This window comes from Psychroserpens ponticola, assembly GCF_023556315.2.
Classification (GTDB): domain Bacteria; phylum Bacteroidota; class Bacteroidia; order Flavobacteriales; family Flavobacteriaceae; genus Psychroserpens; species Psychroserpens ponticola.
In genome coordinates this window covers 3,509,043-3,624,385 of sequence record NZ_CP116221.1, presented here as the reverse complement: position 1 = coordinate 3,624,385, position 115,343 = coordinate 3,509,043, and the positions used below count along the sequence as shown (strand labels likewise).

Annotated in this window: 86 protein-coding genes and 1 tRNA gene (2 of these 87 cut by a window edge); 37 read left to right on the top strand and 50 right to left on the bottom strand. The window is 32.2% G+C overall.

Annotated elements, in window-relative coordinates; genetic code table 11:
* The 4 genes from MUN68_RS15945 to MUN68_RS15930 all read left to right on the top strand — a co-directional run.
* Nucleotides 1-69, top strand: the end of a protein-coding gene (locus MUN68_RS15945; protein ID WP_249993084.1) for a M1 family aminopeptidase. Its footprint begins 1,869 nt before the window's first position; the window shows 69 of its 1,938 coding nt (coding positions 1,870-1,938); the start codon falls outside the window, past its left edge; its stop codon occupies nt 67-69.
* Nucleotides 70-146: 77 nt separating this feature from the next.
* Entirely contained in the window at nt 147-1,472 is a 1,326-nt protein-coding gene (gene rseP, locus MUN68_RS15940; RefSeq protein ID WP_249993086.1) for an RIP metalloprotease RseP, read from the top strand.
* 177 nt (nt 1,473-1,649) lie between these two features.
* Nucleotides 1,650-1,723: transfer RNA gene (locus tag MUN68_RS15935), tRNA-Asn, on the top strand.
* Between the two features lie 144 nt (nt 1,724-1,867).
* On the top strand, nt 1,868-3,748 hold the full coding sequence (locus MUN68_RS15930) for a T9SS type A sorting domain-containing protein (RefSeq protein WP_249993089.1): 1,881 nt from the start codon (nt 1,868-1,870) through the stop codon (nt 3,746-3,748).
* 167 nt (nt 3,749-3,915) lie between these two features.
* On the opposite strand, the gene MUN68_RS15925 is transcribed toward MUN68_RS15930, so the two are convergent.
* The 4 genes from MUN68_RS15925 to MUN68_RS15910 all read right to left on the bottom strand — a co-directional run bounded on the left by MUN68_RS15925 (nt 3,916) and on the right by MUN68_RS15910 (nt 10,239).
* The gene (locus MUN68_RS15925) at nt 3,916-7,146 is read right to left on the bottom strand and encodes a CHAT domain-containing protein (RefSeq protein WP_249993091.1); all 3,231 of its coding nucleotides are present in this window, start codon (nt 7,144-7,146) and stop codon (nt 3,916-3,918) included.
* A 22-nt stretch (nt 7,147-7,168) separates the two neighbouring features.
* Nucleotides 7,169-7,894 carry a tetratricopeptide repeat protein gene (locus tag MUN68_RS15920; protein ID WP_249993093.1) on the bottom strand — a complete coding sequence of 242 codons (726 nt, stop codon included), beginning with the start codon at nt 7,892-7,894 and terminating at the stop codon, nt 7,169-7,171.
* A gap of 202 nt (nt 7,895-8,096) precedes the next feature.
* Complete coding sequence (locus MUN68_RS15915) at nt 8,097-9,206, bottom strand: hypothetical protein (RefSeq protein WP_249993095.1); 1,110 nt, start codon at nt 9,204-9,206, stop codon at nt 8,097-8,099.
* Between the two features lie 67 nt (nt 9,207-9,273).
* Nucleotides 9,274-10,239, bottom strand: coding sequence for an NAD-dependent epimerase/dehydratase family protein (locus tag MUN68_RS15910; protein WP_249993097.1), 966 nt, complete (start codon nt 10,237-10,239; stop codon nt 9,274-9,276).
* A gap of 168 nt (nt 10,240-10,407) precedes the next feature.
* On the opposite strand from MUN68_RS15910, the gene MUN68_RS15905 reads away from it, so the two are divergent.
* Complete coding sequence (locus MUN68_RS15905) at nt 10,408-10,932, top strand: hypothetical protein (protein WP_249993099.1); 525 nt, start codon at nt 10,408-10,410, stop codon at nt 10,930-10,932.
* Nucleotides 10,933-11,024: 92 nt separating this feature from the next.
* Nucleotides 11,025-13,088, top strand: a complete 2,064-nt coding sequence (locus MUN68_RS15900; protein ID WP_249993101.1) for a M13 family metallopeptidase — start codon at nt 11,025-11,027, stop codon at nt 13,086-13,088.
* 63 nt (nt 13,089-13,151) lie between these two features.
* Here MUN68_RS15900 and hflX read toward each other — a convergent pair whose 3' ends face one another.
* Complete coding sequence (gene hflX / locus MUN68_RS15895) at nt 13,152-14,363, bottom strand: GTPase HflX (RefSeq protein WP_249993103.1); 1,212 nt, start codon at nt 14,361-14,363, stop codon at nt 13,152-13,154.
* A gap of 70 nt (nt 14,364-14,433) precedes the next feature.
* Here hflX and MUN68_RS15890 point away from each other — a divergent pair, with 70 nt between their 5' ends.
* The 5 genes from MUN68_RS15890 (at nt 14,434) to MUN68_RS15870 (ending at nt 29,130) form a co-directional block, all read left to right on the top strand.
* Complete coding sequence (locus tag MUN68_RS15890) at nt 14,434-15,396, top strand: endonuclease/exonuclease/phosphatase family protein (RefSeq protein WP_249993104.1); 963 nt, start codon at nt 14,434-14,436, stop codon at nt 15,394-15,396.
* 210 nt (nt 15,397-15,606) lie between these two features.
* Nucleotides 15,607-20,730: a T9SS type B sorting domain-containing protein gene (locus tag MUN68_RS15885; RefSeq protein ID WP_249993105.1), complete on the top strand. Its 5,124-nt coding sequence runs from the start codon at nt 15,607-15,609 to the stop codon at nt 20,728-20,730.
* A 111-nt stretch (nt 20,731-20,841) separates the two neighbouring features.
* Complete coding sequence (locus MUN68_RS15880; RefSeq protein ID WP_249993106.1) at nt 20,842-21,744, top strand: PorP/SprF family type IX secretion system membrane protein; 903 nt, start codon at nt 20,842-20,844, stop codon at nt 21,742-21,744.
* An 18-nt stretch (nt 21,745-21,762) separates the two neighbouring features.
* Nucleotides 21,763-23,676 (top strand): OmpA family protein, encoded by a 1,914-nt coding sequence (locus MUN68_RS15875; protein WP_249993107.1) that lies wholly within the window; start codon nt 21,763-21,765, stop codon nt 23,674-23,676.
* 120 nt (nt 23,677-23,796) lie between these two features.
* Nucleotides 23,797-29,130, top strand: a complete 5,334-nt coding sequence (locus tag MUN68_RS15870) for a choice-of-anchor L domain-containing protein (RefSeq protein ID WP_272792385.1) — start codon at nt 23,797-23,799, stop codon at nt 29,128-29,130.
* Between the two features lie 55 nt (nt 29,131-29,185).
* On the opposite strand, the gene MUN68_RS15865 is transcribed toward MUN68_RS15870, so the two are convergent.
* From MUN68_RS15865 to MUN68_RS15855, 3 genes are all read right to left on the bottom strand, one after another.
* Nucleotides 29,186-29,563 (bottom strand): hypothetical protein, encoded by a 378-nt coding sequence (locus MUN68_RS15865; RefSeq protein ID WP_249993109.1) that lies wholly within the window; start codon nt 29,561-29,563, stop codon nt 29,186-29,188.
* 89 nt (nt 29,564-29,652) lie between these two features.
* Nucleotides 29,653-31,101, bottom strand: a complete 1,449-nt coding sequence (locus MUN68_RS15860) for a DUF5689 domain-containing protein (protein WP_249993110.1) — start codon at nt 31,099-31,101, stop codon at nt 29,653-29,655.
* A gap of 11 nt (nt 31,102-31,112) precedes the next feature.
* Nucleotides 31,113-33,893 (bottom strand): TonB-dependent receptor, encoded by a 2,781-nt coding sequence (locus tag MUN68_RS15855; RefSeq protein ID WP_249993112.1) that lies wholly within the window; start codon nt 33,891-33,893, stop codon nt 31,113-31,115.
* A gap of 138 nt (nt 33,894-34,031) precedes the next feature.
* On the opposite strand from MUN68_RS15855, the gene MUN68_RS15850 reads away from it, so the two are divergent.
* Entirely contained in the window at nt 34,032-35,093 is a 1,062-nt protein-coding gene (locus tag MUN68_RS15850; RefSeq protein ID WP_249993114.1) for an endonuclease/exonuclease/phosphatase family protein, read from the top strand.
* A 72-nt stretch (nt 35,094-35,165) separates the two neighbouring features.
* Here the strand turns inward: MUN68_RS15850 and MUN68_RS15845 are convergent, their stop codons facing one another.
* Complete coding sequence (locus tag MUN68_RS15845; RefSeq protein WP_249993116.1) at nt 35,166-35,603, bottom strand: hypothetical protein; 438 nt, start codon at nt 35,601-35,603, stop codon at nt 35,166-35,168.
* 205 nt (nt 35,604-35,808) lie between these two features.
* Here MUN68_RS15845 and MUN68_RS15840 point away from each other — a divergent pair, with 205 nt between their 5' ends.
* Nucleotides 35,809-38,391: a phosphoenolpyruvate carboxylase gene (locus MUN68_RS15840; protein ID WP_249993118.1), complete on the top strand. Its 2,583-nt coding sequence runs from the start codon at nt 35,809-35,811 to the stop codon at nt 38,389-38,391.
* Between the two features lie 57 nt (nt 38,392-38,448).
* Here MUN68_RS15840 and MUN68_RS15835 read toward each other — a convergent pair whose 3' ends face one another.
* From MUN68_RS15835 to metG, 7 genes are all read right to left on the bottom strand, one after another.
* Nucleotides 38,449-38,826 carry a cupredoxin domain-containing protein gene (locus tag MUN68_RS15835; protein WP_249993120.1) on the bottom strand — a complete coding sequence of 126 codons (378 nt, stop codon included), beginning with the start codon at nt 38,824-38,826 and terminating at the stop codon, nt 38,449-38,451.
* 34 nt (nt 38,827-38,860) lie between these two features.
* Entirely contained in the window at nt 38,861-39,409 is a 549-nt protein-coding gene (locus tag MUN68_RS15830) for a carboxymuconolactone decarboxylase family protein (protein WP_249993122.1), read from the bottom strand.
* A gap of 140 nt (nt 39,410-39,549) precedes the next feature.
* A complete protein-coding gene (locus MUN68_RS15825; protein WP_249993124.1) occupies nt 39,550-39,708 on the bottom strand; it encodes a hypothetical protein in 159 nt (52 codons plus the stop codon).
* 90 nt (nt 39,709-39,798) lie between these two features.
* Nucleotides 39,799-40,641, bottom strand: coding sequence for a helix-turn-helix domain-containing protein (locus tag MUN68_RS15820; RefSeq protein WP_249993126.1), 843 nt, complete (start codon nt 40,639-40,641; stop codon nt 39,799-39,801).
* A gap of 280 nt (nt 40,642-40,921) precedes the next feature.
* On the bottom strand, nt 40,922-41,440 hold the full coding sequence (locus MUN68_RS15815) for a ferritin (RefSeq protein WP_249993128.1): 519 nt from the start codon (nt 41,438-41,440) through the stop codon (nt 40,922-40,924).
* Between the two features lie 110 nt (nt 41,441-41,550).
* A complete protein-coding gene (locus MUN68_RS15810) occupies nt 41,551-43,671 on the bottom strand; it encodes a Tex family protein (RefSeq protein WP_249993130.1) in 2,121 nt (706 codons plus the stop codon).
* A gap of 88 nt (nt 43,672-43,759) precedes the next feature.
* The gene (gene metG, locus MUN68_RS15805) at nt 43,760-45,862 is read right to left on the bottom strand and encodes a methionine--tRNA ligase (RefSeq protein ID WP_249993139.1); all 2,103 of its coding nucleotides are present in this window, start codon (nt 45,860-45,862) and stop codon (nt 43,760-43,762) included.
* A 340-nt stretch (nt 45,863-46,202) separates the two neighbouring features.
* Here metG and MUN68_RS15800 point away from each other — a divergent pair, with 340 nt between their 5' ends.
* Nucleotides 46,203-47,219, top strand: coding sequence for a S66 peptidase family protein (locus tag MUN68_RS15800; protein ID WP_249993141.1), 1,017 nt, complete (start codon nt 46,203-46,205; stop codon nt 47,217-47,219).
* On the opposite strand, the gene MUN68_RS15795 is transcribed toward MUN68_RS15800, so the two are convergent.
* Entirely contained in the window at nt 47,200-48,159 is a 960-nt protein-coding gene (locus MUN68_RS15795; RefSeq protein ID WP_272792384.1) for a WD40 repeat domain-containing protein, read from the bottom strand. The two genes, MUN68_RS15800 and MUN68_RS15795, sit on opposite strands and share 20 nt — an antisense overlap.
* Nucleotides 48,160-48,199: 40 nt before the next feature.
* Here MUN68_RS15795 and MUN68_RS15790 point away from each other — a divergent pair, with 40 nt between their 5' ends.
* Entirely contained in the window at nt 48,200-49,114 is a 915-nt protein-coding gene (locus MUN68_RS15790) for a winged helix-turn-helix domain-containing protein (RefSeq protein WP_249993143.1), read from the top strand.
* 4 nt (nt 49,115-49,118) lie between these two features.
* Here MUN68_RS15790 and MUN68_RS15785 read toward each other — a convergent pair whose 3' ends face one another.
* Nucleotides 49,119-50,102, bottom strand: a complete 984-nt coding sequence (locus MUN68_RS15785; RefSeq protein WP_249993144.1) for a T9SS type A sorting domain-containing protein — start codon at nt 50,100-50,102, stop codon at nt 49,119-49,121.
* 71 nt (nt 50,103-50,173) lie between these two features.
* Between MUN68_RS15785 and MUN68_RS15780 the strand changes: the two genes are divergently transcribed.
* Nucleotides 50,174-50,533 carry a YraN family protein gene (locus MUN68_RS15780; protein ID WP_249993145.1) on the top strand — a complete coding sequence of 120 codons (360 nt, stop codon included), beginning with the start codon at nt 50,174-50,176 and terminating at the stop codon, nt 50,531-50,533.
* Between the two features lie 37 nt (nt 50,534-50,570).
* On the opposite strand, the gene MUN68_RS15775 is transcribed toward MUN68_RS15780, so the two are convergent.
* The 4 genes from MUN68_RS15775 to MUN68_RS15760 all read right to left on the bottom strand — a co-directional run bounded on the left by MUN68_RS15775 (nt 50,571) and on the right by MUN68_RS15760 (nt 54,730).
* A complete protein-coding gene (locus MUN68_RS15775) occupies nt 50,571-52,415 on the bottom strand; it encodes a PLP-dependent aminotransferase family protein (RefSeq protein WP_249993146.1) in 1,845 nt (614 codons plus the stop codon).
* A 139-nt stretch (nt 52,416-52,554) separates the two neighbouring features.
* Nucleotides 52,555-53,133, bottom strand: a complete 579-nt coding sequence (gene nadD / locus MUN68_RS15770) for a nicotinate (nicotinamide) nucleotide adenylyltransferase (protein WP_249993147.1) — start codon at nt 53,131-53,133, stop codon at nt 52,555-52,557.
* Between the two features lie 3 nt (nt 53,134-53,136).
* Nucleotides 53,137-53,727 carry a guanylate kinase gene (gmk, locus tag MUN68_RS15765; RefSeq protein ID WP_249993148.1) on the bottom strand — a complete coding sequence of 197 codons (591 nt, stop codon included), beginning with the start codon at nt 53,725-53,727 and terminating at the stop codon, nt 53,137-53,139.
* Nucleotides 53,728-53,872: 145 nt separating this feature from the next.
* A complete protein-coding gene (locus MUN68_RS15760) occupies nt 53,873-54,730 on the bottom strand; it encodes a YicC/YloC family endoribonuclease (protein WP_249993150.1) in 858 nt (285 codons plus the stop codon).
* A gap of 105 nt (nt 54,731-54,835) precedes the next feature.
* Between MUN68_RS15760 and MUN68_RS15755 the strand changes: the two genes are divergently transcribed.
* Entirely contained in the window at nt 54,836-55,312 is a 477-nt protein-coding gene (locus MUN68_RS15755) for an acyl-CoA thioesterase (RefSeq protein ID WP_249993152.1), read from the top strand.
* Here MUN68_RS15755 and MUN68_RS15750 read toward each other — a convergent pair.
* Nucleotides 55,304-56,197 carry a DMT family transporter gene (locus MUN68_RS15750; RefSeq protein WP_249993154.1) on the bottom strand — a complete coding sequence of 298 codons (894 nt, stop codon included), beginning with the start codon at nt 56,195-56,197 and terminating at the stop codon, nt 55,304-55,306. The two genes, MUN68_RS15755 and MUN68_RS15750, sit on opposite strands and share 9 nt — an antisense overlap.
* On the bottom strand, nt 56,190-56,549 hold the full coding sequence (locus tag MUN68_RS15745) for an arsenate reductase family protein (protein ID WP_249993156.1): 360 nt from the start codon (nt 56,547-56,549) through the stop codon (nt 56,190-56,192). Before MUN68_RS15745 ends, MUN68_RS15750 begins: the two co-directional genes overlap by 8 nt.
* A gap of 95 nt (nt 56,550-56,644) precedes the next feature.
* Here MUN68_RS15745 and MUN68_RS15740 point away from each other — a divergent pair, with 95 nt between their 5' ends.
* A complete protein-coding gene (locus MUN68_RS15740) occupies nt 56,645-57,892 on the top strand; it encodes a cation:proton antiporter (protein ID WP_249993158.1) in 1,248 nt (415 codons plus the stop codon).
* Here the strand turns inward: MUN68_RS15740 and MUN68_RS15735 are convergent.
* Nucleotides 57,889-58,608 (bottom strand): DUF3298 and DUF4163 domain-containing protein, encoded by a 720-nt coding sequence (locus MUN68_RS15735; RefSeq protein WP_249993160.1) that lies wholly within the window; start codon nt 58,606-58,608, stop codon nt 57,889-57,891. The genes MUN68_RS15740 and MUN68_RS15735 overlap by 4 nt on opposite strands.
* 144 nt (nt 58,609-58,752) lie before the next feature.
* Between MUN68_RS15735 and MUN68_RS15730 the strand changes: the two genes are divergently transcribed.
* On the top strand, nt 58,753-59,892 hold the full coding sequence (locus tag MUN68_RS15730) for a cystathionine gamma-synthase (RefSeq protein WP_249993162.1): 1,140 nt from the start codon (nt 58,753-58,755) through the stop codon (nt 59,890-59,892).
* A 76-nt stretch (nt 59,893-59,968) separates the two neighbouring features.
* On the opposite strand, the gene MUN68_RS15725 is transcribed toward MUN68_RS15730, so the two are convergent.
* Nucleotides 59,969-60,784, bottom strand: a complete 816-nt coding sequence (locus MUN68_RS15725; RefSeq protein ID WP_249993164.1) for a THC0290_0291 family protein — start codon at nt 60,782-60,784, stop codon at nt 59,969-59,971.
* 212 nt (nt 60,785-60,996) lie between these two features.
* Here MUN68_RS15725 and gdhA point away from each other — a divergent pair, with 212 nt between their 5' ends.
* Complete coding sequence (gene gdhA, locus MUN68_RS15720; RefSeq protein ID WP_249993165.1) at nt 60,997-62,340, top strand: NADP-specific glutamate dehydrogenase; 1,344 nt, start codon at nt 60,997-60,999, stop codon at nt 62,338-62,340.
* A gap of 35 nt (nt 62,341-62,375) precedes the next feature.
* Here the strand turns inward: gdhA and MUN68_RS15715 are convergent, their stop codons facing one another.
* Together MUN68_RS15715 and MUN68_RS15710 are read right to left on the bottom strand one after the other, a co-directional pair.
* A complete protein-coding gene (locus MUN68_RS15715; RefSeq protein WP_249993167.1) occupies nt 62,376-63,467 on the bottom strand; it encodes an alginate O-acetyltransferase AlgX-related protein in 1,092 nt (363 codons plus the stop codon).
* Nucleotides 63,468-63,469: 2 nt separating this feature from the next.
* Nucleotides 63,470-64,897, bottom strand: a complete 1,428-nt coding sequence (locus MUN68_RS15710) for an MBOAT family O-acyltransferase (RefSeq protein ID WP_249993169.1) — start codon at nt 64,895-64,897, stop codon at nt 63,470-63,472.
* An 80-nt stretch (nt 64,898-64,977) separates the two neighbouring features.
* Between MUN68_RS15710 and porZ the strand changes: the two genes are divergently transcribed.
* The 3 genes from porZ to MUN68_RS15695 are packed head-to-tail and all read left to right on the top strand — an operon-like array spanning nt 64,978 to nt 70,542.
* Complete coding sequence (gene porZ, locus MUN68_RS15705; RefSeq protein ID WP_249993171.1) at nt 64,978-67,371, top strand: type IX secretion system anionic LPS delivery protein PorZ; 2,394 nt, start codon at nt 64,978-64,980, stop codon at nt 67,369-67,371.
* A gap of 18 nt (nt 67,372-67,389) precedes the next feature.
* The gene (gene recO / locus MUN68_RS15700) at nt 67,390-68,109 is read left to right on the top strand and encodes a DNA repair protein RecO (protein ID WP_249993175.1); all 720 of its coding nucleotides are present in this window, start codon (nt 67,390-67,392) and stop codon (nt 68,107-68,109) included.
* An 18-nt stretch (nt 68,110-68,127) separates the two neighbouring features.
* Nucleotides 68,128-70,542 (top strand): TonB-dependent receptor, encoded by a 2,415-nt coding sequence (locus MUN68_RS15695; RefSeq protein ID WP_249993176.1) that lies wholly within the window; start codon nt 68,128-68,130, stop codon nt 70,540-70,542.
* A gap of 53 nt (nt 70,543-70,595) precedes the next feature.
* Here MUN68_RS15695 and MUN68_RS15690 read toward each other — a convergent pair whose 3' ends face one another.
* Nucleotides 70,596-75,314 carry a lamin tail domain-containing protein gene (locus MUN68_RS15690; protein ID WP_249993178.1) on the bottom strand — a complete coding sequence of 1,573 codons (4,719 nt, stop codon included), beginning with the start codon at nt 75,312-75,314 and terminating at the stop codon, nt 70,596-70,598.
* Nucleotides 75,315-75,427: 113 nt separating this feature from the next.
* Here MUN68_RS15690 and MUN68_RS15685 point away from each other — a divergent pair, with 113 nt between their 5' ends.
* Nucleotides 75,428-75,901: a regulatory protein RecX gene (locus tag MUN68_RS15685; RefSeq protein WP_249993180.1), complete on the top strand. Its 474-nt coding sequence runs from the start codon at nt 75,428-75,430 to the stop codon at nt 75,899-75,901.
* A gap of 45 nt (nt 75,902-75,946) precedes the next feature.
* On the opposite strand, the gene MUN68_RS15680 is transcribed toward MUN68_RS15685, so the two are convergent.
* From MUN68_RS15680 to MUN68_RS15650, 7 genes are all read right to left on the bottom strand, one after another.
* Nucleotides 75,947-76,438, bottom strand: a complete 492-nt coding sequence (locus MUN68_RS15680; protein WP_249993182.1) for a DUF6646 family protein — start codon at nt 76,436-76,438, stop codon at nt 75,947-75,949.
* 62 nt (nt 76,439-76,500) lie between these two features.
* A complete protein-coding gene (locus MUN68_RS15675; protein ID WP_249993184.1) occupies nt 76,501-77,364 on the bottom strand; it encodes a cupin-like domain-containing protein in 864 nt (287 codons plus the stop codon).
* Nucleotides 77,365-77,468: 104 nt separating this feature from the next.
* Nucleotides 77,469-77,786, bottom strand: coding sequence for a DUF3784 domain-containing protein (locus MUN68_RS15670; protein ID WP_249993186.1), 318 nt, complete (start codon nt 77,784-77,786; stop codon nt 77,469-77,471).
* 2 nt (nt 77,787-77,788) lie between these two features.
* Complete coding sequence (bioB, locus tag MUN68_RS15665; RefSeq protein ID WP_249993188.1) at nt 77,789-78,883, bottom strand: biotin synthase BioB; 1,095 nt, start codon at nt 78,881-78,883, stop codon at nt 77,789-77,791.
* A 125-nt stretch (nt 78,884-79,008) separates the two neighbouring features.
* On the bottom strand, nt 79,009-80,433 hold the full coding sequence (locus tag MUN68_RS15660) for a flotillin family protein (RefSeq protein ID WP_249993189.1): 1,425 nt from the start codon (nt 80,431-80,433) through the stop codon (nt 79,009-79,011).
* A complete protein-coding gene (locus tag MUN68_RS15655; protein ID WP_317134781.1) occupies nt 80,408-81,034 on the bottom strand; it encodes a hypothetical protein in 627 nt (208 codons plus the stop codon). Before MUN68_RS15655 ends, MUN68_RS15660 begins: the two co-directional genes overlap by 26 nt.
* Before the next feature lie 71 nt (nt 81,035-81,105).
* Nucleotides 81,106-82,299: a beta-ketoacyl synthase N-terminal-like domain-containing protein gene (locus MUN68_RS15650; RefSeq protein WP_249993190.1), complete on the bottom strand. Its 1,194-nt coding sequence runs from the start codon at nt 82,297-82,299 to the stop codon at nt 81,106-81,108.
* Between the two features lie 117 nt (nt 82,300-82,416).
* On the opposite strand from MUN68_RS15650, the gene MUN68_RS15645 reads away from it, so the two are divergent.
* Nucleotides 82,417-82,848, top strand: coding sequence for a cytochrome c oxidase assembly factor Coa1 family protein (locus MUN68_RS15645; protein WP_249993191.1), 432 nt, complete (start codon nt 82,417-82,419; stop codon nt 82,846-82,848).
* A gap of 6 nt (nt 82,849-82,854) precedes the next feature.
* Here MUN68_RS15645 and bioA read toward each other — a convergent pair whose 3' ends face one another.
* The 12 genes from bioA to MUN68_RS15585 form a co-directional block, all read right to left on the bottom strand.
* Complete coding sequence (gene bioA / locus MUN68_RS15640) at nt 82,855-84,120, bottom strand: adenosylmethionine--8-amino-7-oxononanoate transaminase (protein ID WP_249993192.1); 1,266 nt, start codon at nt 84,118-84,120, stop codon at nt 82,855-82,857.
* 81 nt (nt 84,121-84,201) lie between these two features.
* Entirely contained in the window at nt 84,202-84,813 is a 612-nt protein-coding gene (gene bioD, locus MUN68_RS15635) for a dethiobiotin synthase (protein WP_249993193.1), read from the bottom strand.
* Nucleotides 84,813-85,190, bottom strand: coding sequence for a DUF2007 domain-containing protein (locus MUN68_RS15630; protein WP_249993194.1), 378 nt, complete (start codon nt 85,188-85,190; stop codon nt 84,813-84,815). Before MUN68_RS15630 ends, bioD begins: the two co-directional genes overlap by 1 nt.
* Before the next feature lie 15 nt (nt 85,191-85,205).
* Nucleotides 85,206-86,363: an aminotransferase class I/II-fold pyridoxal phosphate-dependent enzyme gene (locus MUN68_RS15625; protein WP_249993195.1), complete on the bottom strand. Its 1,158-nt coding sequence runs from the start codon at nt 86,361-86,363 to the stop codon at nt 85,206-85,208.
* A gap of 10 nt (nt 86,364-86,373) precedes the next feature.
* Nucleotides 86,374-86,904, bottom strand: a complete 531-nt coding sequence (locus MUN68_RS15620) for a hypothetical protein (RefSeq protein ID WP_249993197.1) — start codon at nt 86,902-86,904, stop codon at nt 86,374-86,376.
* A gap of 119 nt (nt 86,905-87,023) precedes the next feature.
* Entirely contained in the window at nt 87,024-87,299 is a 276-nt protein-coding gene (locus tag MUN68_RS15615; protein WP_249993199.1) for a F0F1 ATP synthase subunit epsilon, read from the bottom strand.
* A 19-nt stretch (nt 87,300-87,318) separates the two neighbouring features.
* Nucleotides 87,319-88,827 (bottom strand): F0F1 ATP synthase subunit beta, encoded by a 1,509-nt coding sequence (atpD, locus tag MUN68_RS15610; protein ID WP_249993201.1) that lies wholly within the window; start codon nt 88,825-88,827, stop codon nt 87,319-87,321.
* 198 nt (nt 88,828-89,025) lie between these two features.
* Nucleotides 89,026-90,654 (bottom strand): SGNH/GDSL hydrolase family protein, encoded by a 1,629-nt coding sequence (locus MUN68_RS15605; RefSeq protein WP_249993203.1) that lies wholly within the window; start codon nt 90,652-90,654, stop codon nt 89,026-89,028.
* 11 nt (nt 90,655-90,665) lie between these two features.
* The gene (locus MUN68_RS15600) at nt 90,666-93,434 is read right to left on the bottom strand and encodes a TonB-dependent receptor (protein ID WP_249993205.1); all 2,769 of its coding nucleotides are present in this window, start codon (nt 93,432-93,434) and stop codon (nt 90,666-90,668) included.
* Between the two features lie 163 nt (nt 93,435-93,597).
* Nucleotides 93,598-95,445 carry a glutamine--fructose-6-phosphate transaminase (isomerizing) gene (gene glmS / locus MUN68_RS15595; RefSeq protein WP_249993207.1) on the bottom strand — a complete coding sequence of 616 codons (1,848 nt, stop codon included), beginning with the start codon at nt 95,443-95,445 and terminating at the stop codon, nt 93,598-93,600.
* Between the two features lie 8 nt (nt 95,446-95,453).
* Nucleotides 95,454-97,109 (bottom strand): DUF4270 domain-containing protein, encoded by a 1,656-nt coding sequence (locus tag MUN68_RS15590; protein WP_249993209.1) that lies wholly within the window; start codon nt 97,107-97,109, stop codon nt 95,454-95,456.
* Between the two features lie 12 nt (nt 97,110-97,121).
* Nucleotides 97,122-97,931: a glycogen/starch synthase gene (locus tag MUN68_RS15585; protein ID WP_249993210.1), complete on the bottom strand. Its 810-nt coding sequence runs from the start codon at nt 97,929-97,931 to the stop codon at nt 97,122-97,124.
* 109 nt (nt 97,932-98,040) lie between these two features.
* Here MUN68_RS15585 and panC point away from each other — a divergent pair, with 109 nt between their 5' ends.
* From panC to MUN68_RS15525, 12 genes are all read left to right on the top strand, one after another.
* Nucleotides 98,041-98,892 carry a pantoate--beta-alanine ligase gene (gene panC, locus MUN68_RS15580; RefSeq protein WP_249993211.1) on the top strand — a complete coding sequence of 284 codons (852 nt, stop codon included), beginning with the start codon at nt 98,041-98,043 and terminating at the stop codon, nt 98,890-98,892.
* 13 nt (nt 98,893-98,905) lie between these two features.
* Nucleotides 98,906-99,256 carry an aspartate 1-decarboxylase gene (panD, locus tag MUN68_RS15575; protein ID WP_249993212.1) on the top strand — a complete coding sequence of 117 codons (351 nt, stop codon included), beginning with the start codon at nt 98,906-98,908 and terminating at the stop codon, nt 99,254-99,256.
* A 4-nt stretch (nt 99,257-99,260) separates the two neighbouring features.
* Nucleotides 99,261-100,214 (top strand): lysylphosphatidylglycerol synthase transmembrane domain-containing protein, encoded by a 954-nt coding sequence (locus MUN68_RS15570; protein WP_249993213.1) that lies wholly within the window; start codon nt 99,261-99,263, stop codon nt 100,212-100,214.
* A 33-nt stretch (nt 100,215-100,247) separates the two neighbouring features.
* Entirely contained in the window at nt 100,248-101,387 is a 1,140-nt protein-coding gene (locus MUN68_RS15565; RefSeq protein WP_249993214.1) for an alpha/beta hydrolase, read from the top strand.
* Between the two features lie 87 nt (nt 101,388-101,474).
* The gene (locus MUN68_RS15560; RefSeq protein WP_249993215.1) at nt 101,475-102,656 is read left to right on the top strand and encodes an alpha/beta hydrolase; all 1,182 of its coding nucleotides are present in this window, start codon (nt 101,475-101,477) and stop codon (nt 102,654-102,656) included.
* Between the two features lie 172 nt (nt 102,657-102,828).
* Nucleotides 102,829-104,187 (top strand): DNA repair protein RadA, encoded by a 1,359-nt coding sequence (gene radA / locus MUN68_RS15555; RefSeq protein ID WP_249993216.1) that lies wholly within the window; start codon nt 102,829-102,831, stop codon nt 104,185-104,187.
* Between the two features lie 236 nt (nt 104,188-104,423).
* Nucleotides 104,424-108,272, top strand: coding sequence for a LamG-like jellyroll fold domain-containing protein (locus MUN68_RS15550; RefSeq protein WP_249993218.1), 3,849 nt, complete (start codon nt 104,424-104,426; stop codon nt 108,270-108,272).
* 167 nt (nt 108,273-108,439) lie between these two features.
* Nucleotides 108,440-108,922, top strand: coding sequence for a Crp/Fnr family transcriptional regulator (locus tag MUN68_RS15545; protein ID WP_249993220.1), 483 nt, complete (start codon nt 108,440-108,442; stop codon nt 108,920-108,922).
* A 634-nt stretch (nt 108,923-109,556) separates the two neighbouring features.
* Nucleotides 109,557-112,961: an isoleucine--tRNA ligase gene (gene ileS, locus MUN68_RS15540; protein WP_249993222.1), complete on the top strand. Its 3,405-nt coding sequence runs from the start codon at nt 109,557-109,559 to the stop codon at nt 112,959-112,961.
* Between the two features lie 4 nt (nt 112,962-112,965).
* On the top strand, nt 112,966-113,346 hold the full coding sequence (locus MUN68_RS15535; RefSeq protein ID WP_249993224.1) for a TraR/DksA family transcriptional regulator: 381 nt from the start codon (nt 112,966-112,968) through the stop codon (nt 113,344-113,346).
* 109 nt (nt 113,347-113,455) lie between these two features.
* The gene (locus MUN68_RS15530) at nt 113,456-114,073 is read left to right on the top strand and encodes a lipoprotein signal peptidase (RefSeq protein WP_249993226.1); all 618 of its coding nucleotides are present in this window, start codon (nt 113,456-113,458) and stop codon (nt 114,071-114,073) included.
* Between the two features lie 14 nt (nt 114,074-114,087).
* Nucleotides 114,088-114,531, top strand: coding sequence for a nucleoside deaminase (locus MUN68_RS15525; RefSeq protein ID WP_249993228.1), 444 nt, complete (start codon nt 114,088-114,090; stop codon nt 114,529-114,531).
* Between the two features lie 2 nt (nt 114,532-114,533).
* On the opposite strand, the gene MUN68_RS15520 is transcribed toward MUN68_RS15525, so the two are convergent.
* Nucleotides 114,534-115,100: a 5-formyltetrahydrofolate cyclo-ligase gene (locus MUN68_RS15520; RefSeq protein WP_249993230.1), complete on the bottom strand. Its 567-nt coding sequence runs from the start codon at nt 115,098-115,100 to the stop codon at nt 114,534-114,536.
* Nucleotides 115,093-115,343, bottom strand: the 3' portion of a protein-coding gene (locus tag MUN68_RS15515; protein ID WP_249993232.1) for a succinylglutamate desuccinylase/aspartoacylase family protein. It continues 721 nt past the right edge of the window; only the last 251 of its 972 coding nucleotides appear in the window; its start codon lies off the right edge, out of view — the gene reads right to left on this strand; it ends in the stop codon at nt 115,093-115,095. The genes MUN68_RS15520 and MUN68_RS15515 overlap by 8 nt, the downstream gene beginning before the upstream one ends.

Here is a 115,343-nt window from a genome sequence, read left to right as displayed (position 1 = left end):
GAAGGCTTACTTTTTATGCAATTTCAAACTAATAAAGGCGTAATTAATAAAAGCTTGTTAAAAAATTAGGCTTAACTTTAAATATAGTTTTCTAAATGCCACCAAAACACTACTTTTGTGTCTTGTAAAATTTTGACTAGAGATACATGGAGTTTGTAATACGGATATCACAATTTTTATTAAGCCTTTCCCTTCTAATCGTACTTCACGAATTAGGACACTTTATACCTGCGAAACTATTTAAAACCAAAGTAGAAAAGTTCTATTTGTTTTTTGATATTAAATTTTCCCTGTTTAAGAAAAAAATAGGAGAAACTGTTTATGGTATTGGATGGTTGCCTTTAGGAGGTTACGTGAAAATTGCTGGAATGATTGATGAAAGCATGGATAAAGAGCAAATGGCTCAACCACCACAACCATGGGAGTTTCGTTCTAAACCAGCTTGGCAACGTTTAATAATTATGCTTGGTGGAGTTACGGTTAATTTCATTCTAGCTTATGTAATTTACGTGTTTCTAGCTTTTGCATATGGAGATAAAACGACTAAAATAGAAAGTTTAAAAGATGGATATTGGGTTGAAAATGAGTTTATTCAAGGTTTAGGTTTTAAAACTGGAGATAAAATATTAGCGGTAAATGATATTAAAGTTATAAATGACTATGATGTGCGTTCAAATATTATTGGAGCCGAAACAATCACTATTAAAAGAAATGGAAAAGAACAAATAATTGATTTGCCAGAAGATTTTCTCGGACAATTTACTTCTGCTAAAAGTAAAGATCTTTTTGAACGCAGAATTCCATTTATGATTGGAGCAGTCGCTGACTCTTCTTTAAATAAAACATTTGATATTAAAGCTGAAGATATTATTACATCTATAGAAGGAAAACCATTGAGGTATTTTGATCAACTAGATTCGTTAATGACAAACTATAAAAGTCAAACTTTAAGCGTAGAATTATTAAGAGGTGATGATACAATTACAAGACAATTAAAAGTTGATGAAAACGGTAAATTTGGCTTTCAACCCGCTTTTGATAATGATCGATTTGCAGAATTAGGCTACTATGATATTGCTATACAAACTTATACTTTTGGTGAGAGTTTTGGAGCAGGCGCAACAGATTTTGTTGAAACACTTAATAAATATGGCGCACAATTAAAAGCTATATTTAATCCGAGTACAGGCGCTTATAAAGGTGTTGGTGGATTTAAAGCCATTTATAGTATTTTCCCTAGTGTTTGGAGTTGGCAGGCGTTTTGGGTGCTAACAGCATTTCTTTCGATTATGTTAGGAGTACTTAATTTGTTACCAATACCAGCTTTAGATGGTGGTCATGTCATGTTTTTATTATATGAAATGATCTCAGGAAGAGCACCAAGCGAGAAGTTTTTAGAGCGTGCTCAAATGGTAGGATTCATCATCTTAATTACTTTAGTCTTGTTTGCTAATATTAATGATTGGATTTAATTAATTTTTTAGCAATATTTTAAAAATAATGTTTATTCTGAACGTTAATATTCTATAACATAGACATCGTGAAATTTTGTTTCAAATTTTATGATAAAAAAATAAAATAAAATTTGAAAGTCGTTTTGCTAAACATAAAAAATAGTATATATTTGCCCTCGCAAAAGCGATAAACACTCCTCCTTAGCTCAGTTGGTTAGAGCATCTGACTGTTAATCAGAGGGTCCTTAGTTCGAGCCTAAGAGGAGGAGCAAGTTTAAAAAGCCACTAGAAATAGTGGCTTTTTTTGTTTTATAGTTATATTCTTTGATAAAACATTCAGTATCAGACTTATTCTTTGCTCACATTTTTAATTCTTTCCGATGTAGCTATATAAACATATAAAGCTATTAATTATGAAACGAATTTTATTTTTTATGACACTGTTTTGTGTCTCACTTACTGCTTTTGCTCAAAATGAATTTACGGGCTATGGAGATGGTTATAGTTGGGAAGACCCAGATAATTGGTCTTATTTTGACGTGCCTCAAAATGGTGATGATATTTTAATTGATGGACAATTTGTTTATTATGAAGGATCATCGTTTTACCAATATGGTTCGTTAGAACTTAGAAATTTCTCTAATCTTTTTGTTCAAGGTGATATTGAATTATTATATGATTTCACTGTTGACGTTACCAGTACTGTAGAATTATATATCAATGAAATTGATGTGTATACAAAAATTAGATGTTATGGTAATTATTATTTTAATGGTGAAATGGTTATATATATGTCTGGATATGGACCTCAAATAGGAGATTCATTCAATATTATTGAAGGCTCTCAAGGCTCTTGTGGAACAGCAACAACTCTTTTTGTGCCAGAAAATCAAGCTTCTGGTATTGAGGTTGATTTTGGTGTGCAATGTGAAGCTGATGGTATTTATTACACTGTGACTGGTATTAACTATTCAACTGCTAAGTCTTGGGATGGAGAAGGTGGAGATGGACAATGGAACAATGCTGCCAATTGGGATCCAAATGGTGTTCCAGTTGCAAACGATATCATTTATATTAACATGCCTGGTTCTGGAAGCATAGCATATACTAATGGAGCAGGAGTAACGCATGTGAAAGAAATTATTGTTGGAAAGAATAATACACTTGTTATTAACGGTGATTTTTCAGTTGAAGATGGTATGCACAATAATATTGGAGGAACAATAATTTGGAATGCTGGTAAAATCTTAAAAGAAGATATTAATAGACAATGCTTGTTAATTAATTATGGAAATCTAATTCTCGATAGTTCCGGTTTAAAAGAGATGGAAGATGATTTTGAAATTTGGGCTTTTAGAACTAATATTGACCATAATCAAGGCAATTTGAATATTAATAATGGTAAAATTGTAATATTCAATTATGTGAATTATAATATAAATGCAGATAATATTACTATAGGTTATACTAGTGGCACCAATCATTCTTTTGATATTAGAGGTGTTAATGGAATTACAAAAACTTCAGGTTCTGGGACTTCAACGATTAATTTAACGGATTTATATAATAATGCGGATATTATTAGTGAGATGGGAACTTTGGCTTTTACTGAGGATGTAATTCAAGGTACATATTCTAATTTTGGAGGAAGTGGAACGCTACAATTTCCAACAAGTTTTGAAGTAAATTCAGATGTGTCTCCTGGGAGCTCTCCAGGCACCTTAACCATTGCTGGAGATTTTATCGCAGGAAGTGATACCGTATTTAATATTGAGATTGATGGACCAACAGTGGATACAGGTTATGATAGACTTGTGATTCAAGATAACGCTGATATTAGCGGAAATATTAATGTTATTTTAGGCTATTTACCACCAAATAATGCTGTATTTGAAATTTTGTCTGCGGCTTCACTTAATACTAATAGCTTACCAGAAACTATTGAAGCTGAGTTTGAAGGTAATTTTATTACGTTTTCTGTAGAAATTGAAGACGATTCTATTTATCTCGTTGGTCCTGGAGCTACTTTAAGTGTTGAAAATGTTATGACCTCGGAAGCCTTAAGTGTTTATCCGAATCCTGCAAAAAATATTTTGAATATTAAAACTGAAGATGTAATTGATGGAAAATGGCGTTTAATTAATCAATTAGGACAAGTTGTAAATGAAGGTTATATGACTTCTACAGACACTATGATTAATATAAACACTTTATTAAGTGGAGTGTATTTTTTGAATATTAATGATCAATTTTCTAATCAAACGATAATTAGAAAGGTAATAATTTCAAATTAAAAACAGATGTTTTAAAATAATGGGTTTTTTTATGCTCACATGTTAGAATTAATCCGATGATTATATGATAAACCAACATTGCTATTAATTTGTAGGGAATTTATATAAATACGGTTTATCAGCTAATTTGTCAAAAAAAGAGTTTTCATGTATTTGGAAACTCTTTTTTATGACTTGCGTTTTCGTTTTAAAGCTAGAACTAAAAGAAGTACAATAACAAAACCTATTATCCAAAATACCAAATTAGAAGACGTTTGTAAATCGATAGGAGTTGTATCACCAATAAGCACTAAACCTGCCCAATATTGAGGATGTTTTGTGCGACCATCGGCAGTTTTAATATAATCTAGTTTTGCTAAACGTAAGGCTTCGTCTTTAGGTATTCCTTCGGATATATTATCGTAAAACAACTTGATTATTTTTGTGCTAGACTGTTCATCAATTTTCCATAGACTCGTTAAAATACTTTCACTTCCAGCATAATTAAATGCATGAGCTAAAGAAATCATTCCTTCTCCAGCTTGGTGTGTTGGCTTTCCTGTTTCACAAGCTGTTAATACCGCAAGGTGAGATGATAAATTTTGGTTATAGATTTCATAGGTGTAAAGCGAATTGTCTTTACCTGAAGCTTCTTTAGCGAAAACTAAACGCGATAATTCCGGTAATAAATTATTAGACTCTGCATGCGTGCCAATATGAATGATTTTATGTTCATTAGCTTCTGTTGTGAATAGTTGTTTGGATGCGTTTTCATTTATAAATGATTTGCCTTTAAATAGTTTTGAGTATTCTTTTGCCAATTCAACACTAAAGGGTTGTGGTAATAAATGTAAGTAGGTTTTGTCAAGAGCTAATGAATCTGTTATAGACATGGTGTAGTTATCTTTCATTGTTTTATTAAACTCAGGAACAAAAGCAATAAAATCATTTGTGTAATCTATTGCTTTCTGATTTTCGTTTATGAGTAGCAAACTATAATTGTAAGACATATTATATTTAGAAATCAGACTGTTTTCGGCAATGTCTTCAAATGAAGTTGTTTTGGATGATGTTAAGGTTTCAAAACTTAAATTAAAAAGCTCTCCATCAGGAATAATAATGATATTTTTTGTTTCTATGTTGTCTTCAAAAGGCTTCCAAAGTTGATTATATAATGTAAAAAGATAGTCGTTTATGCGTTCATCATTAATTTGATTTTCATTTAAAGAAATAATAAGAGCACTAATCTCTTCTGAATTTAATTTAATCAGATTATAATCGGTTTTGTTAACTAAGAACGCATAAAGTTGATCCTCAACATATACATAACGAATGACTGTTGTTTGCTCAGGAATATTAGTTTGAAGGTTATCTATAGATGTTTCAATGCTTGCATAACGCATTTTGTAATATTTAGGATGTTCTAGTTTTAATGAATCTAGAAACGTAGTCCAATTGTTATTTGCATTTAAAAAGGTATTAAAATTTGTCGTGTCTTCTAATGAATTTGAAATGGAGAATTTCAATTCTTTTTCTCTTTCTAATACAGCATTCGGAATATGTAAAAACGATAAATTATTCCTCATATTAAGCCTTGAACGAATACGATTATAAATACTAGACTCATGAAGCTCTATTAGGCGTTTTAAATGCTCAGTATTGTTGTTGATTTCAAATAATTCTAAATTCAATTTTTTTGAATAATCTGTAATGTTTTTATAGTCAGAAAGCAATACGTTGATGTCTTCTGAATTGAAAATCGTTTCTTTTCGTTGTTCTAATAAATTTAAAGCTTCATCTAGTTTTTTGATTTCATTTTTATAAAAACTAACATTTCGTGACTGCGATGTATAATATTCAGATTTTGAATTTAATAGGATTAAATTAGGTTTGTTAAGCTGAAGGATTAAAGAATCAATACTTGATGTATTGTTTTTTATGTTGTTATCTAAATAGTCATTACCACGTTGTACCCATTCTTGCGACCTTTTGTAATCTTTTGATAAATAATATGTCTCTGCAAGATTACTAATTTGTTTAAAGAGTTGATAGGAGTTGTCTTCGCCATTTTTTAAAACGTAATTGTAGGCTTTTTGAGAAGCTTCTACTGCTTTTTCTGTGTCGTTGCTTTTAGCTAAAAAGAGTGCTTTGTTACTTAAAAAACTTAAAAATTCTTTATCATATTCATCGCCTAAAGTTTTTAGAAAAAGCGTTTCACTTTTGTCATAAAACTCTTTCGCTTTTAGATTATTGTTCTTTGCCGAATAGACTTCTGCTAAGGCGTGAAAAGCAGTAGCTTTCCAATAGTTATCATTTTTAGAGATTTTTTCCAGTTGTTGTAATCCAGAATTAAGATAAGTAATGGCTTCATCTAAATTTTGTAGTGATAATTGCGACTGACCAATTTGTATTAGAGTCGTTGCAATATCACTTGCTGTATTTTGCATCTTTTTTTTCTTTTCTAAAGAATACTTTAAAATTTCATTAGCCTTATACAAATTTCCAGATTCGTGGTAAAAGACAGCTAAATTAGAAATCGCTCTAGCCTGATAACGCTTGGCTTTTGATACAATATTATCATCTAACAAATTATTTGCAACTGTTTCATAATTATTAATCACAGCTGTTTGTGTGTGTATGGCTTGCTCAAAATCGCCATTTGAGTATTCTAGTAATGAGATGTTAGATTTGATGACGGTTTTTAGATATAAATTCTCAATCGAATCTTCTTCTTTTATCAAATCGAGAGCTTTGATGGCTTTTGAATAATAATGTTTTGCACTATCTAACTTAGATGACATCCACATGGTCGCTCCTATAGCATTATTGGTGTCTGATAAAGCTTTTGGATCTGTTTTGTCGTAAGATTCATAATCTTTTAATGCGTCAATAAAATAAGTTTTTGCCTTTTCTACTTCGCTCAGAGACATTAAGCAAGCACCAACATTATAACGAATTTTGCCAATAGCATCGCCTTTTATGTTTTTTATGTTTTTAGCAATGCGAAGTGCTTCTTCAGTGACTTCAAGAGATTTTTCACTTTCACTAACTTCATCGTAAAAATCGGCAAGACTTAAAAGGGTTTTGTAGTTTACATTAAGATTGTTGCTTTTTGAATTGATGTCTTCAACAAATTTTTCAGCAGTTTTTATAGCAGTAATTTTATTGGTTTTTGCTAATGAAACTTTTCCAACATAATAAGGATAGCCAACCAAAGAGTCTAATGAGTTATTGTTTTGAAACGCCTGAATTTGTTTTTTTAATTCAACATCTGCTTTAGTGATGTCATTACTAACTAAATAATAATCAATAAGCTTGATTCCTGAAATAGAATCCTGTTGAGAATAGCCGAATTGACTTAGACCAACTATTAAAATAAAAAGAATTGTATGACTTGGACAATCGAAAAATTGCTTCATAATTGTTTTGTTTTTAATATGGTTAGTTCTTTATTTCAGAAAGGAGCGTTTTGCTTTTTTTAAGGTTTGAAATTTTTAAATTTTTTTTTGCCTTTTCAATGTTACCTTGTTTCAAATAAACCAATCCTAAATAGTAATGAGCATCACTAACTAAAGGAAACTCTTTATTTTGAATGGATTGTTCTAATAACGGAATCGATTTAGCCTCATTTTTATCTGCTAAATATGCAACACCAAGAAAATAGTTTATAGTATCGTTTTTAGAAGGTAGTGCTTTCCATTTTTTTATGGCTATTTTATAATCACCTTGTTTATAATTAACCATAGCATCGTAAAATTCAAAATTTGAAGTATTACTCATTGTTGTTGGTAATCCTGGATCTGGATAGAAATATTTTGAATATAACCTTTCAGAAGAGGTTGGTCTAAAATGCCAAAAACTGCCAAGAGCAATTATAATAGCTGCAGCAGCAACTAATTTTCTAAATTTCAAATAATGAATTTTTGGTGTCTTTTTTATAAGCTCTTGCTTTGGTATGTCTTTATGGAATTCGTTAAGTTGTTCTTTAAGTGATTGCGCTTCAATTCCTTTAAGTAATGTGATGGTATCATTTACTTGAATTTTAAAATCTGGATTATTTTCTAATTGCGTTTTAAACGCGTTTAGCTCTTCAGAAATCATTGTGTTGGTTATATAACGTTCAATGGTTTCTAGTTGTTCTTGTGATATGTTGCTATTAATATTCAATTTTTAAGATTTGGAAGATTATAATGCTTCTTCAAGTTTTAATTTTTAAGCAATAATTCTCTATGGGTTTTTTCATAGACATCTTTAGATTTATATTGTTTCAGTAGTCTATTTTGTAGGTTTTTATGATGTTAATGGCTAATCATGAGTAAGATACAATTATTTGTTTGAAAATTGATGGTTTATAATTCATTGTAATGACCTAATAGTAATCATCAGTATATTCTAATTGTTCCCAATTAATTCCATTTGTGGTGTTATCAATATTTGGATTCCAGTTGGTGTTGTTTGTGCCAACATATTCGTTGTTATTTGCTTTCCAAACGTTATTGTAATAGCCTTCAACTTGATATTGATTTCCATTTTGGTCAGTAACATTACTTCGTTCCCAAACGGCATTAACAGATTTTGAATGTCCAGCATCTGTTATTGCATTTTGTCTTTTCCAGCTTTCATGATTACTATCTGAAATTGAACTATATATATTTCCGTTATTAATAATGGCTTGGCCTTGTGCACGAATTGCTGCCATACGTTGTTGATGCTCAGCATTATTTTGCTGTGACATTTGAGCGTAATATTGATTGTTTTTTTGAAGCCAGTTTGGATTAACCTGTAAGTTTAGCAAAGCATTAATGTAATCTTTTTTAGCATCTTCATACACAGATTTCGGAGCTTCTAAAGAGTTTAGTGTGTAACCCCAATCCATACCTCCAATTACTGTATAATAATTAGTGAAATACCTGATGATTCCTAAAGATTTATTGCCTTTTTTGTCTACCCATTCGGTAACAATACATTCGAAGGTTTTTTCTTCTGGTGTAGCCTTAAATATAGCATTGTTACGCTGTTTGTCTACTTGAGCAAGTTGAGGTAAAGGAAATTGTCCCAAATATGTTAATCCATTAGATTCTAGCAAAGGTTTTAAATCTTCATTTATAAAACTATTGATTGTTTTTGGTGCTTTTACCTGAGTTCCGTTTTGTTGCGAATAATAATTTTGTTGTTGATTATTTGAGTAGTAAAACGAATTAAACCGTTCACCATAGATTTTAGTCCCATTTGGAGCTTGAAATTGAATGTTATCTTTTTTATTATTGACTAATTCCCATGAATTTGGAATTGGCATCACACCATAAATCATCTTAAACTGCTGATTGTTTATTTTGTGTAGCTTTAGTTTTTTTGATGAATTAGTTCTAAAGCTCTTTTCACCTTCTATATTAGAGGAGTATAGATTGTTATTTTTTTGGTTATTACAAGAGAATGCAAAAAAAACAGAAATGATGAGAATTAAATGATAAGATTTCATAATACCAATAGTTTATGTTAATGTTTCTATTGGTACATCGCGACAGTGCTAAAATGTCATCATGGTTTTAGTGCATTTTTTCTGAAGACGCGTATTTTTTTTCTAACTGAGAGATCATTTCTTTAGTCATTAATTCTAGATTGTATTTGTGTTTCCAATTCCAATCGGTTCTCGCTGTCGTATCATCAATAGATTTTGGCCAACTATCTGCTATAGCTTGTCTAAAATCTGGATTGTAAGTCATTGAAAAATCTGGAATCTGAGCTCTAATACTTTCAAAAATCTCTTTAGGCGTAAAGCTAATAGCAGCTAAATTATATGATGATCTAATTTTTATGTTTTCAGAAGGCGCTTGCATGATATTAATAGTAGCATTAATTGCATCGTCCATAAACATCATTGGAAGCTTAGTCTCTTCAGACAAAAAGCATTCATAAGTTTTGTCAAGTATTGCTTTGTGATAAATTTCTACTGCATAATCCGTAGTGCCTCCACCTGGCAATGTTTTCCAGCTTATAATTCCAGGATATCTTATACTTCTAACATCTACACCATATTGTTTATGATAATATTCACACCAACGTTCTCCAACTTGTTTAGTAATGCCATAAACTGTAGTCGGTTCCATGATGGTATGTTGAGGAGTATTAATTGAAGGTGTGGTAGGTCCAAAAACAGCGATGCTTGATGGCCAAAACACCTTTTTGATAAAACCTTCTTTTGCCAAATTAAGAACATGAAATAAAGAGTTCATGTTTAAATCCCATGCCATCATTGGGTGCTTTTCACCTGTTGCACTTAGCATGGCAGCCATTAAGTATATGGTATCAATAGTATGTTTTTCAACACAATTTTTAATCGCATCGTAGTCTTTTGCATCTAATATTTCAAAACAACCGGAATTGACAATATCTAAATTTGAACAGTTAATATCACTGGCAACAATATTATTGCTACCATGAATTTCACGTAGTTTATAGGTTAACTCCGAACCAATCTGACCACCAGCACCAATGATTAATACTTTAGACATAAAAAATTATAAGCTTACTAATACGAATCAAAAATACTAAGAATAAAAAGGACAAAAAAAATTAAAGCTTAAAATTAACAACACTTTATTTTTTGTTAATTCCGTTGAGATTAACTTCCAAGTATATTCACTTTAATTATATTTACAACTAAATTTAATCTCTTATTTATGCGATTTAATCTTTTATTTTTTAGTTTCCTTTGTTTGTTAATTGTTGGTTGTAAAACGGATACACAAAACGTAGAAATTGAATCTACATTAAGTGATAAGCAATCTAAAACGATTACAAAAAATGAAATCAAAAGTCTAAAGTATAATGATTTTGGACTCAGTGATGATGCTAAAGAAGCTGTTTACGATTGGCAGAAGTATCAAGAGTTGAATACTCAAATGAATTATTTAAAAGCAGCCGATTTATCTTTTTTTAAAAGTGATATTTCCTTAATTACAACATTTATAAGCGCTTTTAGGGTAGAAATTCCAAAATCGATTAATACAAATGAAATAAATGCAAGAATCACAGCTTTAGAAACCAAGATGCTTAAATTAAACAGCCTACTGTCGCTTGATAATATTTTGAAAGACATACAGCTAGAAGCTTTAAGGGAGGTGTTTGTGGCGTTCTCTAATCTTAATCTTCAAATCAACAAAAAGCTTGAATTTGAAGCCAATAATATTTTGAAGCCAGAATAATTCTCTTAATGTTTTGTTAATATGTAACAAATGGCTTGTTAAGACTTCTAATTAATAACTAATTTTAATCAAATTAAAACTAAACACACACTATGAAAACTAATATCAAGAGTATTTTGATAGTTTCTGTATTGGCTGTATTTGCATTTTTAGGATGTAAAGAGGAGGCAAAAGATGAAACAACTATGGTTGAGAAAATTCCTGGAATTAATCTCGAAAACATGGATAAGGATGTAAATCCTAAAGATGACTTTTACAATTTTGTAAATGGCAATTGGCAAAAAAACACAAAAATCCCTGAAGAAGAAACACGTTGGGGCGGATTTGGAGTTTTACGAAAAGGAACAAGAGCTGATGTTTTAGAAATTTTAAAAACGTCTAAAGAGTTAGGTAAGTATGAAGAAGGTACTGACCAAAAGAAAGCACTTTTAATTTTTGAATCGCAATTAGATACTGTAGCAAGAGATGAAGCTGGTATCAAACCATTATTACCAGTACTTGCTAAAATTGATGGCATAAAAAGTATTGCAGACATGCAAACAGCAGAAGCTACTACTTTAGGTCTTGCTACGCCATTTGCTGGTCTAGGTGCTGGTCCAGACTTGAATGATAGTAGTATGAATACAGCTTGGGTTGGCCCAGGAGGTACAGGGTTACAACGTGATTATTATTTAGATCAGGACGATAAGTCTAAAGAAATCAGAGAAAAATATAAAGCTCACGTGTCTAAAATGCTTCAATTTATTGAATACAGTGAAGCAGATGCAAATGCCGCTGCTGTTAAAATAATTGAAATGGAAACTCAATTGGTTGAGCCTAGATTAGATAAAGTAGCTGCAAGAGATGCTCGTAACTATAATAATCCAAGATCTATCTCACAATTGCAAGAAATGTGTCCTGCAATTGATTGGGGCAAAATGATTTCAGATCTAGGGATTAAAAAACAAATTGATACGGTTTTAGTGGCTCAGCCGAAATATATGTCTGCATTGAGTGATTTCTTAAATAACACATCAATAGAAGATATTAAAACACTAATAGATTGGACAACAATTGATAATGCTGCAGGTTTCTTAACCACAGAAATTGAAAGAGCTAATTGGGAGTTTTATGCACAAACATTGAGTGGAGCTAAAAAGCAACGTGACGCAGAAGAGCGTGCTTTAGGAACTGTAACTGGAAGTGTTGGAGAAGCTATTGGGCAATTGTATGTTGAAGCTAAATTTCCACCAGAAGCAAAAGTAAAAGCTGAGAAAATGATTGCAAATGTAATCACAGCATTTCAAAATAGAATCCAAAAATTAGATTGGATGACTGATGAAACCAAAGTGAAAGCTATTGAGAAATTAGATAAATTCACCGTAAAGATTGCTTATCCAGATGAATGGAAAGATTATTCTGATTTAATGGTTAAGGAAGGAAATAGCTATGCAGAAAACATGATGGCTATTGGTCGTTGGGCTTTAGATGATAACTTATCTGATATTAATGAACCAATTGATAAATCTGAATGGGGAATGCCACCTCAAATGGTTAATGCTTACTATAGTCCAATTAACAATGAAATTGTATTTCCTGCAGCAATTTTGCAACCACCATTCTATAATTATACCGCTGATGATGCCGTAAATTATGGAGGAATAGGAGCTGTTATTGGTCATGAAATCTCTCATGCGTTTGATGATTCTGGATCGCGTTTTGATGCTGATGGAAACTTAAAGAACTGGTGGACACCTACCGATCTTGAAGAATTTACTAAACGTGGAGATGCTTTAGCAGATCAATATAGTGCTCTAGAAGTTTTAGATAGCGTTTATGTAAACGGAAAGTATACACTTGGAGAAAATATTGGAGATTTAGGAGGTGTACTTGGAGCATATGATGGTTTACAGTTGCATTATGCTAAAACTGGAAGACCAGAAAACATTGATGGATTTACACCAGAACAACGTTTCTTTATGTCTTGGGCAACAGTTTGGAGAACATTAACAAGAGACGACGCATTACGAACACTTATTAAAACAGATACACATTCACCAGGAATGGTAAGAGCAACTCAACCTTTAAAAAATATTGATGCCTTTTACGAAGCATTTGATATAAAGGAAGGTGATGCTATGTGGATTGCTCCAGAAGATAGAGTCCGAATTTGGTAATCAAATTTGATATAAAATAAAAAGGTTGTCTTTATAAAGACAGCCTTTTTTTATAGAACTAAATTATTGTTCATCTTCATAATCTGGATATAGAAAATGATTATAAGGAAAACGAGTCACATGAATTTCTCGTACTTCATCATAGACTCGTTTTTTAAAGGAGTCTAAGTTTTTCTTATTTAGTGCAGAAATAAATAAAGCGTTATTTCCTACTTTATTCATCCAAGTGTTTTTCCATTCTTCTAATGTGTAGTGAGCAGATGTTTTTTCAGTTATTAAATCATCTTCATCTAATGGTTCTGCTTTATAGGCATCAATTTTATTAAAAACCATGATAGTAGGTTTGTTTGAGCTGTCAATTTCACCTAAAATTTTATTCACAGAATCAATATGTTCTTCAAAATTAGCATGTGAAATATCAACAACATGTAACAATAAATCTGCTTCTCTAACTTCGTCTAGTGTGCTTTTAAAAGATTCTATCAATTGCGTTGGTAATTTTCTAATAAAACCAACTGTATCAGTTAATAAAAAAGGTAAATTTTGAATGACTACTTTTCTTACTGTTGTGTCTAGGGTTGCAAATAATTTGTTTTCAGCGAAGACATCACTTTTACTGACAACATTCATTAAAGTTGATTTTCCAACATTGGTGTAACCAACCAAAGCGACTCTCACCATTTTACCACGGTTACCACGTTGCACAGCCATTTGTTTATCAATGGTTTTTATTTTGGCTTTAAGTAGCGCGATTTTATCTCTTACAATTCGTCTGTCTGTTTCAATTTCAGTTTCACCTGGACCACGCATTCCAATTCCGCCTTTTTGTCGCTCAAGGTGAGTCCACATTCCTTTTAATCTTGGTAACAAATATTCACATTGCGCAAGCTCTACTTGAGTTCTAGCATAGCTAGTTGTTGCGCGTTGAGCGAAAATATCTAGAATTAGATTTGTACGATCTAACACTTTGCATTCTAAAATTTTACTGATATTTCGTTCTTGTGCTGCAGATAATTCATCATCAAAAATAGCAGTACCAACATCATTGTTTTTAATAAAGGTTGCTACCTCTTCCATTTTACCAGTACCTATAAAAGTTTTCGGGTTTGGCATTTCCATTTTCTGCGTAAAACGTTTTAGCACTTCACCACCAGCTGTATACGTTAAAAACTCTAACTCATCTAAATATTCATTAGAGCGTTCTTCATTTTGTTCTTTAGTTATAACACCTATTAGTACAGCTTTTTCAAGTTGTATGTCTTTTTTTTCTATCATAAATCAAAATATTTACAAAGTTACGTAATTGAAAGTATGTGTATTGTATTTTAAAATTTAAATTTGTTCTGTGGAAAAAGAAAACAAAACAGAGCATCAATATACTGTCGCATTTTATAATGTAGAAAATCTTTTTGATTTTGAAGACAACGGATTAACTCACGATAACGATTTTTTACCAAACTCAGCTAAAAGATGGACAAAAAAGCGCTACAAGAGGAAATTACATAAATTAGCTGACGTCATTTCAAAAATAGGTTTTAATGATATACAAAAACCACCTACATTAATTGGAATAGCTGAAGCTGAGAATAAAAAGGTGTTAAAAGACCTTATTGATGTCGATGATTTGAAAGGCTATAATTATGACATAGTTCATTATGATTCCAAAGATGAAAGAGGGATAGATGTGGGTTTAATTTATAATAAAGATGAATTTGAATTAATTAATTCAAAGCCTTTTACAATTTATCTTGAAAAAGAAAATGGCACCCAAGATTTTACTAGAGATATACTATTAGTTTCTGGAAAATTAAACGGCGAGTTGATTCATTGTATTGTTAATCATTGGCCTTCACGTCGTGATGGCCTTGAAGTATCATCTCTTAATAGAATAGTTGCGTCTCAAGTAGCTATTAATATTATTGAAACAATTAAAGCTGATGAAGTCAATCCTAAAATTATTGTAATGGGTGATTTTAATGACAATCCAAATAATGAAAGTGTAAAAATGCTTGCCGAAAAAGGACAATTGTTTAATCCTATGAAAACGTTAGTATCGTATTCTCGAGGGACTCAAAATCATAACTTTAAATGGAATGTTTTTGATCAAATATTATTCACAACTAATTTTTTTGAAACAGATAATTTAAGTTTGAAATTTGAAGAAGCAGGTATCTATGATGAAAAGTTTTTAACCCAGTATTATGGCAAATTTAAAGGACAACCATTTCGAACTTATGTAGGGAAAAAATACAAAGGCGGATTTAGTGATCATTTTCCAGTTTATATGCACTTAAGTAAGATGAATTAACGGGCTAATCTTTTTATCGATAAAAATAGCACTTCATCTATTATAGTATTGTTAAGGCTTTCTTAATAACCATTTTTTTTATCTTCGATACTTAATTTGCCTCTATTCTTATTACGATTAACCTTTTTTGCTTAGTCTCATTTTTGAGTAACTAAGCCTAAGGTGTTTAACATCAGTAAATTATATAAAATAATTAATAGTATATAACACATGAAAAAAATTACTTTTCTATTAGCATTAGTCCTTGTTTTTACGTCTTGGGAATTTAATGCCCAAACCTATTTACAGGAGAATTTTGACGTTGATATTCCAGCGGATTGGATTGTTACCGATGAAGGAGGAGCCATGGGTGATTCATGGGTTTCTGGTTTACAAGGAGGCGCAAACAGTTTAAACGGTTCCAATGTTGCATTTGTAGATAGTGATGCTAATGGTGATGGTATTGCACTAATAGAGACTTTAACTTCCCCTGTATTTGATACAACAGGATCAGTTTTATTGTATTTAGATTTTGATCAATATTACAATAATAATGGTGCAGCAGATTTCACTATAGTAGAAGTATTTGATGGTACCAATTGGGTTGAAGTATTAAATCAAGCAGCAGATATAGGAGCATTTGATGCACCAGATACACAGCATTTAGATATTACGGCTTATTCTAATGCAGCAATGCAAATAAGATTTGTATACAATGATGGAGATACTTGGGCTTGGTATTGGTTACTAGATAATATAATAGTTTATAATTCTACTTGTGATTATCCATCAGGATTTATTGTAGATAACATTACAGATGTTTCAGCGGATCTTACATGGAGCACAGGTGGTTCAGAGAGTAACTGGGAAGTTTTAGTTCAGGCTGCAGGTACAGGAGAGCCAACAGGTTCAGGAACAGCAACAATGATTAATAATTCTTATCCAATTTCAGGATTAACAGCGATTACCGATTATGAAGTTTGGGTTAGATCAGATTGTGGAGTTGATGGCTTTAGTTTTTGGTCAGGTCCAATTAATTTCAGCACATTTAATACACCACCACCAGCACCAGTTGGTGTTACCTGTTCAACGGGTAGTTCTTCCTATGTTTATACAGCAGAGTTTGATGGTTTAGATGGCTGGACAGGAGATTTTGGAGGTGCAGATGGCACTTGGGAGATTCCCAATGATTCAGGGTCATTCGGAACAGGCGCAGATGCAGCGTTTAGCGGCACTAGTTTCATGAATTACGAGGCAGGAACTTCAACAGCTACGGCTTCAGCAGTAAGTCCAGCAATAGATTTAACAAGCGCAGTTGATGGTGCAGAATTATCTTTTTACATGCATGCTTTTGGATCAGATATGGGAGTTCTTAATGTAGGTGTTTCCGATTCAGCAGCAGGACCATTTACTAATTTATTTATATGGTCAGGCGAATTACAGACCGATGGAGCTCAACCATGGGTTCCAATAGGAATCAACTTAGATTCTTATTTAGGGCAGACGATATATGTAGAGTTTAGTCATACGGGAATAGGAGGATTTGAAGGAGATATGTCAATAGACTTAGTTCGAGTAGAAGCTTGTGGATCATTTTGTATAGCACCAAGTAGTATTGTTGTTTCAAATGTAGGTGGCACAACGGCAGATATAGATTGGAATGGGAATAATGGTGAGACTTCATGGGAATATGTAGTGTTGCCAGCAGGTTCAGGCGAGCCTACAGGATCAGGGACAACTGTAGGGTCAACGACAGTAAATGAGACAGGTTTAGATTACTCTACCGATTATGAGGTTTGGTTACGAGCAGATTGCGGATCAGGCGTATTTAGCTCTTGGGCAGGACCAATTAATTTCACAACAACAATACAAACAGAATTCGCAATAGATTGTACACAGGCACCAACCCAAATAAATTATTGTTATCTGAATAACGATACAACAAATTGGACCTTTACCTCGAGTGATGGTAGTCCAATACGAATCGTATTCAATTCAGGAACGATAGAGGGAGGTTTTGATGATTTATCCATCTATGATGGAACCGATAATACAGGAGCACTTCTATTTAGTAGTGAAGGAGATGATGTGTTTGATTTCACAGGCCTTACATTTGATTCTGTATTAGGAGATTCTATTTACATGGAAGTGAATAGTGATGGCTCAGTAAGTTGTGAATCAGGAGCGAGATTAGAATGGGATTTTATAGTTTCTTGTGCAACATGTGTAAATCCAGTAGCGACTTATAGTGTTGTTTCAAATTGTGTAGTAGGCCCAGAATTTTTTGTAGAAGTAGATTTAACAGATTTAGGATCCGCAAATACAATCACGTTAAGTGATGATCAAGGGAGTGCACCACAAACAGTAGGAGTAACAGGAGTGGTAACCTTTGGGCCATTTGCAAATAATGTACCAGTAGTAATAACAGTCGCAAATGATGATGATACAAATTGTGAGATCTCTAGTGGCGCATTGACTCAAGAATTGTGTTTAGACACCGTTGTAGATTGTAGTGCAGGACCAATAGCAGGTTTCTTGTGCTATGACAATAACGATTCAATAACTTTAACATATACAAGTTCAGATGGCTCACCTCTTAACTTAACAATAAATTCAGGAGAAGTAGAAGGCGATCCATTTGATTTCTTATTAGTAACAGATGGAAGTGGCACACCAGCAGGCGTATTATATAATGGAGAAGGAAATGATGGCGATATATCAGGTTTAACTTTTCAATCATTAACAGGTGTTATTACAATTCAAGTCACCTCAGATGGCTCAGTAAGTTGTACATCGGGATCATTTCCTGATGGCATTGATTTCACAGTAGCATGTGCAACGTGTATCAATCCAGTAGCAACTTATCAAGTAGTAGATGATTGTGCAAACGGGAATCAATTTTTGATAGATGTTAATGTGACTTCTTTGGGTGATGCAACATCACTAACAATTTCAAACAATATAGATGGATTAACAGAACCTGTATCAGCTACAGGAATCTATCAGATTGGTCCATTCCCATTTTTAGTAGATGTAGTTGTTACTATAAATAATGATCAAGATGTTAATTGTGTAATTAATAGTTCAGCAATACAATTATTGGCTTGTCCTCCAGAAAATGATAATCCTTGTAATGCTACAATGGCTGTTGTAAATGCAGATGTAAGTTGTGATTTAATAACATCAGGAACATTGTTAGAAGCAACACCATCTGGTGTTCCAGACGGAGCATGTGGTGGAGATCCTGATGATGATATATGGTTTCAGTTTGTAGCAGAAAATGAATCTCAAGTAATTTCTATAATTAATATTGCTGGTGGAGGTTTTAATATAGACCATGGTGTTTACGAAGGCGATTGTGATAACCTAACAGAATTGTTTTGTTCAGATGCTGAATTTAGTTTTGATGAAATTGCTTACGTAGTTGGAAATACATATTACATAAGAGTTTTTTCTGGAGGTAGTGATTCAGATACAAGTACTTTTGACCTTTGTATAAGAAGTGCTCCAGATAATGTTGATTGTGAAAATGCAGATAACCCTTGTATAAGTGCAGGTACAGATGTATTTATTTTTCCTAGTGTCGTTGGAATTGAACAAGATATTGATATTGCTTGTTTGAATGATACTCCTAACCCTTCTTGGTTTGAATTTGAAGTTGGAGCATCTGGTACTATAGAATTTCAAATTGAACAATGGGAAAACTTTGATGATATGGGGAATCCAGAAGGTGATGATTTAGATGTGGATTTTGTGTTATGGGGACCATTTACTGATTCAGTAGATTATTGTGCTTTAGGTTTAGAAACAGAATGTGATTGTCCAAACAACACCATAGATCCTGGTTTTTACCCATTTGGTAATATTGTAGATTGTAGTTGGGATGCGGCAGCAGTTGAGAATTTTACTATCAACAATGCTGTAGCTGGTGAGATATATGTATTGTTAGTTAGTAATTGGTCTAGAGACCCAGGTTTTATCCAAATTGCACAAACTAATAATGATGGAGGTTTCTTTACAGCTGAAATAGATGTTGATTTAGGTCAAGATCAAGAATGGTGTGACCTTGATTCAGTTGATATTATAGCAGATTCTCCATTTGCAGATCGATATGAATGGTACTGTGATGGATTCATTATTCCAGGGGAAGAAAGTTCTATTTTAACAGTGTCAGATTCTTGTACTTATACTGTAATTGCATATGATGATGGTTGTGGTGGTCAAGCACAAGATGAGATTACTGTAATTTTTGGTTCAGAAGCGGTTGCAAATGCAGTAGATGATATAATTACCTGTGATGATGCTTCAGCTGATGAGATTGAAGATTTTGATTTAAACATTCAAACTGCCACCATATTAGGGACACAAGATCCAACAGAGTTTAATGTAACATATTATTTAACTTTAGCAGAAGCGCAACAAGGTATTAATGCATTAATGTCACCATATCCTAATATTTCTAATCCTCAAACAATATTTGTTAGAGTTGAAGATGATGATGCAACGTTCTGTTCTGCAACAACTAGTTTTAATTTAATTATTTCAGGACCAACACCAACAGTAAATAGTGTAGAGTATTCTGAATGTGATGATGATTTTGATGGCGTTACTTTATTCGATTTAACGACTCAAGATGCAAATGCACTTGGTAGTCAAAGTGCTGCAGATTTTACAGTTACTTATCATGAAACACAAGCTGATGCTGATGCTGGTTCAAATGTAATTGATACATCTTCATTATATAGTAGTACATCAACTACAATTTTTGTAAGAATAGAAAGTAATATAGCCTTTGATTGTTTTTCAACCGGAACACTAGAGTTAGTAGTAAATCCTTTACCTAATACTACATTTACGACCGATTTTGATTACCAAGTTTGTCCTAATGCTACAGTCCCAATTCAAATAGCAGCGACAGCAAATAATTATTTGGAAAGCGATGTAACTATCAATTGGTATTTTGATGGTGGTATTATCGCAGGTGAAAATAGTTTAACACTTCCTGTTATCGAAGCTGGTCTTTATGAAATTGAAGTTATAAATAATCAAACACTGTGTTTCAGTATTACAGAACAAATTGTAATTGAATTACCAACTTGTGTAATTCCACAAGGAATATCACCAAATGGAGATGGTAAAAATGACACATTTGATTTAAGTAGTTATGGAGTAACAAAACTAGAGATATTTAATAGATATGGAACTTTAGTGTATTCAAAAGAAAACTATAGTGATGAATGGCATGGACAAAATGATGATGGAGATGAATTACCCGTTGGTACATATTTCTATACGATGGAATATGATAATGGTAAGCAACGAACAGCATGGGTATATATCCAAAGACTAAATTAAAATCAACAATTCAAGTAATTAATATTAAGGCGTACAGTATTTGTTTTATAAAGTAGATAAATACTGTACAAATTTAATCCAACAACTAAAAAAACAACTAAAAATTAACAGATGAAAAAACTTTATATTATTGTTGTATTTCTCATTGCAACACAAATGTATGGACAACAAGATCCACAATACACACAGTACATGTATAACATGAATGTGATTAATCCAGCATATGCAGGATCTAGAGAAAATCTTTCGTTTGGATTATTATATCGTACGCAATGGACAGGTATAGATGGTGCTCCAGAAACAGGTACTTTTTTCGGTCACCTTCGTGTTGGAGAAAAAGTAGGTGTTGGTTTATCTGTTATTTCAGATCAAATTGGTCCAGTAAATGAAACTAATGCTTATGCAGATTTTTCTTATACCTTAAAGCTAGGAGGACCAAACCGTTTAGCTTTTGGTATTAAAGCAGGTGCTACATTCCATGATATTGGATTAGGCAGCTTAGATTTAATAGATCAAGGAGATGACTTTTTTCAAGATATTAACTCTACAACTCCTAATGTTGGAGCAGGACTATTTTATTATACAAATAATTATTATTTATCTTTTTCTGTGCCAAATATTTTAAACTCCGTTCATTTAGATGCCAATGGTAATAAATTAGGTACAGAGGCATCACATTACTTTTTAACAGGTGGTTATGTATTTCAATTATCAAAAAATACAAAGTTAAAACCATCATTTTTAGTTAAATCTGCTTTTGATGCTCCAACATCATATGATGTGAACTTGAATGCGTTGTTTTTTGAAAAATTTGAAATAGGTGGTTCTTACAGATTAGATGATTCGTTTTCTGGATTAGTTAATTTTGCTATCACACCAACAATTAGAATTGGGTATGCATATGATGCTGTAACTTCCGATATTAAAAAGTATGCACCAGCATCTCATGAGTTCATGTTATTATTTGATTTGAATTTCCCGAAAAATGTTTCACGTTCACCAAGATATTTCTAACCAGCTAAGCTAAACAACATGAAAAAATTATTAACACTTTTTACAATAGTAGCATTAAGTAGCCTTAGCTTAATAGCTCAAAATAAAAACACAAAAAAAGCAGATAAACACTTCTCTAGATTTGAATTTGTTGAAGCTGCTGAAGTCTATGCAAAATTAATTGAAGATGGTAAAGGCGATACATACGTGTACAGTCAATTAGCTGAATCATATTATAATGTATTTAACACTCAAGAGGCTGAAAAATGGTATGCCAAAGCATTAGAAACTACAGATGTGCCAGAAATGATATTTAAGTATTCTCAAATGCTTAAAGCTAATGGTAAATATGAAGAATCAAATGCGCAAATGGCTAAGTTTGCTAAAATGCGTCCTAGCGATGATAGAGCTATAGCTTACACCAATAATCCTGATTACTTACCAAAGATTTTAGAAAAAGGCAAAAAATTCAATATTCAAAGTTTAGGATTTAATACACAGTATGCAGATTTTGGCGGTACATTAAAAGATGGTAAGCTTTATATTACTTCTGCTAGAAATACAAATCGTAAAACTTATGGATGGAATGAAGAACCTTTTTTAGATATCTATGAGTTAGCAAAAAACGAAGATGGTACATACCAAGCTGCAACTTTAGTTGAGGATAAAGTAAATACAAAACATCACGAAGGGATTGTCTCTTTTTCACCTGATGGTAAAACAATGTATTTTTCAAGAGAAAGTTATTTTGAAAGAGAATACGAAAAAGATTCAATTACTAAAGTAAGATATAGTTTATTACACCTTTTTAAAGCGACAAAATTAGGAGATACTTGGAGTAATGTTGAAGGTTTTGATATTAATAGTAAAAACTATTCTGTTAAAAACCCTTCTGTTAGTCCAGATGGTAAAACACTATATTTTTCTTCAGATATGCCAGGTGGTTTCGGAATGTTTGATATTTATATGTCATCGATCAATGATGATGGATCTCTAGGAGAACCAACGAACCTTGGGCAAAAGGTAAATACACATGGACAAGAAATGTTCCCATTTATTAGTAGTAATAACACTCTTTATTTTTCTTCTAATGGTCATTTAGGTCTAGGTAATATGGATGTATTTCATTCTAAAGTCGTTGATGGAAAAATGGGACCAGTTCGTAATATTGGAATCCCTATTAATAGTAGTGCTGATGATTTTGCATTCAATTTAGATGAAGAAACTAAAGAAGGATATGTGTCATCAAATAGAGATGGAGGATTAGGAGGCGATGATATTTATGGTATTAAAAGAATTCAGCCACTAAATGATGTGTTAATTGCAAGTACAGTTGTAGATTCTAAAACAGGTGAACCAATAAATGCTGTAAGTGTAACTTTATATGATGACCAAGGAAATAAAGTATTATCTAAAATAGCTAATTCTGATGGTACAGTTGATTTTATTATTGAAGCTGATAAAGATTCTGAATTAGAAATAGTAATGGATGGCTATGTAAGTCAAAAAGTCAAAGTTAGTGCTACTAACGATGAAGAAGTAAAACTTAGCATAATGCTAGATCCTATCGAAGTCATTGTAGGACCAAAAGAAATTATATTAAATCCTATTTTCTTTGAATTTGATAAATCAAATGTAACAGCTCAGGCTGCTTTTGAATTAGATAAATTAGTTCAAATTATGAACAAGTATCCAGATATGGTTATTAATGCTACTTCACATACAGATAGTAGAGGCCCAGCTTCATACAACTCTAAATTATCTGATAGAAGGGCAAAAACGACAGTCCAATACGTTATTTCTAAAGGTGTAGATAAATCTAGAATATCTGGAATGGGGAAAGGAGAAAGCGAGCCTAAAGTAGATTGTGGTTCAAATTGTTCTGAAGAGGATCACCAAATGAATAGAAGATCAGAATTTATTATTGTAAGCGGTGGACCACAAGCAAAATAATTAACTAACTATAATGACCAACTAACTAATCATAAAAGCTCTGTTTTATTACGGGGCTTTTTGTGTTTTGAAAAGTTTTAAAGTATTAAAAGACAAGATTAACTACTTCAATTAAATCTAATGAAAAAATACATATTAATAAGTATGCTTTTTATACTAGCTATTAGTATAAATGCCCAAACCTATTTACAGGAGAATTTTGACGTTGATATTCCAGCGGATTGGATTGTTACCGATGAAGGAGGAGCCATGGGTGATTCATGGGTTTCTGGTTTACAAGGAGGCGCAAACAGTTTAAACGGTTCCAATGTTGCATTTGTAGATAGTGATGCTAATGGTGATGGTATTGCACTAATAGAGACTTTAACTTCCCCTGTATTTGATACAACAGGATCAGTTTTATTGTATTTAGATTTTGATCAATATTACAATAATAATGGTGCAGCAGATTTCACTATAGTAGAAGTATTTGATGGTACCAATTGGGTTGAAGTATTAAATCAAGCAGCAGATATAGGAGCATTTGATGCACCAGATACACAGCATTTAGATATTACGGCTTATTCTAATGCAGCAATGCAAATAAGATTTGTATACAATGATGGAGATACTTGGGCTTGGTATTGGTTACTAGATAATATAATAGTTTATAATTCTACTTGTGATTATCCATCAGGATTTATTGTAGATAACATTACAGATGTTTCAGCGGATCTTACATGGAGCACAGGTGGTTCAGAGAGTAACTGGGAAGTTTTAGTTCAGGCTGCAGGTACAGGAGAGCCAACAGGTTCAGGAACAGCAACAATGATTAATAATTCTTATCCAATTTCAGGATTAACAGCGATTACCGATTATGAAGTTTGGGTTAGATCAGATTGTGGAGTTGATGGCTTTAGTTTTTGGTCAGGTCCAATTAATTTCAGCACATTTAATACACCACCACCAGCACCAGTTGGTGTTACCTGTTCAACGGGTAGTTCTTCCTATGTTTATACAGCAGAGTTTGATGGTTTAGATGGCTGGACAGGAGATTTTGGAGGTGCAGATGGCACTTGGGAGATTCCCAATGATTCAGGGTCATTCGGAACAGGCGCAGATGCAGCGTTTAGCGGCACTAGTTTCATGAATTACGAGGCAGGAACTTCAACAACTACGGCTTCAGCAGTAAGTCCAGCAATAGATTTAACAAGCGCAGTTGATGGTGCAGAATTATCTTTTTACATGCATGCTTTTGGATCAGATATGGGAGTTCTTAATGTAGGTGTTTCCGATTCAGCAGCAGGACCATTTACTAATTTATTTATATGGTCAGGCGAATTACAGACCGATGGAGCTCAACCATGGGTTCCAATAGGAATCAACTTAGATTCTTATTTAGGGCAGACGATATATGTAGAGTTTAGTCATACGGGAATAGGAGGATTTGAAGGAGATATGTCAATAGACTTAGTTCGAGTAGAAGCTTGTGGATCATTTTGTATAGCACCAAGTAGTATTGTTGTTTCAAATGTAGGTGGCACAACGGCAGATATAGATTGGAATGGGAATAATGGTGAGACTTCATGGGAATATGTAGTGTTGCCAGCAGGTTCAGGCGAGCCTACAGGATCAGGGACAACTGTAGGGTCAACGACAGTAAATGAGACAGGTTTAGATTACTCTACCGATTATGAGGTTTGGTTACGAGCAGATTGCGGATCAGGCGTATTTAGCTCTTGGGCAGGACCAATTAATTTCACAACAACAATACAAACAGAATTCGCAATAGATTGTACACAGGCACCAACCCAAATAAATTATTGTTATCTGAATAACGATACAACAAATTGGACCTTTACCTCGAGTGATGGTAGTCCAATACGAATCGTATTCAATTCAGGAACGATAGAGGGAGGTTTTGATGATTTATCCATCTATGATGGAACCGATAATACAGGAGCACTTCTATTTAGTAGTGAAGGAGATGATGTGTTTGATTTCACAGGCCTTACATTTGATTCTGTATTAGGAGATTCTATTTACATGGAAGTGAATAGTGATGGCTCAGTAAGTTGTGAATCAGGAGCGAGATTAGAATGGGATTTTATAGTTTCTTGTGCAACATGTGTAAATCCAGTAGCGACTTATAGTGTTGTTTCAAATTGTGTAGTAGGCCCAGAATTTTTTGTAGAAGTAGATTTAACAGATTTAGGATCCGCAAATACAATCACGTTAAGTGATGATCAAGGGAGTGCACCACAAACAGTAGGAGTAACAGGAGTGGTAACCTTTGGGCCATTTGCAAATAATGTACCAGTAGTAATAACAGTCGCAAATGATGATGATACAAATTGTGAGATCTCTAGTGGCGCATTGACTCAAGAATTGTGTTTAGACACCGTTGTAGATTGTAGTGCAGGACCAATAGCAGGTTTCTTGTGCTATGACAATAACGATTCAATAACTTTAACATATACAAGTTCAGATGGCTCACCTCTTAACTTAACAATAAATTCAGGAGAAGTAGAAGGCGATCCATTTGATTTCTTATTAGTAACAGATGGAAGTGGCACACCAGCAGGCGTATTATATAATGGAGAAGGAAATGATGGCGATATATCAGGTTTAACTTTTCAATCATTAACAGGTGTTATTACAATTCAAGTCACCTCAGATGGCTCAGTAAGTTGTACATCGGGATCATTTCCTGATGGCATTGATTTCACAGTAGCATGTGCAACGTGTATCAATCCAGTAGCAACTTATCAAGTAGTAGATGATTGTGCAAACGGGAATCAATTTTTGATAGATGTTAATGTGACTTCTTTGGGTGATGCAACATCACTAACAATTTCAAACAATATAGATGGATTAACAGAACCTGTATCAGCTACAGGAATCTATCAGATTGGTCCATTCCCATTTTTAGTAGATGTAGTTGTTACTATAAATAATGATCAAGATGTTAATTGTGTAATTAATAGTTCAGCAATACAATTATTGGCTTGTCCTCCAGAAAATGATAATCCTTGTAATGCTACAATGGCTGTTGTAAATGCAGATGTAAGTTGTGATTTAATAACATCAGGAACATTGTTAGAAGCAACACCATCTGGTGTTCCAGACGGAGCATGTGCTGGAGATCCTGATGATGATGTGTGGTTTGAGTTTGTAGCATTAAATGACATCCAAATTATATCAATTTTAAATATAAATGGAGGAGGTTTTTTCCAAGATATAGATCATGCAGTTTATGAAGGTACTTGTGGAGCACCAGTTGAATTATATTGTTCAGATGCTAATGCTAGTGTGACACCTGTATTAACAATTGGAAACACTTATTATGTAAGAATATTTTCAGCCGATAGTGACTCAGTAGATTATACATTTGATTTATGCATTAGACCAGGATCTGGAAATGTACTAGTTGATCAAACAACGTACACTCCAGAAGAGTTAGTGATTGATGTTTTGATAGACAGCCCTTGTGCCCAAATTTCGAATGTTACATTTTCAACAGGAACTAATTTCGGCGAAGATAATGGCATAGGATACTTTTCTAATCCAGATGGAGGTTTTCCTTTTGAAGAAGGTTTATTGTTAACCTCAGGTGATGCAAGTCAAGCAGCAGGACCAAATGTGAATTTTGTTTCAAGCGGAACTGGCGCATGGACTGGAGATGCAGATTTAACAGCAATAACTGGTGAAGTGACAAATAACGCTACCATAATAGAATTTGATTTTGTACCATTAAATGACGAGTTAAGTTTTGACTTTCTAATGGCTTCTGAAGAATATGATATGGGAACTTTTGAATGTGATTATTCAGATGCCTTTGCATTTTTGTTAACAGATTCAAATAGTGTTACTACAAATTTAGCAGTAGTACCTGGAACAACTGATCCAATTTTGGTAACAAATATTCACCCAGATAATGGCGCGTGTCCAGCAATTAATGAGCAATATTTTGGAGAATATATACCAGATAATTTGCCTCCAATTTCTTTTGATGGAAGAACAGATGTATTTACTGCATTTTCACCTGTAAATATTGGTGAAGTATATCATATCAAATTGGTAATTGCTGATGCGAGAGATAATGCTTTTGACTCTGGTGTATATTTAAAAGCGGGTAGTTTTGATATAGGAGAAGTAGACTTAGGTGGTGATATTACTATAGCAGGAGGAACAGCCGTTTGCGAAGATGAAACTATTATTTTAGACACTTCAGCTCCAAATGTAGACCATGTATGGTATAAAGACGGATTTGTTATTCCTGGAGAAATAGCCTCTACACTTACAGTAATAGAAGCTGGTTTATATACAGTTCAAATTATTTTTTCACCATCTTGTATCATTGATGATGAAGTTTTAATTGAATTTTTGCCTAAGCCTGTAGTAGCAAATACACCAGATGATTTAACAGCATGTTCAACTACAAATCAAGCTGAATTTGATATTTATGATAATACTAATGTCGTTTTAGGTGTTCAGAGTCCTACTGATTTTACAGTGACTTATCATGAGTCTCAAGCTGAAGCAGATTTAGATATCAACAATTTAATGTCTCCTTACCCGAATACATCAAATCCTCAAACAATATATATTAGAATTGAAGATAATGCTACGGGTTGTTTTGAAACAACAAACTTTGAATTATCCATTTCAAGTCCGACACATACAGCCGAAAGTGTTGACTTGATTGGATGTGATAATGACGATGATGGAATTGCAACATTTGATTTGGTTACAAATGATATTCATATATTAAATGGTCAAGATGCATCACAGTTTATTGTAACTTATCACACTTCTCAAGCTGATGCAATGGATGCAATTGGTGCCTTAACAAGCCCTTATGACAGTTCTGGAGAAACCATATTTGTAAGAGTTGAAACTTTAGCTTTTGCGGATTGTTATGTAACTAATAGTTTCGATTTAGTTATTGGTACTGAACCTTTAACTTCATTTACAACTAATTTTGATTATGAGGTTTGCCCTAATGCTACTGTGCCAATTATTATAGCTGCCACACCTGAAAACTATACAGAGAGTGAAGTTACTATTAATTGGTATCTAGAAAATGGTTTAATATCTAATGAAAACGGATTAACACTTCCAGTTATTGATGCAGGAGATTACGAAATAGAAGTCATTTTTAATGATACAGGTTGTTCTAATAGTACATTCATAACTGTTATAGAATTACCAACTTGTGTTATTCCACAAGGGATATCACCTAATGGCGATGGTAAAAATGAAGTCTTTGATTTAAGTAGCTATGGTGTTACTAAACTTGAAATTTTTAATAGAAATGGAGTGTTAGTATACACTAAGAAAAATTACACGAATGAATGGTTCGGACAGACCAATGAAGGTGATGAATTACCCGTTGGAACGTATTTTTATACGATGGAATATGATAATGGTAAACAAAGAGTCGCTTGGGTTTATATTCAAAGAGAGAATTAAATTATAACTAATAAAATTAAAAACGCTATTAACTTATGTTGATAGCGTTTTGTTTTTATAATGCTTGTAATATAATTATAGATAGACCAATAGATGCAATTGGTAATAACCAGAGCAACCAAATAGGATATAATTTAGACTTATTTTTACTTGTCTTTGCATTTAAAACTTTACGTTTTTTACCTCCATACTGAATCCAATTTTTAAAATAAATAAATATTGATGCTATTATAAATAAAGTCCAAGCTTTACTTGAAGACATAGTGTTGACATTCATTTGACTTAAAAAAACAGCAAAAAAACTTCCCAAAAGGAATACTAAAGCTATTTGTAACGTTGAAATATATAAAACGGCAATAGTATTGGCTTGTTTTTTAAAACGCGCTTTATAGTAGCTAAAAACATTAAAGAAAAATATATCGAAGATTGTCATTTTGTTAATATGGTTAAAAAAAACCTGCTAAAATGAATTAGCAGGTTTTTGTATAATTATATTAATACTAATTATTTATGTTGGTACTTTTATTGAGGAGATAATATTTTAACATTACCTAAATCTCTTGTCGAAGAAATCGCAGCATCATCACTATCATAAACAAATGCAATTACACCATTACCAGTTGCGGCAGAAAGATCTATAAAATTAGTTGCATCATACACATTATCAAAAAATCCTCCGTTAATAGGTAGTGCTTCAATTTGACTAGCTCCTACTTCAGTCCAAGTAGCAGTAGAAGGGTCATTTCCTGAAACATAATCGTTAGAATAGTAAGCTGTTAAGGGCTCTTCACCTGCATCACTAAATGCATCAGCAATTTCTAATATCATCTGTTCATCAGTTTGAGCGTCAAAATCAAAAGAAGGTGAGATTAACCAACTAACCATTTGTACTGCATTAGAACCATCATATGCAGAACCTCTAATATATGAAACTCCGCCAAAAGATGCTGGATACCAATCCATAGTTCCTTCAGTGGTATTTACTTCCCAACCATTTAAACCACCAACAAAATCTTCTTCATACACGACAACATAGTCACTAATATCTATCACCTCACAACGAGCTTCAGTAAAGTTTACATTATCAATTGAGTTTAATGCTAAGATTACACTAGCTCCATCAAAAGTTTTATTCACAACAGCTGTAATTGTTCCATTTCCAAGCGGTAATGGTGTGTTTTTAAAGTTAGCAAAACTACTTGTTTCTAAGTTAAACGTAGTATATGATGCTCCTTCGCATGTTTGAAGCCTTCTTTGAGTATCAAAAGATTGAATAGGATCAAAGTAATTTAGTCCAGCTAAGTCATCAGCAAATTCAGCATTTTCAACACTTACTAATAGTCCAACAGAACTATCTGTTAATTGAGAAAAAGTAGTTACCAATGGTTCCATTACTTCAGTTGTTTTAGACCTCAGTACTTTTCTTGATTTTTGGATAGTGTTTAATCTTACGACTGTAGTACCATATTGGTCTGTTTCAGTATCACCTCCAATAGTAATCACACCATCTTCAATTCTTTGCTCTCCAATATAAAGACCATTTAAGTTAACATATACTTCTCTACCAATATTAAATTGATTGTAAGTATCTACTTGATCTATTGCAATTTTTAAAGCTCCTGTAGGATTAGATGGGCTATCTTGAATGTAAAACTCTTTGAAAAAGTTTCCAGTTTGATCAGACGAAGAAACATATCCTTTAACATAGATGTCTTCATCAATAAGAACTGCAGCATTATCTCCTGGATCAAATTCAACTAAATACATAGCTTTTACCTGAGCAATTGTAACTTCAATTGCATTTCCTGATAATAAATCATTTAAAAGCGCATTTTCTTCATCTCCTAAACTGCTAGGCACAGTATAGTCATCGTCTTGTACACACGAAGTTATAGCAAAACTCATAGCTATAATCGTGAAAAGTGTAAAAATTTTGTTCGTTTTCATAAGTGTTAATATTAATTTTTTCATAATTATTTTTTTTAAAATCTAAAGTACACATTTACAAAGTAATTTGTACCACGGCCATACCAATATTTAGGTCCAAAAACACGTTTAGGGTTAGAATTATCATCTCTTAACTCTCTATAATTTGCGTTTCTACCTTGTTCAAAACCTCCAGTTTTGTATTGTTTATCTAACAGGTTACCAACACTAGCAAAAAAACCAATATAGTATTGATCTATTTTCCATGATTTTCCACCTATAAGGTTAACAACCATATAATCGTCAATTTTTTCTTGTTTTAACAAACCATTAGCAACGTCTTCATCATAGTCATTAAATGGTAAGCCATCAGCATCTAAATAAAAATTCTCTGTTCTTGTTAACGTATTAATATCTATATATGCATTTGAGAAAAAGTTTGCTGTTGCACCAAACCACCAGTAATCAGGATCTCTATATTCAAAACCAATTGAAGCAGCACGTTGAGGACCTCCAGCAATTTTATAATCTTTTAAATTCGCTTCTCCATAAGAAATTGAACCATCAGCTGATGTGAAACTAGCAGATGTTAAGTATAAGTTAGGATTGTTATCATAAGTATATTGACCAACAGAACCTGCACCTTTTAATTTAATAGTTGGTGTAACTTGTGCTTCGATACCTAATTCAACTCCAATATGTTTTTTATCGATTCCTTGTAATATTTCTTGTACAAATGCAGAAGTATCATTGTCTTGAATATCAAAACCACTTAAACCATCAGCATAATAAAATCCTACTTCATTTGCATCTTCTATTTTTGAATAATATCCTGTAAGTTTAGCTTTAACAATTGAAGATCTAAAAATGTAACTTGCATCAAACGAAGTTACTTTTTCTTCAGTTATACCTCTTACTACACTTGCGTTTTCTCTTGAATTAGAAAAGGTGTTACGTAATGAAGGTGCTCGTGTTATATAACCAGCATTAACATCTAATAAATGCTTACCAGTTATTTTATAAGTAAATCCTGCTTTTGTACCAATTCCAGTAAAAGTTAATTCTTTTCCTTTACCATAAGATAAATCTCCTGCGAATCTACTGTGTTCCCATAAACCTTCTCTTTGATATGTTGTATTTGTAACACTTGCAGAGACATAAAAGTCTACTTTATTGTACTTGAATTGAGCTTGAGCATATCCTGAAATAACATTAGCAAATAAATTATAGTTATATCTGAATTTATCTCCTTCACCAACGATACGGTCAGGATTTTGAGAATCATACTGGAAACCGTCAAAAGAATCTACATTTAATGCTCCAACGTTAGATCCTAATAAGTCTAAAATTTCTCCAAAATTTTCAGATTTTAATCTTTTATAGTTAACAGAAGCGTTTAATAAAATATTATCATTAATTTCTGAACTTAAAATTGAATTGATTGTCAGTTGCTTATCATCACTTCTGTCTTCATATAGAACATAAGCTGCTGGTCTAGCTCCACCATTAGTTGGGTCATTATTAGTGATGTTAGCATCTATAATACGCTCCCAGTCAAGTTGGCCATCATTAATAAAATTCTGTTCATTAATATAGGCATTAGCATAATCTGGCCCATCATCATCTGATAAATTGTAACTCGGTAAATCTTGGTAATAAGCTGGACTTGGGTTTCCACCACCAGAATAATCTAAACGACTATTTCCTAAAGTACCAAATTGGTAAGCAACATTTGTGTTTAAAGATGTTTTAGTACTAATATCCCAATAGTGGTTTAACATTAGTATTGGTTCTTTTACTTCTTTAATACGAGAGTTGCGTTTTTCACCATCTAAATATCCCCAATATTCATTATATTTAATACCTTTTAAGTCATAAACTTCTTGAGTATTTGGTGAAGATTTACCTCTTCTATTTGGAGCATAAATTGATGTAAAGTTGATACTATGCTTATCATTGATTTTCTTTTCAATAGATGCGAAAAATGAATTTGCATCATATAAAGAAGCATCTTGATAACCTTCATTTCCCCATCGTCTTCCAAGAGAAAAGCTGTAAGCCCAACCTCCTTCTACTAAGCCAGAAGAATAACTAGTCATTAATCGGTTAGTATAACTACGGTTAGATGATGAATAGGTTACACGACCACCTTGTCTGTATTTTGAAGCTCTTGTGTTAATGTTAGATGTTCCTAAAATACCTCCAAAGTTATACGCTGAAGGTGTTAACCCAGAAGTCAGTTCTTGGTTACGCATTACATCATTAAGTCCTCCCCAATTACTCCATTGTGGTCTTCCATTATACAATTTGTTCATTTCAACACCGTTAATTAAAACGGAACCATTATCTGAATCTAAACCTCTTACTCTAAAGAAAGAAGAACTAAACTCAAAAGCAGCTGTACGTTGATAGATGTCTTGTGACGATTGTAATAACCCAGAAATATTATCTGAGGCACTAGTGTCATCATTAAGTTCGTCATCTGTTAACGAGATTGTAAATAAATCTACAGAATCTGAGACATCAATGTCTAAAGTCATATCTGTAATATCTACAGTTTGACCTTCATTCACTACAATAGGATATCTTTTAGTTACATATCCATCTTTAGATATTTTCAACACTTGTTCACCTAAGGGAACATTTGAAGAAAAAGTAAACTCACCAAAACCATTAGTAGTTGTAGCTTGCGATGTTTCTTCAATAGTAATTGTAACATCTGGTATGGGTTCATTGGTTACAGCATCTTTAACACTACCCTTAATTAGGGTTTGTTGGGCGAAGGCTGAACTAAAAGAAAAGATCCCAAGTAAAAAAATAAAAATACTTTTTTTCATGCTTAATTTTAAAGTTAATAATTATCACGCATTAAATAATAGTTATTTAAGGCTTGCAAATTTACATTATTTATAATAAATACATACTTTTGGCTTAACATTTGTAATGATTATAACAATAACATAATATTAGAATAAATGAAAGCAATACGTATTACAATAACAACTATCTGTTTTTTGTTGACTTTTAGTCTTTTTTCTCAAGAAGAAAAAAAGAAAAAACCCTTTACAGTTCACACAATAGCATTCTACAATTTAGAGAATTTATTTGACACTGTAAATGATACGACGAAATTTGACGAGAGAAGTCCAATTATGGAGATGAAAGCCAACAGAGAAGAGGTTTACATTAAGAAAGTACAAAATATGGCTAGAGTTATAGCTGATATTGGATCTGATGTTACTGGAAATTCTCCTGCAGTTATTGGAGTTTGTGAGGTTGAAAACCGACAAGTTTTAGTCGATGTGGTAAACGATCCATTATTAGTGGGAAGGGATTATGGAATTATTCATTACGAATCTCCAGATGTTAGAGGTATTGATGTCGCTTTATTATACCAAAAAAAATTATTTAGGCCAATAAGTCATAGTTCTCATGAAGTGAAAATATATGATCATAATACAAAAGAACGTAGACAAACAAGAGATCAATTACTCGTTTCTGGAGAATTAGATGGAGATCTTATTCATGTTGTAGTTAATCACTGGCCATCAAGAAGTGGTGGTGAAGCAAAAAGTAGAGTAAATCGTGTTGCTGCAGCAAAGGTAAGTAAACGACTTTCAGACTCTTTACAGTCTATTGATCCTTATGCTAAGATCTTTATTATGGGAGATTTAAATGACAATCCAACTAACGAAAGCGTTAAAAAAGTTTTAAAAGCAGAAAGTGAAAAAGAAGATGTTGGTTTAAAAGGAATTTATAATCCTTATGAAAACATGTTTAGAAAAGATGGTTTGGGAACTACAGCATATAGAGATGCTTGGAGTTTGTTTGATCAAATACTAATGACAAAACCTTTATTAGAAAAAGATTACTCGTCTTATAGGTTTTATAAAGCCGAAATATACAGTCGCAATTATTTAATTAGCAAGCATGGGCGTTACAAAGGTTACCCTTTTAGAAGTTTCTCTAGTGGCTTTACAAATGGATTTAGTGACCACTTTCCAGTGTATGTTTTTGTTGTGAAAGAAGCAAAATAACACCGTATTAAAGATTCATTATAAAAAAAGCGCAAACTTGTAAGTTTGCGCTTTTTTTATTTTATAGCCGTTTTAAAACCATGTTTTCCAAGGAATCATATACAAAACAGAAGCCAATGCTAATGTGTAAAAAATAGCTAGAACTTTAAACTTTGGTTTAGAAGTTAGTTTCTTTTTGTGTTTAGAATAGCCTATAGTTATTAAAGCAACAGCTATAATCATTAATGTTGGGTGTTCAATTATCTTGTTACGTAAAACATCATTATTCATTAATTCACTCATGCCTATATCACTTATTAATGACACATAACCTGAAGCAAAAAATAAAGCAATTCCTAATAATAACTGAATATGAGTTACAATCAATGTAAACAATGCAATTCTAAAATCTATAGCATTAAATTCCTTTCCGCCAAAATATTTTATAATGGCGTTAAAACTGGCTATAATTATCATGGTTAATACCAAATAAGCCCAATAAGAATGAATCATTTGAATCGTACTGTACATAGTGTTGATTTGAAAAGTTAACATTGCAAATGTAGTAATTATATAGACACACGTAAATACGTGTTAAAATATTCATATTAATGATGCCTATAAAATGAAACATTATTAACGATTTCCTTTTCTTTTAGCTTTTTCTGTAAAAATGCAAGTAGGTAACATAAAAACAGTTGCGCTTGTACTACCTTTATGCAAAGAAGTAAATATTATGTCTACGCAACCTAAACTTATAAGATTTAAACAAAATGTCTTATCAAAATATCAGATATACAATAGTATATTTATGACGTTACCTTTTGATACTATTACCAAGACTGGAGTTTTGTTACCCTTATTTCATGAAACCTGTGAGAAGGGGTTTAAAGCAGGAGATAATCCTACGACCATAGTTGAGACTTTTTTTAAAAAATATCAAGCAAGACGTACTAAAGACAGTCAAACTAATTTACTGTTTCGATTTATTCAATATATAGAACGTCAAGTTGTTTTATTTGATGCCATTGAAGATGCAGCTTTTCCTGTGGTGAATAATATGGATGGTATCGGAACACTTCGAAGTCTTAAAGAATCAGCTGCTTCAGAGCATAAGTTAGAAGAATTAAAACATTATTTAGAAGAATTTAAAGTTAGAATAGTGCTCACTGCACATCCTACGCAATTTTATCCTGGAGCTGTTTTAGGAATTATTACAGATTTAACCGAAGCCATCCAAAAGAACGATTTATTAACGATTAATGATCTTTTAGCTCAACTCGGAAAAACACCTTTTTTTAAACATGAAAAGCCTTCTCCTTATGATGAAGCTGTAAATCTAATTTGGTATTTAGAACATGTGTTTTATTATTCCTTCGGAAGTATTTATGATTATATTCAACAAAACATATTTGAAGGAAATCATATAGAAAACGATATCATAAATATTGGTTTTTGGCCAGGAGGAGATCGTGATGGAAATCCATTTGTAACTCCAGAAATCACTTTAAAAGTTGCGAGAAGATTGCGAATAACAATTCTTAAAAATTACTATCGTGATATTAGACGTTTAAAACGAAAACTTACATTTAAAGGTGTTGGTGAACGTCTGTCAGAATTAGAGACAAAACTTTATGATGCCTTTATAATACCTGATAAAGAAGCATTAACATTATCACATTTTACTTCAGAATTAAAAGCGATTAAGTCTATTATCATTAAAGAGCATCAATCCCTTTATTTAGAAGAGTTTAATAGTCTGCTTAATAAAGTCCATTTGTTTGGATTCCATTTTGGAGCTTTAGATATTCGTCAAGATAGTCGTGCTCATGCAGCTGTTTTTAATAAAATGGTAGATAGGCTTATTGCTACAGGATCTAAAGTCTTTCCAAAAAATTATTATGATTTATCTGAAAAGGAACAAGTCGAGATGCTTTCAAAAGTTAAAGGAACTATAGACCTTTCCATATATAATGATGAAGATGTTTTAAAAACACTTAATTCAATGAAAGCGATCAAAACGATTCAGCAAACCAATGGAGAAAAAGCGGCCAATCGTTATATTATAAGTAATAACCAAACGACACTTAACGTGATGCAACTTTTTGCAATGCTGAAATTGGTGGCTTTTGAAGAGGAATTAACGGTAGATATTGGACCTTTATTTGAAACCATAACCGATTTAGAAAATGCGCCTGCTGTCATGGAAGAGTTGTACACCAATCCAGAATATGCAAAGCATTTAAAAAAGAGAGGAAACAAGCAAACCATTATGCTAGGCTTTAGTGATGGCACAAAAGATGGTGGTTATCTTATGGCAAATTGGGGAATTTTTAAAGCTAAAGAACGCTTAACTGAAGTGTCAAGAAAATATGATGTAACTGTAATTTTCTTTGATGGTCGTGGTGGTCCACCTGCTAGAGGAGGAGGAAAAACACATCAGTTTTATGCGTCTTTAGGTCCAACGATTGAAGATAAAGAAGTACAGCTTACCATTCAAGGACAAACGATTAGCTCTAACTTTGGAACCTTAGATTCTTCACAGTATAATCTTGAACAATTGATAAGTTCTGGGATTTTAAATCGTCTCAATGACACTAATTTAGCAATGAAGACTGACAATATTAAAGTCATGGACGAATTAGCAAACTTGAGTTTTAAAGCCTATTCCGATTTTAAAAATCATGCCATGTTTGTCCCATATCTAGAGCGTATGAGTACCTTAAAATATTATGCTAAAACTAATATAGGAAGTCGACCATCAAAACGCGGAAAGTCTGATAAGTTAATATTTGAAGACTTAAGAGCGATTCCATTTGTTGGAAGTTGGAGTCAGTTAAAACAAAATGTACCAGGATTTTTTGGTGTAGGAACTGCATTAAAACATTACGAAGATCAAGGTGAATTTGATAAAGTGAAAGACTTATATAATAGCTCTAATTTCTTTAAAACTTTAGTTAAAAACAGTATGATGTCTTTGTCAAAATCGTTTTTTGATCTTACAAAATATATGGCTGATGATGACGAATTTGGTGGCTTTTGGACCATTATTCATACCGAATACAAAACTTCTAAGCGTTTGCTTTTAAAGTTAACAGGTTCAAAACAACTTATGGAAGAGGAACCAGCAGCTAAGGCCTCTATTGCTGTTAGAGAATCTATTGTTTTGCCACTATTGACAATACAACAATATGCACTTAAAAAAATTCAAGAATTAGAAAAAGCCGAAGTTCGAGATGAAAAAGAAATTGCTGTTTATGAAAAAATTGTGATGCGTTCTTTATTTGGTAATATTAATGCGAGTCGTAATTCTGCATAAAAAAAGAGCGTCCTTTTTTTAAGACACTCTTTTTAGCTACTAATCATTTTAATGATTTTAGTTCACAATTAAAGTATATTGAGGTGTTGGATTCATCGGACAAAAATATACGTATTCTCCTTTTTCCAAATTTGTAATATTTGATGTCTCTTTAGAGTTGTTGTCAACTGCTTTAGTAACATAAGCTGTTTTAATATGCGCATCAGGATTAGATTTTGGTGCAAGTACGAAACCTACTTGATGTCCGACATTATTGTTTTCAATCTCAAAGACATATGCACCCGCTTCTAAAGTGATTTCTTTTTGAGTAAATTCTCCTTTAGTTTGTTCTAAGGAAATTACAGTTGCCTTAGTGTCTTTCATCATTTTATCTTGTGCATTTGAATGTATTGAAAATGCTAATGCAATTACGAGTATGGAAATGATTTTTTTCATGATTTTGTGTGTTATGGTTTATTAATATTTATGTTTAAACAGTTTGTAATTCTAAAGGTTGAGCTACAGGAAAATCAACAGGAACATTAGTTGTACTGTGTATGTAGTTTGAAATTGTTTTGTCGCCTACTAAAGAGATAACATCAATTAAATTTCCTTTTGTATATCCTGAAGCAAAGAAATCTTCTAATACTGATTCATCCGTTTTCCCTCTATTTTCAGTAATGTTCTTAGCTAATTTTGCAAGTGCATCTAATTTTGTGTTTACTGTAGAAAATCCAGATCTTAATTCTAAGATTTGCGCATCAGTAAACCCGTTCATTTTTCCTATTACTGTATGAGCAGATAGGCAGTAGATACAATCATTTACTTGGCTTACAGCTAGGTTTATGACTTCTTTTTCTTTAGCAGTTAATGATGTTTTTGCATTCGAAAATGTTAAATAGTTTTCAAGTGCTGTATCACTATGTGCATACGTAGCATATAAGTTTGGTACAAAACCTAATGCTTTGTTTAGATTGTCAAAAATAGCTTGATTATTAGAGCTTACATCTTCTTTTGTTGGTACATTAAATGTGTTCATAATTTTAAATTTTTAACTCTTATAGTATTCAGAGTAGTGTTAGTATTTGTTTGATTTTTTGTTGGTACAAAGTTGCGATAGAAATAGAAGTCATAAAATGAATATTCCTCCTACATGCTTGTCAATTCTTCCCATTGTAATTATTTTGAATTGATATGAGGTGTTTCAGCATCACAATAGTAATCGTGAATATGTTGATTTTCACAATGTGTTTTAGCTACTAATGTGTTCATAAAATGTTTTGGACTGCTTCTAAATATTTCAATTAAATTGAATATTGATTTGTGTGGTGTTGTCATCTTGTTATTGTTTAAATATTACAATGCAAAGATGAGATAGAAGCTGTTGTTAAAGAATGAAGAATTTTCCTAATGACTTGTCAATTTTTCCTAGTTTGATGTAGAAAGCTGTTTTTTGAATTCTGAAGGCGACTGTGTGGTGTGCTTTTTAAATAATCGGCTTAAGTGTGAAGCGTCTTGAAAACCTACTTCATAGGCAATTTCTTTAGCCGTTTTATCTGTATAAATTAGAAGGCGTTTAGTTTCTAATACAATGCGTTCATGTATGATTTGTAACGGACTTTGATTAAGTTTTGCAAAATTATTGGATAAGGTTTTTGGCGACTTAAATAGTTGTTCTGCATAGAATGACACGCTATGTTCCGTTTTAAAATGTTGCTCAACTAAAAAATTATAAGATCTTAATAAATTTACTTTTGAACTTTTAGCTGTTTCAACAATGCCTTCTTTCGCTTTAAGCAAACGTGTACTTTTAATTATGAAACGAGCCATAAGCATGCGCAACATTTCTGCTTGAATTGTGTCTTTTGTTTCTAATTCGTCAATAAAAACGTCATGAAGCATTTGAAACTTGTGTTGTTCCGTTTTATCTAAATGAATGATTGGAATATTAGTGTTTCCAAAAAATAAAACACCAACACAACTCACTTCTTGGTCATGGTCTTTGATACAATAGAATTCTCTGTTAAATTGATACATTATTGCATCTTTTCCACTTATATATTGTAAATATTGAATAGGAGTTAGTGCTAAAATACTATGAGGTTGAATGGTAAATGGAAGACTATCAATGACTATTTCGATGGCTTCCGCTTGAGCCCAAATAAATGTGTATAGTTCTGTTTGTTTAGGTGTGAGAAATGATTTTAAATCGGTTTCATTTCCAATATTGAAAATGGCATTGGTAGAAAACTCTTTAAATGTATGTGTCATGTTCACTAAGTCTGTTTAGTGAACAAAAAATTACAAAAAGGTTAGGCTACTTTTTTTATTAAATCAAAGCAAGGACACTTTTTACAGCGTTTAAATTCTGATTTTTTAAACTTCTTACAGCATTTAGATTTTACTTTTAAAGTATCAAAACCAGTTGATTGAAGAACTTTTATACGTTCTTTCTTCAGTGTCTTGTCTTTCTTTTTTTTGCCCATTGAATTTGCTAGTAACAATGATGCAAAAATAATTATTTAAATTTAATCTAAATAAATTTTAACATTTAAATTCCAGGCTGTTGTGCTGCAGAATTCACAGTTAATTGCTGAATATCTCTATCAAATAAGTAAAGTCCACCTTTATCATCACCAATCATATTCACTTTGTCTAAAATAGTTCTTGCTGTAGCCTCTTCTTCAATTTGTTCAGAGACGTACCATTGTAAGAAATTATGTGTTGCATAGTCTCTGTTTTCAAGAGAAATATGAACTAAATTATTAATGCTTTCAGAAACAAAGATTTCATGAGCTAATAATTTTTCAAACATTTCTTTAAACGATCCAAAAGTTACGTTTGGTGCTTTTAATTCTGAAACATGTGCATGTCCACCGCGTTCGTTAACAAACTTTACTAATTTAAGCATGTGTTCTCGTTCTTCATCAGATTGGTCATACATGAAATTTGAAATGCCTTCTAAGCCTTTTACTTCAGCCCAAATAGCCATTGCTAAATAAACCTGAGATGACTCGGCTTCGATTCTAATTTGTTTATTTAATGCAGTTTCAATAGTTTTTGATAACATAATTTTTCATTTTAAGTAAAGATAAGGAGTTAAAGAGACAAATGAAATAAATGATGATGTTGGTGGCTTATTTGGAATAGTTCTTCTAAAGGAATACACCTTGAACACATCTATAGTTTATGTAGTTTCAGTTGAATACGCTTTCTAGGAACATCAACTTCTAAGACTTTAACCACGATTTGTTGATGCAAATGCACATGTTCATTTACATCTTTTACAAAACTGTCTGATAAATTAGACACATGGATCAAGCCACTTTCTTTAATTCCAACATCTACGAAACAGCCAAATGCTGTGATATTATTGACAATTCCTGGAAGTAATTGACCTGCTCTTAAATCAGTGATAGTTTTAATGTTTTGATTGAATGTAAATACTTTGGCTTGTTCTCGTATGTCTAAACCAGGTTTTTCAAGTTCTTTTACAATATCTTCAAGTGTTAATAATCCGACTGATTCAGTACAATAATGTTTTAAATTAATCTTTTTAAGAATGGTTTTGTTTCCAATTAATTCTGAAAGCGAAACACCTTCGTCTTTTGCCATTTTTTTCACGATTGCATAACTTTCAGGATGTACAGCAGAATCATCTAATGGATTTTCACCATCTTTTATTCTTAAGAAACCAACACCTTGTTCAAAAGCTTTATCACCTAAACGAGGCACTTTTTTAATAGTATTTCTATTAGTGAATGCACCATTTTCACTTCTGTAATTCACAATGTTCTCGGCTAATTTTGGACCAATTCCAGAAACGTAACTCAATAAACTATGACTAGCAGTATTGATATTAACACCAACGGAATTTACACAGTTTTCAACCACAACATCTAATTCTTTTTTGAGTTTGTTTTGATCGACATCGTGTTGGTATTGTCCAACACCAATAGATTTGGCATCAATTTTTACCAATTCGGCTAAAGGATCTTGTAAGCGACGTCCAATAGAAACCGAACCGCGAACAGTCACATCATAATTAGGGAATTCATCGCGAGCAATTTTTGATGCGGAATAAATACTAGCTCCAGCTTCGCTCACAACAAATACTTGAATGTCATTTTTAAACCGAATTCTTCTAATCAATGCTTCAGTTTCACGTGATGCTGTTCCGTTTCCAATAGCTATGGCTTCAATTTGATGTGCTTCAGTTAAAAAGCTAATTTTTTTCATGGCTCCAGTTTGGTCACTTTTTGGAGGATGAGGATAAATGGTTTCGTTGTGTTTTAAGTCGCCTTTTTCATCTAAACAAACCACTTTACATCCTGATCTAAATCCAGGATCTATAGCCAAAACTCGTTTTTCTCCTAATGGTGAACCTAGCAATAATTGTTTTAAATTTTTTGCAAAAATTGAGATTGCAGCTTCATCAGCTTTATCTTTTGCCTTTTGAAGTGCTTCATTACTTAACGACGGAAATAGTAATCGTTTATATGCATCTGAAATGGCAAGTTCAATTTGATCTGCACATGCATTTTGACTTTTAATGATTTTGTTATCAATACGATCTAGAGCACGTTCAGTATCTATCTGGATTTTTACTCTGATAAAACCTTCGTTTTCTGCTCTTAAAATAGCTAGTAATCTGTGTGATGGAATTCGACTTAAGGCTTCTTCCCATTCAAAATAATCTCTAAATTTTTGCGCGTTTTCATCATCTTTTTTTGCTTTCACAACTTTGGTAGCAATCATGGCGTGACGCTCTAATTGATTTCGAAGGTTGTTTCTAATGTCAGAACGTTCATTGATCCATTCAGCAATAATATGTCGCGCACCTTCTAAAGCATTTTCTGGTGTTTCAACATCATTTTTTACATATTTAAGCGCAATAGATTCAATATCATTAGCATTTTGACTCATAATGATTTTTGCTAAAGACTCTAAGCCATTTTTACGAGCGGTTTCGGCTTTGGTTTTTCGACTTTTTTTATACGGAAGGTATAAATCTTCAAGTGTTGTACTATCTTGACAAGCATTTACTTTTGCTTTTAATTCTGAAGTTAAAACGTCTTGTTCTTCTAATGCTTTTAGAATGGCTGTTTTTCGTTTTTCTAAGGCTTCAAATTGTTCTTTATATTTTACGATGTCACCAATTTGAACTTCATCTAAATTGCCTGTGGCTTCTTTTCTATATCTTGAAATAAAAGGAATTGTACAGTCTTGATTTAGTAAATTGACTGTGTTTTTTACTGAAGATTCAGGTAGTTTGGTTTTGGAAATTATATAGGAAATCATAACACAATTTTGAATATTGAAAAGTAATAAAAAAACCTCGCAGTAATGAGTCTACGAGGTTTAGAATATAATTATTTTTAAGTTTAGATTAACTTATCTGTAATCCACTATTTACAGTCGTATCCGGATTTACAAACACTAATTTGCCTTCAGGAGTTTCGGTCATTAAAATCATGCCCTCACTTTCAACACCTCGTAATGCTCTTGGTGCTAAGTTGACTAAAACAGTCACTTGTTTTCCAATTACTTCTTCTGGTGTAAAGGTTTCAGCAATACCTGATACAATTGTTCTGGTGTCAATTCCTGTATCGACTTTTAAAATTAACAACTTTTTCGTTTTTGGCATTTTTTCAGCTTCGAGAATCGTTCCAACTCTCATATCGAGTTTGGTGAAATCTTCAAACGTAATGATTTCTTTTTGTGGTTCGATTACTTTGTTAGCAGCTTCGTTTGCTTTTTTGCTAGCTTCCAATTTTTCCAATTGTGCGTCTATGGTTTTATCTTCAATTTTTGAAAACAGCAATTCGCCTTTTCCAATGTGATGTCCAGATGGAATAAGGATGTCTTTTGATGAAATATCAGACCATGAGTTCTCGATACAATTCTCCTGCGTCGAATCACTCGAACTGACGTTATTGTCATTCAGAGTGTAGCGAAGCATCTTTTTCAATTTTGTAGAAGTAAATGGCAAAAATGGTTCACTCAACGTTGCTAAAGCACTTGCAATTTGAAGTGCAACATACATGATTGTTTTTGTACGAACTTCGTCAGTTTTCACTAGCTTCCAAGGTTCTTCATCTGCTAGGTATTTGTTCCCTAAACGTGCTAAATTCATTAATTCTTGACTCGCTTCTCTAAATCTATAACGTTCAATAGAGCTTTCAATCACTGAAGGATATGCTTTTATTGCAGCTAAAGTTTCAGTATCAACGTCTGAAAATTCAGAAGCTTCAGGAATAATTCCGTCATAATATTTATTAGTCAAAACAACAACGCGATTGATGAAGTTTCCGAAGATAGCCACCAATTCATTATTATTTCTCGCTTGAAAATCTTTCCAAGTAAAATCATTATCCTTACTTTCAGGAGCATTAGCCGTTAATGCATAACGCAATACATCTTGCTGATTTGGAAAATCTTCTAAATACTCTGGAAGCCAAACAGCCCAATTTTTAGAGGTTGACAATTTTTTGCCTTCTAGATTTAAAAATTCGTTAGCAGGTACATTATCTGGTAAAATATATGAACCTTCAGCTTTTAGCATCGCAGGAAAAATAATACAGTGAAATACAATATTATCTTTTCCTATAAAATGTACGAGTTTTGTGTCTTTGTCTTTCCAATAAGGTTCCCAATCTTTACCTTCTCTTGTTGCCCATTCTTTAGTTGAAGAAATATAACCAATTGGTGCGTCAAACCAAACGTAAAGCACTTTGCCTTCGCCTCCTGGAGCAGGAACTGGAATTCCCCAATCTAAGTCACGTGTGACAGCTCTTGGACGCAAACCATCATCAATCCACGATTTTACTTGTCCGTAAACATTAGGTTTCCAATCTTTTTTGTGGCCTTTTAAAATCCATTCTTTTAAAAAGTCTTCGTGTTTATTTAAAGGTAAAAACCAGTGTTTTGTTTCTTTTAATGTTGGCACATTTCCAGTAATGGCCGATTTAGGATTGATAAGATCTGTTGCATTTAAGCTGGAACCACAACTTTCACATTGATCACCATATGCTTCTTCATTTCCACATTTCGGACAAGTTCCAGTAACGAAACGATCGGCTAAAAACTGATTTGCTTTTTCATCGTAGAGTTGCTCAGTAACTTCTTCTATAAATTCATGTTTATCATTAAGTGTTTTAAAAAATTCTTGAGCAGTATCATGATGAATTTTTGCAGACGTACGTGAATAATTGTCGAATGTAATTCCGAAGTCAACAAATGATTTCTTGATAATCGCATGGTATTTATCGACGATATCTTGAGGAGTTACGCCTTCTTTTTTAGCTTTAATCGTAATAGGAACACCATGTTCGTCACTTCCACAAATAAAAGCCACATCATTTCCGGTTAAGCGTTTGTAGCGAGCGTAAATATCAGCAGGTACATACACACCAGCTAAATGACCAATATGAATTGGACCATTAGTATATGGTAATGCTGCAGTAATTGTATATCTTTTTGGAGTATTCATTTTAATATAGATGTCAGGTCGAGCGCAGTCGAGACCTCATTTTAAACCTCTCTCGTGAGCTGCACTCACTACTTTCAGTAAAATATATTTTACATTCAGTAGTGCTCGAGGAGACAGAATCTTAGGATTCTAAATTGATAAATATAAGGCACAAAAGTACACATTTTGATAGCTATATTGAAACGAGGATTTATAAATTTTAGACATAGTTTTTATTATAATATGTTTAAAATTTTTAATCAGAGAACGCAGTGGTTATACACATTCTTAATTTTACAATTAATTTGTGCATTACGAATTATTAAATTTAAACGTGTAAAAAAAAATGTACATTTACAATATGTCGAAAATTCGTTATTTTTTACTCTTGAGTTGTGCCCTTTTTTTCTTTGGAAAGATGAATGCTCAGGATGTATCTATTCAACAAAACCAAACTGCTTTGATACAACCACCATATTTAAAATCTGGAGATACTGTAGCAATTGTTGCACCTTCAGGCATATTGAAAAACCGAAATGATGAAGTGCAACAAGCTGTAGCTTTATTGAAAAGTTGGGGATTGAATACGATTGTTGGCAAACATGTTTTTAGTAAGTCTGATCATTTTGCAGGAACAGATGCAGAACGTTGTGAAGATTTTCAAAACGCATTAGATGATCCAACTGTTAGTGCGATTTGGTGTGCCAGAGGTGGTTATGGAACGGTTCGAATTTTAGATAAATTAGATTACGACAAGTTTAAAGTAAATCCAAAATGGATTATAGGTTATAGTGATATTACGGCTTTACACAATCAAATTCATAATGAAGGGTTTCAATCGATTCATGCGTTGATGTGTGTGAGTTTGACTAAAGACTTAAATGATATTAATGACACTGTTGAAACATTTAAATCTACCATTTTTGGGAATCCTGTGAACTATACTTTGGAAAGTTCAGATTATAACAGAGTAGGAGTTGCAACTGGACCATTAGTAGGAGGGAATTTGACAGTACTTCATACCATGTTAGGTTCTAGAGAAAGTATTGATACCTCTGGAAAAATTCTTTTTATTGAAGAAATTGGGGAATATAAATATCATATTGATCGTATGTTACAAAGTATGAAACGTGCAGGTTATTTTGATAATTTAAGCGGATTAGTAGTTGGAGATATGTCTAAAATGCGAAAAAATACGACACTTTGGGGAAGTTCAGTAGAACAACTTGTTTTAGATGCTTTGTCAGATTATGATTTTCCTATTGCATTTAATATGCCAGCAGGTCATGAAAAAGATAATCGTGCTATGGTTTTAGGAAAAACTGTTGAATTGAAGGTTGAGAAAGGAAATTCAAAACTTATTTTTCTAGACGAGTAACTATTTCAGCGTTCTTATTCCATATGGTAATATAACCTGTTTCACTTGAGGTTACAATATAATTACCATCTGGACTCCAATCAATTCCCCATAAATTAGTATGAGATAATCCAGTATGTAAAAGCGTCCCTTTTTGATTCCAAATTCTAAGGGCATCACTAGCTGTTGCCAATCGTTTTCCTTTTTGATTCCAACTAACATTTCTATATTCAGCTTTACTTAAACTGCTTTGTGAGATTAAAGTTCCATCTTCTTTCCAGAATTGTAACAGCGGTTTGTAAGGAGCATTGATATCGCCATAATCACCAATTACAAAAAATTCTCCAGAAGGATGCCATTTGACACAAAGCATTAAAACATCTTCAATTCTATGTTTAAGTTCTTTCAGTAACTTGCCATCAATATTGAAAATTCGTACCTTTTCAGATAAGGTGATAATTTCATTTTTTTTAGGATGCCAATCGACACCTACATAGCTAAATGTACCTTCTTTTGAGATTGTTTTTATATGTTCACCTTTATTATTCATAATAAATAGGTTTCCATCAAAATCAGCTAAAGCGATGAATTCTCCATTATAATTCCATTCTATTGCTCGACTTCCAGAAGTTTCAATGTCTTTAAATTTGGTTATTTTGTCAGAATTTAAATCAATAAGTTTAGAATGATTTCCAACTGCAGCAACAGCTAATATGTTTTGAGTTGGATGCCAACTTAAACGTTTAATTTCAGACTCATTTTGATAGGTTTTGATGAACTCAAAGGTGTTACCATTGTAGATTCTAATTGTTTTATCATCACCTCCAATTGCAATATAATTCCCATCGTGACTCCAATTTGCAGTCCATAGAATTTTAGTCTCTTCTTGTCCTTTTTGGGCAAAACTGAGTGTTGTAAAAAGCACAAATAATACAACTAAATAAGAATTGTTTTTCATCATATAGTCTTTGTGTCAAAACTATAAAATCGAAGTGTTTTAAATGTCAAAAAAGTGTAAAAGAACTGTCAAAGCATACGATAATTCGCTTATTTGTCATTTATTTGTAGAGCCTATGAAAAGTTACGCTTATATAATTTTAGTGGTTTTAGTAATCCTAAATTTCTCGTCTTGTAAACAAGATGATTCACCAATAGAAATCACAAAAATTGCACTTAGAGATGTTGGTCATACATTATTATTGTCCAATCAAGATTCTACGTCATTAGTTTTACCAGTTACAAAAGTTGATGCTAAAACGTATAAAATTTCATTTCAACAAGAACTTTCAATACAACCAGATAGCCTTGTCATATTTGTTAAAAACAGTCTTGAAAAAGCGAAGCTTGCTAATCATTATCGCGTTGAGGTCTTTCAATGTAAGGTTGATGAAGTGGCTTATAGTTATGAAATTAACCAAAACGAAGCGGAAAGTATTATTCCTTGTGCTGGACGCATCTTACCTCTCAATTGTTATACTATTAAAATTCGATTTGAGACTAACCAAAAACAGTCTTCACTCATTTATCTATGGTTAATTGTTCCTCTACTTCTAGTATTAGGATTTCTTTTCAGACAAAAAAAGACGTCTACTAATCCTACTCCTGTTGATCAACTGTGTTATAACATTGGGAATTATAAATTTGATAAAGATCAAAGCAAATTGCTGTATATAGAAAAGGAAATAGGTTTGTCAAAAAAGGAATGTGAACTCTTAGAAATTTTATGTGATAACCTAAATGAAGTTGTCAAACGAGATGAATTATCAAAACGAGTTTGGGAGGATCATGGTGTTTTTGTTGGTCGAAGTTTAGATACTTATATTTCAAAATTGCGAAAAAAACTGAAGGAGGATACTTCTATAAAGATTGCTAATGTTCATGGCATTGGCTATAAGTTGGAGGTGTCTAAAGAATAGAGTTTTAGTTTTTTACAAATTTTTCTATTCTAGATTGTTCTCCATTGGTTATTTTAAAAAAATACACACCATTACTTAATTCTGAAACATTAATTTTTCTTTGATTCTTTCTATAAGTATTTATTATTCTTCCGTTAATATCGATAATACTCAGTGTGTCATATACTATATTGTTTTTTATGTTTATATAATTTCCTACAGGATTAGGATAAAATAAAATTCCTGAATTTAAGAAATTGTAATCTTCTAATGAAAGCGCACAAGGATTTTCATTTAGTGTCGTATTACAGTTTGAGGCCAAATATTCAGTGTCAGTAGCTAAACCGAATATAGGAGTGTCATGCACAATGTTTAATAATGTTAACGTGTTATTTTCTAGGTTTAATTCAAATAATTCAGAGCCTCTACTCAATATTATTATATTATCTCCACATGAATTAAAGTGATTAGCAATTCCGTATGAATTCCAAAAAGAAGAATCAGGAAAACAAAAAATATTATGTGTCGTAGCATTAGATAGGTTATAAGCACTTATTAGATCAGAGCCTGAGAGTTTAAAAATAATATTGCCTTTGTAAAAGACAATATCACCTGGAGTTTGAGCACCTAAATTTGTTATAATTTCTAAAGAATTATTTGTAATATCATATCTGCATAAATTTTGAAAGTCTGTTAGAAAATATAAATCGTTATTGTGTCCAGCGGTTAATGATGTGTTAGAACCAATTGAGTTTGGTAATAAGTATACCTGATTTAAGTTATCATTAATAACATCATAATGATATAGTCTAGTACTAGAAGTAAGATAAATTTCACCTAAACTTGACACAGCAATATCAGAAAAATAATCTTCAAATTGTTTAATTAATAAAAGTTGGCCATTTTGGTCATATGTACTAATTTTAAAATCCTGATCAATTGCATATAAAGTTTGTGCATAATTGATATTGTAATAAAATAGAGTTAAGAATAGAATCAGTTTCTTCATGGATTAAAATTTAGTATATTTATTAATAGACTCAAAAAACTCTAATAGGTTGCGTTATTTTTATATCAATTATGGCAAATCATAATGAATTAGGGAAAAAAGGAGAAGACTTAGCTGTCAATTTTCTACTTAAGAATGGTTATGAAATTCTTGAGCGTAATTATACATTTCAAAAAGCTGAAGTTGATATCATTGCTCAAAAGAAAGACATTCTTGCTGTAATTGAAGTGAAAACGCGTTCAACAAAAGTCTTTGGTAATCCGCAAGATTTCTTAAAACCGAAACAAATTCAAAGAATTGTAAAAGCTGTCGATAATTATGTGACGACAAATCAGTTCGATGTTGAGGTTCGTTTTGATATTATTGCAATCGTAAAAAATGCAAATCATTTTGATATTGAGCATTTAGAAAATGCCTATTATCATTTTTGATATGAGAATAATGGTTGTTTTTTCTAAAAAAAATGCCTCAAATATTTCTAACAAACTCTAAAAAGACTTTTTTATGACGTTCTAGATCCATATTTGGTGAAAGTGCTACACGTGCAATATAATCCTTATCACCTTCTTTTGTGGTCCCTTGAGTTGATGTAGCAGGTATTGTCCAATAACATCCTTTTAGTTGCCCATAACTTACGCAGTACTTACTTTCCTTAGGAATTTCTGTAATCATTAAATTAATTAATTTATGATTTAGAGCTCTTTTATAAGCTTCTTTATCTTGAACAGTTTTCCCTTTTGTTGGAAGATCTAATGAAAAGACAGATGGTGTAAATCCTTCACTTGCTAATTCTTCTGAAACAAAATTGATTTTTGCAGCTGGTAAAGTATCGTTGATAAAGGTTACAAATTCTCTTGTATTCTTATAGGCATCAATAATTCTTTGATTCATTGAAGGCAACTGTTTTGCTAATATTTCCATTTGAAGATTTGTAGCTTTATTGTCACAAATTATCAGATGTTGTTCAATTTTTTCCATCAAAGCATCAACTTGATTATTTCCTACACAATAGCCTGCAGTGCATTGTCCACCACTTGGGAATTTAGAACCACTTGCATAAGAGATGGTTTTAACTGTTGAGAGTATTTTTCCTTCACCTAAAAAGTGAACATTAGGACAAAATGTTTGGTCTAAAATAAAAACTGGAGCTATAGCGATTTCACCTGTGACAGTTTTACGAACAGTGCTTAAAGCTTTTTTTAATTGTTTAAGATCTGGAACTTCAACTCTTGGATTTGTTGGAATCTCAGCGATTATATAAGGAATAGCATCTTGCTTAGCTATTTTATTTAAAACGATTTCAATGCTTTGAACCATGTCATTGTCACCATCAACAGGTAAATCAATAACTTCCACATTATCAATGCAAGCTGCAACTCGTCTTGCTTGGTCGTTTGTTCCACCATAACAATTTGGAGGCACAACAAATTTTATTGCCTTTCCTTTATGAGTTTCTTGAGCATGATGAATTAGTCCCATCATAATGGCATACTGAACTGAAAGACCACTTGAACCAACCAACGCCTTAGATGTTGTTCCTGTAATTTCTGAAATTGAATCTAAGACACGTGATTCGTTTGTATTGACATTATTTTTATTAGTATCAATTGAAGATTCTTTAATTAGTGACTTTAAAGCGGCAAGACAATTTATTGGTGTCATTGCAATCGTTTCTCGTCTTCTTACATGTTGAATTTCTGAGATGTAACTTTCATTTTGATCGCCATTAACTAACAAAACGCTTCCAAGAGTATTATGAATATTGACAAAAAAGTCAATATTAGAGTTGAGTTCACTCTTAGAAACTTCATCTTTTTGAGAAATGAAAACAGTACTTCCGTCAAATTTTGAAACCTCTTTTAATTCGTCAACTTTTTTTAAATCAAAGTTATACCCATAAACGCTTCTTAAAACGTCAATGTCAAAAGTATCGGGTAATTTATCATTATAAATGATTTGGGTATTTTTATTTTCTAATACATTTTTTCTTAGAATGGCTAAAACCGGAATCGTCTTTGATGAAAAACTTATGACATTTCCAGGTTTTATATGATTTAAATTAGCAATTCCCCATTCTAAAATGCAAGATAATGGGTGACCTAATCGAATATAGTCGTAAGCTGTTGGTAATGCATTGAGTGTTGATGATTCAGAATTATTGTTATTAAACAGAATTTCAAACTGGTCTAAGAATTGCGTTTTAGCCAATTGTTCATCATAAATATCTAGTCGATGGGTTGTTAGATCCAGCCAATTAGTAGGCATGTTTTCTAATACCGCTTTAATATAATTTAGTGTTTTATTGTTCTTCATGATTTTTCAACTTTAGATAGTTGGGCAAAATACATTAATTAGATTTTTTATCTAATTCTCTTACTACAGATATATGTATTGCCGAATTTAAAATTTGTATTATAAACCTTCTCTACGTATAGAACGTTAAGGTTGTTGTTTACCTATAAAAATTCATCTCATCCAAATATTCCCAAACATTTTCAGGCAGCATTGGTCTAACATTTTTATCGTCTTTAATAGATTTTCTGATAAATGTTGAAGACAATTCCATAATAGGAGCATCAACTTTCTTAATTTTTGAATGTGTGTTAAATTGAGTGTCTACAGTACCTTCAGAAATTCTAGGATATACATAAATGTCATGATTATCTAGAATGAGTTGATAGTTTTTCCACTTGTGAAAACTCTTCAAATTATCTTCACCCATAATAAGGGCAAATTCAGAATCTGGATATTTTTCTTTTAAGTAAGTAAGCGTATTAATAGTATAATTGGGTTGCGGTAAATTAAACTCAATATCACTAGGTTCTAATTTTGAATACTCTTTTGTAGCACGATATACCATTTCATAACGCTGACGATCATCCAACAACGAACTTTTCTTTTTAAACGGACTATGAGGCGTGACAACAAACCAAATTTTGTCTAAATCGCTATACTCAGCTAAATGGTTTGCAATGGTGAGATGGCCAACATGAATTGGATTAAATGTCCCGAAATACAATCCGATTTTCATAAGTTAAGAATTAATGAAATTTGACACTAGTGTATGAGTATCATCTAATGCTTTATCTAAATCTTTATTGAGAACAATTTCATCAAACAATGGTGCAGTTGCTAATTCAGCAGGTGCTTTTGCAACTCGCATACTTATTTTTTCAGCGCTTTCTTCACCACGTTCTTTGAGTCTAATAATAAGCTCATTTAAATCTGGTGGTTTTACAAAAATGGCTAAAGTTTCTTCTGGAAATTTCTTTTTTATTCTTAAGCCACCAGACACATCAATATCGAATATTACATTTTTACCTTTTCCCCAAATACGTTCAATTTCAGTTTTTAAAGTTCCGTAGAAATTATCGCGATAGACCTCTTCCCATTCTAGGAATTCATCATTTTTGATTCTGTTTTTAAAATCTTTGACGTCAAGGAAATAATAGTCTTTTCCATGGATTTCATTACCGCGTTTTTCTCTAGAAGTTGCCGAAATAGAAAATTCTAAATTAAGTTCTTTCTGTTTGAGTAAATGTCTAACAATCGTTGTTTTTCCTGAACCAGAAGGTGCTGAAAACACGAGTAGCTTTCCTCTGTTTTTATTTTTTATTTCTGACACTTATATCGTTTTGGAGTATTTATATTTTTTATTGTGTCACGTTGAGCGCAGTCAAAACGTCTCTAATGAGATTTTTCACTACGTTCTGAATGACAAATAGTTTCTTTTTTCCTAGCTATATTCATTTTTGCTAACAACTAATGGTCTATAAGACATTCAATAACTGTTCCTTAATTTTTTCAAGCTCATCTTTCATTTGAACAACTAGTTTTTGCATTGGAGCATAATTAGATTTTGAACCAATAGTATTGATTTCTCTTCCCATTTCTTGACCTATAAAACCAAGTTTCTTTCCATTAGAATCATCAGAATGTAATGCTTTTTGAAAGTAATCTAAGTGATTCTTTAATCGGACTTTTTCTTCAGTGATATCGAATTTTTCAATGTAATAGACGAGTTCTTGTTCAAATCGGTTTTCGTCTACTTTTTCTTTAATTTCTGAAATGCCTTTATTTAAACGTTCGCGTACACCTTCAATTCGATCAGGATCAATTGCGATGACTTCATCTAGTAAATTTGAAATGTTTTGAACTCGAGCAATGAAATCGACTTCAAGACTTTTTCCTTCATCAATTCTATATTGCAGAATCTTCTCGAGACTATTATCAATTTCTTTTGAAATTTGAGACCATTCATTTTCATCCATTTCTTCGCGTTCAGTCGTTAAAGCATCTGGAAGACGAATTGCCATTTTTAGCAATTCAGTTTCATCACCATCAACAACATTTTTGAGTTGTTTGATGTATTGATTTACAACTGTTTTATTGATTTGTGTTGAGGTTTCTTCTCCTGTAATTTCCATGTATAATGAAAAATCAACTTTACCTCGCACTAATTTTGAAGCAATAAGTTTTCGAATGCTTAATTCCTTTTCGCGATACAATGAAGGCATTCTTGTATTAAGATCTAAATTTTTACTGTTTAGAGATTTTACTTCTATAGAGATTTTTTTGGTTGGAAGTTGTATCACAGACTTACCATAACCTGTCATTGATTGTATCATGAGCACTTTTTAAAGTTGAGCAAAGGTAAGGAAAATCACAAAGTTTTAAAGCGGATAGTTTGGGTTTATAAAAAACGATAACTTTGCGCACTTAAATATTAAAATATGTATAAAAAAGATTTTGAAATTAGATGGAGTGATGTTGATGCAAATGGTCATTTGGCTAATTCTGCTTACTTAAATTTTATGAGCCATACTCGAGTAGGGTTTTTAAATGAGTATGGGTTTTCTATGAAAAAACTTATAGAATATGGAATTGGTCCTGTGGTGTTTTCTGAGCAAATTCATTATTTTAAAGAATCTTTTTTAGGTCAAACACTAACTGTTACACTAACTGTTTCTGGATTGAGTGATGATGGCATGTTCTTTAAATTTGAGCATAACTTTTACAATCAAAAAGGAAAACATGTTGCAACTTGTGATATTCTTGGCGCTTGGATTAATTTAAAAACTAGAAGTTTGATAGCGCTTCCTGAATATTTAAAAGCGTTAGTGGCAGAATTTCCGAAGTCAACAAATTTTAAAGTACTTACAAAAGAAGATACTCGACAATCTGGTAAAAAGCCACAAGATTTAGATTGATACTTTAGGTTTTTTTGTTACGAGATATACTCCAGAAAAAATGAGGATCATAGCTCCTATTTTAATAGGACTTACAGCATCGACTCCCATAATAATTGCAAATACACCTGCAATTACAGGTTGTAAATAAATAAATGTTCCTACTGTAGATGCTTTTAGTGAGTTTAAAGCTAATGGGTTTAAAAGATAGGTTCCAAATGTTGCTCCAACAATTACAAATAGTACCGAAAACCAAATGTATGGTGTAAAGGTGTGCCACTGTATCTCTAAAGTTTCCTGGTATCCAAAAGGCAAAGTGAATAGTATTCCAAATAAAAACAACCATTTTATGAATGTAAATGGATGATACTTAGCAGTAAGTCTCTTAATCATAATTACATATATACTGTAAGAAATTGCGTTAATGAAAATGCATAAATTTCCTAAGGCAACATTGTCACCAACTCTAGTAGAATTGCCTAAAGCGGTTAGTAAAACACCTCCAGAAAAAGCTAAAATAATTCCGAACACTTTCAGTTTTGTTAGTTTTTCATCTAAGAAGAAAATGGATAGAATTAAAATAATTACAGGAGTAATTGTCATAATTACTGAAGCATGAATTGGCGTTGTTAACTCTAAGCCTTTTAAAAATAAAAGCATGTTTATTCCAACTCCAAAAAGTGCAGCAAAGAAGATTGTTACAAAATCTTTTTTTTCAATTTTTTCTTTTTTGAAAAAGAGACCGAAAATCCAAAACAGAATGGTTGCTCCAACTACTCTTAAAACTACAAAAGCAAAAGTTTCTATATACCCTTCATTGATTACAGTTTTTGCATAGGTGTAATTCAATCCATATATTAGTTGGACTAAAAACACGGCAATTAGTGCAAATTTTCTATTATTCATTCAAATGTATAAATGCTTTAGCGGCTTCTACAGCTTTTGCGCTATTACCAATAAAAATATGATCATTAACAACAATAACTGGACGTTTTAAAAATGTATAATGATCTAAAATGTAGTGTTTAAAATCAGCTTCGCTTAAGTTTTGGTCTTTTAATCCCATTTCTTTGTAAAGCTTTGCTCGTTTGCTAAACAATGCTTCGTAACTACCAGCTAATTCTTTAAGTTGTTCTATTTGTTTTACTGTAATGTCATCAGATTTAATATCTTGAAAAATGAAATCATAAGGTAAGTCTAATGTTTTTATGATTCTGTCGCAAGTATTGCAGGTTTTGAGATGATACACTTTTTTCATGGCTGTAAGACGCTATAAATATGATGACTTAATCAACGCAAGGTAATTAGATTTAAAAAGAAAAATAGTTACTTTTAACTAAAATTTAAAAGCTTATGGATTATTACACTATTGCATCAATTTTAATGGTTATTTCTGCACTATTTGGCTATATAAATGTGAGATTTTTAAAATTGCCAATAACGATAGGCTTAATGGTAATAACCATTGTATTCACACTTGTAATAGTTGTTATTGGTCAATTTGATGACACTTTACTATTACATGAAAAAGAATTGATTTCTCAAATAGATTTTAAAACTGTTCTATTAGATATTATGTTGAGTTTTCTGCTTTTTGCAGGTGCATTGCATACCAATTTTAATCAGCTTAAGGTGCAACGTTGGCCTGTTTTAGTGTTTGCAACTCTAGGTGTTTTGGTATCTACCTTTTTAGTTGGAATTCTAACGTTTTATCTACTTCAAATTTTAGGGCTTGATGTTGCTTTTATTTACTGTTTACTTTTTGGAGCATTAATTTCTCCAACAGACCCAATTGCGGTTTTAGGAATCCTAAAAAAAGCTGGAGCTCCTAAAAAGCTGGAAACTAAAATTGTAGGAGAATCACTTTTTAATGATGGTGTTGGTGTTGTTGTGTTTTTAACCATTTTTGCTATTGCAGCAAGACCAGATGCTGCAATAGAATTTAGCGAAATTGCTACATTATTTGGGCAAGAAGTTCTAGGAGGAATTGGATTAGGACTCATTTTAGGATATATCACCTATAAGTTGCTTAAGTCTATTGATGATTACGAAGTTGAAGTTATTATTACCATTGCTACTGTAATGGGAGGAAGTTTATTGGCACATAAATTACATATGTCTGCACCTTTAGCGATGGTTACTGCTGGACTTATTGTTGGTAATGATACAATTAGGAAGAATTCAATGTCTGACATTACAGAAATGTATGTCGATAAATTTTGGGAGCTTATAGATGTATTACTAAACACGGTTCTTTTTGTAATGATAGGTATGGAAATGCTAATTCTTACATTCAGATTTGATTATATATTGGCTGGCTTAATTGCTGTTCCGCTTGTGTTATTGAGTCGATATATATCGTTATGGTTGCCTATAAAATTCTTTGATAAGAAATTACAATTTGTAAAAAACACCAATTTGATCATGACTTGGGGAGGATTACGAGGTGGTATCTCTATTGCTTTAGCACTAAGTTTAACTCAAGAAATGCATCGTGAATTATTTTTAGTTATCACTTATATCATCGTAGTGTTTTCTATAATTGGTCAAGGGTTAACGGTTGAGCCTATTATAAAACGATTAACTAAAAATGCAGATTAGTTAATATTTAAGAACGAGTTGATATCATTATATGAGATTGTAAACTCTATAATACCTTGAGAGTAAGATGCAATTTCGTAAGGGTTATATAAAATGATTAAACCTTCATCACTATAGCCAAGACTTTCTGGAAGTTGAAAATCTTTTCCGAAGAAAAAGTCTTCAATAGGTTCTTCTGAATCAGATTTAATGTTTTCTTTAAGTTGGTTTTCAATTGTGTTTGAAAGGCCTTCAATATTACTAATTAAATCATTCTTAGTATATAATTCACCTGTGTTTGGATTGAAGTTAAAGAATCTTATATTAGTATTACCATGTGCTCCTCCAGTATCTAAATATGAATTTATCGCGATACTAATGACTTGAGGAGACCGATAAGTAACTTCACCATCAATAAAAGCTTCCCATTTTTGTGAACTCTCAGGAAAATCGGTTTTGAAGTTTTTGAATTCAGTATTGAAACGCGTTACAGCATCTTCAATTGAAAGATTGGTTAAAGAATCTTCACTCAAGTTGGTTTGACTTATTATATAATTCTGAATTGTATTATTTATAAGTTCTGAAACAGTTTTATTGCCTTTCGCTTTTGGAAAGTTTATAGAAACATCTGCATCTTTAGAGGATTCAATGTTTTCTTCAAAGAAATCAATTTTCACGTCTTCTTCACATGAGAACATAGTGCTCAAAAGAACAAATACTAAGAAATATTTTTTCAAAATTTGGTGCGTTTTGTTATACATTCAATAAAGGTATTACATACATTTGAATACAACGAATTAAAGTTTTAATTTGTTGTTCGTTGCAATTCATTGAAATGATTTTGGCTTTTAAAAACTTAGCATTTCGAAAAATTTAGACTTATGAAATTTAACACCAAAACAATACATGGAGGTCAAAAACATGATCCAGCTTATGGAAGTGTGATGCCACCAATTTATCAAACATCAACATATGCACAATCTACTCCTGGAGGCCATAAAGGCTATGAGTATTCTAGAACGCATAATCCAACAAGGAACGCTTTAGAGAATGCTTTTGCTAGTATAGAAAATGGAAATTATGGATTAGCATTTGGATCTGGTTTAGCTGCAATTGATGCTGTAATTAAGTTATTAGAACCTGGTGATGAAGTCATTTCAACCAATGACCTTTATGGTGGTTCATACAGATTATTTACAAGTGTTTTTAAGAAATTTGGAATCAAGTTTCATTTTACAGGAATGGATAATGCTTCAAATATTGAAAATTGTATCAATGAGAATACAAAATTAATTTGGATAGAAACACCTACAAATCCAATGATGAATATTATTGATATTAAAGCAACTTCTGCCATTGCAAAAAAGCATAAAGTGTTGTTAGCAGTTGATAATACATTTGCTACACCTTATTTGCAACAACCATTAGATTTAGGAGCAGATATTGTTATGCATTCTGCAACGAAATATTTAGGTGGTCATAGTGATCTAGTAATGGGAGCATTAATTGTAAAGGATAAAGACTTAGCAGATCGTTTGTACTTTATTCAAAATGCCAGTGGAGCAGTATGTGGTCCTCAAGATAGCTTTCTTGCATTACGTGGAATTAAAACCTTACATATTAGAATGCAACGTCATTGTGAAAACGGTAAATTAGTTGCAGAATTTTTAGCTATTCATCCTAAAATTGAAAATGTGTATTGGCCTGGTTTTGAAACTCATCCCAATCACGAAGTAGCAAAATCACAAATGAATGATTTTGGTGGAATGGTATCTTTTACTACAAAAGGAAATAACTTTAAAGAAGCCATAAGAATTGTAGAAAATCTAAAGGTTTTTACTTTAGCTGAATCATTAGGTGGTGTCGAATCTTTAGCTGGTCATCCAGCAAGCATGACACATGCAAGTATTCCTAAGGTAGAAAGAGAAAAAACAGGTGTTATTGATTCTTTAATTAGATTGAGTGTTGGTATAGAAGACGTAGATGATTTAATTACAGATTTGAAACAAGCAATTGGGTAATTTATAATATAGTAGTTATCCATAAAAAAGACCAAGTTTTTAGCTTGGTCTTTTTTATTATATGTTATATGTTTTTTTAATCTAAATAGTAAATGTATCCAAAATTCAACCATACTAACCAATCGTTAGCTTTGTTCGATTTTAAATTATGATCTAAACCATCAACTTTGTCATTAAAAAAATACTGCCATCTTAAATCTACCATTAAATCAGATAATACAGTTAATTTGTAACGTGTACCAAGACTTCCAACTACTGACCAAGCTGTGCCGCTACCATCAAATAAAAATGGATCTTCATTAAAGTTAGGATTTGTAGCATCTACCCAGCCTTGGAAAAAATTATTTTGATTATTGATGTTACTATCAATAAAATTAGTTTCTACAGAAGGATTGTAAGACGTAAAATGCACACCTAAACTTACAAAAGGAGCAAAAGAATAACCAAACGCTTGAAACGATCGAATACTTTTAGGGAAAAATTCTATTTGCGTACCAATATCAAAATTATTTGCAGTACCAGTATGATGTAATAAAGGCGCATAATTTATATTAGTTGAAGCACGATCAACCCACTCTCCAAAATGATTCAGCTTGGTTTTATTCCAAGAAATTTCATTTCTAAGTTTAAAGTGATCATTAAAAAATGTGTCTGTAGAATAACAGTTACAATCTGCTCTGTAAGCAAAATTAATATAGTGAACTATTCCAATTCCAATACCAGTATTACCAGCGTTTGTTTCAAAATCGCTACGTACTCCAAAATCTGATTGAAAGGCTACAGGACCAGCTATTACACCTATTTCATGTGAAAAGCCAAGTTGAGCATACACTTCATTGATACCCATTATTAAAATGAATACAATTGTTAATTGTTTAAAATTAAGCGTCATAGGATATAAATTACCAAGGGCATATTTGTTAACAAATATATAAAAACTGACCTAACTACCAAACAAAAGTAGTTCCTCTTGTCATTTTTAGATTAGATTATAATTGTTTTGTCAATCTTACACTGAGAATATCAAAAAAATAACATGTTAATTTTAAAGATAATGTATATTTGTGGACATAAAATCAACATTGATTATTAATAATTTAATAGATGAAAGATAAAATTGAAGCTTTTTTAAGTCTTGTTACAGAAAAAAACGGTCATGAAACCGAATTCTTACAAGCAGTGCACGAAGTTGCCGAGACAGTAATTCCTTTTATTGAAGATAATCCTAAATATCAGGGAAAAATGCTATTAGAGCGCATGGTAGAACCAGAGCGCACCATTATTTTTCGAATACCTTGGATAGATGATCAAGGACATACTCAAGTTAATAGAGGTTTTAGAGTTGAATTCAACTCTGCTATTGGACCATATAAAGGTGGTTTGCGATTTCATCCTTCGGTAAATTTGAGTATTCTTAAATTTTTAGGATTTGAGCAAGTGTTCAAAAATTCCTTAACAACGCTCCCAATGGGTGGAGGAAAAGGTGGTTCTGACTTTAATCCAAAAGGAAAAAGTGATAATGAAGTGATGCGTTTTTGTCAATCATTTATGACAGAATTGTTTAGACATATTGGTGCAAATACAGATGTACCAGCTGGAGATATTGGTGTAGGTGGTAGAGAGATAGGATATATGTTTGGTCAATACAAAAGGTTGCAAAATGAATTTACCGGAATTTTAACTGGTAAAGGCATGTCTTATGGAGGATCTTTAATTAGACCAGAAGCAACGGGTTATGGTTGCGTGTATTTTGCACAGAACATGCTAAAGGCAAATAATAATTCAATCGATGGTAAAACAGTTGTCATTTCTGGTTCAGGAAATGTCGCTCAATTTGCTTGTGAGAAAGTTACGCAATTAGGCGGAAAAGTATTTACAATGTCTGATTCTGGTGGTTATATTCATGATACTGATGGTATTGATGCTAATAAATTAGCATTTATAATGCAACTTAAAAATGTTAAACGTGGAAGGATTAGTGAATATGTTAATGAATATCCATCTGCAACTTATCATGAAGGAAAAAGACCTTGGTCTGTAAATTGTGATATTGCATTACCATGTGCGACACAAAATGAATTAAATGGAGACGAAGCTCAAGAATTAATTAATAATAATGTTATTGTTGTAGCTGAAGGAGCAAATATGCCTACTACACCAGAAGCCATTGAAGCTTTTCAAAATGCTAAAGTACTGTTTTCTCCTGGTAAAGCATCAAATGCTGGTGGTGTTGCTACCTCTGGATTAGAGATGAGTCAAAATTCTTTGCGTATGAATTGGACTAGAGAAGAAGTAGATGCCAAACTCCATAAAATTATGGATGATATTCATCAATCTTGTGTGACTTACGGAACAAGAAAAGATGGTTATGTTGATTATGTAAAGGGAGCAAATGTTGCTGGTTTTGTAAAAGTCGCAGATGCTATGTTAGCTCAAGGTGTCGTATAACATTTCCAATAGATAATAAATTAAATGAAGCTATCTTATTGAGATAGCTTCATTTCTTTTAAAAGGATATCAAAGTTTCGTTCTGCGACTTCTAAAATAACGATGTCTGGTTGTTCTTCAGTTATTTGAGATTTACTAATGTTAGTGTATCTAAGGTATAAAGTCTCACCAAAGGATTCATTAAAATAATCAAACCAATTTATTGCAAAGGAATCCCTAAACATAAGTAGCTTCGAATTTTTGTTGCTGTTTTTGAATTTTTTATACTGATACGTGTTTTTTTCGTTAATTACAACCGAGTTATTTGGTTTAGTGTATGATGTAATAGATTCTTTATCATAGATATTAATCATTCTAGTAATATCACCTTGACGCACAGTATCTATTGATTTAAATTCTGAAAGAGGTACAACATTTAAATTGTTAATGTTTTTTGATATTGACGTTATAACATACTCATAACCTAAATGAGCACCAATATCATTCCAATGTGTATCCGTTTTATGATATAATAATGTTGATTCATTTTTAGAATTTAATAACACAGGTCTCAAATCTAAAATATTTAAATCATCAGAATCATCAATAGTTGATAAAAACTGAGTGATAGGTGTATCTCGCTGATTTACTTTGTAGGGAAGTTTCTCTTGATATACAGTGTTCTTATTAGGAACAATTACAAAATACAATTCAATATTTAAACTCTTTATATAGTCGTTAAATTCTAATAGATTTTGTTTCATAACAAACAAATCAATATCAGAATATTTATGGATACCAAATGTATTGTCTAATACTCGATTGTGTTCGTTCCCTAAAAAATACCAATCATCGATGCCTTTAACAACCCTATTTTGTATCGGGTTTTCATTTAGCGTATTAGTTTTAAAGTCTAAATAAGTGTTAACCAAAGTAGGTTTAAGTCCAAAATGAGTTAAATAATATTTTTTGAGTTTAGTAACATTCCCTCTGGGATTTTCTATATCTATTTCTGGGTATTTTGTAAGCATAGAGAATTCAGATTGATCTTCTAAATCTGTTAACATAAGTACATTAGGGATTATTAATAATAGTATAAATCCTAATACAATAAACCTTTTTGATCCTATATTTTGATTGCTATTCATTCTTAGAAATTAAAATATATAAATGGATTATAATTGCCTTTCGAGATGTACATGTAATTTAACAACAGTAAAAGAAACAAACCTATACTTTTGAGATAGCCTAAAGTGTTCAATTTACTGACACTTAAATTCTTTGATTTTATAAATCTGCTAATATTTAGGTAAAGTGGTATAGAAAACAATGTTCCTATACATAAAATAAAAGCTATCTCTTTTGATAAATAGAAATTAAGATAGTCATAGTTCGTTGGGTTTGAAAATGTAAATAAATTTTGAATATAGCGTAAAGCCTCACCCAAATCATCACATCTAAAAAAAGGAAACGTAACAAATACAACAAAAATAGTATAGAAGTTTGTTAATAAAACATGAACTTTTTTAAGTGTTTTTGTTAGACCTAGTTTTTCGAAGATAATGAATATACCATGCAATAATCCCCAAACAATAAAGTTCCAATTTGCTCCATGCCAAAATCCAGTTAAAAAGAAAACTAGCATTAATATTAGCATCCTATATTTTTTAGAGCTAGACCTTAATCCCAAAGGAATATAAACATAGTCTCTAAACCAAGTTGATAAAGTGATGTGCCAACGCGTCCAAAATTCTTGAATAGATTTTGCAGTATAAGGATAATTAAAATTCTCAGGAAAATTAAAACCTAACATTTTTCCTAAACCAATTGCCATATCTGAATACCCAGAAAAGTCATAATAAATTTGAATTCCAAATGCAAAAATGCCAATCCAACCTATTAAAGATGACATTTCTGTCACAGGAAGATTGAAAATACCATCAACAAGTATGGCGCAGTTGTTAGCAATAATTACTTTTTTAGCAAGACCAATAATGAATCTTTCAACACCAATTGAAAAATTTGTTAGTGAAACGTCTCTATTTTTCAATTCTAATTCAATATGTGAGTATCTTACAATTGGTCCAGCAATTAACTGAGGGAAAAGAGTTACATACGTAGCAAAATCTATAAAGTTCTTATTTGCTTTTACTTTTCCTTTGTAAACATCTATTGTGTAAGACATGGTTTGAAATGTGTAAAAACTAATTCCAATTGGTAAAACTATATTAGCAAAATACTGTGCGTTAGCTGAAGTGAAGTCGTAAGATTCTAATAAAGTAGCTAAGTTTGTATATATAAAATTTGAATACTTAAAATAAAATAGAATCCCTAAATTGAATAGGATAGATAGAATTAAACCCAGTTTCCGTTTGCCAATACTAATAATTAGTCCGCAAGAATAATCTACTAAAGCAGATAAGATTATTAATATTACAAGTTCTTGTTCTCCCCAAGTATAGAATACCAAACTAGATAATAAAAGAATAGAATTTTTTATCTTTTTAGGTGCTAAAAAGTATACTAAAAGAACAATAGGAAGGAATAAGAATAAAAATATAGGACTACTAAATAGCATTTTTACACTAAAAATTAGAGTCAAAAATACAATAAATAATGGTATTTTTGGTTTTTATTGATTATGACAAATTTATTTACATGAAGCGTTATTTTACTATCATTTTCAGCTTATTTATTTTAGCTTTTAATACGCTCTCTGCCCAAGATTTTTCTAGCCTATGGACAGGACATTTCTCTTATCTTAATATAAAGGATTTTTCAAACAGTCCAGATTTATTATTTGCTGCTTCTGAAAATGCTGTATTTACACTTGAATATGCGACCAATACACTAGAAGAAATTTCAACAATTAATGGTTTGTCAGGCGAAACGATTTCTACCATATATTTCAGTGATAGTAATGATCTTCTTTTTATTGGTTATGAAACGGGATTAATAAATATTGTTTCAGTTGGTGATAATGAAGTGATATCTGTTATCGATATATTAAATAAGGTAACAATTCCGCCAAATCTTAAAAGGATTAATCACTTTTATGAAGATAATGGTTTGGTTTATATTTCAACTGATTTTGGGATTTCAGTATACGATTTGGATCGTTTAGAGTTTGGAGACACTTATTTTATTGGATCAGGTGGAACTCAAATTAAAGTTAATCAAACTACTGTTTTTGGAGATTTTATTTATGCAGCATGTGGTGATAATAGCGCAATAAAGAAAGCAGATATATTCAACCCTAATCTTATTAATTTTTCTGAATGGCAAACAATAAGTAGTGGTAATTTTATTGGGATCCAAGGGATTGATGACAAGTTATATAGTATTAGGGATAATGGTATTATTTATAGACTTGTTAGTGATAATCTAAACCAATTATTCACATATCCTGAAATTCCAGTTGATATTAGAACGGTAAATTCTGATTTAATTGTTACAACTCCTGAAACTGTATATGTATACGACAGTGATTTTAATAGCCTAGCTACAGCTACAACTAATACCGTTTTTGATACAGTGTTTACAGCGGCAACTATAAATGATCAAGATGAATTATTTATAGGTACAAATGGTCTTGTTTCTTTAGGGAAACCGGGTTATGGTGTCCTTAAGGCTAGCTTTAATGACCCAACAAATTATGAAGAAATTCATCCTGATGGTCCTTTAAAAAATAGTGTGTTTTCAATTGAGACACCACCAAATGAAATTTGGGCTGTTTTTGGAGGTTATTCCAGAACATTTAATACTTCTGGAGCTACGAGAAGATCTGGTATTAGTCACTTTAAAAACAATGAATGGATTAATACTCCTTATGATAGTATTTTGGCTGTAATTCCAAATCCAGTATTTTTATCAGATATTTCTGTAAACCCTTTTAATACCAATCAGGTTTTTATAAGCTCATATTCTTCTGGTTTATTAGAAATACTTGATGAAGTTCCAGTAATGTTGTACAATCAAAATAATAGTACACTTATACCTTTTGCTGGTGATTTTAAGCTTACAACAGCAAGTGTATTTGATAGAAATGGTGCGCTATGGGTTATGAATGGACGTGTTCCGAAACCCTTAAACAAATTTGAAAATGGAGTATGGACTTCATATGATTTTACGCCAATAATTCCAGTACCTCCATCAAACAGCAACCTTGGTTTCACTTCAATTGTTGTAAACGATCAAAAATCAGTTTTTACAGGTACATTTTCATTTGGACTAGTTGGTTTTAATGAAGATAGTAGTCAATTGAGTTTTGCATCAGGTGAGGCTGAAAATTTTCCTTCTCCTAATGTTAGATCTCTTGCTTTTGATAATAATGGGCAGCTTTGGATTGGGACAGAAAAAGGGTTAAGAATATTATTTAGTCCACCAAATTTCTTTAGTAATCCAAATGTTAATAATATAGTGATCTTAGAGGAAGGAATTCCAAAAGAATTACTTTCTAGCCAGCTTATTACTGCAATAACTGTAGATGGATCTAATAATAAATGGGTTGGTACTGCTGGTTCAGGACTTTTTTATTTTTCACCTGATGGTCAAGAAACCATATTTCATTTTACAACTAATAATTCTCCATTACCAGTAAATACAATTAATGATGTCTCAATTGATTCTGAAACAGGGCGAGTTTATATAGCTACATCTAAAGGAATGGTATCTTTTTCATCTGGAGGAACAAAGACAGAAGAAAGTTTAGACCAAGCTTTTGTGTACCCAAATCCAGTAAGACCAGAATATAATATTTTAGGTTCAAACAACTTAAATGATATTAATAAAGGCGTTAAAATTTCTAATCTTACTGAAAATGTAAATATTAAAATAACAGATATTGAAGGGAACCTAGTTGCTGAAGCACAATCAACAGTCAATAAAAGATCATCTAAAGCTAATTATAATTTTGCTATTGATGGTGGTACTGCTATATGGAATGGAAAAAACTTAGCAAATAATGTAGTAGCTACAGGAGTATACCTTATTTTTATTTCTGATTTAGATTCGTTTGAAACCAAAATACTAAAATTACTAATTGTAAGGTGATATTCTTACACATACACAATGCTCAATAAGAACAAAGCTATTGTTATTTCTAAAATTAGATATCGCGATAACGATCTTATTGCCAAATGTTTTACGCAACAAAAAGGTCTCGTTTCATATGTAATACCAGGTGCATTAAAAAACACTAAAGGAAAATCTAAAGCCGTATATTTTCAATTATTATCACAGCTTCAAATTGAAGAAAACTTTAAAGCAAATCAATCACTTCAGTATATAAAAGAAATTAAAATTGATTATATATATAGAAGTGTACATACCAATGTTTATAAGAGTTCAATTGCTATGTTTTTGGCAGAAATTTTATCGACAGTGTTGAAGGAAGAGGAACAAAATCTTCAACTATATGAGTACCTTGAAGTCACTTTTAAATGGTTAGATTATCAAGAAGAGTTTTCTAATTTTCATTTATTGTTTCTGCTAAACCTAACTCAATACTTAGGGTTTTATCCCGAAAACACAAATATTGAAGCGCCATATTTTAACCTTTCTAATGGATTATTTGAAACACAAAAAACAAATTCATATTCCATTTCAGGAGGAAATTTAACACTGTTAAAAAGTCTATTAGGCATAAATTTTGATGAGTTAAAAACTATTAAGATAAGTTCAAAACAAAGACAATCATTTTTAGCCATGTTATTGTTATATTTTGAATTACATTTGGGCAGTTTTAAAAAACCAAAATCTCTACAAGTATTTAATCAAGTATTCAATTAGAAAACATCTTTACTTTTTATGAAGTTAATTATTGCACTAGTTATTTGTTTTTGCGCTATTTTTAGTTCTAAAGCTCAGGATATTAAGGTGCTTGATTATGACACAAATACACCAGTTATTGGAGTAACTATTTATAATTCGAATAAGGATAAATCTGTTATTACTGATATTGATGGTGTCGCTTCTTTGGATCAATTTGATGCTGATGAAACCATTTACTTTCAAAGTATACTTTATGTAAAATATTCAACTAATAAGACAGCAATTATAAAAAACAATAATGTCGTTTTTTTAGCGCCTAATGTTGAGGGATTAGATCAAGTGGTAATTTCTGCTTCTAAATTTGAGCAAAGTAAACGCGATATTCCTCAAACTATTGTTAATATAAATTCTGCAGACATCCAATTTTCAAACCCTCAAACTAGTGCAGATTTACTTGAAGGTACAGGTAATGTGTATATTCAAAAAAGTCAATTAGGAGGAGGAAGTCCAATTATAAGAGGTTTTTCAACTAACAGACTTTTAATTACTGTTGATGGAGTGAGGATGAATAATGCCATATTTAGAAGTGGTAATCTTCAAAACGTGATTTCAATTGATCCGTTTACAATTCAAAACACAGAGATTACTTTGGGAGCAGGATCTGTTGTTTACGGTAGTGATGCAATAGGTGGTGTAATGAGTTTTTATACGCGGAAACCTCAATTATCTTATAAAGATTCATTGTATTTTAATGCTAATGCTGTTGCCAGATATGCTACTGCTAATAAAGAAAAAACAGGGCATTTGGATTTTAATTTTGGCTTGAAAAAATGGGCGTTTTTAAGTAGTATAAGTTATACTGATTTTGAAGATTTAAGAATGGGTAAACATGGTCCTGATGCCTATTTAAGGCCTGAGTATGTTGAAACGATTAATGGTGTAGATGTTATTGTTCAAAATGAAAATCCTAAAGTTCAAGTTCCTACAGGTTATGATCAAATTAATTTTCTTCAAAAAGTGAGATATGAACCTAAAGAGGATTTAAGTTTTGATTTGGGATTATATTATTCAACAACGTCCTCGTATTCTAGATATGATAGATTAATTAGGTATAGAGGAGATGAATTACGTTCTGCTGAATGGGATTATGGACCACAACGTTGGTTTATGAGTAATTTTCAAGTGACTAAACTTAGTAGTAGTTCAAATTTATATGATAAAATACAAGCTACTGTTGCCTACCAAAATTTTCAGGAGAGTAGGTTTGATCGTGATTTTCAATCTAGTTTAAGAAATGTAAGAGAAGAAGCAGTAAATGCTTATTCTTTTAATCTTGATCTAGAAAAAGACTTAAGTGAAAAAAGCTCGATTTTTTATGGTTTGGAGTATGTTTATAATAAGGTAAAGTCAGTGGGTTCTACTGAAAACAGTGCAACAAATGAATCTATCTTAGCATTATCAAGATATCCTAATGATTCAGATTGGCAATCTATGGCTGCTTATGCAAGTTTTAAATATAAACCAAATCCTAAGTTTGTATTTCAATCAGGTTTGAGATACAATTATGTTATTGCTAATGCCGATTTCACTGAAAACAATGTGTTTTTAAACCTTCCTTTTGACAGTTCAAAAATTGATACAGGAGCTTTTACGGGAACTGCTGGAATAAGTTGGGCTCCAGATGAAATGATTCAATGGAAACTAAATGCATCTACAGCATTTAGAGCACCTAATATTGATGATATTGGTAAAGTTTTTGATTCCGAACCAGGTTCAGTTGTTGTGCCAAATAAAAACTTAAAGGCTGAATATGCTTATGGTGTAGAACTTGGTCTTAAACTTAATTTTGATAATATATGCATTGTTGATGTAGCAACATATTCTACGTTTTTAGATAATGCATTAATACGAAGTGATTTTACATTAAATGGAGAATCTCAAATAGAGTATGATGGAGAAATAAGCAATGTTCAAGCCATTCAAAATGCATCTAAAGAGCGTATCTATGGTTTTGAAGCAGGAATTCAATTTAATTTTTCTAAATACTTAAAATTGATTTCTCAATATAATGTTGTGGGTGGGAAACAAGAGTTTAATGGTCAAGAGGTACCTGTTAGACATGTTGCTCCAAATTTTGGGAATACACATTTTGTTTGGCAGAAAGAAAAGCTACAAATTGATGTATTTGCTGAATATAATAATGAATTGTCATATGATCAATTAGCGCCTTCAGAACAATCTAAAGATTATATTTATGCCTTAGATCATAATGGAAATCCTTATTCTCCTTCATGGTATACACTTAATTTTAGAACACAATATCAGATTTCTAAAGCAGCTACCATTACTGCCGCTATTGAAAACATAACAGATCAACGTTACTTAACATATTCTTCTGGTATTACTTCGCCAGGAAGAAATTTAGTAATGTCTTTAAAGTACAATTTGTAATACAAAAAGGCTTCAAATATATTGAAGCCCTTTGATAATCTTTGTTTATAAAATTAATTGCGTTTAATAGCTCGCTTAGTTATCGTTTGTCCGTTTGATAAACTTATTTTGGCTATATAAGCAGTCTGACTTAAGTTATTTAATTCAAATATTTCAGTAGAATTATTGCCCTTTAAATTGTAAAGTGTACGTCCTAAAAGATCTATAATTTCAATAGTGCTTATTGTTAAGTTATTGCCCACTGAAAATTTTACACTTCCATTTTGTAATTCAATTATAGTGATATCGTTTTGACTAATTTCGTTTTCTCCAATTGATAAAGCATCCGTTTGGTAAATAATTTCAAATCGATTAGTGAAGTTTCCATCTTCTGTTGTAAATGTATAATGAGAATTGTTTAATTCATGGATAGTATTTAATAGATTGTCTCTCAAATAAATATTAATATCACTTAATTCGCCTTCAGCTTTATATAGAGCAATAGTTAATTCGCCTAATATACCAGAATCATAACCTAAAGGAACGACATCTTCTATAGTGAATGGTGGTCTTCCTTGAATACCATATTTATAAAGGTTTGTTTCGTCTTTTGAATAAAAATCAATATAATTAGAACCTACCATACGAATACCATCATAAAGTCGATCTTTTCCTAAAGTACCATCGTCCACATATCCAATAAGTATCTGGCTAAATGCACCATCAGGATTTGTCAAATTAAGCCACATCCTATCTTTTTCGGTAAAAGCAGTTGTTGTAGTAGAAGGATCTGAATTTCTAAAGAATTCATTATTGCTATATGTTTTATTACGCATGCCGTTTGTAAATTCAACAGTGCCAGCAGTAATAGCATCTATAAAAAAGCCTTGTCCAGAAGCGATGTAACCCAATGGCGTAAAACTAGTTACAGTTCCTGTTGAAGCTGTACCAACTCCTCCAATTGCATTATACATGGCATAGTCATTGGAGTTAAAATTGTAGGCATCTGGGCCAGGATTTGAAATTGAAATATCGTCTTCATGTGTCCAAAGGTAGACAGTACCACTTAAATTTGCATTATGAGAAACAAAGGTATCTACAGAGATTGCAGAAGGATATGGATTTCCTAAAAGATTCCAATCATCGGTTGAATCAGCTCCATTTCCACTTAAAGCTACAGTAACAGGAATAATGCCAGTATTTAATGGTCCATTAAATGTAATGCTTCGAAAGTGAGAACCTGTACCATTACTCATTGCTGCATATCCAATTCCACTGGACATAGATGAAAAGTGAGGAGTCCATGAATTATTATCATCATCAAAGCTATCTGCATCTAAATCTGAAAATTCAGAAGTATCGAAACCATAAATTCTACTTGGACGGAAACCCGTTAAAACTGTTTGTGCAGAAGTGCCAGAAACAGAGTAATCTACAGGAGGTGACCAGTACGTGTAATCGTAAGTTTCCATTTCTGTTGTTGTTTTGTAAACATTGGTATTTCCAGAACCTGAAACTGTACCAGTATCGTCGATCATTACCAAAGAGCCTTCATTGTCGATTTCTAAATTACCATTTACAATTAAATCATTTTGTATTTCAACATAGTCGCCATTTTTTATCACTAAAGTACCTGAATCGATAGTTAGTGAACAAGCACTAAAACTTCCATTTACAGTTGTATCATAATTAAAATCTAAAACAGCAATGGTATTTATATCTGGAGCATTATTATCCCAATTACCTGGTGATACCCAAGTTGTACTTTTTGTTGTAACTCTAACAGCTTCGCTAGCAGTATAACACGTATTTAAGTTTTCTCTAACTTGACAATAGTACTGGTAGTTATATAGACCAACAGTATTTGAAATCGTTAGTGTGGCTGTGGTCGCTCCGCTATAAGGCGCACCATTCGATAAAGCGGTCCAACCATCAACACCAGGAACAGATACAAACCATTGATAAGCTAATGGTAAACCTCCTAGATAGCCTTGGTCAGCAGATAGAGAGAACGTTGCACTAGTATCACATGGTGAATCCATTGGGTCTGGTTCGTCAGTAATTAATGGTGGATCACCAGCAGAGAAATCAAAATTACCAATATCATCATAGTTAACTGGACTATAGGCTAGCCAGTCATCTTGCATGTCATCTGGAAGTTGCCAGTTATCTGTTCTAGGTACTGTAATACCAGTGTTTTTTCTTCTGTAGGTATATCCTTTTGGAGCTGTAGTAAAAGCGGTTCCATCAGTGCGACCCCAAACATCTATCCAAGTTTCAGTAGTACCATCGTCAGTATATAGACGAATGTTATCATTATTATTAACTCCGCTTAAAGAAAAGAAATCATCTGCAGTATAACCTCCTTCTGGATCAGTCGAGTCTACTCCTCCAATACCTATGACATATACAGAATTATTAGGCATAGTTACACCAGCATCTAAATCGGCAATGTCACCACCTGCATTTGCTGAACCATTATGATGAATTCTAATTTCGTAATCGGCTAGATTAACAGGAGCACCTGTTCCGTTAAAAATTTCTATATAAGTGTGTGAACCATATGGCGCATCGGTAATTTCAGAAATGAATAAATCGGTTGGTGAAAGACCTGAGGTTCCTTGACAACTCGTACTTAGATTATCAATAACAGTAAAGAAATCAGAAGTTTGGCATCCAAGATTATTGGTTACTACAATATTTCCAGAAATAGAGGCATCAGGAATTGAAACTTCAATTTCAGTTGGAGACACTACTGTATGTGCTATAGCTGAACCAGCAAATGTAACAGATGTAGTACCTCCTAAGTCATTTCCACTAATTGTAACAACGGTGTTGTCAGGACCGCTAAGAGGCGTAACTGTATTTACTGCTGACGTACAAATACCAACTCCACGGATTGCAAATACAAACACTTCTTCACCTTCACCATCAGCGGAATCATTATTTGTAATTCTTACAGTTGCATTTCGTTCTCCTGCTACAGTTGGCGTAAATGTAACATCAAATACTTCAAGATTAGTCATTGTACTAATATCCTCAATTATGATATTAAAAGCCGAAGGTGGTGTCACCGAAAAATCTCCAGCATTAGCACCAATTATTTCGATATTACTTACTATTAAGTCTGCAGTGCCAATATTCTGAATTCTAAAAGATTTTGTTTCTGAACTACTTATGGGTATGTCATCTGAAAAAAGTGTGTTATCTAAATAGCTAGGCATAATGTCAGCATTATATATATTTGGAAATGTATTAATATCTCCTTCAACATTAATCTCTGGTTCCATTGATGAGCATTGTGAGATTAACGTATTAAAGCCAGGACTTCCACCATCAGCAACAAATTGCCAGTTTGATGCAGTGTCAGAATTGTCAAGAGAATCATCAGTAACATGTAATGAACTACCACCACCATCGGCAGCATTATTTGGGCCACCAAGATCATTATCATCATAATTTACAGCATCAACAATAGTACTGCCATCTGATGCAATTAATTCAATATCAACACCAACTCCAGTAGGACTGTTTATTAAAATATCTGCACAACAAACATTATCATTATAGATTGTAGTAAAATTACAACCAGGATTGAAAGCTCCACCACTATCGCGAATAGCAACCAGAATACAATCACCACCTGCAATTATAGTACCTGTTGACGGAAAAGTAAATCTAGGTGTACCATTTACTTCAACACTATAGTTATTCAACACTTGGTCTAGCCCAGTTGTATTACATATTTCAATCCATTCGTCATCTCCACCGGTTGTATTGTACATAATTTCAGTAATTACAACATCTGCAATTACAGGAGTTTCATCATCAAGAATTGTTAAAACATGATTTGTATTTCCACCTAAATCTGCAGCTGTACCTCCTGTAGGATTAGTTAAATCTAAAACGACAGTTTCATCACCTTCATAAACTAAATCATCGATGGCAATAAAAATAGTTAAACATTGATCTGCGGTTGTGTTAGCTGGAAAAGTTACAGTTACTGGAAATGATATTGCAGAGGTGCCATCATCGTAATCGGTTCCATTGGTTGCAGATGAACTTCCGTCTAAAATAATATCTACAGTTGTAGCTACACTAGCAGAAGGGTTAAGTATACTGACACAAACATCAATAGAAACTCCGTTTTCAACTAAAGTAGACGAAGCAACTGCGAAATTTAAATAAGTATCCGTACAAACGGAAGTATGAGAGTCAAGGCTAGCAAAGTCATCAACAGCGGTCACTACCCATTCACTATTTGCCACTGTAGTACCTGCTGAAGTAACCCAGTTTGTATTTGGTGCACAGGTATTAACTTTTCGAACTAAAGTATGATTGGCTGTAGCATTGTTTGTTCCAGCTACATTCCATGCTGTCCCTGGATCTACTCCACCTACACCTACAGCATCGATAAGAGTAAAAGTTCCAGCAATATCTTTGGCTAAACCTACGGCATCATCACCATTCCATGAGGCATTATAAGATGTTAAATCTGCAGCAGCTAAAATAGTTCCGTTTGCTAAAGTGTGAGCAATCACATAAGTTGCACCATCAGCTAAAGTTCCGGTTGGTAAAATTTTTGCATCAGGCCAAGCATTACCATTTGCAGCTCTCCAAACCTCATAATCTGTAAGGTCAACTGCACTTCCAGTTCCATTATAAATTTCAATATATTTATTATTACTGGATCCTTCAACATACTCAGATATAATCAAGTCTGATACTTGTCCATAAGAAAACATAATACCACAAAAGAATGTGATAACGATATGAGCGTATTTTTTTTTCATAGGGATAATCAATTAATTGCCATAAAGGCAAGCTAGCAAATTTAAGTAAAAATAGTTAAAAATGAGCAGTTTAAGTCAACATATTTATTAACAAATTGTTATATTTTTGTTATATGATTCCTAGAAAAACATATACCGTAGATGAAGCACAAAAACGATTAGAGCGTTACTGTGTTTATCAAGAACGTTGTCATAAAGAAGTTACACAAAAACTATATGAAATGAAGATGATTCCTGAGGCGAGAGATAAAATCATTGTTCATTTACTTCAACATAATTTTTTAAATGAAGAACGTTTTGCAAGGGTTTTTGTGCGTGGAAAATTCAGAATAAAGAAATGGGGAAAACAAAGGATTCAGTTAGAGTTGAAACGAAAAGATATTAACAAAACGATTATTTCAATTGCTCTAAAAGAAATTGATATGAACGATTATTTTGACACATTCAATACACTTGCAGAAAAAAAAACAGCAACACTAAGAGAAACTAATATTCAAAAGAAACGAAAAAAGTTGGCAGATTATCTCTTTTATAGAGGTTGGGAGAGTCAATTGGTCTATGATAAGATTCGTGAATTAATTCCATAAAAAAAGCACCTTTAAAAAGATGCTTTTATATTATATGTTTTCAATTTATAAGCTGAATGTCGCTCCTATATTTACTGTAAACTGGTTGTGAATGTAATAACTAATTTCTGATTTGTCATTACTATACTTCGCTAATGGGAAATTTGCTTCTGTAAAAACGCCAAATCCATCTGAAAAGAAGTAGCGAGCACCAATATGACCACCAAAGTTTTTTAAACTGAGATTTAGTCCAGGATAAAGATCAAAATTATCATCAACATTAATCACATTACTTAAATTTGCATTAAATCGAGCTTCTAAATCAAAACGATCACCAAAATCTGCATCTAATCTGCTATCAATTCCTAAGGCATAAGTAGATGCAAATCCAACAGAAAAGTTTTCACCTAAACCATAATCGTAACTTACGTTAAGCCCAGATGCTTCATCTTGAAAGTTTGCAGCAATTTGAAATTTTTGATCTCCTTTTCCTTTATATGCTTGTGCATTGACTAAAGAAACAGATATTAATGCGATAATTAAAAATAATTTTTTCATAGTTATTGTCTAAAATTTGAGTTTGCAAATATATACAAGTTTTTAATATTGAAGTATATCTATTAAAAACTCTTATTAGTTCGTGAAATTGCTTGTTCGTTTTTCCAGTCTATCCATTTTTGCCCTTTGATTTGTCTCATTACGTTATCAAAGTGACGCATGATTAGCACATTGTAAAATGCTTTAATTAAATTTTTTGGATGTCTTGCAATTGCACGTAAACTCATCGAAAATCCTGGAGTTAGATACTTCATATAATGCCAATAGCCTTCAGGCATATATAAAACTTCACCATGACTTAACTCACATTGCCACCCTTTTGCATGTTTTAAAGCTGGCCATTCATTAAAATTTGGATTTGAAAAATCGATATCTTCTCTTGTAATTAATGAGTGAGGAATTTTATATAAAAAGTCATTTTGTTTTTGATCAAACAAAATACATTGTTTTTTACCTTCAAAATGAAAATGAAAGATATTAGCAAAATCAATGTCATAGTGCATAAATGTATGAGAATCTCTACCACCGAAAAATAACATTGGTAAACTTTTCATTAGTTTTAATCCAAAATCTGGATAGGTGAAATCATGTTGTAATTGCGGAATTTCTTTTATGATATTCCAAAGAAAGATGCGATATTTTGTAGGTTCTTTTTTGAGTAAATTTACATATTCACTCATCTTCATTTTTGTATGTGGATCATTAAAACCATCTTTATAATCTACAGGTCTATCGTCGTATAAAGGGACTACTTTATCACCAGCAATATCCTTCATGTAATCTAAACTCCATTTTTTATAAGCAGGCCAATTTTCAATAGAATGTTCGATAACCACAGGTTTTTGTGGTTTAAAGTAGTTTTTAATAAATTCCTCTTTGGTGATGTTTTTTACACGAGGAATGTCTTGAAGATTCAGTGTTGACATCAGAAAATGATAAAGTTCAAAGTTAAGAAAACGTTACAAAATGTAATAAATTGTTTGATAAAAATTTAATATTTCATAACGAAAGTTGATCCGTTTAAAACGATTTAGTTGTCTTTTTTAATTTTGTATTTGCTAGAATTTGAAACAATTATTAAGTATGGCAGTCCAATTGAAATAGCGCCAAATAAGGCATACATTTCAATTTTTGGATTTACAAACCATTTGGAAATGAAGTAACCCAATATCATAATAAAAGACATACCAAACATTACATTTCTAAACACACTTGCAATACCTTCTATATTATAGTTTAATTTTTCTTTTTGTGACATTGTGTTATATCCTGCAATCAAAAAATACATCTTAGCATATTTAATAGCGATGCCTAATGCAATAAAAATAATGGAAACTACAATTAACATTTTTACCTAACAGCTTTCGCTTTTTGTTTTGCCTCAATATTGCGTTCAATGGTGTGCTCTGGCCTTGACCATTTTGGTTTTTCACCTAATGTCTGATATTGTGAGTCTTTAGCTTCAACCGATTCTGGTTGCATTTTTTTTATGAATGGCTTTTGTGGATTTAATCCTAGAAGCTTAAACATTTCCATATCTTGATTTACATCAGGATTAGGTGTTGTTAATAATTTGTCACCTGCAAAAATAGAATTTGCTCCAGCAAAGAAGCACATGGCTTGACCTTCTCTTGTCATTTCAGTTCTACCAGCACTAAGACGCACTTGAGTTTCTGGCATCACAATTCGTGTTGTGGCAACCATTCGAACCATATCCCAAATTGAAACAGGTGTTTGGTCTTCTAATGGAGTGCCTTCAACTGCAACCAATGCATTAATAGGAACGGATTCTGGTTGTGGATTAAGTGTTGATAAAGCCACTAACATTCCTGCTCTGTCTTCTTCATGTTCTCCCATACCAATAATTCCACCAGAGCATACAGTGACATTTGTTTTACGAACGTTATCTATGGTTTGTAAACGATCTTCATATCCACGAGTAGATATGACTTCTTTATAATATTCTTCAGATGAATCTAAGTTGTGATTATAGGCATATAATCCAGCTTCGGCTAAACGTTGTGCTTGGTTTTCGGTAATCATACCTAATGTGCAACACACTTCCATATCTAATTTATTAATGGTGCGAACCATTTCAAGAACTTGGTCAAATTCTTCACCATCTTTTACATTTCTCCAAGCGGCTCCCATACACACACGAGAACTTCCAGAAGATTTTGCTCTTAAGGCTTGAGCTTTAACATGTTGAACAGTCATCAAATCATTGCCTTCTATATCTGTATGATATCTTGCAGCTTGCGGACAATAGCCACAGTCTTCAGGACAACCACCAGTTTTAATTGATAATAATGTAGATACTTGAACAGTATTGGGATCATGATGTTTACGATGTATTGTAGCAGCATCGTAAAGCAGTTCCATTAAAGGTGTATTGTATATGTCTAGAATTTCTTCTTTAGTCCAATTGTGTCTTGTTTTGCTCATAGTTCAAAAATAAAACTTAAAATATATAAATGATAAAAACTGTGTTGTAATTATGAATTGTTTTTTAACAATCGTAATTTAGATTCTCGTTATAAAAAAATCCGCATTAAGCGGATTTCCATTTTTTAATTGTCTTCTTTTTTCTTCGGCAGTATTTTAGCGTCTTCTGGCTCAACTTTATCTTTACCTTTTAAGTACTCAGGTAAATCCATACCAGCCATATTAAACATTTCTTGAAGAGGAGGAACCGATTTGTACATTCCTGAGAGGAAATTAGCTGTCGATGATTTTCCATCTTCGCCATTACTACCATTATCCCAAACAGTTACTTTATCTATCTTGATGTTTTTGATAGCTTCAGCTTGTATTTTTACCAGCTCAGGTAATTTGTCAGCAATTAATAAAAGTACTGCATCTCTACTTGAATCTCCTGCAGCTTTTACAATCTGTTCCATACCAGCGGCTTGTTTAGTTAAGATTTCAAATTGACCTTGCGCTTCAGCTTGTGCTTTAAATAGGATGGCATCAGCTTCACCTTTTGCTTTTCTTCTAATGCGTTCAGCTTCCGCTTCTGCATCAATTTCTACTTTACGTTTGTCAATTTCTGCAGGAACAATAACATCTGCCATTTGAGATGAACGCTCTCGTTCTGCTCTTGCTGTTTCTGCTTCTTGTTCAGCTGCATAAGATTCTTGTAAGGCTTTTGCGCCTTGTACTTTTTCTGAAGCGATAGCCACACGTTCTGCTTCTGCTTCACGTTGACGACGTAATGAATCAGAATTTGCTACTGAAATTTTAGCTGAATTTTCACCTTCTACAGCTTGCGCATTGGCTGCAGCAACCTGAGTTCTTTCATCTTGTACAGCATTAGCTTCACCAATTGATCCATCTCTAGTTTTTTCGGCAACAGATTTACGTGCTGCATTAATAGCGTGTGCAGCCGCTTCTTTTCCTAAAGCTTCGATATATCCAGACTCATCAACGATATCTGTGATGTTTACGTTGATTAATTTTAAACCAACTTTCTTTAATTCAGATTCTACACTTTGAGAAATATTAGTTAAGAATTTATCACGATCGTTATTAATTTCTTCAATATCCATTGAGGCGACTACTAAACGTAATTGTCCGAAAATAATTTCTTGTGCTAATTCTTGAATTTCATTTTGACCTAAGCCTAATAAGCGTTCTGCAGCATTTTGCATCACACCAGGTTCTGTAGAGATACCAATGGTAAATCGCGATGGTACATTAACACGAATGTTTTGTTTAGACAGTGCGTTTACCAAATTGACTTCAATAGAAATTGGTGTTAAGTCTAAGAATTCGTAATCCTGAAATACAGGAACAATAAAGGCAGCTCCACCATGAATACATTTGGCGGATTGTCCACCACCTACTTTTCCGTAGACCACTAAAATGCGGTCTGAAGGACAGCGTTTATAACGTTTTATAAGAATGATTAGAAAGACAAAGACGAAAAGTATTGCCGCAATTGCTGCAATAGGAAAGCCTAAATCAAAATTATTTTGTGTTACTAGGTAGTTCATATGTTTCTGTTTTAATTGGTTCTATAGGTTTTTTTGTTTGTTCTATTATTAATATACCATTACTAGTGACATCTATAACTTGAATTATGGTTCCAGATTTTAGTTCTGTTAAAGAATCTGAAAGTGCTTCAAGTTCTCTTAAAGTGCCTTGAACTCTGACGCTTACTTTTCCCATTTTAGAGCGATTTGCTCCAACGGTAAGGTAGACTTCTCCAATCGCATCAATTGCATTTTTATAGTTTAATGTTCCGCTATCAGTTAATTTTTGCATCCCATAAAACATGGCAGCCATGATAGTCATCATTAAGAGCCCGCAACCTAAAGCAATAATAACACTTAAAGGTTTCGAAAATTCGGCATTAATACATGCGATACCTATCCAACCAAAAATGGTAAAGAAGCCAACTAAGTTTTTGAAAGTAATGAATTGAAATCCGATTCCAGCATCAGCATCCATTTCAGAGTCAATACCATCAAAATCGTCTCCACCATCCATTCCAAGAAATGTAGTTATAATTACAAAAACGAAAATTAATGAACTAGTAAGTGCAATAATCCAAAAGAATTGAGAGAATCCGTCTAAAGCTGAAAACCATTCCATAATAGGTTCGTATTAAAAATTAATATTTAAATATAAGACCTTTAAATCTGTCTTACAATAGATGTCAAATGTTATTTTGAAAGTAAAATAGATACTGCATTTCCACCAAAACCAACTGCATTTACTAGAATATTTTTGATGCGTTTAGGTGTTTTAACTTTTAGGTAAGGTATTGAAATGAATTCTTGTTTTTGCAACATTAAAATTGCCATTTCAATATTTAAAAGTCCGGAAGCACCAAGGCTGTGACCTATCTTCCATTTATTAGTAGTTAATGATGGCGTTTTGTTACAAAAAACCGTATTTATCGCATTTATTTCAGCTTGATCCCCTTTTATGGTTCCTGGTGTATGTGTGACAATAACATCTATGTCATCAGGATTTAATTGATCTAAAGCCATAGCCATAGAACGTTGAAAACAAACTGCATTTGTTGATAAGGACGCATTGTGTTCAAGGATTTCAGTAGCATAGCCCAATCCTATAATTTTTGCCAATGCATTTGATTGTTCTCCAGATTCTAAACATGCCATTGCAGCACCTTCTCCAAGAATCATTGTGTTTTCGGTTTTGTTGTTGTTTAGAGCTTGATTTGGGTAATAGTTTGGTCGAACGGAGTCGAGATGTTTTGAGACCTCTCGACTGCTTTCGAGGTGACAATTTGATTTCGCATAAATTTTCAATGCTTGCATTTGTGCAATAGTGAATGGTGTTAAAGGAGCTTCACTTCCACCAACTAAAAATTTAGTACACATTCCAGAGTTAATCCATGCTATTCCATTTAACATGGCATGTAATGCTGTTGAACAAGTAATAGAATGTGAGATTTCTGGCCCTTTGGTTTGTAAATCATGCGCAACCCATGATGAAATATTGCCTAGAGTAGTGGTTGGAGATGCTAAAGTTTCGGATAAATGATTTTGAAGAAATGCTTTATGGTAATGTTCAAAAAGTGTTGTTGCTCCTCTTGATGATCCTATATTAATTCCGAAGTTATCTGAAGCATCCCAATTTGCATTATTAATGGCTTGTCTTGATGCGTAAATTGCATATAGAACTGAATCGTCTAATGTTTTGTATTTTGGATTAGATCCTTTTAAATTATTAATTTCGGTTTTTAATTCTGAAGATATTTTGGCAACCCAATGCCCTTTATTTATTGTAAAACAATGCTGATTGTTTTTATAATTGTTCCAGATATCTTCAGATGTTTTTCCTAAAGGAGAAATAGATGAAATTGCTGTTATTGAAATGGGTTGTTGCAAAAGCAGTAGATGTTTTATGCAAAAATAGGATATTGAAAAGTTTTTGAACATAAAATTAAAACAGATTAAGTAACAATTTGCAAAAAGTAGATACTTATCATTTAAATCATTAGTATTATGGAAGAAGTGCGTCAAAAAAGTTGGTTTGGAAGAAACTGGCTTTGGGTTTTACCAGTTGGAGGTTGTTTAACAGTAATTGTATTATTTGTATTAGGAATAGGAGCTGTATTTTATGGAGTAACTAATGTTGTTAAAAATTCGACACCTTATGAATATTCATTTGACTTGGCTCAAAATGATATTAGAGTTCAAAATGCTTTGGGAGCACCAATTATAACCAATGGCATGTTTCAAGGAGAAATTTCTTTGAAAAACAATAGAGGAGAAGCGGATATAAAAATTCCTATTAAAGGTGAAAACGGACAAGCAACTATTATTGTTTTAGCAACAAAAGAAAATGATGAATGGATCTATGAAAAACTTTACGTATTAATAAAAGCATCTCAAGAAGAAATTAATTTGATAGGCAAAAATTTAGAAGGCATTTAATGTCTTTTATAATGAGTCTAATGCACCTTCTATAACTTGATACACTTTTTGTAATTGTTTTTTTGATATAACATAAGGTGCTTGAATATAAATTGTGTTTCCTAAGGGCCTTAAGAAGACGCCATTATTCATGAAAAATTGAAAAAGTTTATCACGCAAATTACCATAGCGTTCCATTTCGATATTTAAATCTAAAGCGAAAATAATTCCAGTTTGGCGAATTGAAGCTACCTTAGAATGGTTTTTTATATGTTTTCCAAATGTTTCATGAGAAGTTATAATTCGTTGTATGTTAATTTGAATGTCATCAGATTTAAGTAATTCAATACCAGCTAATGCAGCAGTACATGATAATGGATTTCCTGAATAGGTGTGACCATGAAATAAACCTTTACTCATATCGTCACTATAAAAAGCATCAAATATCTCTTGTGAACAGCTTGTGATTGCCATTGGTAATAATCCACCTGTTAATGCTTTACTCAAACAGATAATATCTGGTTTAATGTCTAAATAATCGGATGCAAAAAAGTGTCCAGTTTTACCAAAACCTGTCATAACTTCATCAGCGACAGTTATAATATTGTTTGTTTTACAGAAACGTAAAATACTATTTAACCCTTCGGGATTATGCATTTTCATTGCAGCAGCACCTTGTACTAAAGGTTCATAAACAAATCCAGCAATTTTATACTTGGAGGTTAATTCTTTTAGCAGATATAAAATAGCCTCATGATTTTCTCCATTTGGAGTTGGAATACGTTTCACATCTAAAAAGAAATCTTCAAATGGACCATTGTAAATTGACAATCCAGAGACACTCATGGCTCCAAACGTATCACCATGAAATCCATCTTCGAAAGCTAATAGAACGTTGCGTTTTTCTCCTTGATTGAAATGAAATTGCAACGCCATTTTGATTCCTATTTCAACAGATGTTGAGCCATTGTCACTAAAAAAAAGTTTGTTTTGATTGCTTGGAAGAATTTCGATTAATGCTTCAGATAGTTTTATAGCTGGTTCATGTGTAAACCCGCTAAACACAACTTGATCTAAAACCTGCATTTGAGTAGCAACTTTTTGTGTTATATATGAATTGCAATGACCATACATACAAGTGTACCAAGATGCAATGGCATCAATATATTCATTGCCATCTTCATCAAATAAAATACAACCTTGGGCTTTTGTAATTCCAATAGTTTCAGGATGCAATTTATGTTGCGTTAATGGATGCCAAATGTGGTTTTTATCTCTTTGTTTTAAGTTCATATTTTTGTTCGCTCTGTCATATTGAGTGCCGTTTAAATACTTAGATTATCGATTGTACTTGAAATGACAGTAGTAATAAATTCATTTTAAGTTTTCTTTAAAAAGTTCACTGTATTCTTTAATAACATTTTTATCAAAATAAGGCTCTTCATCAATGCGACCAATTACTTTTATGTTTGTCATTTTTTTTATGATATCTTCTGTGGATTTATGTTCATTTCCACTAAAGATAACTGATACATCAAATCCCTTTTCTGTTAATAAATTTAAAGTTAAAAGCGAGTGGTTGATACTTCCTAAATAATGTCTTGAGACGACAATCACTTTATAATTGGGTTTGATAAGATCTAAAACTGTGTTTTTAGTATTTATAGGAACTAGCAATCCGCCAGCACCTTCAATCACTAAATCATTCTTGGTTTTTGGTGGTTTAATTTGTTTAAGTTGAATAGAAATTCCATCAATATTAGCAGCTGCATGTGGACTCATTGACGTTTGTAATGCTACATTGTTTTTATGAAATTTGGAGCTTGAATTAGAGACTAAATCCTGAACTTTTTTTGTGTCGCAATACTCCAATTCACCAGCTTGAATTGGTTTCCAATAATCAGCTTCTAGAGCTTCAGTAATAATTGCAGAAGCAACAGTTTTTCCTACATCAGTTCCTATTCCTGTTATGAAATATGTATTCATTAAAAAATGGTTTTGCAATTGTTACAAATGTGTTTCGTTTTTTCAAAAAATGGAAATAGCATCAGAAATAAATTCTTGCGTTCTAAAGGCGCAATTAAAATGCGATTTGATGTACAAGATGGACAATGAATTGAATTCCCATTTTCATCAACTTCATAAGGTCTAATCTCATTAAAGATTAGCAATGCTTTTTCAAAATCATTGTCAGATACTAAAAGTTTTACACCTCCAATGGCCTGACTTATTAAAGGGTCGGAATCTACTGTTTTTTCATCCAATAACATCACAGTAATACCTTCTGATTCGAGTTTAGATTTTGTGACTTGAGCTTCTGTTGAATACGGAAACGTTGAAAGCACTGTGTAATTATCTATCATAAAGATGAATTGGTTTTACACAAAAATAGCAAGTAACTGTAAGACTTTTGTGATTTCTTCTGAAGAATTGTAACTGTGTAAACAAAATCGTAAGCGTTCTTTTCCTTTTGAAACCGTAGGAGATAGGATAGCTTTTATATCAAAACCATGTTTTTGAATCTCTTGAGCAATACGTTTAACATTTTCATTTCCTGAAATGACACAACTATGAATTGCAGAATCGCTTTTGATGAAAAACTCTTGTAGATTAAGTCGTTGTAACTCTGATTTAAAGAAACTAATATTATCTTTTAGTACACTTATTTGTGAAACTTCTTTAGCGTTCTGAATATTAAGTTCGTCATATGAAGCTTTTACAGTTGCTAAACTATGAGGAGGAAGCGCAGTGGTATAAATAAATGGTCTTGAAAAATTGATAAGATATTCTTTAAGATCTTGATTGCATAAAATAGCTGCACCATGAGCACCTAAGGCTTTTCCGAAAGTGATGGTTCTTGCAAAAACAGCATCTTCAAGTTTAAGTTGACTTATTAAACCGTTTCCATTTTTTCCAAAGACACCAATGGCATGAGCTTCATCGATGATGAGGTTTGCATTGTGTTTTTTACTTATTTGGGAAAGTGTGACTAAATCAGGTGAGTCTCCATCCATTGAGAATACAGATTCTGTAATAATGTAAATATCTTGATGAGATTCTGAGACCTCTCGACTGCGCTCGAGGTGACATTCTAAATCTTGTAAATCGTTATGCTTAAACTTAAACGATTTTGCTTTACTCATTGTTATGCCATCACGAATTGAAGCATGACAATATTCATCGTATAAAACAATGTCATTACGTTGCGGTACACATGAAAAAAATCCTAAGTTGGCATCATAGCCTGAATTAAAAATTAATGCAGTTTCCGAATTATGAAAAGTACTTATGTGTTCTTCTACAAATGGATATAATTTATGATTTCCTGAGAGTAAACGAGAACCTGTTGCTCCATTTTGTTCACTGTTTTGAGTTTTTAGCAACTCATTAGTAGTATTGAAAATAGTTGCAGATTTAGAAAATCCCAAATAGTCGTTTGAAGAAAAATCGATCAAATGATTTGATTTTCCTAATTGCCTAAAAGCATTTTCTTGCAGTCGTATTTCTAATTTGTTTTTGAGTTTTTTAGGAAGCATTTGTTCTCAATTAATCTGTATATAAAACCTCTCCTTTCTCTCTAAGGACATCCTTATCTACCCATCTATAATCTCCTTTTTTGGTTGCATCTAAAAGATCAATTAATAATGCATTGGCAATGTGTGAAGCGACATCAAAAGCATCTTTTAAATTAGTTGTAGAATATGCTGTGAATTTTTTATTTCTATCATAAAAAATATTTAGCAGTATTACATCTTTTGAGTTTGTTGTCTCAGCAGATAAAGCTCTGACAGTGATGTCTTCTGTAGTTGCAAAAACTGTGATATATTCTACTTTAGGTAAAGGTTCCCATTTACCAGTTTTAATGCCTAAAAAGGAATAGGTTTTCCTATATGTTTTTGATTCCAAATTAATTTCTGAGCCATCTGTTTTTATTAAAAAAAAAGACATAATCATAAAAACGATTCCATTTAATATGCTAATAAATAAAATTGCGTAAATACTTAAGAGTATAAAACCAATACCAAGTATTATTTTCCAAATAGGTACTTTTCTAGTATAACTGATTATTGCATCCATATCGACAAATATAAATAATGAATTATTGATATTCAATGCTAGTCTTTAACAATATATAATAAATACAAAAACGCCAAACTATTTGTTTGGCGTTTTTAATATTTGTAAATAAAGTAGACTTAATCTGCGAGTACAATAACTTTATTGTCTTTCATTTCAATAGTACCAGAATTAATTGGTAACCAAAACCCTTTATCGGTTTTGTTGAATTTAGCTTCAACCTCTTCTTCTAAAGTAATGTTTCCATTAATCTTCACATTACCTTCTTTTAAAAGTGATACAACAGGTGCGTGATTGTTAAGCATTTCAAACTCACCCATCACACCAGGAACAGCAACACTAGTTACTTCTCCGCTAAATAATGTAGCTTCTGGTGATACAATTTCTAAATACATAATTTAGGTTGTTTTAAGATTAAGCTTCAGCAAGCATTTTGTCTCCAGCTTCGATAGCTTCTTCAATAGTACCTTTAAGGTTAAATGCCGCTTCTGGTAAGTGATCTAATTCACCTTCCATAATCATGTTAAATCCTTTAATCGTTTCTTTAATATCAACTAATACTCCAGGAATACCAGTAAATTGCTCAGCTACGTGGAACGGTTGAGATAAGAAACGTTGCACACGTCTAGCTCTACCTACAGCCATTTTATCTTCTTCAGATAATTCTTCCATACCTAAGATGGCAATAATATCCTGTAATTCTTTATAACGTTGTAATAACTCTTTAACACGTTGCGCACAATCGTAATGCTCATTTCCTAAAATATCAGCAGTTAGAATTCTTGATGTAGAATCTAAAGGATCCACAGCAGGATAAATACCTAACTCTGCAATTTTACGAGATAATACTGTAGTTGCATCTAAGTGAGCAAACGTTGTTGCAGGAGCAGGATCGGTTAAATCATCTGCAGGTACGTAAACCGCTTGTACAGATGTAATAGAGCCTCTTTTTGTAGATGTAATACGTTCTTGCATTGCACCCATTTCTGTTGCTAATGTTGGTTGGTAACCTACTGCAGAAGGCATACGACCTAATAATGCAGATACTTCAGATCCAGCTTGTGTAAAACGGAAGATATTATCAACGAAGAAAAGTACATCTTTTCCTTGTCCTTCACCAGCTCCATCACGGAAATATTCTGCTATAGTTAATCCTGAAAGTGCTACACGAGCACGAGCTCCAGGAGGCTCATTCATTTGTCCAAATACGAAAGTTGCTTTAGATTCTTTCATTATTGATTTATCAACTTTAGATAAATCCCATCCACCTTCTTCCATAGAATGCATAAAGTCATCACCATATTTGATAATACCTGATTCTAACATTTCACGAAGTAAATCATTTCCTTCACGAGTACGTTCACCTACACCAGCAAATACTGAAAGACCACCATGACCTTTAGCAATGTTATTAATTAATTCTTGAATTAATACTGTTTTACCAACACCAGCACCACCAAATAAACCAATTTTACCACCTTTTGCATAAGGTTCAATTAAATCGATGACTTTAATACCAGTAAATAAAACTTCTGTAGATGTTGATAAATCTTCAAATTTAGGTGCTTGTCTGTGAATTGGTAAACCTGCATCACCCGATTTAGGTAAATCTCCAATACCATCAATAGCATCTCCAATTACGTTGAAAAGACGTCCGTAAACATCATCTCCAATTGGCATTTGAATAGGAGCACCAGTAGCTGTAACTTCTGTTCCTCTACTTAAACCATCAGATGAATCCATTGCAATAGTACGAACACTATCTTCACCAATGTGAGATTGTACTTCTAATACTAAAAGCGAACCATCAGGTCTTTTAATTTCTAACGAATCATAAATTTTTGGAAGTTCAGCACCAGCTCCGAATTCAACATCGATAACTGGACCTACTATTTGTGCAACTTTACCTGTAACTTTTGACATTACTTATGTATTTAATGTTTAGATATTTCAATACTTAAAAATAGACTTCTTATAATATAACAAATCACTACTTTTTCGCGCTGCAAAGATATATTTTTTAATTTAAAAATAAAGGCATTTTTTTTGCTTTTTTCTGTATAAAAAAACACCTCCTTTTTATACAGAAAAAAGAAGGTGTTTATATTGTAGTAATTATAGTTAGTCTAAATACAATCCTCTGTAGTCAACAGGGTTTACTGTTGGTAAGTTCGAACCATACTTTGTATTTATAATATTTATCATTTGGTTAGCTATTACTGCATAACCTCTTGGAGATGGATGAACACCATCTAGAGAGAATGTTCCACCAGAAACATAGTCGGCAGTCATGAAAGCATTTCCAGCTTGGTAGCCACCTGTTGCAACACTATTGAAAAAGGTATTAACATCAAACAAAGCTAAATCATATTGTGTTGCAAGATTTGCGATAGTTTGATTAAATGCAGTTGTAGCATTTGCAATTTCGGTTTGTTCTGAAGGTAATAATACCCATTTATCTTCTAAAGGAAGTGTAACACCTTCTGTAGAGAATTGTCCAGCTACAGCAGCAGGTAAACCAGCTTGTATTAATCCGTCAGCAGTCATTTGATTTACGTTTCCAATTATAGAACGACTTGGTAAAACAAGTAAGTCGTTAGGAGTTGCTTGTCTAGACTGTCCGTAAAGATTTGCCAATAATCCAGCTGCTAATTGAACTACAGCAGGATTGCTTCCATCAAGTCCAAATTGACTAATAAAAGCAGGAAAAGTTGGACTAGCGCCTAAAGCTCCAGCAATTTGTGGTGCGATATTAGTTAATGTTTCATCTTGAATTACAACTGGGCTTGCAGAAGTTTCAGAAAACACAATAACTCTACTTGGATCTATTGCTTGAAAAATAGGATTTAAAGCACCAAATACAGAATTTAATGTTGGTATTTGCGGGCCAAATGAAGGGTTTGTAGGATCTAATGGCGCATAAGGAACAGTTGTAAAGTATGGTGCATCTGTAACATTAGGAATGTTAGAAATTATACCTTCTGAATTATTAGATGTTAATGTTGAAACTAATCCAGTCATTGCAGCATCAAATGTACCTTGGTTTGTAATAACATCTGAACTGTCACCACCATTAGTTGCATATCCTAAAACATCATTATTACCAATCCATAAAGAAAAGAATGTAGGATTTAATGTCATTGCATCTGCTATTACAGTAGTGCCTGGAGTAGATGCCATTCTGATAAAGTAAGGATTAGCTGCAGCTGGGAAGTTACTTATATCACCATAACCTGGAGCTAATAAATGATAACTTTTAGCACCAGGAACACCCATGTTATTATATGGGCCTGGATTCACATTAGTAATGTCTGTTGTTGAAGTTCCGTTTACTGAAATAGGTGTTTGATTTGCAGCATCAAAAATTAATCTAGGTTTAAATAAATTTTCACCTGTTATTGGGTCTAATACTGGGCTACCACCTAATAAAAAACCACCAATATCATCACTCATAAGAGGTTGCGTAAATGTGCCTCCACCTGCTAATGCAAATTGTTTGGATAAAATGTTAGGAAAAGACTCTGCTTGACCTCGAGCAAATAAAGCTCCATCAGAATATCCTGCAGTTAATGAATTACCTAGTGAAACAAATGTTGAGAAATCTGCAGTACCACTTGTATAAACTGGTGCTGGTCCATTAATTAATTCTTGTTCTTCGTCTATTGGGTCTGCAAGTGAATCATCGTCACTTTCACAAGCTGTTAATCCTATAAAAAGGAAGGCTAATAGCCATATATTATTTATTTTCATAATTATTTTTTTTATTGATTAATAGTCCAAGAGACAAAATATTGAGCACCAATAGCGCCTGAGCCAGGAGCACTCACATAGTCATGGGCAAGAATATTTGCACCACCAATTTTAAATGTAGATTTTATACTTGGCATAGAATAATTGATTTGAGCATCAATTGTATGACGTGCTGGTAACATACCATCAGCAAATGATGATTGCCATAAATACGTGTCATTCCATCTCCAATTAATGTTAAAACCGAGATTTTTAAATAAGTTTTCTTTACCTAAAGAGGCTTTAACTTTATGTTCTGGAGTATTAAAACTAGTTTCAAAATCAGGATCTTCATCTTGATCAAAATCTAATTTAGCATAAGTATAGCTAAATCCAAGGTTGAATCCACTTAATTTAGTATCTACACCAATTGATGCGCCATAAGAATTAATTTTAACATCAGAATTAGTGTATGTTTGGTAAGCTTGGTAATCTTCATTTTGTAAAGCTAATAAGGATAATGTGTTATCTCCTACAGTACCATAAAGCGGAGCTAAAACCGTTTTATTTGAAATGAAATCTTCATAAGCATTATAGTAGGCACTTAAATCAATAATAAACCTATCAACTTTTCCTCTATAACCAACTTCGTAAGCAGTTACTTTTTCAGGTTTTACAATGCTAACATTTGCTGCTTCAGGAGCTCCAGACTCTACAGAAGCTAAACTAAATGCATTGTCATAAGCATCTCCACCATCTAATTGTACTGTGGGTGATCCTGCAATTGCTTGTCCAGAAGTACTAAGTTGAGCACTAGTTGCAGTGTAACGGTCTAAGTTTTCAGGAGCAGATCCAACTAAAATAGCTCTTCCTGCATTCAACCCAATAAATAAATCTTGTGTTGAAGGGTTTCTAAATCCTGTTTGAAAAGATCCTCTAATATTATGTTTGTCGTTTTGATCTGCGGTATAGTTGAATGATACTCTTGGTGATACAAATCCATCAAAAAATTCTGATTTATCATAACGTACAGATCCTGTAAGTTTTAATCTGTCATCCATCAATTTTTTCTGTATTTGTGTGTATGCACCAAATTCATTGTAATCTATTGGTCCATTATAATCAGTATAAATAGATCCATCAGAATTTAGTGAATATTGTCTCCAAGATCCACCAACCATAATATCAGCAAAATCGATAAGATGGCTAAGGTTATAATTAGCATCTGCATGATATATTTTAGAATTATCGGTAAATTTTGACCCAGTTGCTAAGTCACTATCAGCAGTGATTTTTGTTAAAGCGTTATTAAAATCGCTTGAGCCAGGAAGATATCTTCCATTGTCTGCATTTAATCTTGCGGCAGCATGTGCAGCAGCTATTTGTTCTTGAGTTGGGTTTTCAAAAATACCTTGACCAGCTAATGCACCAATAAATCCACCAGCATAATCTGTAAACCATTGTGTATCATTTTTCCATGCTCTGTTAATATTGATTGCAGTAAAACGTGTATCATAAGAGTTTCCTGCTTTTTCAGCCGTAGTATATACTCTTGCAAAGAAGTTCTTGTTTTTAACTTCTAATTTATGTTGTTGCATAAAGAAATCCTTAATGGCATATCTGTTTGCACCTTGGTAGATTGTATTTCCTCTACCAAATTTAGAATTTAAGATGATTTCAAAGTCATTAGCCCAAGGCTTAAAGTGTAAAGCGAAATCAGCTTTGATACTTTCAGCTTCATAGTCCATAAGGTCACGTTCTTCATAACCTGTTCTACTTATCGTTGATGTTCCATAATTTGTAAGAGCAGGAATTGGAAGTGATCCAGCAGCTAATTCATCAAAATCAAGTGTTGTAGATACCTCATCACCATAAACGTTTAGTCCGTCATAATTAGGATCTAATCTTGATAATCCAGGATTATTATAATCAGTATAATCAGTAGCATACCATTCAGTACCATTAAGGAATGAAAAAGATGCTTTAGCAGCAAATTTATCTGAAAAAGCTGTTGCTACACGAATACCTGCATCAACAAAATTATTGTCTCCAGCATTTTCACTAGAAGTAATCCCCGTTTTTGCATAAACACTAACCCCTTGATGATCAAATGGGTTTTTACTAGTCATAAACATAATACCATTAAAAGCGTTAGCTCCATATAGTGCAGAAGATGCACCTGGTAGTAGTTCAACTGTGTTAACATCCAGTTCTGACATTCCTAATAAGTTACCTAATGCGAAATTTAAAGCAGGTGATGAGTTATCCATCCCATCCACTAATTGCATAAACCTATTATTAGCGAAAGTAGCAAATCCTCTAGTGTTAACAGATTTGAATGTTAAACTATTGGTATTCATATCTACACCTTTTAAGTTTTCAATACTATCAAAAAAGGAAGGAGATGAAGTGTTTTTTATTTCTTTTAAACCAAAACGTTCAACGGTCACTGGTGATTCGAAGATTCGTTCAGGAGTTCTTGAAGCAGAAATAACAACTTCATCTAAAGCGGTTCCTTCAACTAAGGTTACATCAATAGTTTGTGGATTAGTTGTAACTTCTAGATCAACGGTTTCAAATCCAACAGTACTTATTTGAATAGTAAATGGTGGATCTTGGTTAACGGTTAAGGTATAGTTTCCATCATAATCTGAAATTGTACCAGTGGTTGTGCCAGTTACAATAATATTGGCTCCAGGTAATGGTTGACCATAATTATCGATGATTTTACCTTTTACTGTAGTTTGCGCAAAAGAGATCGCACAACAAAACAGCATAATTGTTTTAAAAAGTGTCTTCATTTTAGGGAATTAGTTAAATTTAGTACAGCAATATAAATAATTATATGCTAATGCAATGAATAATTCTCAAAAAAGCATGCATGCATAATAGTTTTTAACAAAAATGCATACTTGTTTTTGGTTAATTCCTAAAACATCAAGGGGTTATAACTAAAATTAAGTGTTATTCTACAGTTACAGCTTTTGCTAGATTTCTAGGTTGATCCACATTTTTATCTAACATTAATGCAATGTGATAGGATAAGAGCTGTAATGGAATTGTAGTTAATAGAGGTGTTAATGATTCTATTGTTTCTGGAACTTCAATAACATGATCTGCTAATGCTTTCACTTGTTCATCACCTTCAGTAACAATACCAATTATTTTTCCTTTACGAGATTTAATTTCTTGGATGTTGCTTACTACCTTTTCGTAATGTCCTTTTTTTGTTGCAATAACAACTATTGGCATATTTTCGTCGATTAAAGCAATAGGACCATGTTTCATTTCTGCTGCAGGATATCCTTCTGCATGTATGTATGAAATTTCTTTAAGTTTTAAGGCTCCTTCTAGTGCAACTGGAAAATTGTAACCTCTACCTAAGTATAAGAAGTTATTTGAATTTTTATAAATATCAGCAATCGTTTTTACGTATGCATCAGATTCTAGCGCTTTTTTTACTTTTTCTGGAATCAATTCTAATTCAATCATGTGATGTCTAAACTCAGAACTAGAAATAGTCCCTTTTGCTCTAGCTAAACGAAGTGCAATTAAAGTTAAAACAGTGATTTGAGTAGTAAATGCTTTTGTTGATGCAACACCAATTTCTGGGCCAGCATGCGTGTAAGCTCCAGCATCTGTTTCTCTTGCGATAGATGATCCAACTACATTACATACTCCAAAAACAAAAGCGCCTCTAGATTTAGCTAATTTAATTGCGGCCAAAGTATCTGCAGTTTCACCTGATTGTGAAATAGCGATGACAACATCTTTATCCGTAATGACAGGGTTTCTGTATCTAAATTCTGAAGCGTATTCAACTTCAACAGGTATTCTTGCTAAATTTTCAAAAATATATTCTGAAACCAAACCAGCGTGCCATGAAGTACCACATGCTACAACAATAATTCTATTGGCATTTAAGAATGTTTTCATGTTATCTTCTATGCCAGACATTTTTATAATGCCTTCATTTGGTAACATACGTCCTCTAAATGTATCAAGAATTGCGCTAGGTTGCTCGTATATTTCTTTAAGCATAAAGTGATCGAAGCCTCCTTTTTCAATTTGTTCTAGATTAAGTTGAAGTTCTTGAACATAAGGGTCTACTAAAGAATCATCTTTAATTTTTCTAATCTTAACTCCTTTTTTTCTGCGTACAACTGCCATTTCTTCATCTTCAAGATAAATAGCATTTTTTGTGTATTCAATGAATGGAGATGCATCGCTAGCAATAAAAAATTCATCATCACCAATTCCTATAGCTAAAGGACTACCAAGTCTAGCAACCACAATTTCGTTAGGTTTGTTTTTATCAAAAACAGCAATAGCATAAGCTCCAACAACTTGGTTTAAAGCGATCTGAACGGCTTTTCCTAGTTTGATGTTTTCATTTTTCTTTACATCTTCAATAAGGTTGACTAATACTTCTGTATCAGTATCAGATTTGAAAGTGTAACCTCTTTTTATTAATTCTTTTTTTAAAGATTCATAATTTTCAATAATACCATTATGAATGATAACAAGATTGCCAGAATTTGAATAATGAGGATGTGAATTTACATCATTTGGAACACCATGAGTTGCCCAACGTGTGTGGCCTATGCCTAGGCTACCATTGGTTTTTATTTCTTTTTCAAGTTTATCCTCAAGATCAGCGACTTTACCTTTGGTTTTTGATAATTTAATATCATTACCATCATATAGTGCAATTCCTGCACTATCATAACCTCTATATTCTAATCGTTTAAGACCTTTAAGAATAATAGGGTAAGCTTCACGATGACCAATGTATCCAACAATTCCACACATAGTTTTTTCTAATTATTTGGTTCTGTATAAAAGATTTCCAAATATAATTTTTTTTCGTCATCCAAAGTGTTATTTCCAAAAAGAACTGTTCCTCTTGGTGTAATTATTGAACTTACTGGGATTTTTTCATCATTTGAATCGTCTAGGTTTAATAAGTCAAAATCACCTGAATTACTTTCTAAATTAACATTGCCTGAGACTACTAGGCCAAGATCAACGTTAGTTGAATCTCTTATTAATAAATTATTAATATGTTCAGTAATTCTAATCTTATACTTAATGCCATTTCCGTCGTTATCTTCTCGTTGAAGTTTTCCTAAGTGACTAGTTCTCGAGTCTAAAGGTGAAAGCGTATTAGCAGCATCATAGAAATAATCAATTAGTGGAGTGTTGTTTTGTGCATCATATAAATAAATACGATCTGGCTCTTCTAAATTAGCGACACTTGACTCGTCTACATAAAAAACGAGATTAGCTTCATTAATTAGTTTTTTACTTTTAATGAATTTTCCATCTTCATCTATTTCAACAAATTCATTTTTAAAAGATTCAAAACTATTTAAATCCATATCTTCATCTAAATCCTCGCCATCAAATAATTTTACAACAGCCATAGAGCCTTCGCCACCTTTCAGGTATAATTTTTCGTCACCTAACACGTCATCTCCTTCAGGGTATACATAGTCATTTGATAAAAAATTTGCACGGTTTCCTGTGAAGTTTAGGACATATGTCGATTGAATTGGATCGCCATCACTAAGTGTGTTATTTCTTGTATAATGCAAGGTGATATTTGCATTACTGCTTGCGAAATTTAAGAGAGACAAAGAGCCTGTTCCATTGTTATTAGTAGATTCAGCTTTGAAGTATAGACCTCTAAAATAATCATTAAAGTTGTTGGCATTACTTAATTCGGGTTCACCTTCTTTCGCAATAATCTTGTCATTCCAATACTCTAAGTCTTCAGTCCAATACTCTAAGCTTTGAGCTTCGGTAAATGAAATTCTCAATGCAGGAGAAGAACGACCAATTACTTCATTGTCTTCATTTGTTAATATGATTTGCCTTTCGTATGGAAGAAAAGCATCATCATAGTACAATAATGTTCCTTCAAGTTGGGCATCTCCAATTGGACTGGTTCCTGTGGTTTGATTTGAATAATAAATTTGAGAATCGTTAATGCTTGAGTTAGGATCAAAATCTCTTAAAAAATAATTGCTTTCATATATTGAAAGTTTCATTGTAGAGTCTCCAAATACAGAATCTAATTCATAAATGGTTTCTCCTTCACTATTAATTTCTATAGCACTGCTAAAGTAAGGGATGTTCAATACTACTGAGTCTAAAATAACACCATCTCCAAAGTCTGGACCAAGTAATGAAGATCTCAACTGTGTAACAATGCTTCCGGTTGTTTGTCCATATAATGGATCATTATAAACACCTAAAAGGTTAATTGGTAAGGTACTTGTTTGAACAGGAGGTAATGCTTTTGTGTATGCAATAACATCAAAGTCTCTTGATAAGCCTTCAAAATTTGTGGCATTATTAGTGTTTACTAGATCAGACTCTATAGTTGCAAAATCTTTATCACAAGCAATAAAAAAACTTGTAATTATTGCAAAAACTGCTAAGTTTCTAAGGGCAATTGTCTTATTTTTCATGTATGCTTTTAACTAATTTAGTACTTTGGTGTTGTAAAATTCTGTGTAAGGTTCAGCAAATTCTTCAATTGGGAAGTACTCCAAAACAGGTTTATCACTAGCGCCTAAATGGTCTTCCAACTCTTTTGGCAAATCACTAGAGCCTTTAATTAAAGCATCTGAATGGTCTATTGCAATCTTCATGAGATTGCTATAATTAGGCTTTTCTAGTAACTTAATGCTAGCTTCATCAATATTATCAAATTTCACTTTGTTAATCATTTCTTTATCTAACGTTCCTTCAAAGCTTTGATTGTATATAGAGGTCACAATTTTACTTTCTGTAAATAAAGGTTCGTCTTTGTAGAATTGTTTTAGGTATAAAGGTAATAATGATGCCAACCATCCATTAACGTGAATAATATCAGGTGACCAGTTTAATTTTTTTACAGTCTCAATAACGCCTTTTGCGAAAAATATAGCGCGCTCATCATTATCTGGAAACAATTTTCCGTTTTCATCTGTAAGTGTAGCTTTTCTTTTGAAGTATTCTTCATTATCGATAAAGTAAACTTGAATTCTTTCCTTTGGAATAGAAGCTACTTTAATAATTAACGGCATATCTAAATCGTTTATAACTAGATTTATACCTGATAATCTAATCACTTCGTGTAATTGATGTCTACGTTCATTTATATTCCCATAACGAGGCATAAATATTCGTATTTGTCCTCCTTGTTTGTTTACCATTTTTGGCGCTTCAAATGACATTGAAGAGATTTCTGTTTCTGGTAAATATGGTACAACTTCAGATGACACATACAATATTCTCTTATCTTTCATAAATCTGTCGTTTTTGGAATTAAAATTAAAAAACATGCAAAATTACAAAAATTTATGCAGATTGCTAGTAAAATATTAAGTTTGCACGCTGTTAAACTTTTGTTATAAGGTGAATATATATCACAATAAAAAAGATCTCAATAGTTATGTTGAGCATCTCAAAGTAAATAAAAAATCAATTGGTTTTGTTCCTACCATGGGAGCATTACATTTAGGTCATGCGTCTTTAATTGAAAAAGGGATGCAACAAAATGATATTGTTGTAGTTAGCGTATTTGTAAACCCTACTCAATTTGACAATCAAGATGATCTTTTGAAATATCCAAGAACTTTAGACAGTGATGTGGAGTTATTACAGGAAATTTCAAAGCATAAAATTATTGTTTATGCGCCAACGGTAAAAGATATATATGGTGATAATGTGAAAGCAACATCATTTTCTTATGATGGCCTAGAACACGAAATGGAAGGTCGTTTTAGAGATGGTCATTTTGATGGTGTAGGTACCATAGTTAAACGACTTTTTGAAATTGTTAGACCTGATAGAGCTTATTTTGGTGAGAAGGATTTTCAGCAATTAATGATTATAAAAAAGTTAGTTGAAAAACATCACATGCCTGTAAAAATTGTGGGTTGCAAAATACATAGGGCAAATGATGGTTTGGCTATGAGTTCTCGTAATTCGAGATTGAAACCAGAATATAGAAAAGCAGCCCCTTTTATATACAAAACTTTAAATGTCGCAAAAGAAAAATTTGGTGCTAATAGTGCTAATAAAGTTACAGAGTGGGTTGAGAAACAATTTGCTAAACATGATTTGTTAGAATTAGAATATTTCATAATTGCAGATGTAAACACTCTAAAAACTGTAAAACGGAAATCCAATAAAAAGACATATAGAGGTTTTATTGCTGTATATGCAGATGACATTAGACTTATTGACAATATCGCACTAAATTAATTATCTTTGCCACATGCAAATACAAGTTGTAAAATCTAAAATTCACAGAGTAAAAGTTACTGGTGCTGAACTTAATTATATTGGTAGCATCACTATTGATGAAGATTTAATGGAAGCCGCTAATATTATACAAGGAGAAAAAGTCCAAATCGTAAATAACGATAATGGTGAGCGTTTAGAAACCTATTGTATTCCTGGTCCGCGAAATAGTGGAGAAATTACATTAAATGGAGCAGCAGCTCGTAAAGTAGCTGTAGGAGATACACTTATTTTAATAACTTATGCATTTATGGATATCGAGAATGCAAAGGTGTTTAAGCCATCATTGGTATTTCCTGATGAAGCTACCAATCTTTTAAAATAAACATTTGAGTCCTAAACATAAAAAACGTCTAAGGTTAATAATTCCGCTAGCTTTAGCTATTTTTTTTGGGTGGTATACATTTTCTAAATTACCAGTTTCAACAATAATACCTTATGTGAAATCTGCAAATTATTGGTGGATAGGATTGGGTATATTTATTGGGCTTTTAAGTCATATGTCTAGAGCTTATCGTTGGCAATATCTTCTTGAACCTTTGGGTTATCAAATAAAATTGCCAAACAGTATTATGGCTGTTTTTATTACGTATTTAGCCAACTATGGAATTCCTAGATCTGGAGAGGTTTTGAGAGCTGCAGTACTAACAAATTATGAAGATGTTCCTTTTGAGAAAAGCTTTGGGACTATCGTAGCAGAACGAATGGCAGATTTGCTAGTGATGCTCTTTATTATAGCAATTACGTTGGTATTAGAATTTGATTTCATTATTGAATTGCTTGAAAAATCATTTCAACCCAAAAAACTAATTGTATTTGGATGTATTGGTTTAGGTTTTGTTGCCATAATTTTCTTGTATATTAAAAGAAGTCAATCAAAATTTGCTCTTAAAGTTAAACGCTTTTTAAAGGGATTAGTTGAAGGCATGTTGAGTATTTTTAAGATGAAACATAAATGGGCATTTATTGCGCATACTTTATTTATTTGGGGAATGTATATTTTGATGTTTTACGTGACCACGTTTGCGCTTCCTGAATTAGACCAAGTTAGTATTGGCGCTATTTTGGTGGCTTTCATTTCAGCAAGTTTCACTATTGCAGCAACAAATGGAGGGATTTTCGTGTATCCAGCTGCAGTTATGGCAGCGTTTACAGTGTTTGGGATTGCTAAAGATCCTAGTTTTGCTTTTGGTTGGATTATGTGGTCATCACAAACCATTATGATTATAATTGCTGGTAGTTTATCTTTTATATACTTACCTATCTATAATAGAAAGGAATAATTTTTTACCTTGCATAGCTATAACACAATAATCATGATGAAGCATTTTTCTTTATTCACCTTAGTTTTACTTTTTTCATTTCCTATATCTGCTCAAGTGATTTATGAGCCTTTTGAGTCTTCAAAGCTTGGAGAATCTAGAGATATTAAAATTCAACTGCCTAGAAATTATGATGCTGAAGAAGAAACATTGTATCCTTTAGTGATTGTTTTGGATGGCGATTATCTTTTTGAACCTGTAGTTGGTAACACGGATTATCAATCGTATTGGGAAGATATTCCTAACTGTATTGTTGTAGGTGTAAATCAAAGTGATACTAGAGATAACGATTTCTTTTTTGCCGAAGAAACTAATTTTCCGCATGCTGAAGGTGCAAATTTCTTTGAATTTTTAGGAATGGAACTCATTCCGTACATCGAGGATAATTATATGGTTTCAGATTTTAGAATTGCAGTCGGACATGATATGAGCGCCAATTTTATTAATTATTACATATTTAAAGATAAACCATTATTTAGAGCCTATGTATTGCTTAGCCCTGAATTAGCTCCTGAAATGGCAGCTTTCATGAGTGAGAAAGCACCTTTATTAGATAGAAATACATTTTACTATTTAGCGACTGCAGATGATGATGTAAAACGTTTAAAAAATGATATTCTGGCGCTAGATAATTCTATTAAAGGAATTCAAAATGAATTTTTTCATTATCGATTTGATGATTTCGAAGATGCTAATCATTATTCTTTAGTTGGATTAGGTATTCCAAAGGCGTTAAACCAAATATTTTCTTTTTATAAGCCAATTACAAAAAAGGAGTACAAAGAAAAAGTGTTAGAATATGAAGCTGGTCCTTATGCATATCTCATGAGAAAATATGAAGATATTGAGTTGTTTTATGGTTTTAAAAAGAAAGTTGTAGAAAACGATTTAAGAGCTATTGCATCTGCAGCTAAGAAAAAAAATGATGTTGAGTCTTTAAAACAACTTGCAAAATTAGCAAGACAAGAGTATCCAGATTCTATGATTGGTGCTTACTATCAAGGCATGTATTATGAAGAAGATGGGAATTTAAAAAGAGCGCTAAATAGCTATCAATCTGGCTTATTACTTGAAGAGTCAGATTTTGTGAACAAAGATATGTTGCTTGATAAAATATATGAGCTTCAAGATTAATTCTTAAAAATTTATGCAGTTCATCGAATAAATAAGTGTTTTATCGTTAGGTTTATTATATTTACTCCTCCAAATCCCTACTAAACGATGAAAAAACACCTACTTATTTCATGTGTTGTCCTATTTTGTACTTCACTTTTTTCGCAAACTATTTATAAGGAGCTGCCTTCAAGAGCGCTTAATACTACAAGAGATATTAAAATCAAATTACCTAATAATTATGATCCTGAATCTTTAGTAAAGTATCCAGTAATCATTGTGTTTGATGGTGATTACTTATTTGAGCCTGTATTGGGACAAGTGCACTTTCAAACGTATTTTAAAGAAATGCCAGAGTCAATCATTGTTGGTATTGTTCAAGGTGAAGAACGATTTTATGATGGCTATTTTGATGAACTTACAGGGATGCCTTTTGAATCAGGAAAGCGTTTTTACGATTTTGTACAAAATGAACTCCTTCCTTATATCGATAATAATTATAAGACAAGCCCTTTTAGAGTTGCAATAGGTCATAATAAAATGGCAAATTTTATTAACTCGTATTTGTTTACAGATGAACCTGTTTTTCAGGCTTATATCAATATAAGTCCAGATTATAAAGGAACTATGGCAAATAACCTTACAACACGTTTAGGCCATCTAAAAAATGATGTGTTTTATTATTTAGCGACAAGTGATAAAGATGTGTCTAGTATTAAAAATACAATTCGTGAAACTAGTAGTGTACTAAAAACCTTAGATACTCAGAAGCTAACGTTTTATTATGATGAACTTAAAGGAGATACTCACTATACATTGGTAACTGGAGCATTGTCAAAAGCATTGGATAAGATTTTTGAGATTTATAAACCTTTAGATGAAAAGGAAATCAATGAAAAAGTATTGACTTATGAAGGAACCTTAGATGAATATATTGTAAATCGATATGAACGAATTGAAGAATATTTCGGAATTATTAAACCTATAACTGAAGATGAGTTTGCAAAAATTGTTTCGATTGCTGAAGAGCGTGATGATTTAGAATCTTTACAAAACATAGGAAAACTTGCCAATAAACAAGATCCAGAATCAGCTTTAGGAACTTATTATTTAGCACTGCATGCCGAAAAATTAGGAAAGAATAAAAAAGCAACTAAGTATTATGAATCAGCCTTAACTCTTAGCGAAACTATTGTAATTGATAAAGAATATATTAAATCTAAACTTAAAAACTTACAAGATTTAGCTACTGATGATAATGAAAGAGAAAATGAAGATGAAGAAAACTAAATATAGCATATACTCAACAGATTATGTATTTGAGTGGTTGTATATCAAGGCAAAGACATTTGTTTTTACAAATATACCTTCAAAATTGGTTACAATTAAAATCATCTCTATCATAACTTGGTTTAGGGACATCAACTAAAAATATCTTAATTTAGCTGTCTAAATTGTATTCATGGCTAAATTAAAAACAACCTTTTTCTGTCAAAATTGTGGCTCCCAATATTCAAAATGGCAAGGACAATGTACAGCTTGTAAAGAATGGAATACAATTACTGAAGAAGTTATTCAGAAGCCTGAAAAAAGCGATTGGAAAACGCCATCTTCAACTTCAAAGCGCATTTCAAAACCATTAAAAGTCAACGAAATTGACATTTCTAAAGAAGCAAGATTAGATACTTCTGATCAAGAATTTAATCGTGTACTTGGTGGAGGTTTAGTGCCTGGATCTTTAACACTTTTAGGAGGAGAGCCTGGTATTGGAAAAAGCACCTTGCTACTTCAAATATCTTTAAAATTACCATACAAAACCTTATATGTTTCAGGTGAAGAGAGTCTGCAACAAATTAAAATGCGTGCTGAACGGATTAATCCTAATATTAACAATTGTTATATTTTAACAGAAACTAAGACACAAAATATTTTCAAACAAGTTGAAAGTTTACAGCCAGATATCGTCGTTATAGATTCTATCCAAACGTTGCATAGTGATTATATCGAATCTTCAAGTGGTAGCATTTCACAAATTAAAGAGTGTACGACTGAGCTTATTAAATTTGCTAAAGAAACAGCAACTCCTGTAATTTTAATTGGTCATATTACAAAAGATGGACATATTGCTGGACCTAAAATTTTGGAGCATATGGTAGATACTGTTTTGCAATTTGAAGGCGATCGTAATCATGTGTTTAGAATCCTTCGTGCTAATAAAAATCGATTTGGATCTACAAACGAATTAGGAATTTACGAAATGCAAGGTTCTGGTCTTAGAGAAGTGTCTAACCCTTCAGAAATTTTAATTTCTAAAAAAGATGAAGAACTCTCGGGTAATGCAGTTGCTGCAACTCTTGAAGGTATGCGACCTCTATTAATTGAAGTGCAAGCTTTAGTGAGTACAGCTGTTTATGGTACACCTCAAAGAAGTGCTACAGGTTTTAATGCCAAACGTTTAAATATGTTATTGGCTGTTTTAGAAAAAAGAGCTGGATTTAGATTAGGCGCTAAAGATGTTTTTTTAAATATCACAGGTGGTATTACTGTTGATGATCCTGCAATTGATTTGGCTGTTGTAGCTGCTATTTTATCTTCAAACGAAGACGAATCTTTAGCAAGTGATATTTGCTTTGCTGCTGAAGTTGGTCTGTCAGGAGAAATTCGTCCTGTTCAACGTGTGGAACAGCGTATTTTGGAAGCAGAAAAATTAGGATTTTCAACCATTTTCATTTCTAAATACAATAAAATCTCATTGAAAAACACAGCAATTAAAATTCAACTTATCTCAAAGGTTGAAGATTTGGTTGATTTTTTAGTTTAAAAGAAGAAATTTGATAGTAAATAAACGGTGTTTTTTGTAGTTCATATTCTGCGATTTGACCTTCAACCGATTTCTGCAACACTTTATCTAAAACCCTATAGAGACACTAGTGTCAATTTTTAGTAAATGATTAATTTTGTATAGAATATGTAGACTTAATCATGTCTTCATATCTAATTTAGTTGCCCTCTAAAATCTATCAACAGACCTAAAGTCTGAATTATTTACTATTGGTTATGAAGTTAAAACTACTACATTCAGTATTTTTTCTAATACTTTTTTTTGTTTCACCATCTCTTTTTGCTCAAGATGCAGATAACGATACTATTTTGGATCATCAAGATTTAGATGATGATAATGATGGTGTTTTAGATGTTGATGAACGTCAAGGTACTGCTATTTCTGGTGGATCAGAATGTGGAGGAGAAGTCAATTTTGATTTTAATACGTTTCCAACAGAGGTGTCTGGAGATGGAGATGATTCTACGATTTTATTAGGAGAAGTATTTAGATTTGCAAATATTGGTACTGGTGTTGACGCTTTAATTACAATTGTTGAAGTTGTAGGTGCAACGGTTACAGATTTAGATGATAACACAACCAATTCAACCTATTTTAAACCAAACTTACAATTTTTAAACATGGTTCCAGAACAGGAAGCATATGTTGAATTTAACATTCAGTTTGTACAATCAGGAACCGCAACTGCTATTGTTGTGCCTGAAGTATTTATTAATATAAATGATATTGATGGAAATTCAACGTTATTTGAAATAGATAAAATACAAATCCCAATAAGCTACGTTATTGATAGTCCAACAAATGTAACAACTACTGAAGAACCAAATTTTTTAGTTGCAACTTCTGGAGACACAAATTATACAGGAACATCAAATGTTTTTCCAAACAATAATATTGCTGCTCGATATTTTGACTTATCGAATTATACGGTTCGTCTAGGAATACTTGCAAGAACTAATATTAATTATGTAGTAAGACGTTTTAGTTTAGAGTTTTCTTGTGTAACTAATTTTGTTGATCCTCAAATTGTTTTTTCAGATACTGATGGAGATGGTATTCCCAATTATTTAGATATCGATAGCGATAACGACGGTATTCCAGATAATGTTGAAGCACAACCTACTATTGGTTATCTTCCACCTTCTGCAACTGTTAATGCTTCTGGTATTCCTAATAATTATGGAACAGGTCTAACTGCAATAGATACTGATGCTGATGGTATTCCAGATTATCTCGATGATGATTCAGATAATGATGAAACTTTAGATATTTTTGAAAATGGATTGGCAAATATGCTTTCAGAAACAGATACAGATAACGACGGTTTAGATGATAATTTTGAAACCAACGGAATTAATGATGTCTCACTTGATGTAAATGAAGATATCGATAACCCTTCTACTTTACCTGATGCTGATGGTGATTTGTTAACTGGAGGAAATGTAGATTATCGTGATTTATTTGACACGAATCCACCTGAAATAGCTGCATTAGATTTTGATGGCTCTGATGATTATTTATCATGTAGTGGATTTGTTGATGGTTTAGATCAGGTTACTATTATGGCTTGGGTTAAAATAAATAATTCAGCTTCTGGCACAATGACAATTGCAGGAGAAGATTTGGGTTGCAGATTATATGTTGAAAACGGAAATACAATAGGGTTTGCAACTAAAACAAATGGTAATACGTCACATTCAGTATTGAGTTCTACAAGTATCAATTATGACGAATGGCACCATGTTACAGGAACCTTTTCTTCTTTAAATGGTCGAAATGAATTATATATAGATGGCGAATTAGTAAGTCATAATATAGGGCCAATTGGTTCAGATATTGAAGTGACTACTGAAAGTAATGGTGCTTTTGAAATAGGAAGACGTTCAAGTAGAGTTAATAATAAAGAATATTTTAAAGGAGAGGTTGATGAGTTAAGAGTGTTTAATAAAACGCTAACATCTGAACAAATTCAACAAATGGTTTTTCAAGAAATAACAAAGAATTCAACAAAAGTAAAAGGTACAATAATTGATAAAGATATTGTAGATCATCAGTCATTGAACAAAGTGTTTTGGGCTAATCTGATAGCTTATTATCCAATGTCTGTAGTGAAAGGAAACACATTAAACGACTATTCTCAATATTCAAGAAATTTAACGATTTCAGGAATTAGTTCCATGCAATCGCAAACAGCACCTATGCCTTTTGAAACTGTAACTGATGATGACTGGAGCGAAGAAGACACTTGGTTACATGGAACTGTTTGGGATATTGAAAATGCGACCACAAATAAAGATTGGAGTATTGTTAAAATAAAAAACAATGTAACATCATCAAACTCACATACAAACCTTGGTTTGTTTATAGATGCTAATAAAAAATTAACCATACATGGAGATCAGAAAGTAGATAACTCTTGGTACTTTGAACTTAACGGAACTTTAGATCTTAGTGACGATTCACAGCTTATACAAGGTCCAAATAGTGATTTAGTAACCTCTTCGCAAGGAAAAATTTTAAGACGACAAGAAGGGAGTTCTAGTGTGTACTGGTATAATTATTGGGCAGCACCAGTTGGAATACAAGAAGCTACAGCATTAACGAATAACAATACAAGTTTTAACAATGCTAATAACTCCGTTTTTAAATTGAATTTGCTTAAAAAAGGAGATGGTAGTAATCTGACATTTACAAATGCCAATAATCAAATTGGAAGCGTGAGCACACGTTGGTTATATACATACAAAAATGGAGTCACTTATTTAGATTATACAGCCATTAATCAAGATTCAAATGTGCAATCAGGTATTGGGTATACTCAAAAAGGAACAGGTACTACAGATCCAGAACAGCAATATTTATTTGAAGGAAAACCTAATAACGGAACTGTAACGATTGGTGTTACTGATACAGGAGGAAATGGTTCAATACCTTCAATATCTAGAACGAGTTATTTATTAGGAAATCCATATCCTTCAGCAATTGATCTTCATGATTTTATAGATGATAATGTTGGTGTTATTGATGGTTCGATTCAGTTATGGCAACAGTGGAGTGGATCATCTCACTATTTAAATGATTACAATGGAGGTTATGCTGTTGTGACTAAAACGGGTTCAGTTAGAGCTTCTCAATTTGTAGGTGTAGATGGAGGAAGTAGTGGTGGAGAAGAAGGTACAAAATTGCCTACACGATATTTACCGGTTGGACAAGGATTCTTTACTGAAATTGTATCTAACGGAACTGTCGTTTTTAAAAATAGTCAGCGAGAATTTATAAAAGAAGATGATGCAAATGGAACTTATAATACAGGTTCTGTGTTTTTAAGAACAGCTAATTCTGTAAATAGTGAAGACGCTTCTGAAAACGAAAGTCTCATGCAGAAAATTCGTTTGGAATTTAATTCAGTTGATGGACCAGCAGCACGTAGAGAATTGTTGTTAGGGTTTAGTGATTTTACATCAGATGATTTTGATTATGGGTATGAGGCCAAAAACACTACTGAAAATGATGATGATCTAAATCTAATGTTAGAGGATGAATTAATGCTAATTCAATCGTATAGTTCAATTTATGATGAGAAATCAGTTGCTTTGACTTTCAAGACTTCAGGCCATTATAGTTATACAATTAAAGCGACTTCTTTTGAGTATCTAAATGAAGGTCAAGATGTATATTTAAAAGATAATTTAACAGGTATATATTTTGATTTGAGAACTGAGCAAACGTATCAGTTTTCTTCAGAAACAGGAGTGTTTCCTTCAAGATTTGAAATTGTTTTTCAAGAGCAGTCAAATACACTTTCAACTGAAGAAAATGAGTACCCATACAACTTGATTTATTTTAATAATGTTACAGATAAGTTATTTGTAAAAGGACTTCAGACTGATGTAGAACAAATTAGACTACTTAATATTTTAGGACAATCAATTAAAGAGTTTACCAATATCAAAACTCATGATCTAGAAAACGGATTAGAAATTTCAAATGTAAGTAGCGGTACTTATGTTGTATATCTTAAATCGAATTCTGGTGTCAGAACCAAGAAAATAATTATCAATTAAAAGTTCTACTCATTTCAAATAATTAAAAAATTTGTTGATTTTTTGTAGTAGGATATGTTGATCAAAACACGTTATCCTTTTTATCGACATCTTCATAGTTAATATTTGTTTGCATCATTAAAAATAACAATCTTGGCTAATAACCAACCCTATTAACCAACTTAAACATGGAAAATCAAAGTTTTGATTTTTTTAAGTCAAAATTTAATGTATCGAAAGAAACATTTATAATTCTTAAAAATCTTTCTACCCAAAAAAAATTAAAAGCTAGAGAAAGCATAATTAATCAAGGAGGTATGAGTAATAAACTTTACTTTTTGACTTCTGGTTTAATGCGTTCAGTTCGTTTATCAGAAACAGGGAAAGAGTACACAAAAAACATCTATTCACCCATTAGCTTTGTTGGTCCTTTCAGTTCTATTTTAACTAAAAGACCATCATTATTAACCTATGAAACACTTACTGATTGTAATGTTTATGAGTTGAATTTTGAAGATTTTTATAGATTGACTAAGACAAATATTGACATTAGCAATGTCTATAATAGAGTATTAGAGTATCTATTTATAATATATGAAAAAAAGCAATTTGAATCCTTGTCTTTAAATGCAACTGAACGTTATCAATTATTAAAAAATAGTATTCCATAAATCGATAATCAAATTGCACAGCATCAAATAGCTTCATATTTAAACATTACTCCAGTTCAATTAAGTAGAATCAGAAAAGAAATGAAGCAGAATTAACATATGTTATTGGGTTTTGGGAGAGAAGTTCTTACGTTTGTAATCTAGCTAAAAACATTAATCCCATTAATTAATAGCAAATCTTAACATTTAATAGTATTAAAAAAGCAAGCATATATATGTTTGCTTTTTTTGTATAATAATTTTTGTAAGATTAGAAAGATGACTAATGTGACTTTTTAGAGATTTTTGTGTCATAATTGCCAAAGACACATCATTTTATCTCTCATGAGCAATACTCGAAAAGTTGTTTCATTAATTGCATTTATTATCGTATTTATTATGGTAATCATTAGTGTCTTTACTATTATTAATGAGTTACTTACTAGCTCATGAAAAACACAAAAAGAATCGTCTCTTTACTAGTGCTATTAATTGTATTTGTATTCGTAATGTTTATCATTTAATTATTGATTAATTAACGCTACAGAATAATTATAGCTTAAATAGGATTAATGCATTCTCTTTTTTGCCCTCAACACCTATATAATATTGCCAAAATTCCTTAATTTCGCGACTCGATTAGAACACTATTATCATGAGCGCTAAATTTCCTGAATATAAAGGACTTGACTTACCAAAAGTTGCAGAAGACATTCTTAACAATTGGCAAGAAAATAACATTTTTGAAAAAAGTATTTCCACGAGAGAAGGTAACAAACCTTTTGTCTTTTTTGAAGGACCTCCTTCAGCAAACGGACTTCCAGGAGTACACCACGTTTTAGCACGTGCTATTAAAGATATTTTCCCTAGATATAAAACCATGAAAGGCTTTCAAGTAAAGCGAAAAGCAGGTTGGGATACACATGGTTTACCTATTGAGCTTGGTGTCGAAAAAGAATTAGGAATCACTAAAGAAGATATTGGAAAAACAATTTCTGTTGAAGATTACAACGCAGCATGCCGCAAAGCTGTCATGCGTTATACAGATGTTTGGAATGACCTTACCCAAAAAATGGGCTATTGGGTTAATATGGATGATCCATACATTACCTACGAGCCAAAATACATGGAAAGTGTTTGGTGGTTATTGAAAGAAATCTATTCTAAAAAATTAATGTATAAAGGCTACACAATTCAGCCTTATTCTCCAAAAGCAGGAACTGGTCTTAGTTCGCATGAGGTCAATCAACCAGGTGCTTATCAAGATGTAACAGATACTACAGTTGTTGCTCAGTTTAAAGCTTTAGAAAATACATTGCCAGATTTTTTACAAAATGAAGGCGATATTCATTTTATAGCTTGGACAACGACACCTTGGACGTTGCCAAGTAACACAGCATTAACTGTTGGTCCAAAAATTGATTATGTTTTAGTTGAAACATATAATCAATACACATTCAAGCCAATGAATGTGATTTTGGCAAAAGCATTAGTCAACAAACAATTTGATGGTAAGTTTAATAGAGTGGAAGAAAAATCTACACTTTTAGATTATAAAGATGGTGACAAAAAAATTCCATATTTTGTTGTAAAAGAATTCAAAGGAAAAGATTTAGTCGGAATTAAATACGAACAATTATTACCATATGCATTACCAAATGATCATCCAGAAAATGCCTTTAGAGTTATTTCTGGAGATTTCGTGACGACTGAAGATGGAACAGGAATCGTACATACAGCACCAACTTTTGGAGCAGATGATGCACTTGTTGCAAAACAAGCCACACCAGAAGTTCCGCCATTATTAGTCAAAGATGACAATGGTAACTTAGTTCCACTTGTCGATTTACAAGGTCGTTTTAGATCAGAAATGAAAGAGTTTGGTGGCAAGTATGTTAAAAATGAATATTATGATGATGGCGAAGCTCCAGAGCGTTCAATTGACGTTGAACTTGCTATCAAGTTAAAAGAAGAAAATAAGGCTTTTAAAGTTGAAAAGTATAAACACAATTATCCACATTGTTGGAGAACAGATAAACCAATTTTATACTATCCTTTAGATTCTTGGTTCATAAAAATCACAGATGTTAAAGGTCGTATGCACGAATTGAATACGACAATCAACTGGAAACCTAAATCTACAGGAACTGGTCGTTTTGGAAATTGGCTAGCAAATGCAAACGATTGGAATTTATCACGATCTCGTTATTGGGGAATCCCATTACCAATCTGGAGAACCGAAGATGGTAAAGAAGAAATCTGTATTGGTTCTGTAGAAGAATTAAAATCTGAAATGGCTAAAGCGGTTCAAGCTGGAGTATTGTCTAAAGACATTTTCGAAGACTTTGAAGTTGGAAACAATTCCGAAGAAAACTATGCCAAAATCGATTTGCATAAAAATATCGTTGATGAGATTGTATTAGTCTCTCCAAACGGACAACCAATGAAACGTGAAAGCGACTTAATTGATGTCTGGTTCGATTCTGGCTCTATGCCTTATGCACAATGGCATTACCCTTTTGAGAATAAAGAATTGATTGATGATAACAAATCGTTTCCAGCCGATTTTATTGCTGAAGGTGTCGATCAAACGCGTGGATGGTTTTATACACTTCATGCGATTGCAACAATGGTGTTCGATTCTGTGGCTTACAAAAACGTTGTGTCTAACGGTTTAGTGTTAGATAAAAACGGACAAAAAATGTCGAAACGCCTAGGCAATGCAACCGATCCTTTTGAAACTTTAGGAACTTATGGTGCTGATGCGACGCGTTGGTATATGATTATGAATGCCAATCCTTGGGATAATTTAAAGTTTGATTTAGAAGGTATTGAAGAAGTGAAACGTAAGTTCTTTGGAACCTTATATAACACCTATTCATTCTTTACATTATATACTAATTTGGATGGTTTCAGTTATGCTGAAGCTGATATTCCATTGAATGAAAGACCAGAAATTGACCGTTGGATTTTGTCTGAATTGCATACATTAATTCAGAAAGTTGATGATTACTATGCTGAATACGAACCAACAAAAGCAGCGAGAGCAATTTCAGATTTTACTCAAGATTATTTGAGTAACTGGTATGTGCGTTTAAGCAGAAGACGTTTCTGGAAAGGCGATTATCAAACAGATAAAATTTCAGCTTACCAAACGTTGTATACCTGTATGGAAACCATAGCAAAGTTAGGTGCTCCAATTGCTCCTTTCTTTATGGATCGCTTGTACATGGACTTAAATTCGGTGACAAATAAGGAAACATTTGAAAGTGTACATTTAGCTGAATTCCCTAAATCTAACTCATCTTTTGTTGATAAAGCTTTAGAACGTAAAATGGAAAGCGCTCAAACAATTTCTTCATTAGTTTTGTCGTTAAGAGCTAAAGAGAAGATTAAAGTACGTCAGCCATTACAAAAGATTATGATTCCAATTGACTCTAAAGAACAAAAGGAGGAAATTCTTGCAGTTGCAGACTTGATAAAATCTGAGGTTAATGTAAAATCTGTTGAAGTTTTAGAAGATGCTTCAGGTATATTGGTAAAACAAATTAAACCAAATTTTAAGGTTTTAGGACCACGTTTTGGAGCTGATATGAAAGCTGTTGCTCAGGCAGTTAATGATTTTTCTGGAGAAGATATCAAAAAAATCGAGCAAAATGGTAGTTTAGACGTTGAAATTAATGGAAAAAGCATTACTTTAGAACAATCAGATGTAGAGATTACATCAAAAGATATTGAAGGTTGGCTAGTAGCAAGTTCAGGCGTATTAACAGTAGCTTTAGATGTTACAATAACTGAAGAATTACAAAAAGAAGGTGTTGCAAGAGAATTAGTGAATAGAATCCAAAATCTACGTAAAGATTCTGGTTTTGAATTAACAGATAGGATAGCAGTACAGTTTCAAAAAGACGAACAAATTATTAACGCGATAAACAAGAATTTAGAGTATATAAAAACAGAGACACTTACCGACGAATTGGAAATTTTAGAAGTCCTAAATGATGGTATAGAAATAGCTTTTGATGATGTAAATACCAAATTGTTTATACAAAAAATTTAAAAACATGGCAACAGATAGTAACGTAAGGTATCCAGATAAAGATCTAGCAGAATTTAAAGTATTACTTTTAGATAAAATAGAAAAAGCTGAACATGATTTAGAACTCATTAAAAGCGCGTACATGAACGACCATAACAATGGTACAGATGATACATCTCCAACGTTTAAAGCTTTTGAAGAAGGTAGTGCAACAATGAGTAAAGAAGCAAATTCAGCATTAGCGATCAGACAAGAAAAGTTTATTAGAGATTTGAAAAATGCACTTATTAGAATAGAAAGCAAAACCTATGGTGTTTGTAGAGTTACAGGAAAACTCATTAATAAAGAACGTCTAAAGTTAGTGCCTCATGCTACGTTGAGTATCGAAGCAAAAAACATGCAATAACAGACTGATAGTCTTATAAAAAACGTCTTATCTAAATAAGGCGTTTTTCTTTTTTCAAGAGATAGCAAACAAAATAAAAGGTTTATTTTTACATCAGTAGCCATTCATCATGTCATTAAAAAAAGCGTCACTTCTTATTATCATTATTTTATTGATAGATCAAATATCTAAAATCTATATTAAAACGCATTTTGCTTTGCATGATAAAATTGAAATATTTAATTGGTTTCAAATTTTATTTGTAGAAAATGAAGGCATGGCTTGGGGAACTAAAATTAGTGATTTTGTGTCATTCATTTCCGATAGAACAGCTAAAGTTTGTTTAACTATTTTTAGAATATTAGCAGTTATTGGGATTGGATTTTGGTTAAATAAATCGATTAAAGCCAGACAATCTAAAACACTAATTTTTGCAGTGTCACTCATTTTAGCAGGTGCTTTAGGAAATATCATTGATTCTGTGTTTTACGGAATAGTTTTCGATTCAAGTTCAGGACAAGTTGCTTCTTTTTTACCAATTGAAGGTGGTTATGATTCTGTTTTTCATGGTAAAGTTGTTGATATGCTACATTTTCCAATGTGGAGTGGTGTAATGCCAGATTGGATTCCGTTTTATGGTGGACAATATTTTACGTTTTTCGAACCTGTATTTAACATAGCAGATATGGCAATTAGTACAGGAATTGGAATTTTAATTTTCTTTAATAAAAGAGCATTTTCTAACTAACTAAATATTAAAAGATGAATTACGATACATTTTTAAATGAAGCCATATTAGAAGCTGAAAAAGGTTTAGATGAAGGCGGAATTCCTATAGGTTCTGTTTTAGTTCATAATGGAAAAATTGTTGGAAGAGGTCATAATCGTAGAATACAAAAAGGCAGCGCGATTTTGCATGGAGAAATGGATGCTTTAGAAAATTCGGGAAGACAAACAGCTAACTTTTACAAAGAATGTGAAATTTATACCACACTCTCACCTTGTTCAATGTGTACAGGAGCCATTTTACTTTATGGAATTCCTAAAGTTATTATTGGTGAAAACAGTACGTTTTTAGGAGAGGAAGAACTGTTAAAATCTAAAGGCGTTGAAGTTGTTGTTTTAGATAATGATACCTGTAAAACAATGATGAATGACTTTATAAAAGCACAACCAAAACTTTGGAATGAAGATATTGGAGAATAAGCTTAGTTGAAATTATAAACATGTAGTGGTGTCACACAATAATCTAATTTTACATCGCCTTTAAAAACGTCAGCGATTTTTTCTTCGGCTTTAAAAAATGACAAACCAATTTTTATAGTTTCAGGGTTACATTTAGCTAAGAATTTATCATAAAATCCTTTTCCATATCCTATGCGATTTCCAGTTTTGTCAAAAGCCAAAAGCGGAATAAAAATTACATTAATTTGTTTAGTGTCAATTGAAATACCATCTAAGGGTTCTGGAATATTCCATTCATTTTTTTTGATTCTTGTACTATCGGTTAACAAGTAATGTGTCATTTCTAAAGTTGAAAAATCGCTTTTTGATATCACAATATGCTTATCCTTTCCGGAGAGAATATTTAAGAGATAGTCTGTATTCACTTCTTTATGTTCAGTAATCGATAAAAATGTATGGTAAAACTCGTAGTCCCAAATAGCCAATGTGAGTAATTGATTTGCAATTTTTAAACTCCAATCTTCAACTTGATCTTCTGTAAGATTTTTTCGTAATAACTTGTAAGTCTTTCGCAGTTCAGTTTTAGTCATTTTTTACTTTAGTTGAAATATGAAAAATGGCATCACCTTGATAAATTATAGGCGACTCATTCACATTAAAAATATAGCCAGTGTTAGGTGCTTTTACAAAGTGATTAAAACTACCATATGGATCTGTAATATTGCCTAAAACATCACCTTTTTCTACATAAGAATTTATAGCTACTGTTGGTTTAAACATGCCAGAGAACTTAGCTCTTAGCCACTTGCTATCTTCAATGATTATTGCTTGAG

Coding starts and splice junctions, on each gene's coding strand:
- MUN68_RS15615 (WP_249993199.1), bottom strand. CDS start 87,299: ATGTATTTAGAAATTGTATCACCAGAAGCTACATTATTTAGCGGAGAA.
- MUN68_RS15760 (WP_249993150.1), bottom strand. CDS start 54,730: ATGATACAATCAATGACAGGTTATGGTAAGTCTGTGATACAACTTCCA.
- MUN68_RS15600 (WP_249993205.1), bottom strand. CDS start 93,434: ATGAAGACACTTTTTAAAACAATTATGCTGTTTTGTTGTGCGATCTCT.
- MUN68_RS15605 (WP_249993203.1), bottom strand. CDS start 90,654: ATGAAAATAAATAATATATGGCTATTAGCCTTCCTTTTTATAGGATTA.
- MUN68_RS15790 (WP_249993143.1), top strand. CDS start 48,200: ATGTCAAAAAAGTGTAAAAGAACTGTCAAAGCATACGATAATTCGCTT.
- MUN68_RS15715 (WP_249993167.1), bottom strand. CDS start 63,467: ATGAATAGCAATCAAAATATAGGATCAAAAAGGTTTATTGTATTAGGA.
- nadD (WP_249993147.1), bottom strand. CDS start 53,133: ATGAAAATCGGATTGTATTTCGGGACATTTAATCCAATTCATGTTGGC.
- glmS (WP_249993207.1), bottom strand. CDS start 95,445: ATGTGTGGAATTGTTGGATACATTGGTCATCGTGAAGCTTACCCTATT.
- MUN68_RS15780 (WP_249993145.1), top strand. CDS start 50,174: ATGGCAAATCATAATGAATTAGGGAAAAAAGGAGAAGACTTAGCTGTC.
- MUN68_RS15885 (WP_249993105.1), top strand. CDS start 15,607: ATGAAAAAAATTACTTTTCTATTAGCATTAGTCCTTGTTTTTACGTCT.
- bioA (WP_249993192.1), bottom strand. CDS start 84,120: ATGAACTTAAAACAAAGAGATAAAAACCACATTTGGCATCCATTAACG.
- MUN68_RS15875 (WP_249993107.1), top strand. CDS start 21,763: ATGAAAAAATTATTAACACTTTTTACAATAGTAGCATTAAGTAGCCTT.
- MUN68_RS15670 (WP_249993186.1), bottom strand. CDS start 77,786: ATGTTAATTGTAGTTTCCATTATTTTTATTGCATTAGGCATCGCTATT.
- MUN68_RS15745 (WP_249993156.1), bottom strand. CDS start 56,549: ATGAAAAAAGTGTATCATCTCAAAACCTGCAATACTTGCGACAGAATC.
- MUN68_RS15585 (WP_249993210.1), bottom strand. CDS start 97,931: ATGAAAGATAAGAGAATATTGTATGTGTCATCTGAAGTTGTACCATAT.
- MUN68_RS15565 (WP_249993214.1), top strand. CDS start 100,248: ATGATGAAGCATTTTTCTTTATTCACCTTAGTTTTACTTTTTTCATTT.
- MUN68_RS15905 (WP_249993099.1), top strand. CDS start 10,408: ATGCGATTTAATCTTTTATTTTTTAGTTTCCTTTGTTTGTTAATTGTT.
- MUN68_RS15740 (WP_249993158.1), top strand. CDS start 56,645: ATGGATTATTACACTATTGCATCAATTTTAATGGTTATTTCTGCACTA.
- MUN68_RS15525 (WP_249993228.1), top strand. CDS start 114,088: ATGAATTACGATACATTTTTAAATGAAGCCATATTAGAAGCTGAAAAA.
- MUN68_RS15845 (WP_249993116.1), bottom strand. CDS start 35,603: ATGTACAGTACGATTCAAATGATTCATTCTTATTGGGCTTATTTGGTA.
- MUN68_RS15930 (WP_249993089.1), top strand. CDS start 1,868: ATGAAACGAATTTTATTTTTTATGACACTGTTTTGTGTCTCACTTACT.
- MUN68_RS15755 (WP_249993152.1), top strand. CDS start 54,836: ATGTATAAAAAAGATTTTGAAATTAGATGGAGTGATGTTGATGCAAAT.
- MUN68_RS15750 (WP_249993154.1), bottom strand. CDS start 56,197: ATGAATAATAGAAAATTTGCACTAATTGCCGTGTTTTTAGTCCAACTA.
- recO (WP_249993175.1), top strand. CDS start 67,390: ATGCTCAATAAGAACAAAGCTATTGTTATTTCTAAAATTAGATATCGC.
- MUN68_RS15795 (WP_272792384.1), bottom strand. CDS start 48,159: ATGATGAAAAACAATTCTTATTTAGTTGTATTATTTGTGCTTTTTACA.
- MUN68_RS15730 (WP_249993162.1), top strand. CDS start 58,753: ATGAAATTTAACACCAAAACAATACATGGAGGTCAAAAACATGATCCA.
- MUN68_RS15880 (WP_249993106.1), top strand. CDS start 20,842: ATGAAAAAACTTTATATTATTGTTGTATTTCTCATTGCAACACAAATG.
- MUN68_RS15815 (WP_249993128.1), bottom strand. CDS start 41,440: ATGTTATCAAAAACTATTGAAACTGCATTAAATAAACAAATTAGAATC.
- MUN68_RS15655 (WP_317134781.1), bottom strand. CDS start 81,034: ATGGAATGGTTTTCAGCTTTAGACGGATTCTCTCAATTCTTTTGGATT.
- gdhA (WP_249993165.1), top strand. CDS start 60,997: ATGAAAGATAAAATTGAAGCTTTTTTAAGTCTTGTTACAGAAAAAAAC.
- rseP (WP_249993086.1), top strand. CDS start 147: ATGGAGTTTGTAATACGGATATCACAATTTTTATTAAGCCTTTCCCTT.
- MUN68_RS15865 (WP_249993109.1), bottom strand. CDS start 29,563: ATGACAATCTTCGATATATTTTTCTTTAATGTTTTTAGCTACTATAAA.
- MUN68_RS15680 (WP_249993182.1), bottom strand. CDS start 76,438: ATGAAAAAATTATTTTTAATTATCGCATTAATATCTGTTTCTTTAGTC.
- MUN68_RS15830 (WP_249993122.1), bottom strand. CDS start 39,409: ATGAACACATTTAATGTACCAACAAAAGAAGATGTAAGCTCTAATAAT.
- bioB (WP_249993188.1), bottom strand. CDS start 78,883: ATGAGCAAAACAAGACACAATTGGACTAAAGAAGAAATTCTAGACATA.
- MUN68_RS15645 (WP_249993191.1), top strand. CDS start 82,417: ATGGAAGAAGTGCGTCAAAAAAGTTGGTTTGGAAGAAACTGGCTTTGG.
- MUN68_RS15630 (WP_249993194.1), bottom strand. CDS start 85,190: ATGATAGATAATTACACAGTGCTTTCAACGTTTCCGTATTCAACAGAA.
- MUN68_RS15810 (WP_249993130.1), bottom strand. CDS start 43,671: ATGATTTCCTATATAATTTCCAAAACCAAACTACCTGAATCTTCAGTA.
- atpD (WP_249993201.1), bottom strand. CDS start 88,827: ATGTCAAAAGTTACAGGTAAAGTTGCACAAATAGTAGGTCCAGTTATC.
- MUN68_RS15900 (WP_249993101.1), top strand. CDS start 11,025: ATGAAAACTAATATCAAGAGTATTTTGATAGTTTCTGTATTGGCTGTA.
- MUN68_RS15855 (WP_249993112.1), bottom strand. CDS start 33,893: ATGAAAAAAAGTATTTTTATTTTTTTACTTGGGATCTTTTCTTTTAGT.
- MUN68_RS15850 (WP_249993114.1), top strand. CDS start 34,032: ATGAAAGCAATACGTATTACAATAACAACTATCTGTTTTTTGTTGACT.
- MUN68_RS15775 (WP_249993146.1), bottom strand. CDS start 52,415: ATGAAGAACAATAAAACACTAAATTATATTAAAGCGGTATTAGAAAAC.
- MUN68_RS15690 (WP_249993178.1), bottom strand. CDS start 75,314: ATGAAAAAAAAATACGCTCATATCGTTATCACATTCTTTTGTGGTATT.
- MUN68_RS15785 (WP_249993144.1), bottom strand. CDS start 50,102: ATGAAGAAACTGATTCTATTCTTAACTCTATTTTATTACAATATCAAT.
- metG (WP_249993139.1), bottom strand. CDS start 45,862: ATGAATACTCCAAAAAGATATACAATTACTGCAGCATTACCATATACT.
- MUN68_RS15520 (WP_249993230.1), bottom strand. CDS start 115,100: ATGACTAAAACTGAACTGCGAAAGACTTACAAGTTATTACGAAAAAAT.
- MUN68_RS15590 (WP_249993209.1), bottom strand. CDS start 97,109: ATGAAAAATAAGACAATTGCCCTTAGAAACTTAGCAGTTTTTGCAATA.
- MUN68_RS15695 (WP_249993176.1), top strand. CDS start 68,128: ATGAAGTTAATTATTGCACTAGTTATTTGTTTTTGCGCTATTTTTAGT.
- radA (WP_249993216.1), top strand. CDS start 102,829: ATGGCTAAATTAAAAACAACCTTTTTCTGTCAAAATTGTGGCTCCCAA.
- porZ (WP_249993171.1), top strand. CDS start 64,978: ATGAAGCGTTATTTTACTATCATTTTCAGCTTATTTATTTTAGCTTTT.
- MUN68_RS15860 (WP_249993110.1), bottom strand. CDS start 31,101: ATGAAAAAATTAATATTAACACTTATGAAAACGAACAAAATTTTTACA.
- hflX (WP_249993103.1), bottom strand. CDS start 14,363: ATGATAGAAAAAAAAGACATACAACTTGAAAAAGCTGTACTAATAGGT.
- MUN68_RS15910 (WP_249993097.1), bottom strand. CDS start 10,239: ATGTCTAAAGTATTAATCATTGGTGCTGGTGGTCAGATTGGTTCGGAG.
- bioD (WP_249993193.1), bottom strand. CDS start 84,813: ATGAATACATATTTCATAACAGGAATAGGAACTGATGTAGGAAAAACT.
- MUN68_RS15840 (WP_249993118.1), top strand. CDS start 35,809: ATGTCTACGCAACCTAAACTTATAAGATTTAAACAAAATGTCTTATCA.
- ileS (WP_249993222.1), top strand. CDS start 109,557: ATGAGCGCTAAATTTCCTGAATATAAAGGACTTGACTTACCAAAAGTT.
- panD (WP_249993212.1), top strand. CDS start 98,906: ATGCAAATACAAGTTGTAAAATCTAAAATTCACAGAGTAAAAGTTACT.
- MUN68_RS15725 (WP_249993164.1), bottom strand. CDS start 60,784: ATGACGCTTAATTTTAAACAATTAACAATTGTATTCATTTTAATAATG.
- MUN68_RS15925 (WP_249993091.1), bottom strand. CDS start 7,146: ATGAAGCAATTTTTCGATTGTCCAAGTCATACAATTCTTTTTATTTTA.
- MUN68_RS15660 (WP_249993189.1), bottom strand. CDS start 80,433: ATGAACTACCTAGTAACACAAAATAATTTTGATTTAGGCTTTCCTATT.
- MUN68_RS15560 (WP_249993215.1), top strand. CDS start 101,475: ATGAAAAAACACCTACTTATTTCATGTGTTGTCCTATTTTGTACTTCA.
- MUN68_RS15820 (WP_249993126.1), bottom strand. CDS start 40,641: ATGACACATACATTTAAAGAGTTTTCTACCAATGCCATTTTCAATATT.
- MUN68_RS15915 (WP_249993095.1), bottom strand. CDS start 9,206: ATGAAATCTTATCATTTAATTCTCATCATTTCTGTTTTTTTTGCATTC.
- MUN68_RS15545 (WP_249993220.1), top strand. CDS start 108,440: ATGGAAAATCAAAGTTTTGATTTTTTTAAGTCAAAATTTAATGTATCG.
- MUN68_RS15870 (WP_272792385.1), top strand. CDS start 23,797: ATGAAAAAATACATATTAATAAGTATGCTTTTTATACTAGCTATTAGT.
- MUN68_RS15530 (WP_249993226.1), top strand. CDS start 113,456: ATGTCATTAAAAAAAGCGTCACTTCTTATTATCATTATTTTATTGATA.
- MUN68_RS15710 (WP_249993169.1), bottom strand. CDS start 64,897: ATGCTATTTAGTAGTCCTATATTTTTATTCTTATTCCTTCCTATTGTT.
- MUN68_RS15835 (WP_249993120.1), bottom strand. CDS start 38,826: ATGAAAAAAATCATTTCCATACTCGTAATTGCATTAGCATTTTCAATA.
- MUN68_RS15550 (WP_249993218.1), top strand. CDS start 104,424: ATGAAGTTAAAACTACTACATTCAGTATTTTTTCTAATACTTTTTTTT.
- MUN68_RS15825 (WP_249993124.1), bottom strand. CDS start 39,708: ATGACAACACCACACAAATCAATATTCAATTTAATTGAAATATTTAGA.
- MUN68_RS15800 (WP_249993141.1), top strand. CDS start 46,203: ATGTCGAAAATTCGTTATTTTTTACTCTTGAGTTGTGCCCTTTTTTTC.
- MUN68_RS15535 (WP_249993224.1), top strand. CDS start 112,966: ATGGCAACAGATAGTAACGTAAGGTATCCAGATAAAGATCTAGCAGAA.
- MUN68_RS15675 (WP_249993184.1), bottom strand. CDS start 77,364: ATGTCAACACTGAATCTTCAAGACATTCCTCGTGTAAAAAACATCACC.
- MUN68_RS15685 (WP_249993180.1), top strand. CDS start 75,428: ATGATTCCTAGAAAAACATATACCGTAGATGAAGCACAAAAACGATTA.
- MUN68_RS15620 (WP_249993197.1), bottom strand. CDS start 86,904: ATGGATGCAATAATCAGTTATACTAGAAAAGTACCTATTTGGAAAATA.
- MUN68_RS15625 (WP_249993195.1), bottom strand. CDS start 86,363: ATGCTTCCTAAAAAACTCAAAAACAAATTAGAAATACGACTGCAAGAA.